This window comes from Brasilonema sennae CENA114 (assembly GCF_006968745.1).
Classification (GTDB): Bacteria; Cyanobacteriota; Cyanobacteriia; order Cyanobacteriales; family Nostocaceae; genus Brasilonema; species Brasilonema sennae.
This window is the reverse complement of record NZ_CP030118.1, coordinates 230,687-346,029: the sequence shown is the minus strand read 5'-3', so window position 1 is coordinate 346,029 and position 115,343 is coordinate 230,687. Positions and strand designations below refer to the sequence as shown.

General features: G+C 42.8%; 94 protein-coding genes and 2 pseudogenes (1 of these 96 cut by a window edge). 43 read left to right on the top strand and 53 right to left on the bottom strand.

Going from position 1 to position 115,343, the window contains the following annotated elements:
- The 3 genes from DP114_RS01405 to DP114_RS01395 all read right to left on the bottom strand — a co-directional run.
- A protein-coding gene (locus DP114_RS01405) for a sigma 54-interacting transcriptional regulator (protein ID WP_171975249.1) crosses the window boundary here: on the bottom strand, positions 1 to 1,012 show its start. It extends 1,547 nt beyond the left edge of the window; only the first 1,012 of its 2,559 coding nucleotides appear in the window; the start codon lies at positions 1,010 to 1,012; the stop codon falls past the left edge of the window.
- 104 nt (positions 1,013 to 1,116) lie between these two features.
- Positions 1,117 to 1,338, bottom strand: coding sequence for a hypothetical protein (locus DP114_RS01400; protein ID WP_216669955.1), 222 nt, complete (start codon positions 1,336 to 1,338; stop codon positions 1,117 to 1,119).
- Positions 1,339 to 1,508: 170 nt separating this feature from the next.
- Entirely contained in the window at positions 1,509 to 2,414 is a 906-nt protein-coding gene (locus DP114_RS01395; protein ID WP_171975248.1) for an Rpn family recombination-promoting nuclease/putative transposase, read from the bottom strand.
- 533 nt (positions 2,415 to 2,947) lie between these two features.
- Here DP114_RS01395 and DP114_RS34620 point away from each other — a divergent pair.
- Positions 2,948 to 3,169, top strand: a complete 222-nt coding sequence (locus tag DP114_RS34620) for a hypothetical protein (protein WP_246163015.1) — start codon at positions 2,948 to 2,950, stop codon at positions 3,167 to 3,169.
- 222 nt (positions 3,170 to 3,391) lie between these two features.
- Here DP114_RS34620 and DP114_RS01385 read toward each other — a convergent pair whose 3' ends face one another.
- The 4 genes from DP114_RS01385 to DP114_RS01370 are packed head-to-tail and all read right to left on the bottom strand — an operon-like array spanning position 3,392 to position 8,874.
- The gene (locus tag DP114_RS01385; RefSeq protein WP_171975247.1) at positions 3,392 to 5,542 is read right to left on the bottom strand and encodes an ABC transporter substrate-binding protein; all 2,151 of its coding nucleotides are present in this window, start codon (positions 5,540 to 5,542) and stop codon (positions 3,392 to 3,394) included.
- A 5-nt stretch (positions 5,543 to 5,547) separates the two neighbouring features.
- The gene (locus DP114_RS01380) at positions 5,548 to 6,990 is read right to left on the bottom strand and encodes a hypothetical protein (RefSeq protein WP_246163013.1); all 1,443 of its coding nucleotides are present in this window, start codon (positions 6,988 to 6,990) and stop codon (positions 5,548 to 5,550) included.
- Complete coding sequence (locus DP114_RS01375; RefSeq protein ID WP_171975246.1) at positions 6,977 to 7,915, bottom strand: AAA family ATPase; 939 nt, start codon at positions 7,913 to 7,915, stop codon at positions 6,977 to 6,979. The genes DP114_RS01380 and DP114_RS01375 overlap by 14 nt, the downstream gene beginning before the upstream one ends.
- Positions 7,900 to 8,874 (bottom strand): hypothetical protein, encoded by a 975-nt coding sequence (locus DP114_RS01370; protein WP_171978084.1) that lies wholly within the window; start codon positions 8,872 to 8,874, stop codon positions 7,900 to 7,902. The genes DP114_RS01375 and DP114_RS01370 overlap by 16 nt, the downstream gene beginning before the upstream one ends.
- Positions 8,875 to 9,085: 211 nt before the next feature.
- On the opposite strand from DP114_RS01370, the gene DP114_RS01365 reads away from it, so the two are divergent.
- From DP114_RS01365 to DP114_RS01350, 5 genes are all read left to right on the top strand, one after another.
- Positions 9,086 to 9,316: a type II toxin-antitoxin system Phd/YefM family antitoxin gene (locus DP114_RS01365; protein ID WP_246163472.1), complete on the top strand. Its 231-nt coding sequence runs from the start codon at positions 9,086 to 9,088 to the stop codon at positions 9,314 to 9,316.
- Positions 9,317 to 9,321: 5 nt separating this feature from the next.
- Entirely contained in the window at positions 9,322 to 9,570 is a 249-nt protein-coding gene (locus tag DP114_RS36005; RefSeq protein WP_318284334.1) for a PIN domain-containing protein, read from the top strand.
- Between the two features lie 20 nt (positions 9,571 to 9,590).
- A complete protein-coding gene (locus DP114_RS36000) occupies positions 9,591 to 9,767 on the top strand; it encodes a type II toxin-antitoxin system VapC family toxin (RefSeq protein ID WP_318284333.1) in 177 nt (58 codons plus the stop codon).
- A 73-nt stretch (positions 9,768 to 9,840) separates the two neighbouring features.
- Positions 9,841 to 10,089 (top strand): DUF433 domain-containing protein, encoded by a 249-nt coding sequence (locus tag DP114_RS01355; protein ID WP_169268617.1) that lies wholly within the window; start codon positions 9,841 to 9,843, stop codon positions 10,087 to 10,089.
- Positions 10,090 to 10,158: 69 nt separating this feature from the next.
- Positions 10,159 to 11,160 (top strand): hypothetical protein, encoded by a 1,002-nt coding sequence (locus DP114_RS01350; RefSeq protein WP_169268618.1) that lies wholly within the window; start codon positions 10,159 to 10,161, stop codon positions 11,158 to 11,160.
- Positions 11,161 to 11,511: 351 nt separating this feature from the next.
- On the opposite strand, the gene DP114_RS01345 is transcribed toward DP114_RS01350, so the two are convergent.
- From DP114_RS01345 to DP114_RS01335, 3 genes are all read right to left on the bottom strand, one after another.
- Positions 11,512 to 12,612 carry an RNA-guided endonuclease InsQ/TnpB family protein gene (locus tag DP114_RS01345; protein WP_246163005.1) on the bottom strand — a complete coding sequence of 367 codons (1,101 nt, stop codon included), beginning with the start codon at positions 12,610 to 12,612 and terminating at the stop codon, positions 11,512 to 11,514.
- Between the two features lies 1 nt (position 12,613).
- Positions 12,614 to 13,195: an IS607 family transposase gene (locus tag DP114_RS01340; protein WP_171975245.1), complete on the bottom strand. Its 582-nt coding sequence runs from the start codon at positions 13,193 to 13,195 to the stop codon at positions 12,614 to 12,616.
- Between the two features lie 90 nt (positions 13,196 to 13,285).
- Positions 13,286 to 14,071 (bottom strand): ABC transporter permease, encoded by a 786-nt coding sequence (locus DP114_RS01335; RefSeq protein ID WP_169266984.1) that lies wholly within the window; start codon positions 14,069 to 14,071, stop codon positions 13,286 to 13,288.
- Positions 14,072 to 14,592: 521 nt separating this feature from the next.
- Between DP114_RS01335 and DP114_RS01330 the strand changes: the two genes are divergently transcribed.
- A complete protein-coding gene (locus DP114_RS01330; RefSeq protein WP_171975244.1) occupies positions 14,593 to 15,030 on the top strand; it encodes a peroxiredoxin in 438 nt (145 codons plus the stop codon).
- Positions 15,031 to 15,296: 266 nt separating this feature from the next.
- Here DP114_RS01330 and DP114_RS01325 read toward each other — a convergent pair whose 3' ends face one another.
- From DP114_RS01325 to DP114_RS01315, 3 genes are all read right to left on the bottom strand, one after another.
- Positions 15,297 to 15,683 carry a hypothetical protein gene (locus DP114_RS01325; protein ID WP_169266982.1) on the bottom strand — a complete coding sequence of 129 codons (387 nt, stop codon included), beginning with the start codon at positions 15,681 to 15,683 and terminating at the stop codon, positions 15,297 to 15,299.
- A gap of 185 nt (positions 15,684 to 15,868) precedes the next feature.
- A complete protein-coding gene (locus DP114_RS01320) occupies positions 15,869 to 16,768 on the bottom strand; it encodes an ABC transporter permease (RefSeq protein ID WP_171975243.1) in 900 nt (299 codons plus the stop codon).
- Positions 16,769 to 16,839: 71 nt separating this feature from the next.
- On the bottom strand, positions 16,840 to 17,859 hold the full coding sequence (locus tag DP114_RS01315) for an ABC transporter ATP-binding protein (protein ID WP_171975242.1): 1,020 nt from the start codon (positions 17,857 to 17,859) through the stop codon (positions 16,840 to 16,842).
- A 642-nt stretch (positions 17,860 to 18,501) separates the two neighbouring features.
- Between DP114_RS01315 and DP114_RS01310 the strand changes: the two genes are divergently transcribed.
- The 6 genes from DP114_RS01310 (at position 18,502) to DP114_RS01285 (ending at position 28,475) form a co-directional block, all read left to right on the top strand.
- Positions 18,502 to 20,016 carry a tetratricopeptide repeat protein gene (locus DP114_RS01310; RefSeq protein ID WP_169266979.1) on the top strand — a complete coding sequence of 505 codons (1,515 nt, stop codon included), beginning with the start codon at positions 18,502 to 18,504 and terminating at the stop codon, positions 20,014 to 20,016.
- 82 nt (positions 20,017 to 20,098) lie between these two features.
- Entirely contained in the window at positions 20,099 to 23,239 is a 3,141-nt protein-coding gene (locus tag DP114_RS01305) for a helicase HerA domain-containing protein (RefSeq protein ID WP_169266978.1), read from the top strand.
- A 60-nt stretch (positions 23,240 to 23,299) separates the two neighbouring features.
- A complete protein-coding gene (locus DP114_RS01300) occupies positions 23,300 to 23,833 on the top strand; it encodes a hypothetical protein (protein WP_169266977.1) in 534 nt (177 codons plus the stop codon).
- Positions 23,834 to 23,874: 41 nt separating this feature from the next.
- Complete coding sequence (locus tag DP114_RS01295; RefSeq protein ID WP_169266976.1) at positions 23,875 to 24,930, top strand: hypothetical protein; 1,056 nt, start codon at positions 23,875 to 23,877, stop codon at positions 24,928 to 24,930.
- A 58-nt stretch (positions 24,931 to 24,988) separates the two neighbouring features.
- On the top strand, positions 24,989 to 26,923 hold the full coding sequence (locus DP114_RS01290) for a hypothetical protein (protein ID WP_169266975.1): 1,935 nt from the start codon (positions 24,989 to 24,991) through the stop codon (positions 26,921 to 26,923).
- A 40-nt stretch (positions 26,924 to 26,963) separates the two neighbouring features.
- Positions 26,964 to 28,475: an Hsp70 family protein gene (locus DP114_RS01285; protein WP_169266974.1), complete on the top strand. Its 1,512-nt coding sequence runs from the start codon at positions 26,964 to 26,966 to the stop codon at positions 28,473 to 28,475.
- Between the two features lie 74 nt (positions 28,476 to 28,549).
- Here DP114_RS01285 and DP114_RS01280 read toward each other — a convergent pair whose 3' ends face one another.
- Positions 28,550 to 30,055 (bottom strand): rhomboid family intramembrane serine protease, encoded by a 1,506-nt coding sequence (locus tag DP114_RS01280; protein ID WP_171975241.1) that lies wholly within the window; start codon positions 30,053 to 30,055, stop codon positions 28,550 to 28,552.
- A gap of 105 nt (positions 30,056 to 30,160) precedes the next feature.
- On the bottom strand, positions 30,161 to 31,258 hold the full coding sequence (locus tag DP114_RS01275) for an AI-2E family transporter (protein ID WP_171975240.1): 1,098 nt from the start codon (positions 31,256 to 31,258) through the stop codon (positions 30,161 to 30,163).
- A gap of 217 nt (positions 31,259 to 31,475) precedes the next feature.
- Between DP114_RS01275 and DP114_RS01270 the strand changes: the two genes are divergently transcribed.
- Positions 31,476 to 31,688: a hypothetical protein gene (locus tag DP114_RS01270; RefSeq protein ID WP_171975239.1), complete on the top strand. Its 213-nt coding sequence runs from the start codon at positions 31,476 to 31,478 to the stop codon at positions 31,686 to 31,688.
- Positions 31,689 to 31,709: 21 nt separating this feature from the next.
- Here DP114_RS01270 and DP114_RS01265 read toward each other — a convergent pair whose 3' ends face one another.
- Complete coding sequence (locus tag DP114_RS01265; protein WP_171975238.1) at positions 31,710 to 34,217, bottom strand: transglycosylase domain-containing protein; 2,508 nt, start codon at positions 34,215 to 34,217, stop codon at positions 31,710 to 31,712.
- A gap of 453 nt (positions 34,218 to 34,670) precedes the next feature.
- Here DP114_RS01265 and DP114_RS01260 point away from each other — a divergent pair, with 453 nt between their 5' ends.
- From DP114_RS01260 to DP114_RS01230, 7 genes and pseudogenes are all read left to right on the top strand, one after another.
- Complete coding sequence (locus tag DP114_RS01260; protein ID WP_171975237.1) at positions 34,671 to 35,228, top strand: NUDIX hydrolase; 558 nt, start codon at positions 34,671 to 34,673, stop codon at positions 35,226 to 35,228.
- A 716-nt stretch (positions 35,229 to 35,944) separates the two neighbouring features.
- A pseudogene (gene iscB, locus DP114_RS01255) lies at positions 35,945 to 36,784 on the top strand (RNA-guided endonuclease IscB); the annotation flags it as partial.
- Positions 36,785 to 36,898: 114 nt separating this feature from the next.
- Positions 36,899 to 37,705, top strand: coding sequence for a prohibitin family protein (locus DP114_RS01250; RefSeq protein ID WP_171975236.1), 807 nt, complete (start codon positions 36,899 to 36,901; stop codon positions 37,703 to 37,705).
- Positions 37,706 to 38,453: 748 nt separating this feature from the next.
- The gene (locus DP114_RS01245; RefSeq protein ID WP_171975235.1) at positions 38,454 to 40,127 is read left to right on the top strand and encodes a general stress protein; all 1,674 of its coding nucleotides are present in this window, start codon (positions 38,454 to 38,456) and stop codon (positions 40,125 to 40,127) included.
- Positions 40,128 to 40,246: 119 nt separating this feature from the next.
- The gene (locus DP114_RS01240) at positions 40,247 to 40,720 is read left to right on the top strand and encodes a BON domain-containing protein (protein WP_169266966.1); all 474 of its coding nucleotides are present in this window, start codon (positions 40,247 to 40,249) and stop codon (positions 40,718 to 40,720) included.
- 351 nt (positions 40,721 to 41,071) lie between these two features.
- Positions 41,072 to 41,446 (top strand): hypothetical protein, encoded by a 375-nt coding sequence (locus DP114_RS01235; protein ID WP_169266965.1) that lies wholly within the window; start codon positions 41,072 to 41,074, stop codon positions 41,444 to 41,446.
- Between the two features lie 425 nt (positions 41,447 to 41,871).
- Entirely contained in the window at positions 41,872 to 44,130 is a 2,259-nt protein-coding gene (locus DP114_RS01230; protein WP_169266964.1) for a cation:proton antiporter domain-containing protein, read from the top strand.
- Positions 44,131 to 44,629: 499 nt separating this feature from the next.
- Here the strand turns inward: DP114_RS01230 and DP114_RS01225 are convergent, their stop codons facing one another.
- Both DP114_RS01225 and DP114_RS01220 read right to left on the bottom strand, forming a co-directional pair.
- On the bottom strand, positions 44,630 to 45,268 hold the full coding sequence (locus DP114_RS01225; protein ID WP_171978083.1) for a histidine phosphatase family protein: 639 nt from the start codon (positions 45,266 to 45,268) through the stop codon (positions 44,630 to 44,632).
- A gap of 313 nt (positions 45,269 to 45,581) precedes the next feature.
- Positions 45,582 to 46,694 carry a caspase family protein gene (locus DP114_RS01220; protein WP_256379410.1) on the bottom strand — a complete coding sequence of 371 codons (1,113 nt, stop codon included), beginning with the start codon at positions 46,692 to 46,694 and terminating at the stop codon, positions 45,582 to 45,584.
- A 105-nt stretch (positions 46,695 to 46,799) separates the two neighbouring features.
- Between DP114_RS01220 and DP114_RS01215 the strand changes: the two genes are divergently transcribed.
- Positions 46,800 to 47,297, top strand: a complete 498-nt coding sequence (locus DP114_RS01215; protein WP_169263472.1) for a helix-turn-helix domain-containing protein — start codon at positions 46,800 to 46,802, stop codon at positions 47,295 to 47,297.
- A gap of 31 nt (positions 47,298 to 47,328) precedes the next feature.
- A complete protein-coding gene (locus tag DP114_RS01210; RefSeq protein ID WP_256379389.1) occupies positions 47,329 to 48,003 on the top strand; it encodes a transposase in 675 nt (224 codons plus the stop codon).
- Positions 48,004 to 48,051: 48 nt separating this feature from the next.
- Here DP114_RS01210 and DP114_RS01205 read toward each other — a convergent pair whose 3' ends face one another.
- Positions 48,052 to 48,435 carry a Pepco domain-containing protein gene (locus tag DP114_RS01205; protein WP_169268059.1) on the bottom strand — a complete coding sequence of 128 codons (384 nt, stop codon included), beginning with the start codon at positions 48,433 to 48,435 and terminating at the stop codon, positions 48,052 to 48,054.
- Positions 48,436 to 48,912: 477 nt separating this feature from the next.
- Between DP114_RS01205 and DP114_RS01200 the strand changes: the two genes are divergently transcribed.
- Positions 48,913 to 50,955, top strand: a complete 2,043-nt coding sequence (locus DP114_RS01200) for a DNA/RNA non-specific endonuclease (RefSeq protein WP_171975234.1) — start codon at positions 48,913 to 48,915, stop codon at positions 50,953 to 50,955.
- Between the two features lie 342 nt (positions 50,956 to 51,297).
- Here DP114_RS01200 and DP114_RS01195 read toward each other — a convergent pair whose 3' ends face one another.
- The 3 genes from DP114_RS01195 to DP114_RS01185 form a co-directional block, all read right to left on the bottom strand.
- Complete coding sequence (locus DP114_RS01195; protein WP_171975233.1) at positions 51,298 to 52,848, bottom strand: metallophosphoesterase family protein; 1,551 nt, start codon at positions 52,846 to 52,848, stop codon at positions 51,298 to 51,300.
- A 30-nt stretch (positions 52,849 to 52,878) separates the two neighbouring features.
- On the bottom strand, positions 52,879 to 53,850 hold the full coding sequence (locus tag DP114_RS01190; RefSeq protein WP_171975232.1) for a YegS/Rv2252/BmrU family lipid kinase: 972 nt from the start codon (positions 53,848 to 53,850) through the stop codon (positions 52,879 to 52,881).
- Between the two features lie 272 nt (positions 53,851 to 54,122).
- Positions 54,123 to 54,314: a hypothetical protein gene (locus tag DP114_RS01185; RefSeq protein WP_169268055.1), complete on the bottom strand. Its 192-nt coding sequence runs from the start codon at positions 54,312 to 54,314 to the stop codon at positions 54,123 to 54,125.
- 10 nt (positions 54,315 to 54,324) lie between these two features.
- On the opposite strand from DP114_RS01185, the gene DP114_RS01180 reads away from it, so the two are divergent.
- Positions 54,325 to 54,759 carry an Hsp20/alpha crystallin family protein gene (locus DP114_RS01180; RefSeq protein ID WP_169268054.1) on the top strand — a complete coding sequence of 145 codons (435 nt, stop codon included), beginning with the start codon at positions 54,325 to 54,327 and terminating at the stop codon, positions 54,757 to 54,759.
- A gap of 81 nt (positions 54,760 to 54,840) precedes the next feature.
- Here the strand turns inward: DP114_RS01180 and DP114_RS01175 are convergent, their stop codons facing one another.
- The 3 genes from DP114_RS01175 to DP114_RS01165 are packed head-to-tail and all read right to left on the bottom strand — an operon-like array spanning position 54,841 to position 56,323.
- Entirely contained in the window at positions 54,841 to 54,984 is a 144-nt protein-coding gene (locus tag DP114_RS01175) for a hypothetical protein (RefSeq protein ID WP_169268053.1), read from the bottom strand.
- Positions 54,985 to 55,548: an antibiotic biosynthesis monooxygenase gene (locus tag DP114_RS01170; protein WP_169268052.1), complete on the bottom strand. Its 564-nt coding sequence runs from the start codon at positions 55,546 to 55,548 to the stop codon at positions 54,985 to 54,987. It lies immediately after the preceding gene.
- A 31-nt stretch (positions 55,549 to 55,579) separates the two neighbouring features.
- Positions 55,580 to 56,323: an SDR family NAD(P)-dependent oxidoreductase gene (locus tag DP114_RS01165; protein WP_169268051.1), complete on the bottom strand. Its 744-nt coding sequence runs from the start codon at positions 56,321 to 56,323 to the stop codon at positions 55,580 to 55,582.
- A gap of 198 nt (positions 56,324 to 56,521) precedes the next feature.
- Between DP114_RS01165 and DP114_RS01160 the strand changes: the two genes are divergently transcribed.
- Positions 56,522 to 57,178, top strand: coding sequence for a TetR/AcrR family transcriptional regulator (locus DP114_RS01160; RefSeq protein ID WP_169268050.1), 657 nt, complete (start codon positions 56,522 to 56,524; stop codon positions 57,176 to 57,178).
- 221 nt (positions 57,179 to 57,399) lie between these two features.
- On the opposite strand, the gene DP114_RS01155 is transcribed toward DP114_RS01160, so the two are convergent.
- The 7 genes from DP114_RS01155 to DP114_RS01125 form a co-directional block, all read right to left on the bottom strand.
- The gene (locus tag DP114_RS01155) at positions 57,400 to 57,921 is read right to left on the bottom strand and encodes a DUF411 domain-containing protein (RefSeq protein WP_171975231.1); all 522 of its coding nucleotides are present in this window, start codon (positions 57,919 to 57,921) and stop codon (positions 57,400 to 57,402) included.
- Positions 57,922 to 58,026: 105 nt separating this feature from the next.
- On the bottom strand, positions 58,027 to 60,378 hold the full coding sequence (locus DP114_RS01150) for a hybrid sensor histidine kinase/response regulator (RefSeq protein ID WP_171975230.1): 2,352 nt from the start codon (positions 60,376 to 60,378) through the stop codon (positions 58,027 to 58,029).
- Positions 60,379 to 60,387: 9 nt separating this feature from the next.
- Complete coding sequence (locus tag DP114_RS01145) at positions 60,388 to 62,526, bottom strand: ATP-binding protein (protein WP_171975229.1); 2,139 nt, start codon at positions 62,524 to 62,526, stop codon at positions 60,388 to 60,390.
- Complete coding sequence (locus DP114_RS01140) at positions 62,523 to 63,539, bottom strand: ATP-binding SpoIIE family protein phosphatase (protein WP_246163002.1); 1,017 nt, start codon at positions 63,537 to 63,539, stop codon at positions 62,523 to 62,525. The genes DP114_RS01145 and DP114_RS01140 overlap by 4 nt, the downstream gene beginning before the upstream one ends.
- A gap of 4 nt (positions 63,540 to 63,543) precedes the next feature.
- Positions 63,544 to 63,924, bottom strand: a complete 381-nt coding sequence (locus DP114_RS01135) for an anti-sigma regulatory factor (RefSeq protein WP_246163000.1) — start codon at positions 63,922 to 63,924, stop codon at positions 63,544 to 63,546.
- Positions 63,925 to 63,928: 4 nt separating this feature from the next.
- On the bottom strand, positions 63,929 to 64,324 hold the full coding sequence (locus tag DP114_RS01130; protein WP_171975228.1) for an STAS domain-containing protein: 396 nt from the start codon (positions 64,322 to 64,324) through the stop codon (positions 63,929 to 63,931).
- Between the two features lie 33 nt (positions 64,325 to 64,357).
- Positions 64,358 to 65,224 (bottom strand): STAS domain-containing protein, encoded by an 867-nt coding sequence (locus DP114_RS01125; protein ID WP_171975227.1) that lies wholly within the window; start codon positions 65,222 to 65,224, stop codon positions 64,358 to 64,360.
- Positions 65,225 to 65,978: 754 nt separating this feature from the next.
- On the opposite strand from DP114_RS01125, the gene DP114_RS01120 reads away from it, so the two are divergent.
- From DP114_RS01120 to glgA, 5 genes are all read left to right on the top strand, one after another.
- A complete protein-coding gene (locus DP114_RS01120) occupies positions 65,979 to 67,493 on the top strand; it encodes a S10 family peptidase (RefSeq protein ID WP_171975226.1) in 1,515 nt (504 codons plus the stop codon).
- A gap of 355 nt (positions 67,494 to 67,848) precedes the next feature.
- A complete protein-coding gene (locus DP114_RS01115; RefSeq protein ID WP_171975225.1) occupies positions 67,849 to 68,445 on the top strand; it encodes a beta-class carbonic anhydrase in 597 nt (198 codons plus the stop codon).
- Between the two features lie 440 nt (positions 68,446 to 68,885).
- Complete coding sequence (locus DP114_RS01110; RefSeq protein WP_171975224.1) at positions 68,886 to 70,415, top strand: glycosyltransferase; 1,530 nt, start codon at positions 68,886 to 68,888, stop codon at positions 70,413 to 70,415.
- 222 nt (positions 70,416 to 70,637) lie between these two features.
- The gene (gene hemC, locus DP114_RS01105) at positions 70,638 to 71,609 is read left to right on the top strand and encodes a hydroxymethylbilane synthase (RefSeq protein WP_169268416.1); all 972 of its coding nucleotides are present in this window, start codon (positions 70,638 to 70,640) and stop codon (positions 71,607 to 71,609) included.
- 266 nt (positions 71,610 to 71,875) lie between these two features.
- Positions 71,876 to 73,324 carry a glycogen synthase GlgA gene (glgA, locus tag DP114_RS01100; RefSeq protein ID WP_171975223.1) on the top strand — a complete coding sequence of 483 codons (1,449 nt, stop codon included), beginning with the start codon at positions 71,876 to 71,878 and terminating at the stop codon, positions 73,322 to 73,324.
- Positions 73,325 to 73,487: 163 nt separating this feature from the next.
- On the opposite strand, the gene DP114_RS01095 is transcribed toward glgA, so the two are convergent.
- Both DP114_RS01095 and DP114_RS01090 read right to left on the bottom strand, forming a co-directional pair.
- Complete coding sequence (locus DP114_RS01095; RefSeq protein ID WP_211178735.1) at positions 73,488 to 73,844, bottom strand: hypothetical protein; 357 nt, start codon at positions 73,842 to 73,844, stop codon at positions 73,488 to 73,490.
- A 76-nt stretch (positions 73,845 to 73,920) separates the two neighbouring features.
- A complete protein-coding gene (locus DP114_RS01090) occupies positions 73,921 to 76,869 on the bottom strand; it encodes a HEAT repeat domain-containing protein (RefSeq protein WP_211178736.1) in 2,949 nt (982 codons plus the stop codon).
- A gap of 135 nt (positions 76,870 to 77,004) precedes the next feature.
- On the opposite strand from DP114_RS01090, the gene DP114_RS34250 reads away from it, so the two are divergent.
- The 3 genes from DP114_RS34250 to DP114_RS01080 all read left to right on the top strand — a co-directional run bounded on the left by DP114_RS34250 (position 77,005) and on the right by DP114_RS01080 (position 79,462).
- Entirely contained in the window at positions 77,005 to 77,181 is a 177-nt protein-coding gene (locus tag DP114_RS34250) for a hypothetical protein (protein WP_169268419.1), read from the top strand.
- Positions 77,182 to 77,520: 339 nt separating this feature from the next.
- Entirely contained in the window at positions 77,521 to 77,793 is a 273-nt protein-coding gene (locus DP114_RS01085) for a hypothetical protein (RefSeq protein ID WP_169268420.1), read from the top strand.
- Positions 77,794 to 78,631: 838 nt separating this feature from the next.
- A complete protein-coding gene (locus tag DP114_RS01080; protein ID WP_171975222.1) occupies positions 78,632 to 79,462 on the top strand; it encodes a carbohydrate ABC transporter permease in 831 nt (276 codons plus the stop codon).
- Positions 79,463 to 79,485: 23 nt separating this feature from the next.
- Here the strand turns inward: DP114_RS01080 and DP114_RS01075 are convergent, their stop codons facing one another.
- The 4 genes from DP114_RS01075 to DP114_RS01060 all read right to left on the bottom strand — a co-directional run bounded on the left by DP114_RS01075 (position 79,486) and on the right by DP114_RS01060 (position 86,629).
- On the bottom strand, positions 79,486 to 80,382 hold the full coding sequence (locus DP114_RS01075) for a hypothetical protein (RefSeq protein ID WP_169265434.1): 897 nt from the start codon (positions 80,380 to 80,382) through the stop codon (positions 79,486 to 79,488).
- Between the two features lie 109 nt (positions 80,383 to 80,491).
- On the bottom strand, positions 80,492 to 81,598 hold the full coding sequence (locus tag DP114_RS01070) for a PstS family phosphate ABC transporter substrate-binding protein (protein WP_171975221.1): 1,107 nt from the start codon (positions 81,596 to 81,598) through the stop codon (positions 80,492 to 80,494).
- 39 nt (positions 81,599 to 81,637) lie between these two features.
- Positions 81,638 to 82,012, bottom strand: coding sequence for a hypothetical protein (locus DP114_RS01065; protein ID WP_169265436.1), 375 nt, complete (start codon positions 82,010 to 82,012; stop codon positions 81,638 to 81,640).
- 351 nt (positions 82,013 to 82,363) lie between these two features.
- The gene (locus tag DP114_RS01060) at positions 82,364 to 86,629 is read right to left on the bottom strand and encodes an acetate and sugar kinases/Hsc70/actin family protein (RefSeq protein WP_171975220.1); all 4,266 of its coding nucleotides are present in this window, start codon (positions 86,627 to 86,629) and stop codon (positions 82,364 to 82,366) included.
- Between the two features lie 442 nt (positions 86,630 to 87,071).
- On the opposite strand from DP114_RS01060, the gene DP114_RS01055 reads away from it, so the two are divergent.
- From DP114_RS01055 to DP114_RS01040, 4 genes are all read left to right on the top strand, one after another.
- Positions 87,072 to 87,770: a Crp/Fnr family transcriptional regulator gene (locus DP114_RS01055; protein ID WP_169265437.1), complete on the top strand. Its 699-nt coding sequence runs from the start codon at positions 87,072 to 87,074 to the stop codon at positions 87,768 to 87,770.
- Positions 87,771 to 87,809: 39 nt separating this feature from the next.
- Positions 87,810 to 88,469, top strand: a complete 660-nt coding sequence (locus DP114_RS01050) for a DUF2232 domain-containing protein (RefSeq protein WP_169265438.1) — start codon at positions 87,810 to 87,812, stop codon at positions 88,467 to 88,469.
- Between the two features lie 195 nt (positions 88,470 to 88,664).
- Positions 88,665 to 90,017: a nicotinate-nucleotide--dimethylbenzimidazole phosphoribosyltransferase gene (locus DP114_RS01045; RefSeq protein ID WP_171975219.1), complete on the top strand. Its 1,353-nt coding sequence runs from the start codon at positions 88,665 to 88,667 to the stop codon at positions 90,015 to 90,017.
- A gap of 379 nt (positions 90,018 to 90,396) precedes the next feature.
- Positions 90,397 to 91,638, top strand: coding sequence for an RNA-guided endonuclease InsQ/TnpB family protein (locus tag DP114_RS01040; RefSeq protein ID WP_171975218.1), 1,242 nt, complete (start codon positions 90,397 to 90,399; stop codon positions 91,636 to 91,638).
- Positions 91,639 to 91,718: 80 nt separating this feature from the next.
- On the opposite strand, the gene DP114_RS01035 is transcribed toward DP114_RS01040, so the two are convergent.
- Positions 91,719 to 92,102: a hypothetical protein gene (locus DP114_RS01035; protein ID WP_171975217.1), complete on the bottom strand. Its 384-nt coding sequence runs from the start codon at positions 92,100 to 92,102 to the stop codon at positions 91,719 to 91,721.
- Positions 92,103 to 92,779: 677 nt separating this feature from the next.
- Here DP114_RS01035 and DP114_RS01030 point away from each other — a divergent pair.
- Entirely contained in the window at positions 92,780 to 93,925 is a 1,146-nt protein-coding gene (locus DP114_RS01030; protein WP_169265442.1) for an extracellular solute-binding protein, read from the top strand.
- A 26-nt stretch (positions 93,926 to 93,951) separates the two neighbouring features.
- On the opposite strand, the gene DP114_RS01025 is transcribed toward DP114_RS01030, so the two are convergent.
- Positions 93,952 to 97,584: a response regulator gene (locus DP114_RS01025; protein ID WP_171975216.1), complete on the bottom strand. Its 3,633-nt coding sequence runs from the start codon at positions 97,582 to 97,584 to the stop codon at positions 93,952 to 93,954.
- A 160-nt stretch (positions 97,585 to 97,744) separates the two neighbouring features.
- Here DP114_RS01025 and DP114_RS01020 point away from each other — a divergent pair, with 160 nt between their 5' ends.
- Together DP114_RS01020 and DP114_RS01015 are read left to right on the top strand one after the other, a co-directional pair.
- Positions 97,745 to 98,470, top strand: coding sequence for a Nif3-like dinuclear metal center hexameric protein (locus tag DP114_RS01020; RefSeq protein WP_169265444.1), 726 nt, complete (start codon positions 97,745 to 97,747; stop codon positions 98,468 to 98,470).
- A gap of 439 nt (positions 98,471 to 98,909) precedes the next feature.
- Positions 98,910 to 100,175 (top strand): NAD(P)/FAD-dependent oxidoreductase, encoded by a 1,266-nt coding sequence (locus tag DP114_RS01015; protein WP_246162998.1) that lies wholly within the window; start codon positions 98,910 to 98,912, stop codon positions 100,173 to 100,175.
- 95 nt (positions 100,176 to 100,270) lie between these two features.
- Here DP114_RS01015 and DP114_RS01010 read toward each other — a convergent pair whose 3' ends face one another.
- The 3 genes from DP114_RS01010 to DP114_RS01000 are packed head-to-tail and all read right to left on the bottom strand — an operon-like array spanning position 100,271 to position 103,421.
- Positions 100,271 to 100,990: a DevA family ABC transporter ATP-binding protein gene (locus tag DP114_RS01010; RefSeq protein WP_211178467.1), complete on the bottom strand. Its 720-nt coding sequence runs from the start codon at positions 100,988 to 100,990 to the stop codon at positions 100,271 to 100,273.
- Positions 100,991 to 100,998: 8 nt separating this feature from the next.
- Positions 100,999 to 102,237, bottom strand: a complete 1,239-nt coding sequence (gene devC / locus DP114_RS01005) for an ABC transporter permease DevC (protein ID WP_171975215.1) — start codon at positions 102,235 to 102,237, stop codon at positions 100,999 to 101,001.
- Positions 102,234 to 103,421: an HlyD family efflux transporter periplasmic adaptor subunit gene (locus DP114_RS01000; RefSeq protein WP_169265447.1), complete on the bottom strand. Its 1,188-nt coding sequence runs from the start codon at positions 103,419 to 103,421 to the stop codon at positions 102,234 to 102,236. The genes devC and DP114_RS01000 overlap by 4 nt, the downstream gene beginning before the upstream one ends.
- Before the next feature lie 670 nt (positions 103,422 to 104,091).
- Here DP114_RS01000 and DP114_RS00995 point away from each other — a divergent pair.
- Complete coding sequence (locus DP114_RS00995; RefSeq protein ID WP_171975214.1) at positions 104,092 to 104,724, top strand: TetR/AcrR family transcriptional regulator; 633 nt, start codon at positions 104,092 to 104,094, stop codon at positions 104,722 to 104,724.
- A gap of 366 nt (positions 104,725 to 105,090) precedes the next feature.
- Here the strand turns inward: DP114_RS00995 and DP114_RS00990 are convergent, their stop codons facing one another.
- Complete coding sequence (locus DP114_RS00990; RefSeq protein WP_169265449.1) at positions 105,091 to 105,351, bottom strand: hypothetical protein; 261 nt, start codon at positions 105,349 to 105,351, stop codon at positions 105,091 to 105,093.
- Between the two features lie 84 nt (positions 105,352 to 105,435).
- On the opposite strand from DP114_RS00990, the gene DP114_RS00985 reads away from it, so the two are divergent.
- Positions 105,436 to 106,575, top strand: coding sequence for an IS4 family transposase (locus DP114_RS00985; protein WP_370460795.1), 1,140 nt, complete (start codon positions 105,436 to 105,438; stop codon positions 106,573 to 106,575).
- 179 nt (positions 106,576 to 106,754) lie between these two features.
- Here the strand turns inward: DP114_RS00985 and DP114_RS00980 are convergent.
- The 9 genes and pseudogenes from DP114_RS00980 to DP114_RS00940 form a co-directional block, all read right to left on the bottom strand.
- Positions 106,755 to 107,015 (bottom strand): annotated as a pseudogene (locus DP114_RS00980) (transposase domain-containing protein); the annotation flags it as partial.
- Between the two features lie 49 nt (positions 107,016 to 107,064).
- Positions 107,065 to 107,301 carry a hypothetical protein gene (locus DP114_RS00975; protein WP_169265451.1) on the bottom strand — a complete coding sequence of 79 codons (237 nt, stop codon included), beginning with the start codon at positions 107,299 to 107,301 and terminating at the stop codon, positions 107,065 to 107,067.
- 263 nt (positions 107,302 to 107,564) lie between these two features.
- On the bottom strand, positions 107,565 to 110,105 hold the full coding sequence (locus DP114_RS00970) for a U32 family peptidase (RefSeq protein WP_171975213.1): 2,541 nt from the start codon (positions 110,103 to 110,105) through the stop codon (positions 107,565 to 107,567).
- Between the two features lie 92 nt (positions 110,106 to 110,197).
- Positions 110,198 to 110,581, bottom strand: a complete 384-nt coding sequence (locus DP114_RS00965; RefSeq protein WP_169265453.1) for a DUF1634 domain-containing protein — start codon at positions 110,579 to 110,581, stop codon at positions 110,198 to 110,200.
- Position 110,582: 1 nt separating this feature from the next.
- Positions 110,583 to 111,419, bottom strand: coding sequence for a sulfite exporter TauE/SafE family protein (locus DP114_RS00960; protein ID WP_171975212.1), 837 nt, complete (start codon positions 111,417 to 111,419; stop codon positions 110,583 to 110,585).
- A 120-nt stretch (positions 111,420 to 111,539) separates the two neighbouring features.
- Positions 111,540 to 111,917 (bottom strand): sulfite exporter TauE/SafE family protein, encoded by a 378-nt coding sequence (locus tag DP114_RS00955; protein WP_169265455.1) that lies wholly within the window; start codon positions 111,915 to 111,917, stop codon positions 111,540 to 111,542.
- Positions 111,918 to 112,022: 105 nt separating this feature from the next.
- Positions 112,023 to 113,021: an RNA polymerase sigma factor, RpoD/SigA family gene (locus DP114_RS00950; protein ID WP_171975211.1), complete on the bottom strand. Its 999-nt coding sequence runs from the start codon at positions 113,019 to 113,021 to the stop codon at positions 112,023 to 112,025.
- Positions 113,022 to 113,256: 235 nt separating this feature from the next.
- The gene (gene lepB / locus DP114_RS00945) at positions 113,257 to 113,811 is read right to left on the bottom strand and encodes a signal peptidase I (RefSeq protein ID WP_171975210.1); all 555 of its coding nucleotides are present in this window, start codon (positions 113,809 to 113,811) and stop codon (positions 113,257 to 113,259) included.
- Positions 113,812 to 114,488: 677 nt separating this feature from the next.
- Positions 114,489 to 115,202 carry a biliverdin-producing heme oxygenase gene (locus DP114_RS00940; protein WP_169265458.1) on the bottom strand — a complete coding sequence of 238 codons (714 nt, stop codon included), beginning with the start codon at positions 115,200 to 115,202 and terminating at the stop codon, positions 114,489 to 114,491.
- Positions 115,203 to 115,343: the final 141 nt, after the last annotated feature.

Sequence of the window (115,343 nt, the reverse complement as noted above, 5' to 3'; positions counted from 1 at the left end):
TGTAAAGACTGATGTAGTATTCCACCTGTGCTTTAATATCAGTTTTGCGTACCCGCAACGGTGGCACTTTGATAATATGACCGATACAGCGTTCAATCGTTGGCTGAGTTTTTTCTGAAACTATCAAAATGCGAGCTTTACTGACGCGAGGTTCGGGGGTTGGTTCTCCCGAACGGCTGACAGGGGTGTATTTGCCCGTTGTTAGCAAGTTTGCTAACGCTGGTAACAACTCTGGGGGTGTTTCTTGAATGTTGTTCAGAACTAAACTACCTTCTCCAAGCCATTCCAGCAGTCCTGGTTTACCTCCAGCACGACCAAACAAATCAGCACCGCTTGTCTGGAGAATACCACAGTTAACTTTAATAATCGGTTCTCGCCGCTGTTTGGAACCAAAGTGAATCAAAGCAGCTATAATATCTTTTCCTAATCCTGGTTCCCCGAAAATTAATACTGATTTGCGATCATCAGTAGCTTCTCGAATTTCCTGTCTCAAACGTACAGCATAACGACTTGTCCCCACAATTCCCCGTGTTGCCTTTGTGACCAAATAAGGTCGCAAAGCTACAGAACGTTCTTGTTCGTAGGTAAGTGCAGATGTGAGTTGAGCCAATTCCTGTGCCATTTGGCGAGAAACAGCTTGAGCAATTTCGGGGTATTGGGTGGCTAATTCCCGAAACTTAGCTGCAGGCACAACCCATAAGTGGCATTCTGTAACCGTTGTAATTGTACGCTGAGCCAATTCATCTAACATGAGTTCTTGCAGATGAATGATTGAGCCGGGGAGGAAACCAATAGTTAAAGCCGGGTTCGTTTTATTGTTGCTATCGCTTTCGAGCTGACCTTCAAGGAGAATGTATAATCCTTCTGGAGGAGTCCCTTCAGTCACTAGACAGTGGTTTGGTGGGATAACTTGTTTTTCAATAACTTGGGCGATAGCATTCAAAGGTTCAGGCGATAAGATTCCTAGAGCCGTGCGTTCTTGTAACCATATCACGATTTCTTCTGGTGTCATGGTGGCTTCTCCTACTCAGCACTGCTGTATAGAAGAAATTATCGCGCTTATTGCTACCTGTGCGTGAAAGTCTCAATTTTTGACACTGCCGCACTAACTTATTTTTAATACCCTTGTTCCAATGCTTTATCTAGGCTGTCAATCTGTTGGGCGATTTTGTCATGTTCTGTCTGGGCTTCCTCAATTTGTTTATCTAATCTGAAAAGGATTGCAGCGTCTGTCTCAATGATTCTTGCTGTTCGCAGGCGTACTATCTTCTCATTCAGCAAATCATACAATTTTTGCAGTTCGTCACGTCGCCGCTGTGGATTTTGCCTAGAAGCCATCTATCAGTTCCTTCTTTTTCAACTACTAAGTAGGTAGGCGTAATTAATTTGTAGATAGCAGTAGTGCGAGCGTCTCGCTCGCGGGCAAGATGCTCCGAAGTCGCTACAACGCGGGGAACCCGCGCAACGCGCAACTCTTGGCACTACATCTTATATTTAATTAAACCCACTTACTTACTCTCATTGGAAGATTGCTGTTGTGCTGCTTGACGCACTTCCTCAACGCTCAACTCTAACTCTCGTGCAACTTGTTCCACAGTCAATCCTACTCTTAACAACAGAGGTACTGTTCGGAACTTTTCCCGACGAGTACCTTCTTGCTTACCTTCCTCAAATGCTTCTTGATAAAATCTTGTCTGCTTTAATTCACTCAATCCAAACATAGCCTCTATCTCCTCTCGACTCATTGTCGGAAACTTGTAAATTAAAATCGTCTCTATCAATTGTAGTAATTGCCGCTGTTGCTGTTGTGAACTTATCTCCTGTTGAGTTCTATCTATCAACTCTCTTGCTTTTTCAATCGCTGTATCTTGATTCTCAATCACTAACTTGACAGTTGCGATGGAAATGGGTAACGATACAGCCTCACCTAATTCATCAAGGTAGATAGGGCTAACACGCTGACTTGTAAAGAATTCACGATAATGTTTTCTATCTGCTGTATCTATAGTTCTGGTAGGAAATATCACCGCAGCACGCCAGTCATTTTGTGGTTGATTTTGCCGCAGGTACAAAAAGATTTCTGCAAACAGTCGCGCGTAAATTTGTGGATCTTCTTGAAATTGGACTTCCACAAAATAAATTGGGTTCACCCTGAGCGGACTTGTGCTGAGCGCAGCCGTAAGCGCAAGCGCACGCCAAGGCGAACGCGTAGCGTCTCCGGAGGAGATCGCAGTCGAAGGGTTATCACTTTCTTTGGCAGGAAGAAATACACCATCAATCCTAAAGGCTGTTTGCTTAACTTCAACTGATGAAAATTGATAAGCGCGTGCTTCTTCTGGTGGTTCACCGATGAGTTCAAAAAAGATGCTGGGAAATTCTTGAAAGAGGCGATAGAAAATGCTGTCAGTTTTCACGAATTCAGTTTTTTAACATAGAGTATAGAATATCACTGTGATGCAGATTTTTGTATTTTTAAAAGCGATTGCCTACGGCAGAGCTACGCTTAACGCGTGCGTCGCGGTTTGCAGCATCGCCCTTCCTCAATGGCACTACTCTTACTAAGAGTAATATGCGTGTTGCATTCACGACTTAAACCTCACCCTGCCCTATCGGGCATCCCTCTCCTTACTAAGGAGAGGGAAAGATTTTAGCGCCGATTCAAGCTAGGGTGAGGTGAAAGCGATCCGGTATGTAGACGGTAGATTATCGCACTACACTAACCAAGAGTAATATGCGTGTTGCATTCACGACTTACACCTCACCCTGCCCTATCGGGCATCCCTCTCCTTAGCAAGGAGAGGGAAAGATTTTAGCGCCGATTCAAGTGAGGGTGAGGTGAAAGCGATCCGGTGTGTAGACGGCGCGACGTGAAGTCTTAATTGCTCCTATCGTTCTGGAAGTAGCGCACATCACAGAAGCTACAGTAAATATTGAGTACCCAATTGAGGTGGATCAGTTTCTCAGAGAAGAGTTGGACTACTATATACAATCAAAACACAGTGTGCTGGTTGTGGAAGCAAAGCAGGCAGACTTAACACGGGGATTTACTCAATTAGCGGCTGAGTTAATTGCTCTTGATAGTTGGGTGGAGTCGGAAGATTTGATTCTTTATGGTGCTGTGACAACAGTATTTGGCAATTTGGGAGTTTTCATTGTTCTTCGCGGGTAGTGACTCAGCATTTGATGCTGTATCGAGTTCCTACAGATTTGGAAGTGTTGATGCAGATTTTAGTAGGGATTTTGATGGAGGGTTAGGGGGGCGATCTGCATTTCACTAAGAGGTGTAATTCTTATCCAATCTCGATAAATTTTCAATAAGTTTTTATCTCTACCAAGGTGAAAAGCAAAGTGCCTTTCTCTTTTCAATTTCAGAAGCTACTTGTCCTCTCCTTCAGTTTGATTGCAATATCTTGAATCGACCTCCTTCAACTTTAATAAGAACGGGTTCCATTTGTATCTCTCCTTGTGGCGTAAATTGGATTGTATTCCCCGACGTTTCTTGGGGTGAAAGATTAACCTGTTGCAATCTTTGTAAAACTGTTGCGCGAGAGGGGTTAGAGGATAAAGCTTGAATCAAAGCTTGAGTGGCGTCATAACTGGTGGCTGTGCGCCAGCTAATCTGTCCTCCCCATTGCTGTTCTGCTTGTTGAGCAAAGTTTTTTGATTCTGGTGCTTCCCGAAACCAAGGAATAGTTAAAACTAATCCTTCAATTGCATTTCCACCTTCTTTCAAGGTTGTGTGATCGTACAGAGTAGAACTACCTAATAATTTTAAAGATCGCACCCTTGGATTGTTAGATTCAGCCTTAGCTTTAGCAATTCCAAGCGCTGTACGAGTAAATTGCTGCTCTGGGAACAACAAAACTGCCTGTACTTGGTTTATAGATACACTCTCGTTTAATTTTCGGTTTACATCCTGTTTCATCCCTGCTAAATCAATTATCGAGGATTGACCGCCTAATTTTTCAAATTTTTTTGTAAATTCTTCTCTGAGATTGTCGCTATAGGCTTTGTCAAGATTATAGAAAATGACAACTTTTGTTAAGCCAAGTTGATTGCGAATATATTCAGCTAATTGTTCACCCTCTTTGATGACAGAAGGGGTTGTTCTAAAGAAAGTCTCACCCTGTAATTGGCTACTGGAACTGGTAGGAGAAATAATTGCTAAGGGTTCAGCAGCCTTTTGATATTCATATATTGCTGCTCCGGTAGCTTCACTAGAATAATGTCCAATGACTGCTAGTACAGATCTATCATCAAGAAGTTGCTGAGCGACTTGTTTGGCTTGTTGTGTGTCGTTACCATCATCTGCAATGGCAATTTCCAGTAATTGACCGTTAAATCCACTGTCAGAATTAAATTGATTTTGAGAAAGTGCGACGCCACGCAAGATTTCTATAGCAATATTTTGTTGACTTCCTATAGGTACAACGACGGCTATTGTGAAAGGAGAATCTTTTTGGCGAGCAAGAGCATTATTATAGTAAATTAAGACTTCTGGGTCATTGCGATCATATTGCACAGCTTGAGCAAAAAAATTAACAGCTTGCTGGTAATTCTTTTCGTGAAATGCTTTAATGCCTTGGTCACGATATGGGTTGCGAATTGTGGGAAAGAGAGTGCGATCGCCCTGACTAATATTATTCGTGATATTATTCTGTTGTACAATACCAGGCACACAAAAAACACCTTTGAGTTTCTGTTGACCTGTAGGACAAGGAGTTACCCATTTATAAAAACTCCTTCCACTGCTAACAGTAACAAAGAAAATTATTCCTACTACCGCTCCTATTGATTTCTGAACTGAGATGATAGATTTTGTAGTGAACTTCCGCTTTTTTTGATTTACCTTTATCTGTTCGGGAATAGGTAAATTAACTGCAGCAATCTTTATCTGGTTTCTTTCGTCAAGCACTTTGCCAAGTTCAGCTTTTGCAACTTCGAGTTTGCCACGGGCAAAGTTTCCCATCCCACGGGCGTAAATCAGTAACGGCTGGAATTCAGCCAATGGCTCAGCAAATGTTTCTGTTAATGATGCCATTCGCACCAGTTCCGCTGCATTCTTATCATCCAATTTTGAGAATGCTAATGCTAGTTCACGAGCTGCCTCACTAGGTTGCACATATGCTAGAGCTGTCCACTGCTGAACTTGGGCAAAGTCCCGAATATCAGGATCGTCACTCAAAAGCTGCTGCCTTACATACTCAAGTAAGAAGTCTGATAGTTCATAAATCCGCAGTTGACCGAACTTTTCATCTTCCTTTAATCGACTCAGCAGCACATTTCGCACTGCCAAATCCATTTCATAAAGTTCGTGCCCAACTTCATCACATAAGCTAGAAAGCAACAAATCACTTACAGCTATCCAGGGAATACCTCGCACTTGACCGTGAATATCCCGTTGGAAGTTTGCCCACAGACGATATAACAAATCTGGTGTGAGTGATAAGGGAAAAGCAGCATGATACGCCAAATACAAATGCGCTTTCCCAAAACGTTTTTCAAAAGATTCAATGCGGCGCTTGGCAACTTCAGGTTTCATTTTGCTTATTTTTTCCGCCCCTCAAAATTTGTTGGGCGTCCGCGTAACACACTAATAGCATCCTGCATACCTCGGCGGCTGAGTTCAAACATCGGTACCAGATGTGCAATTTCGCTAGCTGTTGTTTTCTGCCAACGCTTCTTTGGCATCGGATTTAGCCAAGCGATGTAAGGCACTCTTTGTCTCAAGTGGGTAAGAAATTCTTTTGTTAATTCATAGCGTTCCTCACTATAACCGCCACGAGCAGCACCAGCATCACTGAAAATCAACACAGCAGTCCTATCGGAGCAAACATGAGTAACGACATCACTGACTAACTCTGCTTGTTGATGATTGGGATCGTGGTAGAGATATTCAATGGGGCAATTGTGAAAGTAGTAAATACCAGCTTTGCCCAAACGACCTCCGCGCAAAGCCGTTTCTGTTAGCCGATGCGATAAAGCGTGAAAAGGTACCATTGAGCCATCTTGATCAATAAGTAACAGCAAATCCGCTTGGTTCACCCGACGTGGAACTAACACAGGTTCAAGCAATAAACCTTTGCGTCCAATCTGGTTTACTGTTGCTTCTAAATCTAATTCTGTTGCTGCTCCCTCACGTACTGAGCGGCGCAAGTAGCGCCATATTTGTTTCATTTGTCGTTCAGTGACAGGAAAATACTCGGTAGTAAGGATGAAGCGACTTTCAGGAATTACCTCATTTTTACAGCCAACTTGCAGCACTGTTTGAACTACTTGTACTTCATCTTTAATTGTTTTTGTCAATTGTGAAGCTAGAGGAGCAGCAAGAAGCTTACTCGAAGTTGCTTCAAAATGGGAAGTACTGTCAATTCGCCGTTTAGAGTTCCGCTGAGATACTTGCTGGAAGAGTATGTATCCGACACTTCCGGTGTTGACTATAAGCAAACTCCAATAAATCCAATTGGTTTGGTTGGGATCTGGGTTCGAGTTGGGTGTTTCGGTTGGCTGTGCTGTTGGAGTTGCCTGTATGCTAGGCTTTTGTTGTGGTATTGTAGTCAGTTTTGATGTTTGAGTGGGTTTTGATGTCTGAATGGGTTGTAATGTCTGAATGGGTTGTGCTGTCTGAGTGGGTGGTGTTCGCTGTTTTAAGAATTCAATACCCACAACAATGTCAATTGCCAAAATAGCTAAAATAACGTAGCGAGTAATAATCCGAGAATTCCAATGCAGTTTAAATTGCTTTTTTGAGGTTAAAACGACACCCTCACTACTCATCACTCGTTCAAACTGATACTCAAATAGCTGCTTTTCTTCAGCAGATTTAATCCACAAAGTCTGACACAGCCGTTTCAAAGACCCTTTGTCAGTCATCCCAAAACCAGCTTGCATCGCTTGCAAAACTAACTGATACTCATCAATACCAAGTGGTAAGCCTGCTTCCCGCAGACGAGTGAAAAGTTCTTGAAGTGGTAATTCATTCACGTCCACGGCTTTGCCTCAAATGACGAATATGATCATCCCAACTTTTCAGCAACACGCCAGCAAATGGCAGCTTACCATCCAATTTTGCCAAAACCTCATCTTGAGGAAAGCGACGCAGCACCTTAAACCAGTCAATCAATTCACTCGTACTCACTTTCTTACCACCTTCCCCTTTATCTTTCCGCATTTCCTCCCGCAGCAATAAGAAGCGAACCACAGCTTTATCTACTAACGCTTTAGGTGAATCAGGAAAGTGGTTATTTACAATTTCTACCAATCTTGGGGGGCTAGGAAATTCCACATAGTGAAACAAACACCTCCGCAAGAAAGCATCTGGTAAATCCTTCTCGTCGTTGCTTGTGATAAAAACTATGGGCGGTGCTTTTGCTTGGACTTCCTGTCCTGTTTCTTCTACAATAAACCGTTGCTCATCAAGTTCTAATAACAAGTCGTTGGGAAAATCAATGTCAGCTTTATCAATTTCGTCAATTAATACCACCGTCCGCTGTTCGTTTTGGAAAGCACGTCCTAATGGTCCCCATTTCACATAGGTAGCTGGATCACTAATCCGTGGGATATCCTCATCTTTGATGATACGACCTGTTGCAGCAAGTTGAGCATCGCGTAAGCGAGTGACCGCATCATAACTATAAAGACCATCTTTGGCGCGAGTGGTAGATTTGATGTACCAAGCTTCCAAAGGCAAACCAAGTTCATAAGCCACAGCACGAGCTAGTCTTGTCTTACCGCATCCCGGTTCCCCCTTGAGCAAAAGTGGTCGTTCGAGGTAAATTGCCAGGTTAACAGCTTCTATTAATTCCTCATTCGGCAAGTAAGGATACAACAGATGTCCAGTTGCATCTCGTTCTCCAAACTGCGGCTGCACTTTGCCTGTGTACTCAAGTTGTTTTTCAGTCAAATCTTTAACCATCTTTCCCTTTCTTCATACCAATTGCAGCCGCAGCGGTGACAAATTTCTGAAAATGCTAGTTCTGGAACCCCGTTATCACTATTTTCCAAAATTTCTTGGACTAAATCTTCTATTTCATTTATGAGTTCAACCAGAGGTAATGTGTGGAACTCTGTCTCAAGCATCTCAAACCAGTCAGTGAGAATGCGATCGCCAAACGGATTAATGATTGGTAGTTTAATCGGAACTCTCGGTTCCCAAGTTGTTTCTAGTTCCTCCACAAAGATGGTATCCTGACAACCTACACAGCCTTCATAATCCACCAAAAACATCAGTAACTGGTATTTTGTTGGAGAGAGAACCTCTCGTGCTTGACTCGCCAACGGTAACCAAAATTCGTCAAGTAATTCTTGCAAATACCCTTCTGGCATACAATCCACGCCATGAAAGACAAGAATGACATTCTGTGTCTTCCACCAGTGAAAAACTCGTTCAGCAATTTCTGTAGGTGAGTGTTGTCTTCCCAAGCCAACACGTCCACCAAATTCACGCCACAAAGCAGAAATATCTCTTCTGCGTCCTATCCGGTCAAGTTCAATTCGCACCATCTTGCCCATTGTACCCAAGCGGATATGCTGTGTAACTAATCGATTCAGTAGCCAACGTTGTCCATGATCTAGTAAACCGTGAATCAGGAAAGCCCCTATTGATTGCGCTTTCAGAAATTTGAGGAATGAGCGCACTTGGTCTCGGTAACCTAATTTTAATAAAGCACGATATAACTCTTCACTACAAGCTACTGACTCTAGATTGTCAATCTGCTGTATGATTTTATCGCGTTCACCCTCAGCTTCCTCAATCTGCTTGTGTAGACTGAAAAGAGCCACAGCGTCTATTGCCGTAACTTTTGCTGTCTGTAGAAACAATATCTTTTCTTCTAGCAAATCCAGTAATTTTTGTAGTTCTTCACGTTGGCTCATGTATATATTGAACAGAGGATGTGACTCCATTGCTTGTTCTGGGGGCTTGCAGTCGCTGCTCAACTTCTTTATTGCTACAACATCAAAACGCGCTGTTACGGATTATTACTTAAAGTATTGTAAAACTTCAATTGCTGAATAGAGCACAATTTGTCATTAAAGTAAACTTAGTTTATAGACTTAGTTTGCAAGAATTATGTAAACGGTCAATATCCACCAAGCTAAAACGAATCTCTCACGGCTTTTGTCGCGGGTAGAACTTGGAGAAGAAATCATTATTTCAAACCGAGGCGTTGCGATCGCCAAGTTGGTTCCGTTTAGCTCCTCATACAATCGACGGAGTAGTTTAGGGCAGGATCGAGGGCGTTTCGTAGTGCCAGAAGACTTCAACGCTTCCTTACCGGAAGATATCCTAGCAGCATTTGAGGGTAGCCAGGAGTGAAACTTTTGCTGGATACGCAGTGCTGGTTATGGTGGTTTGCCCAACCAGAGCGTTTAAATGAGGAGGCGATGCTCCAGCAGGGAGCCAAGCCCTTGCGGGCGATCAAGCAGATTGATGACGAAAGTAATGAATTGTGGCTTTCTGTTGCTAGTGTCTGGGAAATGGGGATAAAAGTTGCGATCGCAAAGTTACCGCTAAGCGAACCGCTTGACAGTTATATTTCTAGTCGAATGGCACAATTGGGCGTGCGTTAGCGCAGCCTCTCGGAACGAGAATGCTCTCGATTACAGCATCTCATGCAATACTTGCATCTGCGTTGCCCTTACATCATCGAGATCCTTTTGACAGAATGTTAATTGCACAAGCCAGAGCTGAGGATATGATTCTAGTGAGTGCGGATCCTATCTTCAGACAATACGACGTTTCCATGCTTTGGGCTGCAAGCTTATGAGATATTTCTGTGTCCACCGAAGCGATCGCCTCTGGTGTGGAAGAATGAGTAACAGTATCTGGTAGAAATTACTATGAGTAAAGAAAGCCTACTATCCGGCGTATCTATTGATGCCAATATTTACTTTGGTAAGCCATGTATTCGGGGACATCGCATCTGGGTTTCCCTAATTTTGGACTTTCTCGCTATTGGGATGACAATTGAGGATCTGCTTGAGGAGTATCCGGGTATAGAGCGAGAGGATATTCTTGCTTGTATTGTCTATGGTGCCGAAATGGCAAGGGATTATTATGTCGAGATTCCCCTGGGAATCCACAAGTAACTCTCAAAGTGAAGCCCATGAGAAGAACTGTTTTTTTGAAAGACTTGTTATCTCAAGATTTAAAGAAATATGCTTATAAATCCTTTGCGCCAACTTTTGAGCAAAGCAGAGGCGCAATCATTTCAGCTTTTGGGAGAAGATCTGGTTCTGCTCTCGGGAGCCAAGCTGCGGGAGGCTGTGGCTATATACGAGGCTGAGCTTGCACGCACAGTTCCCTCAAGCATCCGTCCACTTTTTGAGCACGAACAGGCTGCATTTTTATCCGAAGCTCATGCTTGGCTGAAACGTTTCAATCAAACCATCCATACGCGCATTCGTGGTTATCTGGCACTCGGACGCCTCTGTAATTTTGAATATCCCTGGCCAACGATCGCCGTGCTGGGAATCTGTGAGGTCCTTGAGCGTATAACCCATGCACGCGTTTACGGGCTAGTTGGCAAGGTTGCCCGTCATCTTGTCAGGTATGGGGAACTCGAAGATCTGGCGAGTCAAATTGATGACATACTCCTACGAACAAATCGTAGCATTTTTGCAGATTCGGTTCCCACGGTGCTTATGGCTCTGCGTTGTCACAATCATAGGTCTCGGGGAGCAGACGACCTCGCTGAGGCTCTACTTTCAGGTCCTCTCACGCCACTTATGGATGAAGAAAGCCGTGAGCTTTGCCGTGGACTTTATGAAGCACTCGCAGTGGATGAAGGTCAAGAACGCTTCTCCCAACTGGTGGCACTGACGCTGCGCCACTTCCAGCGTGAGCAGGCAATTTTAACGTATCACTTGGAAGGTACACTCTCGCAAAGCAAAGAATCATCGCTCGCTAACCGCCTCATGCGAATATCTAGCGTGAGCGCCCCAGTCATCGAAAGTACATCCAATGGTTACCAACTGGTGTTCAAGCCGTACAAACTGCCTACAGATTTCAACCTTAAAGAGCACGAGATCCGTGTTAATGAGTTTGCCTGTGCGTTTATCATATCGGTCACAAGCAAAATTTCTGATTACCAAGTTGCTGTAGATTACGTTGTCAAACGGTTCGGTGAAAAAGGAGAGCATGCAGTAGTCACATTCTAAAGTGGAAGTCGGTTCAGTCAAGCAATTTTCACCAATTGAACTTCCCCGGCAGCGATCGCCTCATGAGAAAAACTCAATATTTCCCGAAGCCCCTGTCATGTTAAATTCTTGGGAATAAAGAGCTTGCTGTACTCACAGCCATGGGTATTTTCTCGCTTGATATCGGGAAAAAATTATCATCTCATCCTACTAACGCATTCGCTTCCTAGTACTCTGTGACACAAACTATGTACGGTGAAATAAAAAACCACAAAGGCGCAAAGAACGCAAAGAAAGAGGAAAAGAAGACAAATTCTACTCATTGATTTACGCCTCAAAGTTGCCTTGACGAAATACTAGTATCTGATACATTTATGCTGAACATTCCTGCACGTTACTGAGTAACGCACCGAATGAAACAATAGCAATACCATCTTGGTTGACGGTAAAGGAGGTATCCCTCAAAGCACGCAACATGATGTTGCGTGCGCCGTTTGCATCTCTTGGTGTTTGGGTTCCACAACTCGGACATTTGTGAACTTTGTTTCCACCAAGCTTTGCATGTCGATGACCACACACACCGCAAGTTTTTGATGTGTAAGCCTCGCTGAGATCAATCACCACGCAACCACGCTTTGATGCTTGATGTTTTAGAGTTGACTTAAACCGATAATGCGCCCAAGTCAGCATATTTCTAACTGTCTTTGACCGTATTTTCCTACTCGACTTGGCTACCATTTGGGAAGACTCGAAGTAAGGCAGAAATATAACACGGTAGTTATTAGTCAGATAACACGCTGTCTTTTTGTGAACTTCGTTAACCAGGTTTTGTATTCTATTTCGCAACCTGTTTGCAGCACGTCGCATCGACTGACGACGCTTAGAATTGGTTTTGGTCGAGCGGCTGATCAACTCATCCAGATATTGACACAAACGAGTGACTCGACCCATGTCATTACCGCCAACCTCTATTACTTTATCTCCATCGTATCCAGTGAGAAAACTTCTAACTCCTGGGTCAAGCGCTATTAACTTGTTGGAGTCAGAATCTTGACGCTCAAAAGGTTCTGGGAATATTGCAAACCACGTACCACGCTTGTAAACTAGTTGTGTTCCATACTCACAGCTTGTTGGCATTGGCTCGCTTACAACAAAATTCATTTTCTTCGTTTTGTTGTAATACCATTTTCCGTTAGTCAAGTTGGAGTTGTTAAACTTAATACTTTGTTGTGGGTTGCGAACAGAACGAAACTTGGCATCACGGCTAGCTGAATAAGCTTGATGAGCATCAAAGATGGCGTTTTGTTTGATATGGCATGGCACTTCTTTTACCCAATCAGGTAGGTCAGATTGCATCACCATATTTCGTAATTTCAACTTACCAATTCGAGATTCAGAATTACGCTGCATTGATATTGCCTGATTAAAGCAGTATCGACATGCCGCTAGCCATTTCTTCCAAGTTTTATGCAACTCAGGCTCTGGGTAAATCCTTATCTTCTTTGATTGTAGTTTTGTACTTTCGCAATCCGTACAACCGACAGGAAAAGACGTGAACAATTGCGAGAATGTCCTCAACCATTTCTCGCTCTGGGGAAAGGTTGTCTTGGTTGAGAACCACGAGTCTTGTGTTGTCTTGCTGTAGGAGCCATTGGATGAGGTCAAACCCAAAACGAGCGAGTCTGTCTTTGTGGGCAACCACAACAAGTCCGACATTGCCTTCACGCACTCGTCCCAAAAGGGTTTTAAGTCCCGGTCTTTTGAAGTTGAGTCCGGAAGCAATGTCTGTGATAAGTTCTGAGTCTGGGTAGAGGTTTTTAAGGACTGCAACTTGTCTATCAAGATCAGCTTTTTGTCCACGGCTTGAAACACGGGCATAAGTGATAGTTGCCCCATTTCCTCTGTTTGCTGATATACCCGTGTAGCTCGTGATGTCATATCGCCTTTGACCTGATGGCGTTCTAATTGCCTTAATGATACCTGTTTTTTCCCAACGCCTCAGTGTGTGTAAGCAAACTCCAAAATGAGAAGATGTTTCTTTTGGGGTTTTAAACATTTATCTGAACAACGCTGTACATATTGCATCATACAACGTTTGACAGAAATATTCAGGAAAGTTCAGGAAATTAACTATCTAAGCAAAACTCTAACTCGAAGCACTTGTATAAAACCGCAACGCAAACCGCCAAAACCTAGTCGAAACAAAAAACAGCGCCAGCGCCAACACTCCTGCGCCTACTATCCAACTGATTTGACTTCGACCCAGCAGAGCTTCTGCTGGTATAGTTGTTAAAAAAGCGACTGGAACAACAAAGGTAAAGAAGAAACGGTATGCTGTGGGATACGCAACCATCGGATATCGTCCAGCTTCCAACAGACCCCGCAGCACTTCGGTAACGTTGGATATTTTGACAAACCAGATGCTAGTAGATCCTAGCATGAACCACAAGCTGTAAAGAATGACAAAGCTAAAACATAAGGGAATTGTACTGATGAGGTAGTCGTCTATTCCTAAACCGAGTTTTGTACCTGCGTAGCCAATGATGATGCTACCAAAAATTATATCTGGAAGTCCCCAAGGTGATATGGTACGGGTAGAAAGCCAAAACTGGCTGCGGATGGGTTTGAGTAGAACAAAGTCCAATGTACCTTCTTGTACTTGGCGGACAATGCTATTCAAATTTGGAGCAAGGAAAGTCGCAGAAAAGCCTTGCATCAGCGTGAAAATTCCTAGGACGACTAAAGCTGCTTCCCATCTCCACCCAGCAAAGCTGTAGCCATTACCGTAAAACAAGAATAGTCCAAAAAGACTACCTGCAAGATTGCCCAAGCTGCTCAAGGTTGCTAAGAGGAAGTTGATCCGATACTCCAACTCAGCTTCTATGGCAGCGCTCCAAAATAATGTTAGTACTTTTAGGTATCTGTTTCTCAAGGTGAAGAACTATAAGGGCAAAAGTATGTGCAATACACCTCATTATCTCATACCAATTCTGGAGTAAACTTGCACTGAATACTTACTCTTTCACTCTTGGCGTGCTTGGCACGCCAGTCGCCTCAAGGGGACGCCAGGTGCTACAAGTCGGGAAACCCGCCCAACGCACTGGCTCGGGAACCCCCGCACGGTGAGACAGCGCTGCAGGAGGGTCTCCCTCCGTAGGCGACTGCGAACCCGAAGGGCGCTGGCTCGACTTGGCGGTTCGTTTCAGAAACTTGACATTTTGTACGAAAAATGTGCTTGATTATACTTTACTTAACCCAAGCCTTAAGAAGCCATAAATTCACAAAAATACATAAAGTTTGATACAATACCGCCATCAGGGAAAACAGTAACAGGTATTCGTAACTTTCACAAAGCAAAGTCTCAAAACTTGCTCTTAGAACTTGAAAGGTCGAACCGGTTAGTGACCACAAAATGCCCTGAAGCAAACCCTGTATAGTGGAGATACTAAAACTATGCCCTTAGCAGTTGGTAGCGATGCGCCTGCATTTACCGCCAAAGACACCAACGGTAACACTGTTTCGTTGTCTGATTTCAAAGGTAAGACAGTGGTTTTGTATTTCTACCCCAAAGACGACACCCCAGGCTGTACCAAACAAGCCTGTAGTTTTCGGGATGCTAGTGAGGACTACAAGAGCAAAGATGTAGTTGTGCTGGGAGTCAGCGCAGATGATGAAGCTTCCCACCAAGCATTCACTCAAAAATATAGTCTCAATTTTCCGCTACTGGCTGACAGTGATAAAACCTTAATCAAGGCATACGATGTCGATGGTGGTGGATATGCTAAACGCGTTACTTACGTCATTGATGGTAACGGCAAAATCACCAACGTTGACTCTAATGTGAATACATCAACTCACGCTGGCGATGTTTTAGCAGGATTGGGGTTGTAAAAAGCGATTAATGAGATGTTGCACCTCACCGATGAGTACGCCTTGAACTCAAGTTCAAGGCTTATAAACAAAGTCCGTTAAAACGGACTCAAAGACTTACGCAGTCCGTTTTAACGGACTTAAGCTTTGAGCCAAGAAATTTATTTTTTGGCGGTCAAAAATTCTGGTGCAATATCTGAGATTAGCAATCATTCAAAAGAACTCAGAACACAGATCCCATAATCAAAACTTTTTGGTATTGCGTTCTGTGTTCTTTTTTTGTTGCTTTACTTTCCGGATTTGGGTTGAGTGATTCCAGGTGTATTTACCCTCAAGCCTGATTGATTTGGTTGCTGTTGATTTTGTTGATACAGTTGTTGTTGCTTTTGCTTGAATGCAGCAGCTGCATCATTGAGTTGTTGATTCTGTTGATTTGGATCCCAAGTTGCATTTCCTTGTTGAAGGCGATGCATTAAACCAAACATGCCCATATTATTGACCTCATCGCTGCGAGGAGATAATGGATCGTTATCCTGTTGTGAATTGAGGTCTTGCAGAATGTTTCTTGAGTTAGGTTCAGCTAAACTAGGTTGAGGCAATAGCAAGGAAGCAAAGCTGAGTCCTGCCACAGTAAGTACAAATAGTTGTTTAAACGGTAAAAATGGTTTTTTCATAAAAGCCTCCAAAAAGTTTGTTAACCCACGCTTTCTGGGCGTGGGAGGACTGTTAAAGGATTTTGATTAAGAATCATACAGAACACACCAACTCACTAACTTAGAATAATTCTTTTTTGTGGTATGTAGGTAATTGGTGAGTTCTTTTTATGCCAAAATCACTTAAATCCAATAATGCTTCTATCTTAAGCAAGAGTCCGTCGCAGTTGAGGTTGAATGCTAAGTAATGCTACGACAGCAAAGCCAAGTAATACAAGCAAAGCTGCACCAAAGGTGACATCACCCCAAAAAGCATGCATGACTACGCTATTTAATCCCCAATCTTTGTGAAGATACAAATAGCGAATTGGTTCAATTGCATAGCTGAGAGGATTGAGGGTAGCGACAACCTGTAGCCATTGAGGCATGAAGGATAATGGAGCTAAAGCAGTACTAGCAAACAACAACGGCAAGTTGCTGACAAAAATAACTGCAATAAGTTCAATATGTCCCGGTAAGGTAAAAGCCAAACCAAGACTGATGGCAGTTACACCTAATGCAAGCAGGAAGACAATCAAAACTATTGCTCCTAAACCCGCTACATTTGGTAACCCAGCCCCCAAAAATGCGGCTGCTGTCACAATCACCGCAGCTTGTAGTAAACTTTGGCTGATAATAAAGATAGCCGAAGCCAGAACTATCGAAAACCGTGAAACAAGAGGAGCCACGAGCAAACGGTTCAAAAAGCCGAATTCCCGATCAAACATCACTGGTAAACCAGCATTCAACGCCCCAGCAAATGCAGTAAAGACAATAACGCCAGCACCCAAAAATTGTCCATAATTTGTGGTGTTGCCAAAAATGCCTTTTGGTGCATTTTGAAATAAAGCACCGAACAGCACCAACCACATCACAGGCTGAATAATTCCTGCAATTAATGTTGAGGGACGCCGCTGCAACTGAATAAACAAGCGACGCGTCAAGGCAAGTGTCTCTTGTACAAATTCACCGAAGACATTGGGAGTCGCATCTACCTGGTAAACTTGAGGTGATGCGACTTGCTGCCAATTTATATCGGATTTTGGAGGTAAAACAGTACCGCTCATAAAAATTCACACATTCAAAATTCAAAGTTCAAAATAGTAAGATAATCTTGCTCCTTACCAATTCACAAAGCCTAACGCATACTCTGCTTACGTTCAGCCTTTTGATCGCGATTTCCGGCGGCGGCGAGTTCCGCATCCATCAAAGTTCGTCCTGTGGCTGCAAGATAAACATCATCCAAACTCGGTCGAGATTGGGCAATACTAAAAATTGGTAATCCAGCCGAATTGAGCGTTTGTTGGATGGTGATCAAAGCATCGTTTTGCGGTGTCACGACTAAGTTCAGGGAGTTCCCTTGAGCGCTATTAATGATCACTTCTTGAACAAACGACAAAGATTTCAGCAAATCTTTAGCTTTGTGTGACTCTTCGTCGGGTGAAAATTCGCGGATTCGTAAGGTAATGCGATCGCCCCCAACTTTATCTTTCAACTCTGAAGGCGTTCCTGTGGCAATCACAACTCCACGGTCAATTATTGCCACTTTATCAGCCAAGGCGTCAACTTCTTCTAAGTAATGGCTGGTAATCAGTACCGTTGTTCCTGCTTCTCGCAACTTACGCAGGAAATCCCATACCACAAAACGACTCTCTATGTCAAGTCCTACTGTTGGTTCATCTAAAACCAACACATCTGGTGCATGGAGTAATCCTGCTGCTAAGTCTAGGCGCTTGCGTAACCCACCAGAGTAAGTGCCAGTCTTTTTGTCTGCATATTCTTGCAAACCGAGTAACTGTAGCACGGTGTCAACTCGTTGTTTTGCCACTGCACCAGGTAAATGATACAGTGCGGCTTGCAGTTGTAGTAATTCGCGTCCAGTCAACACCTTATCTAAGGCTACTTCCTGAGCTACGTACCCTAGCCTTCTCCTTGCCGCTCTTGGATTGTCCACCACAGAAATGCCAGATACTTCTATTTTACCTGCATCTGGTGTTGTGAGAGTACACAAAGTTCTCAATGTGGTTGTTTTGCCTGCTCCGTTAGGACCGAGTAAGCCAAAGATTTCTCCTGGTTCCACCTGAAAGGAAACATCCTTCACGGCTTCAACCATGCCGTAGCGTTTTTTGAAATTTTCAATGTAAACGGCGGGAGCCATGATAGTTTATCCTAAACTATACAAATCTCAACAAATTCTATTTTTATTGTAGTTGAGTGGTGTGAGGTGAGGTGATTAAGTGGGTACGGCTTCCTTTATTTTATGAGTCGGGTTGCTCTGGGGAGGTATTCGCGAGTTCATTCACTAAATCACTTTGGCTAGTGAAATCTAATCACACCTTAGCTTACTGCTCTGGTTAAGTAATGGGTAAGGTACTAATCTGCTGTTTTACCTCCGGCTTGATCGAATCAACCTTACGTATCAGTTGAGGGTGAATCCCTTCTAGAAAGCCAGTCTAGTAGAACGAAGTAAATACAGATCATCAACAGCGTGGGAATGTCTAACCAGTTTCCTCTCCTGTTTCTATATCCTTATTCCTACAAAAACTTATCACTTTCATAAGCCATAAGTATATTTTTATTAAAAATTGTATCAAAACAATCTCAATTGTACAGATTCTGTCAACGATTTTTCTCGCTTGTGAGCAATTCCGGAAGATTGTTAGTGATTTTTATCACACTCAGAAAATATATTTGATGTTACCAGTAGATATACGTAATAGTACTTTTGTTGTCAAAAATGATGTTTCAATAAAAGAAAAATTATGTATTTATCACTAGATTGTATATTTGTTGATTTAATATGGAAACTACTGCAACAGTCGTTACGGATTTTATTGATTATTACCAGATTCTTGGGCTAGAGCCAGAGTGGGATACGGAAAAGCTTCGTATTGAGTTGCGAAAAAAGATGGCAGGAACAAAAGCCCGCGTGAATGCCGCTACTGGAAAGAAGAAAGAAGAAATCGATCAGCTACTTAAGAAGATCGTTAAGGCAACAAAGCTACTTACAGATCCTGAAGCTAAAGCTAACTACGATCAAGAGCTAGCAGAATGGAACAGAACTGCAACTCCTGAGCAACAGGCAGCTGCAGCGGCAGTACCAACCCTGCCAGAATTGTGGGCGTTAATTGATGCTGGGCGGTATTTGGATGCTGTGGAAGCTGGCAAGCGTCTAATCAACTATACGCCAGATGATGATAAAGCATGGGAAGCATACGCATATGCTAACTTTAGGTGGAATGATTTTGCTAATGCTATTTACGCCTCTGAACAAGCTATCCGTTGCAACCCTCAAAATGCCGAGTATTATGCAGATGCAGGTCAATATTTAGCAGCAGCTGAGCGCTGGAATCAAGCCGTTGCGCAGCTTAATCGAGCCATTCAAATTGCGCCCGAGCAAGTGAGTTATAAGCTCACCCTTGCAGACATTCATACGAAATGTGGAAATTGGGGTGATGCTGAAGCAATATTACAAGGTGTACTCAGCCAAGACTCCTCTAATCAGACTGCTCGATCCTTCATGGCAATTGTTGTCGGTGCTAGAGCTGAAGAGAAAATTTCGGAAGTCATTAGTTTAGCTGACGAGGGTAAAAAGAAAGAAGCCCGTAAACTTCTCAAGGAAATTAAAGACGATTTTGAGAAGGCTCACAAATTAGCTGAAAATGATCCTGATATACGAGATTTACTCAATTCAGAGTCCATCAATGTCCGACGCGCCTTAGGCGTTAATTCATACCAAAGGATATTTGGATTAATTGTTGACTCTATGCTGACACTACCAGGATTGTTGATTGCGTCTATTTATACTAGTTATACTGGTTATACTGGTGCAAATGCTACAGCTTATTTCTTCGGGATTCTAATAAGCATATTGGTTGTGGGCTACTCATGGGTTTACCTTGCCTACAAAAATAATGGACAGGATTTAACAAAGCGTCTTCTGGGTATGCAAATTGTCAATGATACAGAAGACTCTGTGCCATCGTTAGGCAAACTGACTTTTAGAGCGATTCTGAAGCCGATTACTCTAATGGTGATTTACTTGGTGTTAGCCGCAATGTTTTTCTTCTCGGTTCTTGCCGGGATGGGTGAGGCTAATGGTGCAGATGCAACTGGATGGATTATTGGCATTATGATCGGTCTATTTATTTTGTCGTTCAGGCTTTTGTTTGATCTGCTTTTCATCACAGATAAGGATCTGGCTCCTACCGTTGTAGGTGCATTTTTGTTCTTGCACGATAAGCTCACTGGTACCACTGTTGCTTGTTCCACCAAGGATGACTTTCTAAACTTCGGTAAGTATCACTGGTATTAAGTGGCATGAGGAAGGGTATTTCTTAAATTCATTATTGAAGTTGATTAAAATACTCTTCTGTTAAATCTCCAAGAGCGATACTATGCAAACACTCACTTATCAAATTAATCATCTCCCGGATCTAGAGAAAACGGAGTACCATGCGCGCTACGGTGATGATCCTGCCTCTCGATTATTTGAGATGCAAGATAATTTTCTCTACACTATTTACACCGTTGCCAAACAGTATCCCCTCACATGCAGCTTAGTGTATTTTTACGATCCTACTGAAATCAATCAAGATAGGAAACTGCAAATTTTTATCCGTTTGATTTTTGATGAATCACTAGATGGAGATGCACTCTCGCAAGTAGAGAAAGTTTTTGGGGCTTCTTTTTGGAAAGACTTTTATGGCATTCAAGCCTCCCACGATCTATCCTCTTTAGACTTAGATTGGGTTCAATTTATCAGTTTTGGAATTAAGCAAGAAGAAAAGTTGCTTCCAACTGTCAAGCGAGATAATAGTCCATCACACTACTACCTGATTCAACCCTTTGAACCTCATGAGTCAGTAGATCGAGTGGGTTTTCTATCTAAATTAGAAACTTACGGGGGTAAGGCGATCACAGAAATCATTTTTCAGCCAACCTCCTTAAGTAGTGGGGAACAATCAGCACTAGACAACTTACTGAGGGTGCTTGGAGATCAAACATCATACGAAGTCAGCACTTCAGAAATTTCTGGAAAAGTCAGAGAAAAACCTGTAGATCCTGTAGCAGAACGCACACTCCGACAATTTGAAGATTTGCGTGAAGCAATTGCGAGTCAGCCCCTGTACGAAGTCTCAATTAGAGTTCTTGCTGAAAATCGTTTTAGTGCTAGCTTGTTACTCAACGAGTTCTGGATTGAGTCTAGCGAGAAGCCATTATACCGAGAAGTAAGTATAGGTTCAGAAAGTATTCAGCTAGCTCAAGCGATCGCAGCTTTTCGAGAGGGCAGGTTATTTTCGGAAGCGGTTTGGGCGCAATATTGGGATATCCATCCTGAAAACAGCCCACTGCTCAAGTTAAAACGACTGCATCGATTGTTTACTGTTGAGGAGTTGGGTGCTTGTTTTAGAGTCGTTGTTCCCGATCCAGTTGTGGTGTTTAGCGGCATCCCCAAGGAGACGGATTTGAAATCGGCTCAGACTAAAGATTCTATCCTGTTAGGGTGGCAATCGGGCAAATCCCAGAATCAGGCATTAGTCCCGCTGAAAAGTTTGAACAAGCATGTTTTTATCTGTGGTGTACCAGGTTCCGGTAAGACAACTGCTGTTTTAAATCTTTTGTTCCAGTTATGGACAGAACACGGTATACCATTTTTGGTGATTGAGCCGGCTAAAACGGAATATCGCTCAATGCTGAACTGTCGATATGATGAGTTGACGCTCAATTGCGATAGCGATTCCACAACACAGTCTTATATCCAAGCTCGAAATGTTCCAGTGGCGATCGCCAAAATGCAGGAGGACATCAAAGTCTATAGCTTGGGAAATGAAAGGGTTTGCCCTTTTAGGTTTAACCCCTTTGCATTCTATGGCACGACGACTTTAGACGAGCATATCTCCACCTTAGAAGCTTGTTTCAAGGCGGCAATGCCCTTGTTTGGTCCTTTGCCCGCTTTGTTGGCAGAAGCAATTGAGCAAATCTATGCCCAGATGGGTTGGCAGCCTCAAGACACGGCTGAGTATGGGATTAAGCGAGGGCGTGAATTTCCAACCATGCAGGAACTGTATGAGGGAGTGACTGCAATTTTGGAGACAAAGCAGTATTCATCAGATGTTGCAGGGGATATCAAAACTGCATTGGAAGTTAGGATTGGAGGCTTGTTGAGGCGTAGTGTTGGCAGTATGTTGAACACGCGGACTTCAACTCCCGATATTGCAAACTTGTTATCGCAACCCGTCATCTTGGAAATGGACTCGCTCAATGAAGAACAAGCCAACCTGATGACGATGTTTGTTTTAGCCACATTACGACAATATGCACGAGTTACGCGCAAGTCCGGAAGTTCGTTGAAGCATGTTGTCGTGATTGAAGAAGCTCATAATATAGTTGGCACCGACGCTCAAGCCAATAACGAGGAAGGTGCTTCCAGCCCGAAAGCAGAAGCAACTAAATATGTTGTGCGAATGCTGGCAGAAATGCGGGCTTTAGGGCAGGGTATCATTATTGCGGATCAACTTCCTAGTGCGGTGTCTCCAGAAGTTATCAAAAACACAAACGTTAAGCTGGCTCACCGAACAGTTTCAGGGGATGATCGGGAAATTTTGCAACAGTCTATGTTGCTCACAAGTACTCAGTCAGAGGAACTTGCACGCGCCAACCCTGGTGATGCTTACCTTTTTATGGAAGGAACTTATAAGCCTGTTCGGATTAAGGAGCCAAACACCAAGTTGATTTACGGGATAGAGGAACCACCTTCTAACGAGGAGCTTGTGGAGTGCATCCAAAATCGGGAGTTTTATCAGCAGGCGATCGCAACGAAGGCTTCGCTTTACCAACAAAAAGTTACTGACTCGCGCGAGTCAGTCAAGCTTCAGTTGGCAACGCTAATTCACAGCAGTACGGAGTCTATTAAGGCAGGTAATGACTTGCTCAATGTACCGTTGTCTGGGCAAGAAGATTTGGAGAAACTAAATTTTCTGGTTAGCAGCTTGCAGGAGTTTGCACAGGGGATTGCTGACTTAGTCATCTCATCACAAACCGAAGTTGATCGGCTCTGGAATACGACTAGACAGCAGGGAATTTTTGATGCTTTGCAAGCAGATGGTGAGGTTCAAGAAGTTGAGGAAAAATTGGTTCACTGTCAGCGATCGCTCACCGAACTGCGATCGCGTTGCGAAGGCAGATTACATGAGGTTAGAAAGCGAATAAGTTATCTGAATCACCGTTTACAGTTTCAACAGAGTTTTGTTAATGCAAAAGAGCGTTTTGAACAATATCTTAAAAAAGCTGATGAAGTGATTGCTCAGATTGAGAAAGTGGAACCTACTGAGAGTGTTCAGTTAGCGTATCAAGGAGTGCAAGAAGCACGAGAAGAATTTGACAGTGAGGTACATAGGTTCGATCAGTTAGATTCTGAGGAAAATCTTGAGTTAGCTAATCAATTGAACGATGAGCTTGCAAGGATGGCAAATCAAATTAGCGAAATTGAACAGAGGATTCATTTGAACTACAGAGCAAAGTATTCTTCATCTTGAGGAAGACGCTTAATAAGCATAAGTGTTTGACAAATTCGCTCAACCAAAGGAAATATCAATATGGCTGCTAAAGGTAAAAAAGAAATTAAACAAGAACTTGATAAGAAGAAACAAGAAGGTGATACCGCTAGTAAAAAGGCATTGGAGTTAGCTAAGTTAGCCGAAAAAACAAAGGCTGTGCTGGAGGGAATGCAAGGAGAAGCAACTGCGGAAGCTGCTGCAAGCATGGAGGGGGCTGCTGCTGCTTTTCAAGCAAAAATTGATGCACGCTATGTCGAAGCTGAGAAGCAATCTGAGAAAATTGATACGGAGTTGAAAAATAATCAGCAAAAGTTCAGCGAAGGTGTAAAAGCTGACCAAGCTGATGTACAGAAGCTCAATAATCTTAAGGCTGAGGCACAAAAAGCACGGGTAAGTGCTGAAAATATTAAGAAAGCTGAGAAAGCTAAAACAGATGAGATTAAGTTTCTGAACACTGAATCTCAGGCTATAGAGAAGTCTCAGCAAGAAATGCAAAAGAATATTAATGAGGCAAAGCAAAAAAGGCAGAGTGCTCAATTTACCTATCAATCAAAAAACACTCTAGGTTCTTGAAAACGCTAATCAACTAATACTTTTGTCCTCAGGATATAATCATGACTTCTAAGAAACGTAAGGAGATTGCTCAAGAAGTAAAGAGCCTAGAAACTAAAGGGCTAGATGCTAACCAGAAAGCTATTGAACTTGCAAAGCTTGCTGAAAAAACTCAGCAAACATTCAATAGCTTAGATCGTGGAGTGACTACAGAGCTTATCCAGGAACAGAATCAGTCTGCTAGGGAAACTCAACAAGCTGTCAGTGCAAAACATGACTTAGAAATTGGTAAAATAGAGGAAGTCTATGATGAACTCGAACAAACGAAGGATAATTTATCTAAAGCTACTTCTAGTAATGTTTCAGATATAAATAAGCTTCAAAATCTCCAAAAAAAATCAGAATCAGTTGGGATTGATAGTTCTCACATTTCTCAAGCTGAACAAGAGAAGAATAAAGAAAATAACTTGTTATCTCAATTAGAGCAGAGTATAGATGGTACTCAAGCTCAACTCAGGCAACAATTAGATCAATCCAAAAAGAGAAGACTAAATGCTCAGGATAGTTACAGAAATAAAGACTTAGGTGGTACTGACAAAAAAACTGAATCAACTCCATTAGATGCTGAATATAATAAAAATCTCAATGATGTTGTAACAGAGAACAGTCAAGATGAAAATCCAGCAAAACAGAATATTTATCTAGCAGGAGTTGACATTGAAAAATTAACCGAGCAATTTAATGACATAAAAGATTCTGTTTACTCTTTTTTTGAGAAGATAGTAGCTTTAGCTACAGTAGGAACCTCTCTATTTGTGACGGTGGTCACTAACCGAAAGGTGAGTCAGTTGATGGATAAAGCAGCTGATATTTCAATATCTGCTACCGAATTCGTTGATGATTTTATGAATGCCGTAGAAGTAAGTAACCGCACAATAGGAGCAGAGTCTTTTCCTTTACCAGAGGATTCTCTCCCCAAACAGGTTAAGGAACTTAGCGATAAACAGAGGGATGTTCATCAGCTAAGTGATGAGGCTCAAGATTTAGTGGAAATAGAGGACGATAAGAGAGATGGGCAAGATGATAGACGAAAGAAGAAAAAATCTAAAAAATCCTGATTTTTCCTAATTCATTTACTATTTATATTTTTCTATAATGTCGATAACAAAGGATTATATGCTATTTGAAATTTTCTTTAACAAATACTATAAGCAAATCAGCCTGTCGCTGTTACCCGAGTATAAAAAAACTTTGGGTAAAATTTATATCAAAGATATCCAAAAAACGTTACAAAAAATACAAGACTATAATAATCAGGCGGCTTTTGAACATTTAACCCATATTCAAGAAAGTTTTGAAAATCGGTATCAGTTAACGTTCAAACCGATATCTTTCTCGGAAGAATTAGTTAGGAAGAAAATTAGAGCAGAAGTTGAACCGGAATGGTCAAGCTTCTTCAAAACTGTATTAGTGCTTATTGACAATCATGATTTTTATAAAGCTATTGAGAGTATATTTCAGCGTAACTTTGATGGTATTGTGAAAGCAACAGAAGTTCTAGCTAGAGATTCATGGTTGATTGTAGATGTTCAAAAGTTTTGTTCTGAAGCTGAGAACGTGGGAAAAGCAAAAGAAAAACTCGTCCAAAATTTGCGCTTTCTTTCACAAGAATCTGCATCCAATTTATTTGAGTCCTACTACTCCAAAATTCGTTCCCTACAAAGCGATATAGAAAACTACTCATATCAAACACTTCAAGAGCTTCGTCAAGCGAAAGAAGTTTTATCTTTTCAGGTCGAAAAACTTCTTTATGAAGAACAGAATATTCAGTCTAAGTATGAACAATTCTTTCTATATTATCGTCTACGTATAGCAAAGCAAGTCGATCCAGTTTGCGATCAGCTTCGACTATTCAGTTTTAGATCCCAGAAGTTTCGTTCAGAATTTCTAGAAGCTCTCATCGGGCTAGAGCATAGCCACCCTGAAGATTTGGCTTCTACTAAAGAACTCTTAGATAACCAGTTTGAAAGCTTACTCCAAGAACTCAAACAGATGCTCGCAGTTGAGCAAGCGAATGAAAAGTCCCGCGCTGCAATTAAACATTTAGGAGAACACAGCAAGTTTAGCTTTTTTCAGGAGGTTGCAGAAGAAGCGCAACAGTCTGCATTAAGTGCGATCGGTAGCACTGTGCGAGATATAGCAGTTTTCCCTGTTATGGTTGAGAGGATAGATAAAGTTGAAAAAGACTTTCGTAATCAGATCAATACATTACTAGAAACTGAGCGTAGATACCTCAAAATAAGAAAAGATACTTTAAGTAGTGTCAGTTCAAACCTAAAATTTTCTATTGGCTTTTTGAATTTAGACTCAGAGCGTCTTGACGAAATCTTTCTTCCAAACAGTTCTTATCGACTACTGACTGCACAACTCAATAGCTATGACGTTGAAGCTAGCAAAGCTACCTTAAGCCAACTAACCGCCGATGGAACACTTCTAAGTATTGGCGATTTAGGTAATCCTAAACGAGAACCTATCAATGTTTCAACAGAGATTATTTTGAGCAAACTCGCTGAAGTACTAGCTCAAAAATCTAAAGAACTGGGAGTTTGTGATTTGGTTGGCTTTATACCAGTTATGTTTGACGAACAGGAAAGAATAGATGTCCCCAGTATTTTGTTCTTCTGTCGTAAACCACAAGAAACAAGACCAGAATTAACTGGATTATTGGAGGTGCGTCAACAAGGAAAACTTCTTTACATCAGAAAGCTATCCTGTATTCTCCCATTACCATCACGGGTTCTTAATGAGTTACTAGAAACCTACAAAGCAGCTTTTCGAGCAAACTCCCGCAATGTTACGCAGTTAATAGCAGATGATTTCCTAGCGAACAAACTTAAGGTAGATTTCCAGGGGCAAATGGCACAAGCTATGACACAGGCAAAGCAGAAACTCAAGTCAGGATACCTTGATGATTTAAAGCAGGAAATAATCAACTTAGCTGCTAATAACGCCATAGAAACTAATAGCTTTCTTAAGACCATAGATAACTTAATTATTGAAGCACTAGATTCTCTTGTTCACGGAGAAGTCGATAAGCCTAATATCTGGTAAACCAAAATTTTCAACTTTTTAATATTACTTGAGGAAAACTATGAGTTACGTAATTGGAATCGATCTAGGAACTACTTATTCTGCAATGGCGTATATCAACGCCGATGGTAAGAGCGAAATTATCCCCAATGCTGAAGGAGAGCGGATCACTCCCTCGGTTCTATTATTTGAAGACGATAGTGTTGTTGTTGGCAGTTATGCAAAGAATGTCGCCGTCTCTGAAGGAGAACGGGTTGTACAGTTTATCAAGCGTCGGATGGGCACCGACTATCGAATTCGCCAAAATGGTCGAGACTATAGCCCTGAAGATATCTCAGCCTTGATCCTAAAAAAGCTTAAGCAAGATGCTGAAGTCTTCCTAAATACCACCATTCGTGATGTTGTCATCACTGTGCCGGCTTATTTTGATGACAAGCGGCGTGTTGCAACCAAAACCGCTGGAGAAATTGCAGGTTTGAATGTTCTGGGCATCATCAACGAACCCACTGCTGCCGCTTTAGAGTTTTCAGCCAGTCGTGAAGTTCACAATAAAACTATCCTTGTCTACGACTTGGGCGGTGGTACCTTTGACATCACAATCATGAAAGTCAATGGTAAAGACGTCAATGTGATTGCTTCTGGTGGAGATCACGAATTGGGCGGGAAAGATATAGACGATTGTTTAATCGCATTTTTCCAACAAGAGTTTCGTAAAGCAACGGGCTTCGATCCACTGACATCTCTGGCAGGTGAACAAGAACTTCGCAGCAAAGCAGAGGAAACTAAGCGGAAGCTTTCTTCCAGCCCTAATGCTAGAGTCTCCCTCAATGTTGAAGGACGACAAGCAGCGTTCAAAATTACTCAACCTCAGTTTGAAGAACTGATTGATGAATTGGTTCTTCGGACTGAAATGAACGTAGAACTTGTTTTAGATGAAGCTGAACTCAGCACTCGTAAGATTGATGATGTCTTGCTTGTGGGAGGTTCTTCGCGGATTCCGTTAGTAGCAAAAATGCTGACCCGGTTATTTGGAAAAGAGCCTCTGCGATCAGTAAACCCTGACGAGGTTGTTGCCCAGGGAGCAGCAATTCTTGCAAATAGTCTGGCAATTGAAGCAGGCGAAGTTCCACAAACTCCTAACACACTATTACCTAACATCTCTGATGTCTGTGCCCATAGCCTGGGAGTAGTAAGTCTCAACGACTTTGGAGTACCTGAAAACTCAATAATTATTCCAAAAAACAGTAAAATCCCTTGCCAACAATCCCAGGTTTACGGGACTGTTCGAGATAAGCAAGATGCAGTAGATATTGAGATTCTTCAGGGTGATGCCCAAGATCCACAAGACTGTGTACAATTAGGAATTGCACGAATGGAAAATTTACCACCTTCTCTCGCGGGTTCTCCCGTTGAGGTTACGTTTGCATACGATGCTAATGGGATTCTTCATGTAAAAGGGGTTTTCTTGAATACGGGACAAAGTATCTCGACCAACATTGAAGTTCAAGGAGTAATATCACCTGAAGCTGCGCGACGCAGTAGACAGGAACTACAATCTATTAGCGTAGAGTAATACGATTGCTCCGGAAATCACAACACGTGCGCCAAATTTGATTCTACAAGCCAATTAACAATTTGAAACCTCGCTCAAAAAGCCTTTAAAATCATCCCCATCACAAAACCAACAATCAACCCAGAAGTATGTCCAACGAAGCTAATCTGTGGAGTTGTCAGGTCAAAGATGCTTTGCAAAACAATTATTGCTAAAATTCCTCGCAAATTTCTAGCAGCAAGGCGCGTCTTTTTCCTTAGCCACTCGTGTAACAGCACAGCAGTAAAACCACCAACAAGACCCATCACACATCCTGATGCACCAACTACAAAATCAGATTGAGAATATCCCAGAACTGACATATAAGTCACAGCCAGCATAGAGCCAATTGCACTAGCAAAATATAACAGGAAAAATTGGGGTGACCCGAGGGCAAATTCCATCAAGCGACCAAATAAATAAAGACCTAACATATTTAGTAATAGGTGCAAGAACCCGAAGTGAAGAAACGTGGCTGTTAACAAGCGCCACCAATCTCCTTTAACAACTTCTTGTGGTACTAATGCACCTAAACGATATAAGTTATTTAGGTTGGTGCTACCTCCCAGTTTCACCTCTAGGGCAAAAGCAAGTACATTTAAAGTAAGAATAAAATATGTAGCGATCGCAAAACGTGGCTTGAAGCTAGCTCTAGCGCTGTATGTTGTTTCAGACTCTATTTCTGTAGTAATTTTAAATAAAATCTCTCGTGATTTTTCAGTAAGTAATGTGTCAGCGACAACCACAGGACTAGATAAACGTCTTGCTACTGCGTTACGAATGCAAACATTGTTACTATCAGCAAGACTCAAAAATTGCTCGACAGCTATAACTTCTCTTCCAGCGGCTTGATCAACTGTTGCTAGCCAAAATAGTTTGATGGTGTTGGAATAGTCCGATAGTGAACCACTCAATAATCTCGCGACATATTCTGTTTTACCGCAGAAGGCTAGCACATACATACGCGCTAGATTTTGTGTTCTTGGGTTAAGTATTTTTTCCAGGCTTGGCTGATAGCGCTCCCAAGCTTGGAGCATACCATTCAAATCGCCAGTTTCTCCAAGGGTTCTCAGATAGCAAACCAGCATATCGAAATCCTTGCGCAATACTGCTTCGTTTAGGCTATTCTGTATCCACAGCAGCAATTCTTCCCAACGAGCATCCATTTGGTAAAGGCTGACAGCTGCAGAACGACCAGTTGGTGTTGTAGCAGTTTGATAACGGTCTAAAATTGCAACAGCTGAAGCTCTTGCTCCACGTTGACCCAAATCCAAAGCGTATAACAATTTAGGTTGCTCACGCCAACCATCCAAGGGATGCAGCCACCAAATCAGACTCGCCACTCTGCTTGCTTGACCAAAACGTTGTTGGTCAATAAGTTGGTCAACTTTTTTGTGACCAATATTAGGCAAAATAACTAAAATTGCCCACAAACATCCACCAATCAACCCACCCAGGGATGGAGTCAGATAAGACAAAAGTGCTATTATAACTAAGATTAATCCTGATACTAAAATCCAGCCACGATTATTATTAGTTCCAGATAAAGATGCGCTCATCATGGTCGAGATACATGATAGGCACACCATCCAAGTTAATATGTGATTAAGATCCATTTCATTTACAATAATCAGGAAGTACCTGGTTGTACAGTAATAACCCAATCACTACTCATTGGTTAATATTTCTGACAATTCTTTACTCTCAACAACACTGTCGGAATAATCAGGTTTAGAAGGAAGTTGCCAATTATCTAGTGCATCTTTGATCACACCTGCTACGGGTACAGCAATAAGTAATCCCAAAACTCCACCAATGTAAGTTCCTACTAGTAAAGAAATTAAAACCCAAATTGGTCTAAGTCCTGTAAAACTACCTAAAAGTCTTGGAGCGATCGCTTGGTCAATTAATTGGTCAACGACAACGGCTACAGCTAAAACCCTTGCTGCTAGCCAAAAGTCATGTGAAGCTATGATGAGAGTAACTACAGCAAGGCTAACAACATCACCGAAGGGAATTAAACTCAAAATCCCGATTCCCAAACCAAAGAGTAAAGCAAATTGAACTTGAAGAACGAGAAACACTATAGTTAGTGAAATACCCATCAGAAAAGCTAAAGCTACCTGACCAATTAAGTAATTTTGAAAATTTTTTTGAATAGACTGCCTCAACTGCTGACCAAAACTCAAAGGTAATTTTTTAAAGAAACTATCCCAAATTCTCGCACCATCTAATAGCAAATAGACAGTTAGCACCACTGTAATTAAAGCTTCTGAGATACTATCAATAGTGTCGATTGCAATAGTAAATAGTTCATCTACTAGATAGTCTAACTCATCAGGTAAGCGATTTACTATTTGATAAAATATCTGATGAAAATTTACTTTGAAACCGAAGCTTAGTATCCAATCATTAATATTTTTTAATTTCGATTCACTAGAATCAATCCATTGAGGAAGTATTGTCACCATTTCATGAGATTGCTGTAAAATAATGGGCAATACTGTCAAACCTAAAGCAAATACAATTATTACAGTTGTTATAAAAACTAATGCCACTGCATAATTTCTTTTCACTCCCCGTTGCTGAAGAATCGAAACAGGATAATTGAGAATAAAGGCAAGTAAACCTGCTAATATAAAAGTTGTTATAAGGGGTTTAAAATATAGAATAACTCTAAACGCTAGCCACCCATTGAGAAAGACTAGCGGGAATATGAGTGTCAAAATTAACAATGGCAGTAATTTGCTCAGTGAAATATTCATATTAAATCGCCGAAAATTTTAGTTTGGCAATGCCCATTTATCATATTAAATCTAATTAATAACAAAGCACTCAACAGAAATGCTCAGACAGTAGTTTTGATACTCTTACCGTCCATAACTAACTATTCTATTATTGTTGATTCAGTTGCACAGAATCTCTTACCCAGTTCTATAAAATTCGTTTCGTTGCCCGTAATATCAAGCTTAGAACGTGGTGATGCTGGTAATGGATGCCACGTCATGCGATCGCCTCGTTAAGACTGTAATCAACCATACAAGGTTTATTTTGGACTTAATAGGCGATCGCGCAGCGCGCCCTGTTGCCCAACCGCACTCCGTGCGGTTACCTCAAAGTTCGGCTTTGAGGAAGCCTGTTCTGGAAGAACAGGCGCTTGCACATAGGGGCGATCGCCCCCTTAGAAGCTGCTAAAAAGCAGACTTGATACCATCTCTAACCTTCAGGACCTGTTTCTGAAGATGGCGTAGTAGGTCTAAGTCTTTCCCGCCACGAACGTGTTGGAGGAGAAGAAGTTGAATTTGAGGGACGAGGGTTGTTTGCAGGTGGCGCTGTATACTGTCGTCTACGCCTTCTAGGAGGTGAATAATCAGAGTTTTCTGTTCGATAGCGCCGCCGTGAACGATACGATTGTGAGGACGACTCACTACTAGAACTTGATTCTTCACTACGATAACGACGACTATAGCGCCTTCTAGGTGTTGAGATTTCCTGTTGTTGTTGTTGTTGCTGATCCTCCTGATAATAGCGTCTTCTATATCTGCGTCTTCTAGATGAACGCTCTTCACCACTATTATCATCAGAATTTACTTGTTGACTTCGTCGTCTGTATGACCTGCGAGTATATTGTTCATCAGATTGCTGGTCATCAGAGGTGATAGCGCGATTGATAATTCGCCTAGCTTTGACTGGTACTGCTTTTATCGTAGCTTTTCGACCTTCTAACTTGGGTCTTTCTGGAAACTTTTCAACCGGTATTTCCTTGACCGCTTTTTCCATAAATTCATGCCAGGTGTAAGCAGCACTCCCACTACTACCCCAAGTAGGTTTATTATTGTCATTACCTAGCCAAACTCCTGTTACCATCTGAGGAATATAGCCAATAAACCATAAGTCGCGGGCATCATCAGTGGTGCCAGTCTTGCCAGCAACCGGTCTACCTAATTGAGCCGCACGACCAGTTCCATTTAGCACAACATTACGAAGCATCCAAGTCATGATAGCAGCACTGTCTGCATCGATCGCCCGCTCTTGCTTAAAATTAGCAGACCAAATGACTTTACCTTGACGGTCAAGGATACGGGTAATACCATGAGGAGCGACGTGTAACCCTTTCGTAGCGAAGGAACCATAAGCACTAGTCAACTCTAGCAAATTTACTTCAGAAGAACCCAGCGCCAAGGAATACATCGGTTTTAGTTCCGATTGAATCCCCATCCTATGAGCAAGTTGAATGGTTGGTTGAAAACCGACTTTCATCAGGATTCTCACCGCAACAATGTTGATCGATTTGGTGATTGCATCCCTCATGCTAAGCATGCCTCGGTAACCCTCATCAAAGTTTTTTGGTTCATAACCATCTACAACTAGGGGTGCATCGAGGTAGGTGTCGTAAGGATCCATCCCGCTTGCTATAGCAGCTGCATAAACAAACCCTTTGAATGTTGATCCTGGTTGACGCTGTGCCTGAGTCACGCGATTAAATTGGTTTTTACCAAAGTCTTTTCCCCCAACCATTGCCTTAATTTCACCATTGCGGGGATCAACAGCAACCAAAGCCGCTTGCTTGAAGTTTTCCCAGCGCCCCTCATTTCGCAGCGTTTTTTTCACAGCTGCTTCCGCCGCCTTCTGCCAATTCAAGTTCAGACTTGTTTCCACTGTGAAACCGCCTGCTTGTAGTGCTTTGGGGGAAACATACTTAGGCAATTCTTTCTGAACGTAGCTAATAAAGTAGGGGGCTTCTTCTTGCCATCGCTTGGGTGAACTGGGTTTCAGGTGAATCGGTTCTGCAGTTGCTGTTTGTTTTTCGGCTGCTGTAATAAATCCATATTCCAGCATCCGCTGTAGTACCAAATCTCGCCGTTGTTTTGCCTCTTGTTTATTCACTTGTGGCGAAAAGCGATTTGGGGCAGGAGGTAATGCTGCAATTATCGCCATTTCATCCAAGGTGAGTTGATCCACAGATTTACTAAAATAAACCCATGCTGCATCTGCGACACCGTAAGCACCAGAACCCAAGTAAACTAAATTCAGGTAACGTTCCAGAATTTCGTCCTTGGACAATTGCCCTTCAATTTTTTGTGATAATCGGGCTTCTTTTAACTTACGCCAGAAAGTTTTCTCTTGTTTGAGAAACAGAATTCTTGAGAGTTGTTGCGTAATTGTACTACCACCTTCGACCACGTTTTGCGATCGCAGGTTATTTAAAACTGCTCTCACAATTCCTTGGGGATCAACTCCGTTGTGTTCTTTGAACCTTCTGTCTTCTGAAGCAATAAAAGCTTTTTTAAGTTTATCTGGTATTTCTTCTATTTTTAACTGTTCTCTAGTTGCTTCACCTTGTTGTTGTATTATGCTACCATCAGCTGCTTTTATAGTCAGTGTACGTTCTCGAACAATTGCAGTCAGTTCCGCTTTATCTGGTAAACCTTGGTCTATTGCTCGAATTCCGTAGGCTATGGCAATAATTCCACTACTTATACCCAAGCCTGCCCAAAACCAGTAACGACGATAAAGGGGTTTGTGACTACCAGGAAGTTTGGAAAGTATCTGGTTCAGTAATTTGTTTTGCCTTGCGGGCTTGGTTGGTGTTGTCTTATCATTTTCATTTGTTAATCCCTTGTTCTCCTCATTTTGGTCACTAAGCGGCGAGTTTGGTTGAACCTTATCAGCTTCACTCGACTTTTCTGGTCGTTCCTTGAACCAGGAGGTAAACTTAACCACGTTAATTCCTCACTTCAAGCAGTTGCAATCTAACCACCATCCAAAGTTTTTTGATCATTGCACTACATTCGTGATAGTATATCACCCAACGAATGATTGGATATATCGTTTTTGCTAAAATTTTTGTTGTAGTTTTGTGTTTTTATTTATACAAATTTTATCTTTTCTCATTGCATCAAGCAATAGTACTGCTGAAAAGATATAAAACACAAAAACAAAACAGGCAAGCAAAATACGTTACTTAATAAAGGTTAATAGTGCGATCGCCCTTGGCAGTAAAATTGGTCATTATCCTGTGCGACAAGAAGGTTGAGAAGTCAAAGATAGGTAGGCTGTTCTGAAGTACACTTGTTGGTGGCTACTAAGTTTACCACTAACAGATACAGACAACGCTGATTTTGACATCTTCAGCAAAGCCTTAGTCTGTGTATTTTTAAAGCAAATTATTGAACTATGCCACTAGGTAGAGAATTACCCCAGCTGCTCAGACAGCGCTTGTACTATAAAGGACGCAAATTTGATTTTGAGGTTAATCGCTTACGATTACCTAACAACGCAGAAGGAGAATGGGAATGCATTCGTCATCCAGGTGGCGCTTTAGCTATACCCGTCACTTCAGAAGGTAAACTGATACTTTTGCGCCAGTATCGTTTTGCAGTTCAAGGAAGAGTGTTAGAGTTTCCTGCTGGTACATTGGAACCAAACGAAGACCCCCTACAGACAATTCAGCGTGAAATACAAGAAGAAACTGGCTACCGTGCCCAAAAGTGGCAAAAACTAGGAGAATTTTTTCTCGCTCCGGGTTATTCTGATGAAATCATTTATGCTTATTTAGCACAAGATTTAGAAAAGCTGGAGAAAGCACCAACACAAGACGAAGACGAGGATTTGGAAACAGTGTTTTTCACACCAGATGAGCTAGAGAAATCTATTCTTGACGGTGAGCTACTTGATGCTAAATCAATTTCTAGCTTTTTCCTGGCTCGTCCGTTTTTGAATCAGTTGAGTTGATAATCTACTGCAGCTATATGAGTACTCCAACCAGAAGATGTTAGCATCTAGTAACGCAAGTTGCGGCTTATCTACTATAGATTGATTATTAAGTGCGATACGCGTGGGGTCAAGCCTCTAACTTATTGCCCTTCTTGGCGAGCGAAGGTAGCTTTTGCAAAACCCTCTAAACCTATCTTTGGACAACAGGAAGCGTTTTGGCGATACGCGTAGCGTCAAGCGTCTAGCTTATCGCCTGAAAAAAACAAGCCAAGCCTATCCCAATTATTCAGGCTGGGACTATTTATACCCATACATTTAGGTGTAGAACCAGATTGAGTTATTCTAGCCAAGGCTTGTTTGTTCTGTTTATTGGACTCTAATTTAATTTTTGCTCTGGGTACAGCTTTATTCCTTCTTTCCCTTCGGGGAAGACCTCCGGTCTCGCTGCGCTAACGCCAGTCCCCCAATCTCCTGCACAGACGCTACGCTAACGTGACGGAGACCGCCCCTACGGGGTTCACCAGTCACCTGCGGAGGGAAACCCTCCCGCAGTGCTGGTTCACCAAGACGGGGGCTGGTCTCACCTGTTAAGCGTTAAGACTCTCAAGAAGTGATTCTCAAAAATCTTTGGAGGATTGCTATAGGTGCTTAACTGATAACTGAAGACTATTGAAAAATTGGCGTTCCCAAATCAGTTGTAAGCAACCCCCAAATTCAATTTGGGGGCTTCAGCAGTCGCATTAATTGAAGTGATAAGCCAAGAGTTAGTACGCTTTGATATGCAGCTAATGCGTAATCCTGATATTCAAGGTAAGGAATACCAACAGGGTACTCTTGCAGGTTATGAAACCAGAGAATACCTACTAGAAAAGTGGAATAGACAGTGCGCTTACTGCGGAACAAAGGACGTTAAATTGCAAATAGAACATATTCACCCTAGGTCTAAAGGTGGCTCTAATTCAATCACAAACCTAACCCTAAGTTGTGAGAAATGTAACACCAAGAAAGGGACAAAAGATATTAGGGAGTTTCTCAAAAAAGACCCATCAAAGTTAGAGAATATTCTTAAACAAGCAAAAAAACCATTGGTAGGTGCTGCCGCAGTTAATACAACTAGGTTTGCATTGCTGGAAGTGTTAAAAGCAACTGGTTTATCAGTAGAAACTGGATCAGGAGGATTGACCAAATTCAACCGCACTCAGCAAGGTTTAGACAAAACGCATTGGCTTGATGCTGCGTGTGTGGGGAAATCTACGCCAATTCTCAATGTCAAGAATGTAAAACCCTTGCTGATCACAGCAAACGGGCACGGAACCCGTCAACTATGCCGAACTGACAAATACGGTTTTCCTAGTCGTCATTGCTCAAGAGCTAAATTTCATTTTGGTTTTCAAACTGGATATGTTGTTAAGGCAACCGTTACTTCTGGGAAAAAGGTTGGTCAATATGTTGGAAGAATTGCAACTCGTGCAACAGGCAGTTTTAACGTTGCAACTAAGACTGAGTTAATCCAAGGCGTTAATCACACGTATTGCAAACACATTCACAAAAAGGACGGTTATTCATATGCCTAATTTGGAGAATTTGAGGGTTTACCCTAAGCGTAGTCGAAGGGTTGATAAATCAAGCGTGTCGTGTTTCCTCCGTGGCTTGAAAGCGCACGGTTTCCACACTCCCGTGAGGTCAGCATGAAAAAAAGTAAAGCCTTTAACAGTGCTGGTAAACTAACTGCACTTTTATGCTTGATTACCATTTTCCTCACGCCTTTTGTCATTGTCAACGCAGGCGAACGAGGAGTGTTAATGGAATTTGGAAAAGTACAAGAAACGACACTAGGAGAAGGAATTCATGTCGTTATTCCTATCGTTAATACAGTAAAAACATTGAGCGTTCGAGTTCAAAAACAAGATATTTCTGCTGAGGCTTCTTCCAAAGACTTACAGGATATTTTTGCAGATGTAGCGCTCAATTGGCATATAGTTCCAGAGGAAGTCAATCGCTTATTTCAACAAATCGGAGACGAAAAGAATGTTGTAGTTCGGATTCTTAATCCAGCAATCGAAGAAGTCCTCAAGGCAGTTATTGCAAAGTATACTGCTGAGGAATTAATTACTAAACGAGGAAAAGTGAAAACCGAAGTAGATGATGTATTAACGGCACGATTAGCAAACTATCATGTCGCAGTGGATGATGTTTCTCTTGTGCATGTTCACTTCTCTCAGAAATTTGATGAAGCAGTAGAAGCGAAACAAATTGCCGAACAAGAAGCAAAGAAGGCAGAGTTTGTAGCGCTCAAAGCATCAAAAGAAGCAGAGGCAAAAGTTAATCTTGCAAAAGGACAGGCTGAAGTACATAAATTACTAAATGAAACTCTAACCCCAGAAATTTTGCAAAATCGAGCATTAGATAAATGGGATGGCAAGTTGCCACTTATTCTTGGTGAAGGCAAGCCAAGGCTATTAAATATAAGCGAATTTTTCAAAGCTTATCAATAAATAATACAAAACTTAATTTTATAGATTGGTAGGTAGGAATAAACAAATCTACCAAAGCCAAAACTAATAACGCCTGAAACCCTTACTAGTAAACGGTAGCTTACCCAGCCCGTGTTCATCACAAAGGTTGAGGCACTGTCTTGCGATACACCTGTTCGACTTTTCGGAGGGAAACCTTCCGCAAAGCCTCTGAATGACCGCAACGCGCGGGTGTAGGGGTATAGGGGGAAGAAGGACTCAAGCCCTCAACTCATATCTTGCACCTCTGCGTATAAAACCGTACAAGCTAAAAAGAGGTACGATAAAGCTACATGAATTTTATGAACTTCTCTTGCTAAATCAAGACTTATGCTTGAATACTGAGTTCCTAAAATCCATCAATTTTTCTTGGCGCAATATGTGAGTCAATTCATTGATGGGGATCCCCTACACTCTTACACCCCTAGTTTGCTGACAGTCAGATTGTCTGCCTTGATACAGAAAACACAAAACAAGACATTGTTTGATTAAAATTAATGAGACTTTTAGACATCATCTCAAAAATCAAAAATGAGAAAAATAATCTTAAATCAAATCAAATCTTAATTTTTTTAAAAAAACTACACATTATTTTATTTTCTAATACTAAAGATAGATAAAAATTCCTCCAAGGGATTGATGAAAAAAAAATTAAAAACCTGGATAAATAAAATCGAAGGTACTAAATAAGAACCTAGAAAATTAATTTTACTCTTGAGGTTAAGAAAGCATGGTTATAGGTGTAAATAAGCGTGCTGTAGGTGTGTTTTCTAATCGTCGAGATGCAGAAGGCGCACTCTATGAGTTGAGAGAATCGGGCTTCCCGATAGATAAAGTATCTGTCATCAAGCAAGATGCAGACCGCAACGATGAGATTGCGGGCACTGAAGTGCGGGAAAATATCGGTAATAAATCTGATGAAGGCGCTACAGTTGGAGCTGTTTCTGGTGGTGTGTTGGGCGGATTAACTGGTTTGTTAGTTGGTCTTGGCACATTAGCAATTCCGGGAATTGGTCCGATTATGCTTGCTGGAGCAACAGCAACAGCCCTAGCTACAACTGCAGCAGGAGCAGGTATTGGTGCTGCTGCTGGTAGTCTACTTGGTGCATTGGTTGGTTTGGGAATTCCTGAAGAAAGAGCCAGAGTTTATAACGAACGAGTAGAGCGCGGAGACTACCTGATCATCATAGATGCCACAGACGCAGAAATCGCTAAAGCAGAAGAGATTTTAAAACGGCGAGGAATTGAAGAGTTTGACGTTTACGACAGATCTGGAGTCACAAGTGGGACAGCCGAATATATCTCGCCAGCTACTGGACTCTCCTCTCCTCCACGTGGAGGTTTGGGTCATAATAAACACGCCGTTGGTTATTTCTCTCATCTGCGCGATGCCGAAGCTGCAGTTAGCGATTTGCGAACAGCAGGTTTTCCTTTAAGTCAAATTTCCCTATTTAACAGGGACTCAACCCGAAGGGAACCTTTTGCCGGAGTTGACTTGAAGGATCGTATTGACGCCACAAGGTTTAGATTTCCTGATGCTCGCACTCACTTTTACAATGAGCGCCTGAATAATGGAGATTATGTCGTCGTTATTGATGGTACAGATGATGAGATTAATAGCGCTGGCACGATTCTAAATCGGCATGGAATTGAACAATGGGAGATTCACGATCCAGTTCTCATCAGTTCTACACAGCCTGTTGGGCGCACAGCAACATTGCAAAGAACTAGACGAGCAATTGGCGTCTTTTCTCACCGCCGTGATGCAGAAGCAGCACTGACAGAACTGCGAGATGCAGGTTTTCCTTTGAATCAAGTGTCGTTGATTGCAAAAGATACAGATGGCAAGAGCAATATTGCTGGCGTCAATACAAATCTTGAAACAGGCAATAAAGCAGACGAAGGCGCAAAAGCTGGCGCAGCCACAGGCGGTGCGCTAGGCGGTTTGGGAGGCTTGTTAGTTGGTCTTGGTGCATTAGCGATTCCTGGTGTTGGTCCTATCATTGCAGGCGGTGCAGCAGCAACTGCTTTAGCTACAACACTTGCAGGCGGAGCGATTGGTGCGGCTGCTGGTGGTTTGGCAGGCGGACTCGTTGGTTTGGGAATTCCAGAAAACCGTGCGCGAGTTTACAGCGATCGCGTCAATAGAGGCGATAACTTAGTGATGGTTGATGGCACAAACGATGAAATCCACCGTGCTGAACCGATTTTGAAACGTCGAGGAATTGAAGAGTTTGATATCTTTGATGCCACCGACATAGATGGTGTTCATCACCAAGGTTATGACCGAAGTGTTCGTCGGGAAACGCCATTTGTAAATAGCCCTTCTACCAATTACTCAACAGGATATGACGATAATGATCCTGCTGTGATAATTATTGACCACCGAACCGAAATGGCGTAGTCGTTAGTGGTTAGTTGTTATGGGTTAGTAATTTATGATTATTCATTCATAGTAAGTCATTGCTAAGAATTAACAACTAACTACTCTTAAATTACAAATAATTAATCAGAGAAAGAAACATGAACAAGATCACTCCTTTTTTCATCAGTTGCATTTTACTTTTCGGTGCTACTGCTTGTCAAAATCCTCCTGCCAGAACTAGCGCAGATGCACCTAATACAACAGCGGAACAAGTGACACAAGCACCATCTGCACAAGCCACAGAAGCTGCTCTGAAAGATGCTCAGAGTGAGATCCGCAAAAAACAACTCAATGCTGACATTCGTGCTCGTGAACAGCGCAACAATCAATTGAATGATGGGAGTGCGACAAAAAGAGCAGCACGTGACATTGAAAGCGAAGTTCGCTCTAAGTTAGAAGCTAATATCCCCAACGGTCATTTAACAGTTGCAGCTTCAGAAGATGGCACAGTAACAATATCTGGAACTGTAGCAAAAAAAGATCAGTTAGCTAAGATTGACACTTTGCCAAAAGAAATCAAAGGCGTTACAAAAATTGTTAATAAAGCCACAGTTGAGCAGACAAAAAGCTAAAAAATCTGATAAATCAGCTAACTCATAAAACTATTGGGATTACATAAAAGTAGGAAAACTATGCAACCCAAAGTGAATTAATAAGCTTGTTTTTTATCATGAATTATTAGTTTTCAAAAATGCGGTCAAGTAGAAGTTAAATTTTCTATTTGATCGTTTTTATAATTTTGTATGGTTTTTAGTTGCCATTAAAGAATTTTAGTGTCGAGAATAATTTTAAAAGTCTCTGTCTTTAGATAGAAGTTTTTGAGTAAGAGCACTTCTAAAGATAGTTTATTCTTGAGTACGGAAAAACATAATCTTATTATTGAACTAAATTTAACAGATTTTTAACAAGGACATCGATCATTTATGGCTAGCGAATCACCTAACAAAGCAGTAGATTCCTCAGATCGCGTTGATAACAATAATTTCGACAGAGGAATTACACCTGCTGAAACTGCTGCTCGTCTTGAAAGAGAAGGAGATCTGTTCAAAGGAACGCCTCAAGAAGAGGGAGGGAACAGTATCGACACCACCAAAGGCTACACAACTGACCAAGAAGGTTTAACAAATAACCACGCGATTGAGCCGGAAATGTACTACGAAACACCGGGTGATGCGCGACAAGTAGAAGCAGAAGATGCTGCAGAGCGTGCTGAAGACCTAGAAGAAGTCAATGAAGATAAACAAGGTGAACTCACAGCAGAGGGTGACCAACGGGGTAAAGGTCCAGGAGCTATCTAATTTTGCTGCTGGAATATTTCTCGCTTTGTTCACAAAAGCTGGGTGGCGATGATTGGGGTTTTGTCCTAATTATCGCTTTCTGTTTCCTAGAGGAGAATGTTCATATTCCGCTAGAAGGTCGGCTGGCTGGTTGTAAATGGCGATAGCTTCGCTTGCCTTATGCGCAAATCCCTCAGCATGAGCGTGAGGCAGATCGCTTCACTCTGGTTGAGCATCGTCAAAGCCGGCGCAACGAAACGCAATCACATCCACACTAGCTGCGTTTGCAGACTGAATGCCGTAGGGTGTATTGCCAACGATGACTACAGAACTGGGTGATATATTAATCCTCCTTTTGAGATGAAATAGCTCTAAGATAGATGATTTTCACTTGTTGAGCATCGAAGATTCTTGTGAGAGCATCTTCAGAAATTTTGATAAAAATCATGAATCCACTCCTCGACCCTTTACTTGCTGCTAGTGCAGTAGCCCAAAAAGGTCCAATCAAGCCCCTTGGTCACCACGAGTTGCTACTGATATTGCTAGAGTTAGCTCTACTGCTTTTGGTCTCCAGAGGCTTAGGTGAGTTCATGCGTCGAATCAAGCTACCACCTGTGGTTGGTGAGTTGCTTGCAGGGGTGCTGCTAGGTCCGTCGGTGTTCGGCTGGCTTCTGCCAAGTTTACAGGAGCATATTTTCCCTAAAATTCAGGCACAGTCTGATCTGCTTTCGGTCGTCTCCTGGTTAGGAGTGCTGTTTTTGCTAGTTGTCACCGGGCTGGAGACAGACCTGAATTTAATTGTTCGCAAAGGCAAAACAGCTCTAGTAATTTCTTTGGGAGGCATTGTCATTCCCTTCGCTACTGGACTGGGTTTGGGCTGGTTTCTGCCAGAGGGCTTTTTAGTTAATCCTAATCAACGTCTGATCTTCAGTCTGTTTATTGCGACTGCTATGAGTATCTCGGCAGTTCCAGTGATTGCCAAAGTGCTGATGGACTTAAAGTTGATTCGACGGGATATTGGTCAGGTTACTTTGGCAGCTGGTATGACTGATGATACCATTGGCTGGATTCTCCTGTCTGTGGTATCGGGGTTGGCAAGTAGTGGGAAATTTGATTTCCAGACGGTATTTCGGTCGGTTGGCGGAGCGGTTCTATTTTTGGGAATTGCCTTTACGATTGGGCGATCGCTCATGTCTTGGGTGTTTCGCTGGGTAGATAATTACATTGGTGGACCAACAGCTAGTTTGTCAGCTCTATTAGTACTAGCGTTAGGTGCTGCTGCCTTTACCCATACTTTAGGAATTGAAGCCGCACTGGGAGCGTTTGTTACGGGGATTTTAGCAGGGCAATCGCCGCGTTTTAGTCGGGAGGCGGGGCTGACTCTAGAACTGATTACCTCTGGGTTTTTGGCTCCTATCTTCTTTGCCACAGCCGGATTAAAGGTAGACTTACTGCAAATACTCAATCCTCAGACGTTGGGAATTGGCTTGCTCGTACTGGCAGTTGCTTGTTTCGGTAAATTCACTGGAGCCTATATCGGTTCTCGTATCGGTGGGTTGAGCCATTGGGAAGGTATTGCAATGGGTTCGGGGATGAATGCCCGTGGCGCAATGGAGATTATTGTTGCCACTATTGGGGTTTCTTTGGGCGTGCTGAATCCGCAGATGTATTCAATTATTGTCATGGTGGCAATTGTAACTTCGTTGATGGCTCCTCCCTTGTTGCGTTGGTCATTGTCCAAAGTGTCAATGAGTGATGAAGAAGTTCAGCGCTTGGAGCAAGAACAACTAGCAAGCCGCAGCTTTATCAAGCGCATTCGCCGAGTACTCATGCCCACCCAAGGAGGACCGAACGTTAAGTTAGCGGCTCAGTTAGTGAGTCATTTAGCACACCAAAATCCCGTAGAAGTGACGATTCTGTTTGCCAAAAGTGATAAAAAAGCCAAGACGAAATCAGCTAATGCGGTAAAAGATACTACCGCAGAAACTGCCATTGCTACAGTAACCGAGAAATTTCATCTACCCGCCGAGTCGCTACTGGAAACTAAGGTGGAGTCGGGAAGCAACAAAGCTGAGGTGATTCTTAAAGAAGCTTGCAAAGGGTATGACTTGATTGTTATTGGCGCAACAGAACGTCAGCGTTCCAAAGGTGCTTTATTCAATTTACTTGTTGATCGGGTAGTTCAAGAAGCTCCTTGCGCCACAATGGTAGTCAAGTCTAATTTATCCGAAGCGGAGGAAGAAACGGATCTGGCTGCTTATCATAAAATTGGTCATATTTTAGTGCCAACCAGTGGAACCGAGTATAGCCAACATGCAGTTGAGGTAGCAAGTACAATCGCCACTCAAACCGGGGCAACAGTTACATTAGTCAATGTCGTCAACCGGACTCAGCAGGAATACATTTTGTTTGAGCAGCAGACGATGAGCTCTGTAACAGATCTTGCCGAAAAGATTGTGCATGAGCAAGCTGAGGTGGGGCGGGGACTGGGGGCATCCGTCAAAACTGCAATCCTAAATGGAAGTCCAGAGTTGGAAATTCTCAAGTTTGCTCGCGTTAATGAAGTAGACTTGATTGTTATGGCTAGCAGTGTACGTACAGTTTCTGGTCGAGCCTTCTTTGGTCACCGCACCGATGCTATTCTCAACAAGGCACCTTGTCCAGTCGCGGTGATTACGCTAGCAGCTAACACGACGAGCTGTTGAGTCAGCGCTGGTACTGTAGCCGCTTTGGTGAAAATTTAGGAAAAAGACCAGCCGTCAGACTACTAGACCTCTTGCAAAAGTCACTCGCCCTTCGGGCTCAAATTCAAAGGAGGGCTAGCCCCTAAGGGGCAAAGCTCGCCGGGGGGATACTCCCCCCGGCAGACTTTGGCGCTACGCAAACGCCCCGCTGCGCTAACAAAATTCAAAATTCAAAATTAAGAACCCCATAACTAAAGTTAGGGGCTTGAAACAAGGATGCTTTGCTTTTTACTTTTTCCATATCTAATATTGGGGCTCGCACCCCAGTTGTTAATTTCAAAATTATTTCTTTCTTGGTTTTTGAACGAGCGAATTTTGAATTTTGAATTGTTTGGTCGCTCAGGAACATTTGATAAACAGAAGGATATAATCGTTCAAATTTATTCCGTGCGTCCTTTGTTTTAAAGCGCCAGTTTACACTCGCCCGTACTTGCCGATCGCTGTTTCTCCCAAGCGAGTATTATGTTCCCGGACGAGAGCGAATATGATCGGGTATATGATGGCGATCGCCTAATATTTCTAAAAGAGGACCATTAACGTCAAATTTAACCATACTTACCGACGCGACCAAAATATTCACCCGATAGCGATAGCGTCCCAAATCTATTCCTAGTAAACTGCAAAGCAGAATCCGAATCGTGGCTTTATGGGATACTACTAAAACATTACCTTGGGGATGTTTTTCTTGAATCTCAGCAATTACAGGCATAGAACGGTTAGCAATATCTACCGCAGTTTCTCCACCTAATGGCGCATTCCAAGCCGGTTCTGTCAACCATTTTACATAGTTTTCTGCATAATTCTCTTGGGCAAACGATTTACTCTTAGTTTCCCATTCGCCGTAACTACCTTCTCTAAGTCCGTCACGCAACTGCATATCCATACCGATAGCATCACAAAATGGTTTAGCAGTTGCAATTGTGCGCTTCATCGGGCTAACATAAACCGCTTCCCACTTCAATTTGTGATAAACATCCGCAAAACTGGATGCCATCTGCATCCCTTCGGATGTCAACTCCGCATCAGTTTCACCGCAGAATTTACCACTTTGACTAAAAGTAGTTTCTCCATGTCGCAGTAAATATAAATTGAGTGTCATAGCTTGTATCGCCATTGCGATAAAGGAGTTTGTGCAAAAATAAAATACCATTAATCTTGCAATCGAGTATGTGAGTGCAGGACAAAGTAATCAACCAAAAAAGTCAATCAACTACAAACTTTTGAAATCGAAGACAAAAGTAGCGGTTTCTGGAGAGGATAATTTACTGGTTGATACGCTCTGCGTAACACTACCCTAAAACAAGCAAATAAAAAAACAGCGGTTTGGCAAAAAAAATTAGATCGTTCCGCTGAGTCCCAAGGGGATACGCTGCGCGTTCGCTCTTAGCGTGCGCTTTGCGCTTACGCTACACTCAAAAAGAGAAAAGAAAAGAAGGGTAAAGGGAAAAAGAATAAAAGTATAAAGGGCTAAAGAGTTCACGCGGCAGAACACGCAACGCGAAAACCACTGAAGTTGTCCCAGCCGACCGCAACGAGGTAGTAGCGAAACGCCGAACGGCAGTACCCGGGACCGTTGCCCCAAGAACCACCACGCAGCATACGATAGTTGAGCTTCTCGGTTCAAAGTTTCCTCGCTGACGCACAGCAATCCTTTCAATAGCATCAACAGCATCCCAATCACCACGGGATACAGCCAAAACTCTCACCCATAATTGTTTTGCTAATAAGAAATCACCCTTGTTTTCAGCTTGAGATGCTTGATACTTCAACGGTTCTACATCTCTAAGTGTGGCAGTTTGTTCTAATAAAATGAAATACATTTTGTAGGGCGGTTCTGCCTGGAGATAAGGATTTTGTGCAGGCTTTTTATAGCGAGCATTCAACTCAGGAACTTGATAACGTAAATATTGTTCTAGACGCTCTACCGTCGCACAATTAGCTTCTCCTTGAATTCGCAAACCTTGTAATAGCGAATGGGTAAATGAACCATGTTGTAATTCATCAATTTCCCAAGACTTTTGGTTAGCTGTGCAGGAATAAAAGGTAATGACTCCCGGATATCTTTGTTGACCAATTCCTAATCCTCCCCGACTAGTTTCATCTCGGCAAGCATCCAAAAATAACACCACATTATCAGCGCCACTGCGGCGCAATCTTTGGGTGATATAATCAACAGGGATTGCTGTATGTTCTACATCACCTGGGTCACTGTCCGAGAACATTAAATAATCTTTATCTTTATATCGATTGCCATGACCTGCAAAGAAAAACCATAAATTATCTTCTGGTTTTAATAAAGGAGATTCAAGATTATCAAATTGTGCCCGTAAAAATCGCCGTAAGTGTCCGAAAGTCGGTTGAGTGGGAATTGGCGGATTGGCTGGAATTGGGGGAGAATCGTCAGTAAAAACGAAAACTTGATCAAACCTGGCTTCTTGTTCAAACCAAGTTGCCATGACAGAAGCATCTCGCTTGGCAAAGTTTAGCGAGCGCAGGTTTTCATAGTGATTAATCCCAACAACAATTGCCCAATTCCTAGTACAGCACGGCGTAAGTTAACCAGGTATTACTGTGGGAGAATGAGTAATTAGATTAAAAGTAGTTTTTGCTGAGAAGCGGAGAATTAGGATGTGGCAGGATTAGCTCCAAAACAATTAAACTTAAGCGATGGCGATCGCTCAGAACTGCAAGAGTTGGTAAACCGACACAATACAGGGCAACAAATAGTACTACGTGCAAAAATAATTCTTCTAGCGTCAGAGGGGAAAAATAATGGCGAAATTGCTCGAACATTAAATATAAGTCTGGATATGGCTCGTTTATGGCGAAACCGATGGTTTAAAACTAGCGATAAAAAGTTGCCTACTTTTGAGAGACTACGAGATTCGGAGCGTATTGGGGCACCAGTAAAATTTAGTATGGAGCAAGTAATCAAACTGTTTGCCCTTGCATGTTCAAAACCCGAAGACTACGGACGACCAATAAGTCATTGGACACCAAGAGAACTAGCAGACGAAATTATAAAGCAAGGGATTATTGAAAGCATATCTGTCCGCCATGTTGGAAGATTACTAGAAGAGGCAGAACTTAAACCCCACCAGAGTAGTTACTGGTTAACCCCCCCCTAAGGACGAAGAATTTGACGTAAAAGTTGAAGATATTACTGGTTTATACATAAGTGCGATTGAACGTTATCAAAACGCAGAGCGTACAATATCAATTGATGAAATGACGGGTATTCAAGCTACAGAGCGTCTAGAAAAAGATTTACCGATGCGACCTGGTAAAGTTGAAAGAAGGGAGTTTGAGTATATTCGTCACGGTACACAGAGTTTAATTGCTAATTTTGATGTCGCTACTGGTAAGATTATCGAGCCTACTTGTGGAGATTCTCGAACAGAAGTTGATTTTGTTCTCAATATTCGTCGAATCATTGAAAGTGAACCCAATGCTAAAAAATGGCATCTAATCATGGATTGTCTGAATACGCATCAGTCTGAATCGCTGGTTCGTTTGGTTGCAGAAAAAGAAGGTTTGAATATCGATCTGGGTATTAAAGGAAAAAGGGGAATACTCAAATCCATGAAATCCCGTGCTGCTTTTTTAAGTGACAAAACACATCGAATTGTTTTCCATTACACCCCTAAACACTCTTCTTGGCTCAACCAGATTGAAATTTGGTTCAGTATTTTGGTTCGTAAGTTACTTCAGCGTGCTAGCTTCAAGAGTCAGGATGACCTAAAAACCCGAATTCTTGAATTTATCGACTACTTTAATAAAACAATGGCTAAACCTTTTCAGTGGACATATAAGGGTAAAGTGTTAGCTGTCTAATACTTGGTTTATTTACGCCGTGCTGTACTAGCCATATTCCAATCCCGATTATTTCCGCTTAAACTTAAAAGTCATCGCTCCTTTGCCTCCTGCTTTACCTCCACCAATCCCCAACAAGCTGATTTTTCCTTCACCACTGATTTCCACCGATAACTGAACCTCATCCAGCTGCATTTTGGAACTGGGTTCTTCCTGTTCATCAAGCATTTCTCTCATTGCTTGCAGAAACCCCTTCATTTCTTCCTTGAGTTTAGTCACCTCAACCGCTGTGCGTTTAGTAGTCACAACTTCTTCCGTGACTTCGACTTCCCTAGTTTCTCCAAGTCTTCCTCCTATATCACGACTGCTTCTAGAACCAGTCGTAGTTTCTGTTTGAGATGTTTCTTCGACAATAATCCAAATTTTTTCTGGGGTTAGGATTTCTTGCGACATACGATAAATTGTTAAACAGCTTTCGATATTAATCAGTTTTCGTAGATGCCCCAGTCTGTTCAGTATAGTTCTTAATGTCTTCAATAAACTCTAGGGGAATTCCGAAGACAATTTGCGGTTTAGTGATAATGAGAAAGATCGGACTTACGCATACTCTACCAATTCTTACCCTTCTTGGCGACGCCAGTCGCCTAGGTTGGGGAACCATCCTGTAGCTAAGGATACATTAAGCTTTTTGGTAATTTTTGCGTAAGCCCTGAAAGGATGACTATTATTCAGTAGTAACACGTAAACTTTTTATAGGCAAAGGAAAATCAACCTAATTGCGACGTAACGAAGCAATCTTACAGTCTTGTTCTTTCGTAACTCGTGCGTAAATCCCATATCTAAAATTGTAGAGAAAATCAATCTGAAATTGATTTCAAATCTTTATTCAGAGGTTATAAACAAGTCAGCTTTATGGAGTCTTAAAAATTTATGTCTGTTAAGACAGTAACCTACGCTCTCGACTTTCTCGACAAGCTAAAACACTTGCGGAACCAGGAGGTTTCCACTAGCCAGGAAACTTTGTTGTCCAACATAGAGCAGCGCGATCGCAGAGCAGACCCTGTAACAATTTTATCCAGACGAATCGAGAACATCGCGGCGAGTGGTTCTGGAGTATCCTCCTTTGATCTAGAGCGTTTTCTTGGGCGTAATGACCTGCTACCCGTTAACTTTCTCCAAAAGGGGACGCTAGCTGCCCGTGCAGTTTGCCGGATTTGGATCGCAGACTCGTTTGGCTCAAATGGAAGCTGGGGAACTGGCTTTCTGGTATCTCCCCGCCTGCTGATTACAAATCATCATGTGATTGAATCTGTTGATGCAGCAATGCGAGCATCAGCCCAGTTTGGCTACGAGATGGACATTAGCGGTAAAATTAATCAATGGAAAGCTTTTAATCTGACTCCTCAGGAAGGATTCATCACCGATCCTGAGCTTGATTTTACCCTCGTCGCCGTTGCTGAAACCTCGGATGATGGAGAAGCTCAACTGGCAGATTACGGGTTTTTGCGTCTCGATCCTACGCTTCACAAGGTAGAACCATTAGAATTCGTCACCGTCATCCAACACCCAGGTGGTCAACCCAAGCAAATTGCTATTCGGGAAAACAAAGTCCTTAAGATTGGTGATAACCAAGATGCCCTTAAAGACAATTTTCTCTGGTATGCTAGCGACACGGCTCCTGGGTCTTCCGGTTCCCCAGCTCTCAATGATAATTGGCAGGTGGTTGCGATTCATCACAGGAGTGTAGTAGAAACTCGCACCCATGAAGGGGTTGAAGAAATTCAACTGAGCAACGGCGAGTGGGTAGCGAAGGAAGAAGCAAAAAATCTGAGTGAAAATCAAATAAAATGGATTGCCAATGAAGGTGTTCGGACAAGCAAAATTCTGGATCAAGTAAACAAAATCCAAACTCAACAGGAGGGTTCCGCCTCCCAGTTGGTTCAAGCTTTCCTTGAAGACGCCAAAAGTATCCGCATATTTCCGGGTACGACTCCCCGCGAAAGCGTGGTCACCTCGACAATCACTACTCCTGCTCCAGTTGCAGAAACTCTCATCCAACCCCAGAGTATAAGTTCCCTTAGATCCGGTACTAAAACTTCTGCCGGAAGTGTTCGCCCACTGAGTCACTATGAAGGTCGCAAAGGTTATAACCCTGATTTTTTGGGCGTCACGATTCCACTACCAGAATTGACACCAGCAGCCCTTGCCTTTGGTCCAGTCGCACAGGTAAAAGGAACACAGGACAACATCCTCCGCTATACGCACTTCTCAATTGTCATGTGTGAAACCCGTCGCTTAGCCTTCTACACTGCTGTGAATATTGATGGCAAACAGTGGGTTGGACTGAACCGGAGAGATGACGAATGGTTCTTTGACCCCCGTATCTCCTCAGAGATGCAAGTCGGAAATGATTTTTACAGCAATGAACCTGGAGGCAACTTTTTTGATCGGGGTCATCTTGTCCGCAGACAAGACCCAATTTGGGGAGAACAAAGCGAGGCAAAGACAGCCAACAGCGACACATTCCACTTCACAAATTGCTCGCCTCAGTACTTTCAGTTCAACCAATCACAGCAGCTGTGGCAGGGGTTGGAAAACTTCATCCTCACTAACACCGATCAAGATGATCTCCTAGCAACTGTTTTCACTGGTCCAGTTTTCCAACAAAGTGATATTGTTCATCGAGGAGTTCAAGTTCCTAAATTTTTCTGGAAGGTTGTTGTAGTAGTAGACAAACAGCGCAAGCTTTCTTCTAGCGCCTACGTTGTCAGTCAGGAGAAATTCGTTCAGAATATTCCCTTTGAACTTCTGCCTGTTGGTCAATTCAATAACTTCCAGGTATCCATTGCTAACCTGGAGAGCAGAATCGGCTTGAAGTTCTCTGATGAAGTCCGCAGGGCAGATGTTTTTACTGGTGATTCTCAAGGAAGACGATTGCGCGGTTTTGCTGACATTGAGCACCCTCGTCGCTAAAAGATAAACTACTGGCTTCGCTCCTGTATTTCCTCTGCGACGGACACTTTCCTCAACGGGGGGGAACCCCCGCACGGAAGTGTCCTCTTCTGGTGCGCCCACCGCGAACTTTGCGGGAGGAACATCCACACCGCAAATTCGCTCTGGTGCGGTTCATTCTTGGGTAATCTTCCGATGCCAAGGGAGTAATATCATGTCCGGTGAAAGACTTATCATTAAGACGGCTCTTAGCAGGGGGCTCTTAGCAGGGAGAAAGAGGATTTCCCGGTTTTTGCACAGATTTTGTAATCACAACTAATTAGCCGGACATGATATAACATTCAGGTAGGTCTTGCACCCAAGTCAAATCTGAAATGACTGCATTTCGTAATTGTGCCACTCTCGCTGATACCATTCAGCAACCAAGGGACGGACAATAAACTTGGGTGTGGAACCTTCCTTAACATCAATACGCAGACATGAGTAAGGTCTTCGCTTTAGAGAGCCATTACCGTTTCGACCAACAAACAGGCGAGAATGCGCCACTAACTTTTGGTCTTCCATCAAATCTGGTCCCTCAGTTCGCTGGCGTCGCAGGCTATAGCCACTTCCACCGCAGACAATCCAATGAATGCGAGAATCAGCACTTCCCGTGTCCACGGTTTCAAGATGTTCCAAGCAGTGAGCATGACCGTTTAAGACTAAATCGACTAACGGACGATCGCCTGTGTTGGAACCTACAACTTCAGCAACGGCATTTAGTACAGTACGCAGGCGATCGCGCACTGCCAAAGTCTGTGACTGATTCCATTTTGTTGTTTCACTAACGTAGGGAGGATGATGAAAATAAATGATTCGTCCCCGCACATCTGCGGTATTCCAAGATTTAATCAGTCTGTGCTTCAGCCATTCGAGCTGGTCGATATCGGTGACCGTTTTTTCGTCAGAGCCTAATTGCTTATCAATATCAACAATCATTTCCTCAATTTGTGATACTTGATGCTGACTATCATCTAGTTTTTCAGCTTCGCTGTGGTTATCCGGATTCAGTTTTGCTGATTCCTCCATAAATTGCATTTTTTGCCGTTCTAGTTCATCACGGCGCTTGGACAATTCCTGCCGAGAAGCATCTCCTTCTTGAGTTGCGGGTAGGGGAAGGGGAGCATTAAATGTATTGGAATCCAGTGCAAAGAAGTCAATTCCACCGTAGCGGAAGCTATAGTAGCGATTGGGAAGGCGGGTAAACTGCCCTGGCTGGTAGCGCAAACAACGCCCTGTATCTGTTTTGGCGGTGTAATGTTCGTCTAGGTGACGAGCTAAATCCCCTGGAAGCATAAATGCTTTGAGGTAATCCAGAAACGCCTTGGCATAGGCGTCACCTTTCCATGAACCATGAGCGCCAACATCAAAGTTTAGCTTTGATGGGAATAAGTGACGTACTGGCATTGCTGCCAAGGATGCCAAGCCATAGATAAGTGGCAAGTCGTAGTAATCGTGATTTCCTGGTACGGGCAGGATTGGTTGTTTGAAAATCATCTGGTCATAAGCAATGCGCCGGTAGTCCTCTCCCCCCAGAAGAAACTCTCGGTAAGGTTTGATAAAGTTTTTCTGGTAATACTCGCTTGACCCCACCAGATAGACAACATCACCTGTATGCAGCATAAAACTGCATTCTTGCTGATGGGGTTGCATGAGTTTGGCAACTTGTCGCTGAGGATTATGTCCTGGGTGTGCCCCGGAACCGCTATCACCTACAACCAAAAACGAGAACTCTGGCTCCTCAGATTTTTTATCATCCAGTACCAGCTGAGTTTGGTCAATTCCCCTTTCCATAATTGCAGGGTCTTGCCATCGCACCCGCTGGTTCATCTTGCGAATTTTGTCGGCAATTGCCGGATCGGATACGAGTTTCAACGCAACTTTCTCCTAAATACATTTCTGATTTTAATCAGAAGAAGGTTGTTTCTCCTCAATTATCAAATTTGGTAGTCCCTCCAGTTTCTCTACAGGTTCTTCTTCTTCGATTGAGGGTACAAATACTTTCAAACCTGCCGGAATGCAGCGAATTTCTACGGGAGTTGTTCCTACAACCTCTCCATCGACAACAATTTTCTGCACAGGGTCAGTTGTGATTTTGAATTGTTTTGCTCGCAAATAACCAATGTCATTTCGCTCGGCTCCATTCCCCACAGAAGCAGATTGAAATAGATGAAAGGCTGCGGCGATCGCCGCCGCTTTATTCACCGGAGCCACTATTGTTACATCCAGTAAACCATCATCTGCGATGATTCCTGCTGGCCCCTGAGCCAAGATTGAAGTGGGAGGAGCTACATTTGCCACTGTAACTGAAGCTGCAGAAGTTTTGATTACTTTTTCTTCTGTCTCAATTTCCACATCAAAGTTTTCTAAATTCCGCAGTTCTTGAAGTCCTGCAAGAACATATGCCAGAACTCCAAGCCGATCTTTTGCTTCTCGGTCTGCTTTGTCTACAGTTTCTGCTTCAAAGCCAATACCTGCGAGCAGTAGCATCGGACTACCGTTACAATCGGCTGCATCTACAGTCCGAGTGATTCCCCCCAAAATGACTTTACAGGCACCCTCAATCGTGTCAGGAATTCCCAATGCTGTGGCAAAAGCGTTTGCTGTTCCGCGTGAAATAATGCCAAACGGAATATTGCTACCCACGACAGCGCCTGCGGCTGCAGAGAGAGTTCCATCTCCTCCTGAGGCAATAATCGTATCTACACCTCGCTTAACCGCTGCACGCGCTAGTTCTTCTGCGCCAATTTCTTTGGTTGTCATTTGAATATCGAGGTCAATTTCCGGCTCTAAAATTGCCTTAATACTTGCCAAATCTTGATCTGAGTCTCCTTGACCTGCAACTGGATTAAAGATAAGGCACGCGGAACGATTCATAGGGTGTAGCTTATGGTTAATGAGTAAAATGTTAGTTTATTATCCTAATGGACGAGAGAGCTTCTCGGCTTCCATCTTGTGGCAGGTTTGTTGCTCCGTTACTCGACACTCTGCCCTCTAAAGAGAGGCAGAAGATTCACAATGCTATCTGGCTCTTCTGCTACATGCAGATTATCGGTTGACGGTGATTGGTTTTACATTCGCGTCCTTTTTAGATTTGACTACCTTCTTTGTCAGCTTTTTGTGGTGATTTCTCTATTAGCTTATATTTCCTAATTGTTGGGTTTACCGTACCAATCAAGACAAGTTTTTCCTACCTTGGATTGTGCCAGAAATAATGTGCGGTAATCATCAATTATTTCGGTGCTATTAACCGTATTTTGATGACTGACAATCAACATTACTATAAGAATCAAAGCTGCTTGATAAATCCTGAAGTCAATAAAGAAATCATTACGAATCACAAGAGGAATTATGGTATTAGTACGTTACAATCCAAGGCTTAAATTGAACACACTGCAACGTCAAATCGACACCCTTTTTGAAGATTTCCAAGCACCAACCTTTACCAAAGCTCCAGCAGCCGAACTGCATGAAACCGAAGACGCCGTACACCTGAAGCTGGAACTCCCTGGTGTTGATGCTAAAGATGTAGATATCTCAGTCACCGAGAATGCAGTTAAGGTGGTTGCTGAGCGTAAGTCAGAAACCAAAACTGACGAGAATGGCAGAACAAGAAGTGAATTTTACTACGGTAAGTTCCAACGAGTCATTCCTCTAAGAACTCGGATTCAAAACACCAATGTGAAAGCTGAATACAAAGACGGGATTTTGAATTTGACTCTGCCTAAAACCGAGCAAGAAAAAAATAAAGTCGTCAAGGTTAATTTGGAACAACCTACAGCATAGAGCTTTTCTCTGTCTAGAGTAGAGAGCTAATTGTATGACATGATATTAAGCCTGGTTGATAAACTTCAACCAGGCATTTTTTTAAGAAAAAGTTGTAGGCGTGTTTTCATGTATGGCGAACCACTTAGAATATTGCTGCAGTACGGGCATTTCCTGTTGCCCACCAGGACGGCGTAGCTGTAAGTCCTCCCAAAGCTTGCGCCAACACAAAGCAGCATATTGCATTTAAGAATTTGGATACAGCCATTTGTAGAACAATCGGGTTATCTGAGGCATGACAACGTAAGTCAGGAGGCACACGACAATCCCAATAGTGATGAGTTGCGCCAGTAATGCAGGGAGATAGGCAACCACAGGACTTAGAAGATATCTGACAGTGGATAGTGTCACAAACACCGCTATCCAGGAGAGTAACGCCATCTTGTAACGCTTAGGAGGAAGCTTTGGCGCTTTTCTCGGTAAGACAAACCAGTTTTCTAAACCTGTGAGAACTTGTACATCCTCACGTGTTTGAATCAGGGGCTTGGCTCGTTCAATCCACTCCCGACGCACATCTGAATTTAGCCATGCTTGTAAATTCTTGTCATGGTCAAAGTGAAGAACAATGATGTACTCTGGATGCAGGTTCTTCTCGGGTCGTAGGATGTTGACTCCTAAATGTCCATCAAATGTTTTAGCGACAGGAATAATTCCTCGCATCCATTCTTCATATCCCTGTTCTCGACCCGGTTTGACTAAATGGGTAATGACTGCTGTGACGTGATGTTCAGTGAATTTAGAGCTGTTCATTGTCTTTAGCAGAATTGCAGAATTGTCTTAATTAAGGCATAAAAATGCCACCGTTTACAGGCAGATATGCTCCCGTAATAAATCTTGCCTGTTCGGATGCCAACAGAAGTACAGCACCCGCGATATCTTCAGGCACACCGATTCTTCTTAAGGGCGTCATTTGGGCGATCGCATCTCTACGTTCCTGAGGCACAAATGCAGAAGCATCTGTTACAGTCAAACCTGGAGAGACAGCATTCACTCGAATGCCATGTGGTCCTAACTCGAACGCTAAACTTTTAACAAACGCATCTAATGCCGACTTCGCCGTGCTATGAGCGGAAAATCCTTGACCTGGAAAACGAGAATATTCGGAACTCATCACAATAATACAGCCCCGTTTTTGTTCAATCATTCCTGGAACGACTGCTTTTGCTGGATGAAATGCAGCTTTGACTTCACCTAACAGTTTTGCCTCAAAGTCCTCCCACTCATACTCGATAAATGGAGCGACTTTAAACGAGCCAGCGGCATTCAAGACAAGCGTGTCGATTGATCCAAACGCTTCTACCACCTGTTGCACCATTGCTTGGGCTTGGCGGTTGTCTTTTACATCGGCTTTGACTGCTACTGCCTTACCTCCCTCGCTGACAATCGCATCCACCACTGATTTCGCCGCCGCTTCATTGCTGTAATAGTTCACGCCAACCGCCGCACCATGCAACGCCAACAATTTCGCGATTTCCGCACCAATGCCTCGGCTAGCACCCGTTACCAAAGCTACTCGGTTCGTCATTAACTTTGTTGTTGCCAAGTCAGTTTCTTTCTAAGAAAGCGTATTCATAATCTTTTCTAACTTACTTACTAGTAAGTAATATAAAATTAAAAACTGCTTTGTGTCAAGCCTGTACAATGTTAAATATTCGCAACACATTGTGCTATATGAGTTTGAATGAGTTAAACTTACTTACTAGTAAGTCATTAGCTCGTGGATATGGCTAGCTCTCAACAAGCAAAACGTAAACGTTCATTGTCGGTACGCGATGCAGAAGCAACAAAGGCGCAAATTTTGGATGCGGCGGAACAGGAGTTTGCGATCGCCGGATTAAACGCCGCTCGCACCGAGACAATAGCAGCTCAGACAGGTGTAACAAAAACCATGATTTATTACTATTTTGAAAATAAAGAAGCGTTGTACCAGGAAGTTCTGAACCGAGCGTTTATCAAGCCTATTGACGAAATTGTGCAATTGAATTTAGAACAATTACCACCGCAGGCTGCATTGGAGAGTTTGACTCAGTTGTTTCTGCAACAGACGTCAAAAAACCCTAACATTGCTTCGATTTTATTTCTGGAAGCGATTCAGAACCGAGGAAAGTATTACCCAAAGCAGTGGATAGAACAACTTTATGGAAAGCTGATTGCAATTTTGGAGCAAGGAATTGCACAAGGTGTTTTTCGTCCTTTAGAACCGAGACACACAGCAGTCAATATTGTGGGAACTTGTGTGTTCTACTTGGCAGTTCATGAAAATGTGAAGCATCTCTGGGCAGGTTCGCGAATGCTCAGTAAAGCCATGCTACAGGAACATGCTCAAGAATCGCTCAACTTTGTCTTAGCTGGTGTACGGGCAGATGTAAACGTGAGTTGAGACTTCGACGCCGCACATTGAGCGATTTTATATGTCGTGATATTGAGAAAGAGGGCTATAGAAGATTTAGCCCACGCAGGTGGGCTTTGTTTCTTTAGCCCCAGGCTTATAGCCTGCGGGCTTTTTGCACATTTGGGATGTTCCGGTGTATCTGTCGCATTCTTTTTTAAAATTGGTATTACGTATGTTTCTCGTTAAATGCTGGCTCTTGTACGTGTGTTTCAATACTCGTTAAATACCGCAACTCTGCTGTTGTTATCAAAAGCAAGCACACTAAATGGATCTTTTTGATTCCCCATTTCCATCCCAGGAGTGCCTACGGGCATTTGGGGCACAGATAAGCCGAGCACATTTGGCTTTTCTTGCAACAGTCGTTTGATGTCTTGTGCTGGTACGTGTCCTTCAATAACATATCCATCAATAATTGCTGTGTGGCAAGATGTCAAGTTATCTGGCACATTGTACTTTTGTTTGACAGCCTCAATATCAGGTGTGCGAAAGTCTTTGATTTTAAAACCATTTCCCTTTAAGTGGTCAATCCACCCACCACAACAAGTACACTCAGGACTGCGATACACAGTTGCATGTAGATTCTGGATGTGGTTGGTAGTGCTTTGAGTATTGACTACAGAAGTTGGAAAAGCAGCTTGAGCATGACTCATAGGAGCATTGCTTCCCAAGATGCCCAACATCCCGACAGTTAGACAAATCGTTACCACAACTCTAGCAACAATACGTCTCATAGTGGGACGTAACGATTTTTGCCACGAATAAATAAATGTTTTAATAAGAAATAGTTTGTAGGGCATTTGATTTGAGAGTTCCTAACTCCTGTAATATATATAATCTTAGTCAGATATTTTTTTAACTAGGCTCGCAATAACAGTTGTTAACTCATCTGGATCTATAGGCTTAGACAAATGCATTTGGAATCCTTCTAAGAGCGATCGCGTCTTGTCTTCTACTCTGGCATAAGCTGTTAATGCCACTGCTGGAATCTCCCCACCTTCCTTTTTAGACAGCATGCGAACCTTACGTATTAAGCTGTAGCCATCTTCTCCTGGCATACCAATGTCACTGACTAAAATATCCAATTTCTGTTGCAAGATGACTTGAATTGCTTCAATAACTGATGAAGCTGCAATCACTTGCGCCCCGGACATTTCTACTGCGGCGACGAGAAAATCCCGCGTGTCAGGTTCATCGTCAACTATCAGTATTCGTACTCCATCAAGTATGGGCACAGGTGTAGAATTACTCAGTACTGAAGAAAACATATTTTCTTCCTCGCTTAAGGAGTCTTTTACTCCCCTGCTTTGTTTAACAAGTGGTAACTGAACTCTAAAGGTTGCTCCTTGTCCTTCACCTTGACTTTCTGCATGAACAGTTCCACCATGTAACTCTACCAGGTGACGCACAATTGCTAATCCTAGTCCTAATCCGCTGTAGATGCGGGTTGTGGAACTATCAGCCTGTCGAAAACGCTCGAACACATAAGGCACAAAATCAGGACTGATGCCCCGCCCTGTATCTGTCACGGAAATTTCGACATAAGAGTTTACAGATTCTAATCGGACTTGAACTCGTCCTCCATTAGGAGTAAACTTAATTGCGTTAGACAGTAAATTCCAAACAACTTGCTGCAAACGGTCAGAATCACCCGCAACTAAACCGGCTGTTGGCTCAAGTACAGACTGTAGTTGAATCTCCTTGGCTTGAGCAGCTGGACGAACTGTTTCCAGCGCCGCCTCAATCACCTCAACTAGTTCAATCGGAGAAACATTCAACCGCAGCTTACCCTGAATAATACGGGAAACATCCAGCAAATCTTCTACGAGTTGGGCTTGTGATTTAGCACTGCGCTCGATTGTCTCCATTGCGCGTGTGGTTGTGGCTGCGTCAAAGCTGCGAGTATTCAGTAATTTAATCCACCCCAGCATGGCATTTAGAGGAGAGCGGAGTTCGTGGGAAACAGTTGCTAAAAATTCATCCTTCATACGATTGGCGGCTTCGGCTGCACTCCGCGCTTCTTGCTCGCGCTCAAGTAATTGAGTTTGTTCGTCTTCAAGCCGTTTTCGTTCGGTAAAATCACGTAAAATTTTGCAAAAACCTCGTAGCTTACCAGTCTCATCTCGTAAGGGTGTGAGAATGCCACTTGCCCAAAAACGGCTGCCGTCTTTCCTAATATGCCAGCGCTCATCCTCAGCCCGTCCTTCACTCACGGCTTTTGCCAGTTCTTGTTTGTCTACGCCTTGCTGTAGATCTTCTGGTGTAAAAATGCACGACGCAGGTTTTCCCAATATTTCTGATTCCTGATAGCCTAAAATATTCTCTGCTCCTAAACCCCACCCAGTAATCCGCCACTGTGTGTCAAAGAATAAAATTGCGTAGTCCTTGACGTTTTCCAACAGCAGACGGCTGCGCTCTTCGCTTGCTCGCAAAGCGATTTCTGCTTGCTTACGGCTGGTGATATCAGCTAAAATGTATACAGCACCAACAAAAGATTTCTGCTTATCTTGCACAGGATCTACTGTAACAGTAAACCACTGTCCCCCAGTGTGAATAACCAAGCTTTGACGATGTAGAGTTTCTTGAACACGAAGGAAGGGATTGACATTACAGCCAGATAGTGGATCCAGCATGAGTTCCTGATGCTGAGAGCCGATAATTTCACTGAACGGTTTGCCCAAAAATTCCTTCATGGCTTTATTACAGCGCACGAATCGACCAGTGCTATCTAGTAAGCCAACGCCATCACGAATAGAGTCGAAAGTTGTTTGCCACTCCTGCACTCGATCTAAAGCTAGTTCCTCAGCCCGCCGAATCCTCAGTAACGCTCTCACCGTGGCAATTAATTCAATCGGCTCAACGGGTTGTGCCAGATAAGCATCTGCACCACTATTTAATCCTTGAGCTTTATCGCGGCTTTCAACAAAATGGGCAGACAGATGAAGTACGGGAAGGTTAGCAGTCGCTGGGTTAGATTTAATCTGATGACAAACTTCAAAGCCGCTCACATCAGGAAGCTGGACATCCAGAATGACTAAGTCGGGTTTAGCTTCAGCGATCGCCTCTAGCCCCATCTCACCCGTGTTCGCCTCTACAACTGCAAAGCCAGCGTTTCGCAACACGCGAGCGACAACATAACGATTGGTTTCGTTGTCGTCAATGTGCAAGATAGTAACTAACGGCTCGGACATAGTTTTTTTTTAGGTATTTAAAGTTAACCCGGCTTTTGTGAGGGCTTCTCGTAGTTGGGTGATCGCGACTTCAACAGTTGGAGTCTGTTTAGAAAGAATGACCACGGTACGTTCAGCCAGATACTTTTCTTCTTCGGCTTCCAGCTGTTTTGAACTATTGACAATTACGGGAATAGTACAAGTTGTAGGATGACTTTTTAGCTGTTCTAGAACTTGCATACCACTTAAAGAAGGCATAGTTAGATCTAAAAGAATACAGGAAGGATTTTCCAGTTGAGCTAAACGAATGCCCTCATGTCCATCCGATGCTTCAATAATCTCCAGAGAAGTTGTAACTAAAAGTTGCTTTAACACGTACCGGGATGTTGAGTCGTCGTCAATGAGTAAGAGTTTTTGTTGCTTGCCCTGTTTGACCAGTGTATTGAGTTTGTCCACCAGTAATAATCTATCTACAGGTTTAATTAAGAAGGCATCAGCTCCTCGCGCCATCGCCTGTTTCTCGTTATCAACAACAGTGCTGACAATAATTGGTATGTTTCGAGTTGCTGCATTGCTCTTTGTTTCAGCTAGAAACGCCCAAGAGTTTTCTCCTTCTAGCAAAATATCCAGGATGATGGCGACGGGCTTATTCACCTTGAGCGCCTGCTTTGCAAGGGATAGTGTTCGTGCCGAAATCATCTGATAATTAGAAGAGTAAAAATACTTCTCGTAGGTAAAAATGGTTTGAGGATTGTCTTCCACAACTAAAATGGGCTGGCGACTCGGATCGATTTGCCAAGTAGGTTGTGAAATTGAGGAAGCTTCTGAAGAATCAGGAAAAAACAGAGGGATAGAAGCAAAAAATGTTGAGCCTTTGCTTAATTCACTATTAACCCAGACGCTTCCTCCTAACAATTCTGCTAGCTTGCGCGAGAGGGGTAGTCCCAAACCTGTTCCTTTGAGTTTTTTTGCGAGTGTAGAATCTATTTGAATAAATTCCTCAAAAATTCGCTCTTGATCCGGCGGTGCAATTCCGATACCTGTATCGGCTACTGAAAAAGTCACCGTGTTACCTGTCATGATTGCTCCAACCCGGACTTCACCTTGTTCAGTATACTTTAGCCCATTGGAGATGAAATTTCTGAGAATTTGAGCAACTTTACCTTCATCAGTGTAAAGTGTTGGAATGCCAACAGGTTCTTCTAAAATCAGTGCCACGGAGGAGTTATGAGCAAGCAAGGGACGCAGCATTCCTCTCAAAGTCGCGAACAAATCGGTGACTTCAAACTGGGTGGGATGGACGACTGTTTTTCCAGCTTCTACCTTTGCTAAGTCCAATAGATCGTTAACTAAATCCAACAGACTTTCTGCTGCTTTTTGAACGAACCGGACTTGTTTGTCTTGGTCTGTTGTTAAATCACCATCCATCCGCTCTAGCAAAATCCGAGACAAAGAGATAATCGAGTTTAACGGCGTGCGAAACTCATGACTCATATTGGAGAGAAATCGAGTCTTGAGTTCATTTGCTCGTTGTAGGAAATCGGCTTTTTCGTCGAGTTCAGCATACAAAGCCACAACACCGCGATTTGTATCTTCTAGTTCACGGTTAAGAAAAATTAACTGCTCCTCACGCTTGCGTATTTCTTCCATTGCGCGGAGGAGTTCTTGGTTTTGGCGTTGAATTTCCTCAAACGGATTTTGGGGCGATCGATTTGCTAACTCATTTTGAATCTGTTGCAAGCGTTGGGGTGTCAGTTTCTCAAGGCGCTTGGGCAATCTCTTCCCCATGAAAACTTGGGTGCCCTGGTTCGGTATCGACTCTATCTTAAACGTGTCCATCAACCGTTGAGCACCAATAATTCCTAATCCCATCCCAGTTTTAGATGTGAATTGCCCATCTAAAATCATTTTCAAGTTAGCAATACCTGAACCTTTGTCCTGTATGCTGATCCATAAATTCTGGGGAGATTCGTCATCTATCGAAAATTCAACGATTGCACCTTTTGCGTACACAAAGGCATTTCGAGCGATTTCTGAGACAGCTGTGGCAAGACGTGCCTGATCTTGGGCATCAAATCCCAAAGCTTGAGCAACCTCGCGTGCCATTTTTCGAGTTAAAACGACATCTTGCTCGTAGCGAATTTCCAAGATGAGGAGAATTGTACTCATGGCAATGCATTCTCACGGACAACCAGCACAGTCACATCATCGCGAAGTCGGAAAAAGTCTCGGTATAAAACGCCAGCAATTAAACTAGGATGTTTATGGATCAGACCTGGATACCGTTCTAATCGCCATTGGGTTCCTAAACCATCCGAATGCATAATCAAAAGTCCACCAGGATACCATTGGTGTGTAAACTCCCTAATTTTGTGGACTTCACACCCAACTGTTCCATTGTAGGAAACTAGATTGTACTTTCCTCCAGACCAAAAGACAGAGCCAGCTATGTTACCTACTCCGGCGAAACGAAGGGATTGATGTGCAAAGTTGATTTCTGCGATCGCCACTGCTGCCCCCCGTGTACTCCGTAAAGCCTGATGCGCTGCTGCTATAATTTCTTGAGGACTGCGGTGAACATTTTCTTGAAAAACTCTCACAGCTTCTGTTGATGCTTGAGCAGCTAGCGAGCCATGACCTAATCCATCAGCAACAAGTACTAAAATGCGCTCTTGACTGATTTCGCACGCCCAAGCATCGCCACAAACCTCTTCTCCTGGTTTTGGCAGGCAAACCACTCCCAACTCCAGATGATCTGAGGATAGATTTGTGGGTATGGGACTAGCCCAGAGGTGGCAAAGGATGGCTGTCCCTATATCCGGAATAGAAGAAATGTCAAAAAAACTAGAAAGACGGCTGATTGCTCCTAATCCATTTCCTGCAGTTCCCCTTGTCGAAAACCCGTCACGCATACACTCGCTGATATTGCGCATCCCTGGTCCAGTGTCCAAAGCCAGAATTTCTAGACCATGAATGTTGTGTTTTGCAATTGCTTGTACCAAGAGTAACCCGTTTTTGGCATGGTGCACAAGGTTATTTGCTATTTCGGTCACCACAATACCAACTTTTCCCTGCTCAGTTTGGTTGAAACCAAGATGAGTTGCTAGGGCGATCGCACTCCGTCGCGCTTCACCTGCCTGACTTGGCTCCACAATTGGTAGGGCGAGGGTGTGTGTGATCATCTAGTTATGTCCACTTTCTAATTGTGACGCGGGTACCCTCACCAACACAGGAGACAATATCAAATTCGTTTACCAGTCGCTTTGTACCGCCCAGCCCCATACCCAGTCCACTACCTGTGGTGTAACCGTCTTTGAGTGCCAAGTCAATATCTGGTATTCCTGGTCCCGAATCCTCAAAAACAAGCTGCAGACCCTTACGCATCCCATATTCAAGTGCTTCTAGTCTAACAGTTCCACCGCCTCCGTAGTCCAATGTGTTACGGGCTAGCTCGCTGGCTGCTGTGACAATTTTTGTCTGATCGACCAAGCTAAACCCCAGTTTGACAGCAAACTGCCGCACCTTCTGACGAACCAAAACCATATCTTGTGAGGATTGGATACCCATGGTTTCACATCCGTGCATATCCATCTGCGTTTCCTCCAGCAGTCGCCTTCAACGATTCTCGTAGAAGTGCCATGCCCTTTTCAACATTTAAGGCGGTACGAATACCTGTCAAGGAAAGTCCCAGTTCTACTAAAGTGATGGCAACTGCTGGCTGCATTCCGACAACAACGGTTTGAGCATCAAGAACTTGGGACATTTTAGCAATGTTCCCCAGGATTCTGCCGATAAAAGAATCCACAATATCCAAGGACGAAATATCAATCAGCACGCCACGAGCCTGAGTTTCAGTAATATGATTTGTTAAGTCATCTTGCAAAGATTTCGCCAACTGATCATGCATATCAACTTGAATCGTTACCACAAGAAATTCGCCCATTTTAAGTATTGGAATGCGTTCCATAAAATCTCTTAATTTTTATTTACCGAGTTTGGGCTAAGCCCGAGTTTCGGGACGGCTGATTGTTACCCCAATGCGTTTTAGAGCCAGCAGGAAAGCATCTGCCATACTTGCCTTTGTCACCACATCTGCCAAATCCACACCCAAGTAAACAATCGTTTGAGCAATCTGGGGACGGATTCCACTGATAATGCACTCTGCACCCATTAACCGAGCTGCGGTGACTGTCTTCAATAAGTGCTGGGCTGTAAGTGTATCCACTGTTGGTACTCCGGTAATATCGATGATGGCAACTTCTGAACTTGTCTCTACTATCTTCTGCAATAGAGATTCCATCATCACCTGAGTGCGTGTACTGTCTAAAGTTCCAATAATCGGCAGAGCTAAAATACCGTCCCACAGCTTAACAACAGGAGTTGAAAGTTCCAACAATTCTTCCTGCTGACGGACGATGACTTCCTCACGCGTCTTTTGGTAACCTTCTATAGTTAACAGTCCGAGCTGATCTATAAGAGTGGTGGCAAGCCAAGTGTCTTGAACCAGGGCGTTTGCATCTTCAATGTGTTCCTGACGCAAACAAGTAAATAGAGGTTGTTTAAACGAAAAAATAAATATAGCCGTTTCCGATGGTGTAAAACCCTTTTGCGAACGACTTCGAGAAATACTGGTTAGCATTTCTCGCACAGAGCGCCATTCAGACGATTGTACATTTGTCAAGTTGCCAAACTGTACCGCCTTTTTGAACAAACTGAGGAATTCCCCACACTCCTGTTTTAGTTCTGTCTCTTTGAGCAAACCTCTGCGAGTATTGTTAGCCATGAGCGTTTGAATCCAATCAGCTAACAAATCCGCTTCGTATTTTTCAATAACCTGTGAAATTTTACTTGCGTTGCTCAAGCCCATACCAATGATCCCTTCTACCCGAATGGCATTTAGCCAATAATTAATATGTATTATGTATTAACTGTCAATCGTTTCGGCTTACAGGTGCACTAGCTCGTTGAAATTCCGCGTAATTGCTGAGGTGAGGTAGTTCCTAAAGGCAAATATCTTCCATTTCATTATAAAGTTTGGCGGTAAGCACAAAATTCTTGAGTAGTAGTTAATTTTTGTGCAAGCAAGAATGCTATTCGCTCAAGGGCATCAGTTTTTATCAGTTTTCAGACTTCCTAACTTTTTTCCTAAGTATATGTACTTCCGAAATCAACAAAAGTCAATGGGATTCAAGACGTTTATAAGCTTACGTCTTTAGCTTCTCATTATATCTGCGTTCTCAAAACCGAATCACTGTAAGTCTTATATCATGTCCGTTCAAATAACCGTCATTGCGACTTAAGGGAAGCAATCCCAAAAACCTTGCGATTGCTGAGTCCCAAGGGGACACGCTGCGCGAACGTTTCACTTCGTTCCACTCGCAATGACATATTAAGGGTGATTTGCCGGACATCATATTATTTGTTTAAAACTATGTGTTTTGCGATCTGCTAGCAACTCAACAAAGGTTGTTTGCTGAGCCCATGGCTCGACAAATGCTCACTCGTTCACGTTACACAATAAAATGAGTTAAGCTTTATTACCTTTGCTCCAAAAATACCATTACCAGAAAAGGTTTTGCACTACTGCCAGTTTGCACTGCCCGTTACCGAACTACTAAAATATGCCTGAAACTCCTGACTCACCCGTAACCCGCAAGTCCAGTATCACTCAGCATACGCTATCACTTGGCGAGCAGCAGATCAGCTATACTGCGATCGCCGAATGGCAAACCCTGTTTGAGGATGAAAAACCTGTTGCCGAAATGTTTCATGTGGCTTATCTAGCCGATGTTAAAGAAGCATCGCAACGACCGCTAACTTTCGTCTTCAATGGTGGACCTGGAGCAGCTTCCGCTTATCTGCACATGGGAGCATTGGGTCCGAAGCGCGTTTATTTCGGAGCTAATGGTAGTCTGCCCAAACCTCCAGTTCGGGTGGTGGACAATGTCGAAAGTTGGCTTAGCTTTACGGATCTGGTCTTCATCGATCCAATTGGCACAGGTTTTAGCCGTGGTTTACCTCAAGACAAAGAGGACCGGGATAAACAGAGCGAGAAAACCAATACTCAGCAGGCAGATAAACCCAAAGAGATAGAATTCTGGGAAGTCGAGCGAGACTTGAAAGCACTGGGAGAATTCATCCAACGATTTCTCTCTGGTCATAAGCGATGGCTGTCCCCTATCTTTATTGCGGGAGAGAGTTACGGCGGCTTTCGAGTTGCCAGGTTAGCCAGCAAACTGCAACAGGAATTTGGCGTAGGTCTTTCCGGTGCTATTCTAATCTCTCCTGCTTTGGAGTTCAGTTTGCTGGAGGGTAGTGATTACAACCTCACAGCTTGGGCAACCCTGATTCCTTCCTTTGCGGCGGCTGCTGCTCATCACAATCGTGTCCAATGGGCAGGGGAACCTGGGGATTTACAAGCTCACATAGCAGCTGCAGAACGATTTGCCCGCGCAACACTGATCCCGCTTCTGGCAATGGGAGATACCGTGACATCCGATGAGCGCCAGATTGCCTATCAGCAGCTGGCAGGGTTGATTGGCTTGCCTGTGAAACTTGTTGAGAAACAAGCAGGAAGGGTCGGCATTGAAGTCTTTGCCAGGGAACTGCTGCGAGACGAAGAGCGGATTGTGGGACTGTACGACGCTTCGATTACGGCGATCGATCCTTTTCCCGATCGCGCGACTTATGAGGGCACTGATCCCACTCTTGATGGATTGGATCGCCTGTTTACGGGAGCTATCAACAGTCACTTGCGGGACACATTAGGCGTTGAAACCGACTTGTCTTACCGTCTGCTGAACTTAGAAACATTCAATGCTTGGAAATTCGATGTTAAAAGCGAGTTCCAGCAGGGCTTTCTAGGGTCGGTGTTTCTAGGGTCGGTGGACGACCTGCGCGTGGGGATGGCTTTAAACCCTTATATGCAAGTTTACATTGCTCATGGATTGTTTGATTTGGTTACTCATTATTTTGCCTCAAAGCATCTGGCGGATCTGATGAAATTAAATCCAGAAATTCGTCCCAATCTGAGTGTGAAATATTTTCAAGGTGGGCATATGTTCTACAGTTGGGATGAATCGCGCTGTTCATGGTTGGCTCAGATGAAAGCTTTCTACCAGAACGCGACAGTGTAACTTGAGTTTGAAAGGTATTAGGAATTTCCTTCATCACTGCAATGCTAGCCTGCGAAGTTAAATCATTACTATGCATCACTACCTGTTCTTTCTTTGGTTGAAATGTTGGGGGATTCCAGAGGAGATCTGATTGATTCTAAGGGGAGTTTGATTGAGGATGCCGACTTAACGGATTTGCTAACTCCACAATCTTATAACTCAGATTTTGTAATAAGTGATGCTGATTACATTGTAATGAATAGATAAGATAACTAAATGTTTTTACTTTCGTGAGTGCGTTCCTTGGTGTTTGACACTGGGGTTGTCGCCGCAATACACCGTCAGGGTTACACTCCTATCAATAAAATTTCAAGTAATGTTGCACCAAAAAGTTGACCAAGATTTATCAGACAGAAAAAACTGGGCACTACGGCGTCAGTTGGGAATTCCCAATAACAAACGCCTGTGGGTATTAGCTTGCATGGATGAGCGTTTACCAGTGGAGAAAGCCTTGGGAATTGGAGAAGGAGATGCTCATATTTTCCGTAATGCAGGAGGGGTAGTGACAGATGACGCGATTCGGTCTGCCATGTTAACAACGCACTTGTTTGGAACTAAAGAAATTATCGTCATCAACCATACTGAATGCGGCATGATGACTGCTTCTGGAGAGTTTATCAGTCATTTCTTAGAAAAAAAAGGAATTAATTTAGACCAGACATCCATTGATCCTGCTTTACCTGAATTAAAGCTATCTAAAGGTGTTTTTTCTAAATGGATTAAAACATTTGTTGACGTAGATGAAACTTGCGTCAAACAGGTAGAGTTGCTGCGACATTCTCCCTTGATTCCTGAGGATGTAGTAATTCATGGCTACATCTGGGAAGTGGAGACGATGAGGTTACGCTCTCCTCATTCGCGTCTGATTGAGAAAGTGAACACGGCTCAAGCAATGAGTGCCAAAGGTTTATAAGTAAATCGGCGCTTAAATTTATAAGTATTTAACCAAAACTCATCAACCTATTCACCTGTTGCCGCAATTCCTCTCACCACTGACCTGAGTACAGGTACAGTGGGAACCTCCTTGCGGCAACAGGTGATCCACTCTTCTGAGTTGAAAAATAGATTACCACATTTTTATATTAGTGGGATAGGTTCATGTTATTCGATATATGTGAATGAGTCCCAGTCATGATAAGTTGAAATATTAGGAAAATTTGCGAATCAACAAGGTCTACGCCAAAGGGAATTCATGAAAGCTCTTTGACCGACTTTTAGATTGCGCTCATGTACAGCCTCCCTGCCTGCGCTCTTCGGTCTTGGGAGATCTCAAATGGCTCGCCAATACTGTTGTGCTATTGTCTTCAGGCAGAAGTCGATAGGCGGAAATCAATTTGTATTAGGAAGTGGGCGATGCACATTGGATTTGTCAACCCTCAGGGTAACTTTGATTCAAGCAGTAGTTATATATCAGAACATCCAGATTTTGGTGGTCAGCTGATCTACGTCAAGCAAGTCGCTATAGCATTAGCTCAAAAGGGTCACAAAGTCGATATTCTCACCCGTCAAATCATTGACCCCCAGTGGCCAGAGTTTGCTGAACCTTTTGACACTTATCCAGGCGTCGATAACGTCCGTGTCATCCGCTTACCAGCAGGATCGAAAGAATTTGTGTCTAAAGAGTTTTTATGGCCTCATCTGGTAAGTGATTGGGTACCCAATATTCTGAAATTTTATGAAGAGGAAGGTGGGTTACCCGATGCTATGACTGCCCATTACGCTGATGGGGGACTGTGCGGCGTTCTGATTGAGGAGAAAACTAGTATACCTTTCACCTTTACAGGTCATTCTCTCGGTGCCCAAAAGATAGACAAACTTGAGGTCACTGCAGAGAATTTGGCGCAAATAGACGAGCAATTCCAGTTCAGATACCGCATAATAGCGGAACGCCTGAGCATGAATCGCTCGGCTATCAATATCACTAGTACACGACAGGAACGCTTTGAACAGTACTCTCACCGAGTCTATTGTGGTGCAGTGGACTTCAACAACGACAGTCGCTTTGCGGTGATTCCACCGGGAGCAGATTTCTCCATCTTTGGTGCTCAAGAGCGTTATGAAAACGAGGAAGGTATTTACCAACTGGTTCAGGAGCGATTGGCACGGGATATTGCAGAATCACGTCGGGATTTGCCCGCCATTTTGGCATCCAGTCGATTAGAACCTAAAAAAAACTTATTAGGGCTGGTGCAAGCCTTTGCAATGAGTCAAACACTTCAGGAACGAGCCAACTTGGTGCTCTTGACAGGGGGGCTGGACGATCCGCTGCGAGAGTTGACTAGCGATGAAGTAACCGAAGAGGTCTTAGCGCCCATCCGGAAAGTGGTCGAAGAAAACGACTTGTCGGGCAAAATTTGTGCATTTGGGTTGTCAGAAGGACAAGAAGCACTGGCTGCAACTTATCGGTTTATGGCTAAACGGCGCTCGGTGTTTGCATTGACTGCCCTTTATGAACCCTTTGGCTTGGCTCCCTTAGAAGCAGCGGCTGCGGGCTTACCATTAGTCGCAACTCAGAATGGTGGTCCTAGCGAGAGCCTGCGAGAGGGAGATACAGAATATGGCGTACTTGTTGACCCAGAAGACCCTGCTGATATTGCACGGGGTTTAGAGCGATTGCTATGCGATTCTAATGAGTGGGAGCATTTTGCCGTTGCAGGTCAGCAACGGGTACTCAAGACGTACACCTGGGAAACTACTGCCCAAAACTACCTGAACCAGATCGAGCAGATTGTGTCTTCACCACAGCCACGCGAGCAAGCTGAACTGCTGCCAATCCATCCCTACTTTCTTGATCCAGAACAGCAGACGGATGTTTCCTTGGAAGAATTGAGCAGTCTCTACTTTGAGTGTAACCAAAATTTGACGACTGCACCTGCCACCTGAGCAAAGGAGATTTCTAGCAGGAAGTTTCTAAACATCAGAGTAGGTGTTGGTTGTACGGGCACAACCTAACTGTGCCCTCAGCATATTGCTATAGAACTTAATAAAGATATGTAAACAGAACTGAGAATAATCGTGAACTCAAATCGGGCACAAAGCTGATAAGTCACCCACTGCGGTAGTCTAGATAAAGTGAATTTATCTCCCTGCTTGATATATTTCTTTATGACATCTGTTGTTTCCAGTTCTCCACGCACAATCCGTATTGGTACTCGCAAAAGCCAACTGGCTCTGATTCAAACTTATTGGGTACAAGAACAACTCAAGAAAAGCTTTCCTGATATCTCTTTTGATGTTCACACCATGTCCACTCAGGGTGACAAAATTCTGGATGTTGCTTTAGCTAAAATTGGCGATAAAGGATTATTTACCAAAGAACTTGAAGTAGGAATGGTGAACCAGGAGATTGATTTTGCTGTTCACTCTCTTAAAGATTTGCCGACTCGCTTACCAGAAGGGTTAGTTCTGGCAGCAATTACAGAACGAGAAAACCCAGCAGACGCTTTAGTTGTGCATGAAAAACACAAAGATAAGCAAATTGATACACTGCCAGAGGGTGCTGTTATCGGTACGTCCTCCCTACGACGCTTAGCACAGTTGCGGCATCATTTTCCTCACTTAACATTTAAAGATGTGCGGGGAAATTTAAACACACGTATGGCAAAACTAGATGCAGGTGAGTATGACGGGCTGATTTTGGCAGTTGCGGGTTTGGAACGATTGGGAATGGGCGATCGCATCCATCAAAGTCTACCAAAAGAAATTTCTCTGCACGCCGTTGGGCAAGGTGCTTTGGGAATTGAATGTCGTGGAGACGATAGCGAATTGCTCTCGATCCTCAAAGCTATTGAACATCCAGAAACACGCGATCGCTGTCTTGCTGAGCGAGCTTTTTTACGTGAACTTGAGGGCGGTTGTCAAGTTCCTATTGGTGTAAATACTGAAATCAATGGAGATAATTTGACTCTAACGGGTATAGTTGCAAGCGTAGATGGTCAAAAATTCGTCAAAGATACAGTCACAGGAAAAGCTCAAAATGCTGAACAGCTAGGTCAAGAACTCGCACAGCTACTGCGTCAACAAGGAGCACAAGAAATTTTGGATCAAATCTTCACTGAGATTCAACGGGGTTCGTGAAACAGTGAACAGTAAACAGTGAACAGTGAACAGTGAACAGTGAACAGTGAACAGTGAACAGTGAACAAGGGGTGGACTTTGTCCGTTTTCTACCTGATAACTGGTAACTGATAACTGGTAACTGATAACTGGTTGAGCTTTTCGGTGACCAGTATATGTGGTTAGATTGTAGGGTGGGCACTGCGCATCAACACTCTGTGTGTGGGGCATTAGCCTATTAGTCATGGAATTAGAACCTAGGCAGAATCGAGGGAACACACATTATCATGCGGATTTTATTTGTGGCTGCAGAAGCAGCTCCCATTGCGAAAGTTGGTGGAATGGGTGATGTTGTCGGAGCACTCCCCAAAATCTTGAGGGACATGGGGCATGATGTGCGGATCTTCTTGCCTTACTACGGTATGCTACCAGACAAAATGGAAATTCCCACCGAGCCAATTTGGTGGGGATCTGCCATGTTCCAAAGCTTTGCAGTTTACGAAACTGTTCTGCCTGGTACTGATGTTCCCTTGTACTTATTTGGACACCCGGCTTTTTCGCCTCGGCGAATTTACGGTGGAGAAGATGAAGATTGGCGGTTCACATTCTTCGCCAACGGGGCAGCGGAGTTTTGTTGGAATTATTGGAAACCGGAAATTGTCAACTGTCACGATTGGCACACAGGAATGATTCCTGTGTGGATGCATCAATCTCCTGATATCAGCACTGTTTTTACGATACACAACCTAGCATATCAAGGTCCGTGGCGTTGGTTTTTAGAGAAAACGACTTGGTGTCCTTGGTATATGCAAGGACACAACACAATGGCAGCGGCAGTACAGTTTGCAGATAAGGTGAATACTGTCTCCCCAACTTATGCCGAGCAAATCCAGACAGCCGCTTATGGTGAAACTTTAGAAGGGTTATTGTCTTTCATCAGCGGTAAGTTGTCGGGTATTATCAATGGTATTGATACAGAAGTTTACGACCCAGCCACCGATAAGTACATAGCCCAAACCTTTAGTGCTGATACTTTAGAGAAACGCAAAGCAAACAAAATTGCTTTGCAAGAAGAAGTAGGGTTAGAAGTGAACTCCAAGGCATTTTTTATTGGTATAGTCACGCGGTTGGTAGAACAAAAAGGCATCGATTTGATATTGAATATTCTGGATCGGTTCCTGGCGTACACAGATGCACAGTTTGTTTTGTTGGGAACGGGCGATCGCTACTACGAAACCCAAATGTGGCAACTCGCATCGCGCTACCCCGGACGCATGGCAACTTACTTACTTTATAATGATGCCTTGGCTCGTCGCATCTATGCGGGTACCGATGCTTTCCTCATGCCAAGTCGTTTTGAACCTTGCGGTATTAGCCAAATGATGGCTTTGCGTTACGGTTCAGTGCCAATTGTCCGTCGTACTGGGGGATTAGTTGATACTGTATTCCACCATGATCCAACGAACCATGCAGGTACTGGTTATTGCTTTGACCGTTATGAACCATTGGACCTGTTTACCTGTATGATACGGGCATGGGAAGGTTTCCGTTACAAGGATTACTGGGAACAGCTACAACAACGCGGTATGAGTCAAGACTTTAGTTGGCATCAATCTGCCAAGGAGTATGTGAACCTGTATCGGTCGATTTATGGCTTACCACCTCAGGAAGAAGAGCAACCACCACAGCAGGAAGAGGCGCAAGTTGATGAGCCAGTAGCTACTGGCAAGTCCTAAATGCACAACTTTCACGTCGCGCAACAAGCCATAGTATCGCTACTTAATACCATCAGTTACCCTGTTCGCTAAACGAGCATCAATTTGCATCAATTTTCGGCGACTGTAACTATATTTTTCCATTAGCCGTCAAAACTGCCTGGATTTGTAACCAGCAAGCTGGTTACTTCTGTTTCTGGGCAGTTTCCAACCACCTTTTACCCATTTCAATCCGGATACCCAACGGTGGACAAAGCATTTTAATTAATTCAATCCCTCCTGCTAAAATGACATCCCGAACGCGGGAATTAGTTTTCACTTCGTCATTAAACTTATTGACAAACGCTTGTTTTTCATATTCTGTTGTTGTCGGGTAATTTGTTTGCAGTTGTGCTAATAAATCTTGAATTTCCTTTGCAGCTTCGGCTGGGGTTTTCTCTGCAACATTTTTACCTATAACAGTACCTTGATTCTCTTCGATAATTTGCACTACTTCAGATTTTTCAAAGTTGTATTTAGATGCTTTGGATTTTTGTGACATTTGTTACCTCTTTTAAGAGGTCAACACGGATATAGATTCTCGACTTCGCACAAGTTGTCGGGAATCTGAATATTGGTTAGGTTTCAGTTGTTTTCTTACCGATGACATCACCTTCATTTATCTCTATAATTTGTACTATTTCGGAATTAATTATAGTTGTAGAGCTAGTAGGTGTTGATTTTGTTTCTTTTATTGGGGGTGAATGGAAAATTTCATGGTTGTAAAATTTGCAGCGTTCTTGAATTTTTAAAATTATATGGCTTGTGTCCTGAATGTCAGTTACCCACAGTTCAAGCATCTGAGACAAGTTTTGAGTTGTTTGGTGAACATCAGTTAACCATATTTCCCACATCTGGGGCAAGTTTTTCAATGTAGAAATATTCGCCAATGCTGTATGAATTCTCCAACGAATGTAGTATTCATCGTCAAATAAAGCAGATATTAGAGGTTCTATAGCCCCTTGATTGCCTATTTTCCCTAACACATCTGCGGTTTTACTTCGTTTGTTAAATTCTTTAGATTTTAAGAAAGGAATAAGAGCATCAATAGCTCTATCTTTTACTCTGTCGTTGCAGATTTTTCCTAGTTCTTCTATTGCAGCTTCACGAATATATGAACTTTGATTTTGTAGGCATTTAATTATAGCGCTTACAGCAGCGTCATAACCTTCTGCCTCCAATGTACAATCATAAGTCAAAGATATATGCCATGCTGCTTGGTTTACCTGATTTATAACATAACGCTCTGCATCTTCATCAATCCAATCACGATCCGGTTCTTCATTTTCATAATAGATATCTACGATATTAAGCACTGCTTCATCGATGCTGATGTAGTATTTCGATAAATCTAATGCATAAGCAGCACAGGAACGAATTTCAGATTCTTCATCTTGTAAAGCAGAAACGAGAGGATTTATTGCCTTAAGATCGCCAATCCACATGATGCAATTCTGTAATGCCCATACGGCTTGGCGACGAACCTCAAATTCTTCATCTTGTAAAGCAAAAATAAGAGCATCTACCACTTGTTGATTGTGGATATCTCCTAATTGACATGCGGCTAGACTACGAACTTTATAGTCTTTATGCTGTAAAGCCTGTATTAAAGCATTAATTGCTCTAACGCCACCGATATTTATTAATTCAAAGATAATACCGGAAGGAATAGATGAACTTTGATCGTATAATCTACGTTCTAAATATACAAAAGCAAATTGAGAACGAGTAATACCCAAAAGCTTAATCTTTACTAACTCCCTAACCCCCAACCCCAAAACCAACCCTACCGTCTTCTCCTGAAACTCCTCCTTCACCTCACCCGCTAACCGCGCACCCAACATCAAATCCACATCCAACGCTAACCGCACCACCCCCACAGCTAAAGCTTCATCCTCTACCAAAGCCAATGCGATCGCTATACTTTCCGTCCACTTAAGATAATTCAAATAATCGCGCTTTAACTTCGCATCGCTCAAGTTAGGTAACAACCTCAGCAAATATTCTGCCGCATAATATTCTTGAAAAAGCTGATGGTGAAATTGAATCAAAACTTGCTCTGATTCGGAAGCTTTACTCTCCAGCAAGCAATGTTTCAGCAAACCTTCTAACCATTCCTTCGCTTTTTGCGCGGGATACTCTACGCTACCTTTGAGAAAATCCTCTAAAATTGTTTCCGCTTGGCGACGAGAAATTAACAGTCGAAAATCTGTAGGGTTGGCTTGGGGATTTTCGGGTTGCATCATCACAAATGCTAGATGCTGCAATAATTCTGCTTTCCAACGTCGCAATCCTTCCGCAACGGGAACAGTTTCTTTTTCTTCTTTGAGCTTGTTAACTGTACTGTCAAACTGACGAAATAAATCTCCCCGACTTTTGGGAATTTCCCGTTTTTGAATAAATACATCGCACAGCATCTTCAATATCAACGGAGTTTCCCCCAACTCCCGCAGTCTATTTCCCAACTGCTGCAACATTTGCTCACCGTGTTCTGGGAGATACACAAGCACAAACTCTCGCATCTGTTCTTCTGTCAGGGGTTGCATTTCCAGTTGCTTGTCAATTCCTAAACTTCCCCCCACACCTAAATCCCGCGTGGTAAAAATCATTGGTGTTTCGGGGTAATCTTGACGGAATCGTGCTACTTTATCGCGTGCTTCATCGCAGGGTAATTCGTTCAACCCATCCATCAACAGCAATAATTCGTCGTCAATTAGTAAGTCTTCAATTTTATTAATATCAACGCGCTGCTTGTGCTTTCGCAAAAACTTGTAAATCAAAGTTTCTACCGAAGTATCCCAGTTGCGCAGTTCTACCAAAACCGGAATTTTTCGCTTTTCTCCCTGAATTGCTGCTTGTGCTTCTTCCCACAGCAACCGTTGTAAAGCTGTGGACTTTCCCAAACCAGGTTTACCTATCAATACTACATGGTTTTTAGCATATTTACGGATACCCTCCAACACGGGCAACCGCTCAAGTTTTTCCTGTTTTCCTTCACCTGGCGTTCCTTCTCGTTGTTTAGGTTGCCGTGTTTGCACCATCATATCCACGTCAAATACTTTACCCTCGGCATCGGTCAACGTATACATATTCGACCATTGCTGATACTTCTGGGCGATATTTTCTAGATATGTCTGGAACTGAGGATGAGGATATAGAGGCGATACTCCAGAGGATTTAGGCGATCGCCGAAGTTCCTCTCGAATTCCTTGCAGGAGTTCATCTATGCTTACCTCTAGATCTGGCCCTCCATCTTTACGAATCACTTCCAACAACGCACAAAGTGCAGGTTCACAAGCAGTCGTTTCGCTTAAGGTTACCAGTTCTCTCAACATATCTGTGATGAAAGTATCTACAGGTTGATTGAACAACAAGCGATTTAATACAGGTGTATCCATGCCTAGCGATAGCTTCGCTGCTGCGCTTTGCGCAGATCGCATTAAATATCCTCTACGCTGACTTTCGCTTTGCATAAGCGGTCTAAGCAGACGCAATAATTTTTGGATGATGTCGCTACTTATCGCCATTGCCCTAACTATATCGCCAAACGAGCATAAATTTCTGGTGCGTTGTTTCTCAGGTCATCTAACACAGCGATAACTTCGCTGCTTACTGTGCAGAGTAATATTTATGTAATAAATATAGCGCTCACGTTGTGCCAGTTGCGTAAGTCCTGGATTTGTCAGGCAGCAATCGAGTGGGATAAGCAGCAAAAAGACGAAAGCTATCAGGTGCATCGCGGGAGTCGATTAGAAGATGCGTTTGCATTATCCAAACAATCCAGATTTTTGAACCAACTTGAGGCAGATTACAGCACATTGCAGGTAAGTGAGGTATAATACCGAGGTCTAAAAGCTAGACATAAAGACCTTTTTACTTCTGATTCCTGAATTCTGCTGTATGTCAACGGTTGTGTAGAGTTGCGCGATCGCCAAGAAAAAGAAAAACAAGCTCGTCGTCGCGAACTTCGGACAGCTTGGAGCTAAGAAGTTGGGAATTTTAACTAGTTACCGTTGTACTTAGCGAGAGGATTCAGATCACTGACTTTTGAAAATGGTATAAATTACCCCTGGTATTTACATGCAAAAATTCCAGACAATAATTAATAAAGCGAGCTAAAAACAAGCTAATAAGAAATATAACGAAAAGACCGGCTGACTTCCGAATATATCAAAAATATGACATCAGATCAATTTATACGTAGAGTTTGTGTAACAACAGGTTTGTACAATGCTAGTCAGCTATTTGGGTATAGTACTGCATTACTCATTGCTTCACCTTTGTACAAGTTTGTGTTTGTTTTCTTCATTTTGGCGTTGACGCTTTGTCTGTGGTACAAGTGCCTAATTGATTATATGAATAACGACTCCACTCAAGGTGAGTACATATTTCGCTATTCCTTGCCAATAATCGCAATTTTAGGGGTGATGCTAGGTACATTTGTTTCTTGACACTCCCTGTGCTAAAGCCACAGGGATTCTTGGTTCAACGAGTCCACTTAGATTAGACCCCTTGCGGTATCTGATCCAGAGGTGGTTCTCTCCACGCCAGGTGCTACAACGGGGCGGCACGTTATGTTCCTCCGCTTCCCCCCAAAAGCTGCCTTGGGAACCCCCGCAACGCACTGGCTCCCAAGGGTTAACTTTCCGAGTGCCCCTCGGTAGTTGGATATTCCAAAATTTGTTTGATTTAAATTCTGATCGTCTAGCCCCCATGTAGACGCAAAGCGGCTTCCCGAAGGGTAGATTTTACCTATTCCTGGCTTTGAACTAGTACTCTACCAAGGCAACTTTGAGGGGAAGAAAAAAAACCACAAAGACGCAAAGAACGCAAAGGAAGAGGAAAAATGGATCGAGCTTTCTAGTCGTCTGGGTCATGGATCTAGTGTTATTCGCCTAATACCGTTTCACTTTAACGTTGATACATATGGGGGAGTAGGGGGAGTAGGTGAGACAGCGCTCTTGGTAGGGTTTCCCGACAGCCAGGCGACTGCGTAAGCGCAAGCGCACGAATCGAGCGTTGCAAGAGCGTCTGTGCAGGAGATACGCGTAAGCGTGTCCCTTTGGGACTTACAAAGTAGCGTCTGTGCAGGAGATACCCGAAGGGGGAAGTGAAATGTATCAGGATTTTCGTGAAAGGGTATAACTTTTTGTGTTGAGGCTGCAATCCATGAATTGGATTCTCATCGCCGAAGACGATCCCCGTATTACTTGCCTTTGCGGGAAACGAGAAATTGGTTGCCGTCTGCGAACATGAGAATAGAACCAACAGACATGAAATTCTTGGCAGATGACTAATTTAAAAATCCAAAATCGTTTATTAATCTACGTACCATTGGTGGTTATAGCAGTATTAACGCTATTTCCCCTGTTTTGGCTAATCAGTACAGCGTTAAAATCCTCAACCGAAAATATTTTTCAATCCCCCCCGCAGTTATTGCCAAGTCAACCAACCATCGATAATTTTGTCAATGTTTGGCAGACAAATCCCTTTGGGCAATACCTATTCAACAGTACCTTGGTGGCGGTGCTGACTGTATGCTTAAATCTAATTTTTTGCGCTTTAGCTGCTTACCCATTGGCAAGATTGTCTTTTCCAGGCAGAGACTGGATTTTTCTAGCCATTGTTTGCACGATTATGATTCCTTTTCAAATCGTGATGATTCCGCTATACATTTTGACAGTCCAGTTGGGTTTAAGAAATACTTATTTGGGAATCATTTTTCCTGATTTAGCTTCTGCTTTTGGGATTTTTCTGTTGCGACAAGCTTTTATGAGTGTCCCTAAAGAGATGGAAGAAGCAGCACGCATGGATGGCTGTTCGGAGTTAGGCATCTGGTGGCATGTTATGATTCCGGCAATTCGTCCAGCACTCGTCACTCTGTCAATTTTTGTATTTATTGCTTCTTGGAGCGACTTTCTATGGCCTTTAATAGTTATTCAAGATGAAAACTTATACACTCTTCCTTTAGGAGTTGCCAAGCTTGCGGGTACATTTTCCTTGAACTGGCGGTTAGTCGCCGCAGGTTCAGTCATTTCTATCGCTCCAGTACTATTACTATTTCTGTTTTTACAACGCTACATTGTCCCCACAGAAACTGCTAGCGGTGTCAAAGGTTGACGCTCCTTGTGGCACAAAAATGATTAACGTACAAAATTGCCAAAATGCTCTGGTTGTGGAGTCGTTGGAGGTGAAGTATTTTGCCAGAGTGATTTATTTGGTTGGTTCTGAGAGGATGTCATCTGAAAAAATACGTAGATGAAAACTATCACTGCCAAACTCGTTATTACACCAAAGCCTATTCCCAACAGCAAAATAAAATTTCTACGAAGTACCAAAAGATCATTCTCAGCGCTTTTGTCAGCAGTAAATAGTTCTTGAGATTCGACTGGTAACGACACTTCGCTAATCCTTCGTTTTTCTGTGACTGGAATCAAAGGAAGCAAAGTAGGGTTAAGAGCGCTTTTGTCAGCAGTAAATAGTTCTTGAGATTCGACTGGTAACGATAGTTCGATAACCCCTTCGTGTTCCTTCGCCGGGATAAATAAATCTATGAATTTTCCCTGCTTAAGGTTCATATGAATTTGCTGACGGGTTTCCCAGGAAATCAACACTCCTGGCTTCGCCTCCTGATAACTACTCACGTCTTTTAGAATCAGGGGTTTTAAAGAATTTGAAAACTTGTGGCGTTCCACCAGTGTTAATGGTCCCTTTTGCAGGCAAGCACAAACTTTTTCAACCTGGAAAGAGTGTAGTGGTTTGGTTAGGTGGTAGCAAATAAAGTACGGTATGTGACTGTAATTAGTGTTATCCCACTCATCGTTGTACAGCCAGCCAAACAACCAATCCTCTAGAGTAACCTGAAGAAGATAAGCAGCTCTGTCACTATGGTTTCTACACTCAAAAGCCTTCCAGTAGCGGAAAACCACCTTTTTAAGAAACGTTTGCTGAATGTCCAAGGGAACCTGCTCACTGGTAAGCAGCTCAAAGCCCACATTAGTAAAGCTAGTATAAACTAGTAAATTGAGAGGCAAATCCATGTTTAATAGGATTCATTGCGGAGGTTTATATATTCTTCCTTTGTGTCTTGTGAAGTATGCATGCTGCTTTCATCTAATGTAACTGTATACACAAAGGAATCATACAAATTTAAGGAACTCTAACGAATCCAGCCTGCTCAATTGCCTTTTGCCCTTGCTCAGTTAGTAAAAGTTTGGCATAGGCTTCTCCTGCTCGCTCTTCGGGACCATTGTTATGCTTAATAATCACAAACAGGTTTGTGGTGAGTGGATAGCTGCCATTTTTGATTGCTTGAGTATTGAGCTGATTACGCTTGCGTATGCACTCCTCGTTTGGCACTTTGGGTTGGCGGTAGGGGGGAATGAGCGAAGTCGGAGTCTGACCAAGTGGCAAAGACCTCACACTACATTGAGGGACTAGTGTACGAGCAGAAGCGTAATACAAACCGCCTGGAATTTTATTGAGTTGGCGCAGCGCTTGTGTAGTAGAGTGGACATACTGGACGTTAGAGCTAAATCCTTGATTATTTAAGTCTTTGTTGGTTGATGTGCCGCTTGATTTGTTGGTTGAAAATATTAGTGTATCTGCGTCTTCTGGATGTTGGGCAAAAGGAGTGATGGGTAAGTCTGGTCCATCAACTTGTTTCCAGTTTGTAATTTCTCCATGATAAATTTGTTGCAATTGGTCAACTGTTAAACCGGGCACCGTGAGTGATGGGTTCACCACTACGGCTATTCCATCAATACCAACTTGACGTTGTTCAAGCGTGAAGCCTCGCTGCTTGGCTGTGTTCAACTCTTCAACTGTTACCGGACGAGAAGACTGTGCAAAATCCAATTGCCCGTTAAGCAACATACGAATGCCTGAACCGGAACCAGGACTGCCGTTTGTCGGTCTTACGTAATTTAACTGCAATTCTGGATGAGCATTTTGAATTTGAGAATCTATTAATTGTCGAATAGGTGCCCAGGCTGTACTGCCACCGTATTTGAATGAACCGATAGGAATATCAGCACCTGTCTCAAAGGCTAATTTAGGACTAGAGCTAGAGATAGTGTTTGTACTTTGACTAGGCAAAGAGTCAATGCTGTTGGTAATCAACAAGCGTGGGCGCACTAGCCACCAGAACAGTCCACCAATAACCACAAGTGTCAATATTTTACCAATAATTAAGCCTCGTAGAAGGAGTGCCATTTCTCCTTGAATGACGATTTTTTTTCGGTTTGTATTGTCCATAATTTTTTATAGACCCTCCTAGAGAGAATCTGAGAGTATTCAATAGCCATCATGTACTTGTGTACACCAGAAGGAATGAAAAAACTTTTCTTCCCTTCTGCCATCTGCCACGGCAGTTACTAACTCCTGCACGCCTACGCTGCTTTGTATGTCTACGAGACGCCTTACGGAAGAGCGCATGATTGCGTGCGCTTTGCGCTTACAAGTCGGGCATTGCCCACTGTTAGCACCTGCCTCCTCTGCCTTTTTCAAGTCGAGCTTGCAGACTGTTGTTTCTCCTTGGCTGAAAATGTCAAGCAGAATGAATTGGTTACCCTGAATCGTTGTAAATATTTCTGTATTAATATGGCTGTTATTTATAAGATTAGTATTTTTCGCCCAGATCCATACAGAAATATTTTTTGTAAAAAACAAAATTTAGGTAAAGTTGAAAACTATGATTTTTGTCCGAAAAGCCACTCTCCAGAGAGAGGTATATGCACACTTTTTTGTTCTGAGACTTTGATTTGGTAGATGCTTTCGAGGTGATTGGCAATTAGCCTACTTTGATTTGCTATAGATATACGAGATTATCACATCTTGCTTTCAGGAACCAGAAATGATACAAAAAAATGTGGAAAATGACAAAACTGTCTACCGTTCGCCTAAAAGTTTATTTTTCGTTGTCGACACTGCCAGTCCTGTTGCAGGAAGCAAACTGGGCAGTGTCTAACAAAGTTCAACTTTGTCTAACGGTTGTCCAAGTGTTGTGGAACGGACAAAGTGCTAATCAACAACTCCCAACGCGAAATTAACTGTGTAAGGTTCCTCTAGGGATTGCTGAATACTAGGTTTAATGGCGTCGAGATAACGAGCAACAGCCTGGAGTCGTTCGGTATTGGGACGAAAAGTGAGACTTCCTTGTTTTTCAAAAAGTGGTGCGCCTGTGATCGCCTTATAGTTAGAATTTTCACACGAACCTTGGGTGAGCCAGATGGCATCTATGCTGGTGGGGACTAAGCCAGAAGGTAACTCACCTTCCAAGAAAGCCAGCAGACGTTGCTCACAACTGCGGGTATTAATGCCACGATTCTCTAATAACTGGATAACTTCGCTAAAGGATATGGCTCTTGATGGCAAAATTCGCAGCAATTCTGTGAACAGGAAATAGTCGGTGTACTGTTGTCTGGGAACGTCTAAGACTTGAGGATGCAGCGGGAGTACTGCTAAACCATATGCAACCCGACTGCAATTGGGAGAGCCATTTTCACCAAGATACAAATCTTGGATAATTTTAGCGTTGGGCAGTTTCTGCCGCAGCCAACGACTCACCGCCGCAACACAAGCAACCCCACCTGTGAGGATAGCTTGATTTATTGCTTCTGTTGGTATGCCTTTGGCAACAAGTAACCGATTAATTTCTCGGTTGAGGCGTCGAACAAATGGCACAAACACCTGGCTTTCTAAGTCTCGTCGCTGCAAAACCCATTGCTGATCTGCCAGTTCTAGAGTAAAAGATTCTTGGTGTTGCAAAATCAGCTTGAGAGCGATCGCCGCCTCAATAATCGCCTTTCCTAAAAGTGAACTTTCTAAGCGTTGCTGTAGGCGAATGCGTTCTCCAACATCTGGTTCCCCAGCCCGAGGCAAATTCAATTCTTCCAAGCTTAAACTAGAAAACGACATCTGATCTAAACCAGGAATTGATGGTTGCCAATTATTGGATTTTGTGGTATACGTTTTGGTATCTTCTTGAGAAATCGTGCGTAGTTGTCGCCATTTAGATGGCAATAGCAATTGACAAATAATGTCCTGCTCTAATTCTTTGCCAGCATAAGCAAAACCGTGAAGCATAAAATCACTATGGGTGAGGTATTCTAAGTTTTGCGGCAAATCAACTAACGCCATTTCTGTTGCAGCAGCACCGATATTAAGGACGAAAGTATTACCCACAACAGGGCGATCGCTGCTTCTTGCAGAACGAGTCCCCTGATGATCTGTAATTTTGACGATTTCACCTTCAGCGCCATCAAGTTCTGACAGCAAACAAGCAATCCCTTCCTCCAAGAAAAAGACTTGTTCCGGATGCTGCACTAATTTGCTGATAAGTATAGCTTCTCGGATGTTAAAGCGATATTGTTCCGACCAGTTGGATGGGCAAGTGCAAATAACACCAGTAATTTCATTGATAATACCACGGAAGGTTTCTTGCTCTAGACCAACAGCGGCTGCAGTTAAACCCAACGTCGTGCTGCTGCGATCCGAGGTGAATGTTAACAGCAATTTCGAGAGCGATCGCACAACCCAAACCAATGGAACAGTATAAGATTCGTTTAATTGCAAAACTGGTTCCCATTTTTGTCCTTCACTCTTGTAAGGTAAGGCAATTTGCAGATAGGGTTTCAACTGCGCTGAGAATAAGTTATCCGTTGCAGCACCTAACTGAGGTGATCCAGAACCCGTAGCCATATTCTCAGGTACTTTTTCTTCAGCTACAGCCCCTGGTGGTGTCGCATCTTGTGCAAAAGAGTTTTCTGTTTCGCCGCCAGTCACCGAAGCAGTTGGCAGATAAACTTCTGCTGGTAAACGAAACGACCGTTTTATAAAAGTTGCTTCCTCTTGGGTTTGTGCTGCTGACCAGTACAGAGGATACACCTGTGTTGTGGAGCGATTTAACAAAGCAGCAGAAATTCCGGTTGTACCCAAATCAATTCCTAAATACCAAACAGATTTACGGGCTTCGTTATTTATTGAACCAGAAATGAAGACAGAAGAAGCGTCGATTTCTTCTGTTACCACATTTTTTTCGAGTTTTGCTTGTGGTTCTATTGTGCTTGAGTTTGGCTCAGTCTCTGCTTGTTCTTGATTTTCGCTTTGAGTGAAAGGGTGCAACAGAGCATTTATCTCCCCATCAAAACTTGCTAAATCCAGTTCCAACTGCTCCAACTGCGCTTCTTCCAAGGAAATATCAACCATTTCTGTAGATTGATTTTCTTCTTGAAATAGCACATTCTCTTGTGGCGAACCAGGAACGTTGTTATCTGACGACTCTTGTACATCACGATTTTGAATCTCAGCGGTTGTTGATTCAACAACATTGTGTGGAGGAGTTTCTAGGGTTTCTGAAGTGATAGGTGCTGTGCTTACTGTAAGTGACTGCTCGCGGTTTATATCAGCCAATAAATCAGTCAACACTGTAATTATATTTTCAGTTGTTGGACTAACTGGGCTGGTACTGTCAAAAGAAACAACTTGAGTGTACTCTTCCACAGACGGTAATTCTGGCAATATATTTTCCCGAGGAATGGATGATTGTTCTGTAGTTTCCAAGTTCAGACCTTGTGTCTGTTTTGGCTCATCGGTACTGAGTTTTACAAGATCCGCTTCTAGTTCCTCCAACCAGGGATCTGGAATTTCAACAACAGAATCAACTTGTTGTTCTTGATTTGTTGCAGCGTTTGGATAAGTTTGTGAGAGATTCGACACTGGTGAAGCTGGTACTTGCGGTGCTTCAAAAGTTATCTCATACAGGAACTCTGATTGTGGTTGAGGAGTTACAGTTGGTGGCGAAGTGTTGGCAGATGAGATAAGTGTTGGTTGGTCAGATGATAACTCATTTGTGACATTTGTGTCGGTCTGCGTCACATCTTTGTCATCATCAGTTGTTACCGCCGGTCTAGTTGTTGTTTGTCCCTCAAAAAATTCATCTATAAAAGTTGTCAAATCAATGGCATCAAGTTCAGATAATTTATTTGTGATATCTATAACATTTGTAACTTGACTTTCAGCAGGTGTGGTTGTGGTTTGCTCAAATAACTCATCTGTAAATTCAGGGAATGTAGGAGTAGATGATTTTTCTGTGATATCCGTGACTTCACTGGGCGCTGATACAGTTGGCGTTGGCTGAGCAAAGAAGTCATCCGTGATATCAGTGACTTGAGGTGTTGGCACATCTGTGACGTCAACACCAAACAGACTGGCATATAGTTGGTCTACTTGATCACGAATCAATGGAGAACTACCCTGGTGTACAGCACTAATATCAGCAGTCTCTACAAAGCTTTGTGTGTCTTGCCTGTCCAGAAAAACGACTGCATTTAAATCTGATGCATTCGCACTGCCCTGTTGTCCTTCCAAGCTAAGTACTTGGTTATTTGGTGTTACTTCAGATAGTTCTGAAGCTAACTGATTAGATTCTACTAACTGTGGTGTTTCATCTTTTATATTCTCAACAGACGGTTGGTTGATGGAAGTTTGTTGTTGCAACTGCTGCGTAAAATTGGTGATTAAACTTGCCAGTAACTGTTCCCCTTGCACTCCTTTGCTGTGCATTCTCGCCAGCGCCTGGGACAAAGACTCGTGATAAGTGTGAATATTGCCTTGTAATGCCTCAAAAACAACATTCACAGTTCCATCAAGAGCGAGTAACTTTTGATCTAATTTGTTTGTAAGTCTTGATAATCGTTCCACTTGCTCTGGTGACTCAACTACAGGTAGAGTCGAAGAAGTTGCAGGTTCTGTATGATCTTGATGAGTTGTCACCAAATGCTGGATTTGAGAATTGACTCCAGTTTCTGTCGTTGATAGTGTAACATCAGACACAACGCGGCTTTTTAGCACCTGCAAAAATTCGGAAATCATCCGCTCCTGATTCGCCAATTGCTGTGCTAAGGAGTAGTTATGCAGGCGTTTTTGTTCTAATTGCCTAATTTCTTCGGCAAGATTTGATCGCTGTTGCAATAGTACTTTGATTTCTTCTTGTAACGGTGCCAGTACTACGGCAAATGGATTGTTTTCTTGTCCTGCCACAACATTAATATTTTCCTGTTGCTGTAAAGATTGCTGCTGTGGCAAAGATTGTTGTGATTGTAGCTCCTCGTAGGTTTGAACTTGAGGATAACTTTCTGATAAATTGACTAAAAAGTCGCGAATTCGTTCTAAAACTTGCCGTAGTTCTGATCCTTGATTAGAGAAAAGTCTAGGTAGACGCTTGTTGGTGAGTAAGCGGTCAATGTCTGCAATCAGTTGTTGAGTTTCTGTTGCGCGGGAAGTCACGTTAATTTACCTTATCTAGAATTTTAACTCAGGTGGCGATAGAAAATTTTTTAACTGTTGCAACTATGTTAGGCATTAAACGGGTATCCGGCAATATTATTGTAGTTTGCAGCAAAACAGCTAAAGATTATAGGGTAGCAAAAATTCATGACCATGAGTATTATTTATTTAGCTTGCCTATAGTTTTGAGTTGTAAGTATTTAAGTTTACAGTGCTGCTAGTCTTCAATCTGGGAACTGTAAGCTGTAGACTATTTATTATTGCCATACTTTTGCGAATTTTTTTGCGACAACGCAATACTTTTGCTAAAAAACGATTGGCTCGCTTTATTGTGTAACATAGTTTATTCTTAGATTTTAATGCCTGTACTTTAATAGCCTAGGCTTATAAAAGTAGCGTTATTTTTTGTGTATATTACAGCTTTTATCAACAAAATGTCGTAATGGAAGACCGGTATAGCGTACAAGCACTTACCAATCCCTTAAGGTATTTGGCACCCTTTTTCCAAGGGTTACCTGAAACCGTTGTAGAACAAGCACTTACTCATCTAGTAACCCGCACTCATCCAGCAAATCAAGTGATTTTGTTAGAAAATGACTGGGGGGGGTCCGTATATTTTATTATAGAGGGTTGGGTAAAAATACGGACTTATAACTTAGAAGGCAAAGAGGTAACACTGAATATTCTTGGCAAAGGAGAATTATTTGGTGAAATGGCAGCTCTTGATGAAGTACCTCGTTCCACTGACGTCATTACGCTAACTTCTACGATCATTGGTAGTATGCCAGCACAAGATTTCGTCAAGTTACTTCAAACAGAACCAATGGCGGGAGTCCGACTGGCGCAACTGATGGCACGTCGTTTGCGTCAAATAAACCGGCGATTGCGCTTAAGGGAATCTGACAGTCAATCGCGGGTAGCAGATACGTTATTGTTTTTAGCAGAGGGGCAGGGAAAGAAAGGAGAAGAGGGAATCAAAATTCCGAATTTACCTCACAGGGAATTGAGTAGTTTAAGTGGGCTGGCAAGGGAAACAGTTACACGAGTCTTGACTAGACTGGAAAAAAAAGGATTGATTAAACGAGAGCAAGAGGTGATTTGTATTCCCGATTTGTCAGCCTTAGAAAAAATGATCGTTTAACAGTTGCTCGTTCTTCTCATCTTACCTCCTTTGAAATTAATGGTCAGGCAAACAAAAGACTCTAACAAAAACTCTATGAAGCTGGAAGTGCCGTTAAGAATGGTGGAAACGGCGTTTTTAGCAAGCACCGCTAGCTTGATTTGGTTTATTAATTTTTACTTTCCTTTAGGACCTGTATTACGAATATTTTTTCCCGTGCCGATCGCCCTAGTATACCTTCGCTGGGGCAAACGAGCGGCATGGATGGCGGCGCTCACATGTGGATTGCTGCTTTCGGTGCTGATGGGACCAGTCCGCAGTCTACTGTTTGTCATCCCCTTTGCCTTTATGGGCGTACTTTTAGGATCAACATGGAATCGTCGGGTTCCTTGGATTGTTTCCATCACCTTGGGTGCACTATTGGGAACCATTGGAGTCTTTTTTCGTATATGGTTGATGTCTGTGCTGACTAGTGAAGACCTTTGGATTTATGTCATCAACCAAGTGACGGACTTTATAGAGTGGGTTATTCTCAAACTGGGAATTTTGGTGAATCCCAGTGTATTTTGGATTCAAGTGGGGGCGATCGCCTTAATTATCTTCAACAACTTTATCTACTTATTTACAGTACACTTAGCAGCATGGCTGCTGTTGGATCGCCTTGGTAACCCCATCCCTCGCCCCCCACGCTGGGTGCAAGTGATCATGGATTATGAATGATGGTCAACAATTAGGGGTGTAAGGGGGAACAGAGAACAGCGAACAGAGAACAGCGAACAGAGAACAGCGAACAGAGAACAGCGAACAGAGAACAGCGAACAGAGAACAGCGAACAGAGAACAGCGAACAGCGAACAGCGAACAGCGAACCCCTACACTCCCTGTGTTTCTTGAAAGTACTAATAACTAATGACTAATGACCAATGACTTTATTCGTATTTATACTCAGACTGATCAGGCTGAGGAATGGATAACAAAATATCGCGGTTGTTTACCGGTATTTGCCTGTGTTTTAGGATTTACTGAAACTGGTTTGATTCCTGGAATTTCCGCAGCTGGTCGTACTTGTGAGGATAGAAAATACACCGCTTGTGCAGATGCTGAGTTTTTATATTATGGTGCAAAACATAAACCGAAATATTCTTTACCACCATTAGCGGCTGGGGCGTCTCCTGTGATCATTTCCCGCGCTGTGGTTGAGGCGCTAAATATTCCACTTTATTTATTCAATGCTGGTTTACCTCAGTCCCCTGCTGTCCCAGCTATTGATTTAGGTGGTTCTTCAGCTAGGTGTTTAAGTCAAGGCGCTGCTATGGAACTTGCAACGGTACACCACTTGTTCAAGCAGGGGTTGCTTTGGGGAGAACGACTGGGTAAAGAAATCCAAAATCGATATTTTATTTTGAGCGAGTGTGTCGTAGGAGGAACGACAACCGCCTTAGCAATTTTAACTGGCTTAGGCATACCAGCAGTCGGAAAGGTTAACAGCTCTCACCCAGTTTGCAATCACGCGCAAAAGTGGGCAGTGGTGGAGGCTGGGCTGGAGAAGATGAGGAGTCGAAGACAAGCAGAGGAGGAAAGGAAGGAAGGAGGGAAGGAAGGAAAAAAGGATATTTTCCCACACCCTTCGGGTATCTCCTGCCCAGACGCTACGCGAACGCAGTCGCCTCTGTCGGGAAACCCGTCATTCGCGCTGTCTCACTCCCACACTCCCACACTCGCACACTCTCACACTCCGCTATCCTCATCCCCTGCTTCCATTGATCCCCTTGATTTAGTTGCAGCAGTGGGCGACCCCATGCAAGTTGTAGTTGCTGGGATGGCGATCGGCCTTAGCCGCAGTTGTGGTGTTTTGCTTGCTGGTGGAACACAAATGCTAGCAGTATATGCACTGATCAGTGCCATTACTCAAGTTTATGCTTTGTCCTGGCGACCAGAAGAAGTTCTTATCGGAACAACCCGTTGGGTAGCACAAGACCTTACGGGGGGCACAATTGAACTAGCCCAGCTAGTTGGTAAGAGCAACATGACTCCTAACGGAGTGACTCCACCGCTACTAGCGACTGAACTGAGTTTTGCTGATTCCCGTTATCCTCAACTAAGAGCCTACGAGCACGGTTTTGTCAAAGAAGGTGTCGGCGCTGGGGGCGCTTGTATAGCTGCTCATCTAGTGCAAGGTTGGCAGCAACATCAACTTTTGCAAGCAATTGAACACCAATTAGAGCAATATGAAAAGGAGTCAAAATACACAACTCAGAATTCTCAATGATCCCATGTCTAGAAGCCAGGGGTCAGAATTCAGAATATAGCCAAGCAAAAAACATGCTTTTGTCAAGCTTTAGAAGAATTTTGCATTTGGTTTATATGTAAATCGAACAAGAATGCAATGAAATTAGCTAAAAACTGCGTAGAAATTTTCAACCTGAGTTGCTATGGCGGGAGTTCTAATGTTCTTGGTTGGTTAACTGATGGGGAGTTTGAGGGGCTATAAGTCCCGCGCCATACCCTGAGCGAAGTCGAAGGGTTGGCGTCGGGATACATGGATCCCTCATGAAAAAAGGTAGCATTCAATATGCTGCCTTTTTTCTATTTCTAGAAACCTCTAACAGATGAATGAAGTCTGTTAGAATGTCTAAGGAGGTGATTAAATGCTTTCGTTGACTTACAGCTACCGGATTTACCCAGACGCCGCTCAAGAAGCAAGAATCCTAACTTGGATGGAATCGTGCCGTAAGGTGTACAATTATGCTTTGCGAGAACGAAAAGACTGGATAAGTTCTAGAAAGTGTGCGGTCAACGCTTGTTCTATTCGCTCCGAATATATCATCCCTGCTGACACGCCATACCCTGACTATTACAAACAACAGAATGCGCTGACGCCAATTAAAAAGGATAATCCAGAGCTTCAAGATGTTCAATCTCAAGTGTTGCAAGACGCACTGAAACGACTTGATAAAGCATTCAAGTTCATGATGGAGCGCGGTTTTGGATTCCCTCGGTTTAAAAAGTTTGGTCAGTATCGTTCTTTTGTGTTTCCACAGTTTAAATCTAACCCTGTTACGGGTTTTCAAATTAAACTGCCAAAAATTGGGGCAGTGCCAATCAATTTGCATCGCCCAATTCCTGATGGATTTGTAGTCAAACAGGTCAGGGTTATCAATAAAGCATCGGGATGGTACGCTCAATTGGTTCTGCAATCTGATGTTTCCGTACCTGACATTCTGCCGAATAGTAGTTCTATAGGCATTGATGTTGGGTTGGAGAAGTTTTTGGCTGCGTCTAATGGATTATTGGTAGAAAGACCCCGGTTTTTCAATTCTTTGCAAAGCGAGCTTAGATGGCTGCAACGCAAGTTGAAAAACAAAACTAAAGGCTCTGCCAATTACCGAAAAGTGCAGCATAAAATACGTAGATTGTATGAACGTATTTATGATACGCGCAAACAGTTCCATATCAATACTGCTCACGCACTTTGCAATGGTGTAGGTATGGTTTTCGCTGAAGACGTCAACCTTAAAGCAACAAGTCGAGGTATGTTAGCAAAGCATTGCCTTGATGAGCCAGTGCGTTGCGGGGGTTCCCCCCGTTGTAGCACCTGGCGTGCTGCTTGGGGTAGTTTCCTAGAAATCCTTTCCTGGGTTTGTTGGAAACGCAGGGTCTATTTCGCTAAAGTCAATCCGAATGGGACTAGTCAAACCTGCCCTCAATGCGGAAACCATACCGGGAAAAAGAAATTGTTTGAACGTGTTCACGTGTGTCATGAATGTGGATATACAACAGACCGCGATGTTGCTGCCGCTATGGTGGTAGAACAAAGAGGTCTTGCAGCTGCGGGACTCGCAGTCAAGCTGCCTGTGGAGGTAACGCTAACGCCGGGGATTTCGGTCTAGGCACGACCAATGAAGCAGGAAAGCCCAACCGCAAGATTGGGAAGTTTGCGCCATAATCTTTGATTTGGCGCAGGAGGATGTCACGAATGAATTCTTTTGAGCAGTAATTGTTCTTCCAGAGCAGCGATGCGATTGTATGCTGCTGTTAATTGGGCTGTCAGCCGTTGGATTTGAATTTCTGGTGTTATACTTTTATCTCCGCCTTGAAAATTCGTGCTGTCTGGATAAATGCCATCTATGATGACATCCTTATGTTCAAGCTCTGAACTGAAACTGGTTAGCCCTTTTAACTGATAGCGCTTTGCTTCGCTATTTTCCAAGAAATTATTCTGAGCCTCTTGTCCTTTGACTAGGCAGCCTTCTGATAAAGCTTGAGAAACTTTACTATCAAGCTGCGAAATCACCTCACAGAGGGCATCCAGTTTGTTACTCAGAGTTTGGACCTGCTTTTGTAATGGCTCCATTGAATACCCTCATCCGCTTACTTTATCTATAGTATTCAATCTATTGACCATGTTAACTATACTTATGATTTTTTTAACTTTTAATATGTTCTGTTGAAATGCAATACTTAAATTTTTAATTTTAAATATTTCTATATATTCTCTAGAAGTCTTAGTAACATTTTTTATTTACAAAAATTAAATTAGCAGATTTTTTTGGAAAAATACTTACGCTTAACGTTTTCTTGGTGCTGAGTGCATAGGCTGAGTTCTCAGTAAATCCCTCCTGATAAATCCTTTGGATTCTGCGATGATCGCCCATGCTTGGGCCATAAATAAATTCACGATGTAAAACCTTGACCTCAGCACCTTCATTTTTAGGGACTGTAAAACAAAAAGTCAGACACTGCGTACTCAATAACTGGCTGTTTCGGTGAATAATTACTTACGTAAAATATAACTAATAGCTTACATCGGTATCAAGTAAAAAAAGGAAATTTCAAATCGGATTGTCAAAAAACTCTGACAATTCGCGATATTGACTAGTATGCCCTAAAAATAAATATCTTTTCATATAAAAATAGAAATTATAAATCAAGCGATAGAGATATCTTTGAATGGTCTAAGTTAATTCTTGCTACACTTAGGTTTGTAAAACTGCTACTATTAACGCTTTTCCAAGCTAAAAGTCAAAATCAATGGAGCGACGGTCTTTTTTGCTAGGTACAAGTACACTCGCGCTTTCACAACTGCTTGTTGGGTGTGCTAACAACAAACAAGTGTTAAACGTGGAAATATTGCAAGGTTCAATCCCTGGTCAGATAGTTAATCAATTCAGCCGCTTGCAACCCAAAGTGCAATTAAAATTTACTCCTGTAGAGCAATTACACGATTTATTTCAACAATTGCAAACTTGGCAGAAAAAAACGAATAGCACTGATGAGGAAGGATGGCGTCGCTTCGTACCATTTGTGAAATCTCAAAAAGTTACCAAAGCTGATTTAGTCACTTTAGGAGATTACTGGATAAGTTATGCAATTGAGAAGAAACTCATACAACCACTGGATGTGACAAAGATAAAACAGTGGTCTGGTTTGCCCAAAAAATGGCAGGAATTGGTAACACGTAACGACAAAGGTTTGGTGGATACCAAAGGAAACGTTTGGGCTGTTCCTTACCGTTGGGGTAGTACGGTGATGATTTATCGCCGAGATAAGTTCCAAGAATTAGGTTTGACGCCGCCGAGAGATTGGAGTGATTTATGGAATGAGAAACTCCAAGGGCGCATTTCTCTTTTAAATCAACCACGGGAAGTTATTGGTCTAGTTTTAAAAAAGGTGGGAAAATCTTACAATACAGAAAACTTAAATACAGTTCCAAATTTAGAAAAGGAATTACAACTATTAAATCAACAGGTAAAATTTTACGATTCTACTAGATACTTGGAACCTCTACTTATTGGGGATACTTGGTTAGCAGTTGGCTGGTCAAGCGATGTTGTATCAATGATTGGGCGCTATCCACAACTTGAGGTGGTAGTTCCTCAGTCAGGTACAGCACTTTCGGCAGATGTATGGGTAACTCCCGCAGATCAAGGTAAGCAATCTTTTTTATATCAATGGATAGATTTTTGTTTAAACCCTGACGTTGCTGAAAAAATATCTTTACTAACTAAAACAAATTCACCAATTCCCACAAAAATTACTGCTGCTGATTTTCAAGAACCTTTACGCAGCTTGTTACCTATGAAACCTGAAGTGTTTGAGAAAAGTGAATTTTTACTTCCTTTTTCTCAATTAGTAACGGATCAATATGAATCTTTATTCGCCAAAATGAAGGGGTGATCATAGAGTGAGGAGGACAAAGAAAACTATCGATATAGCCAAACACGTAAAAGAGAAACCAACTGCTCGGTGTCAACAGGCTTAGAAATATAATCGGATGCACCAGCTTCAATACACTTGTCGCGGTCGCTTTGCATAGCTTTGGCAGTCAGAGCAATAATCGGCAAGGATTTGAATTGATTATTTTGCCGAATCAGACGAGTGGTTTGGTAACCATCCAATTCTGGCATCATCATATCCATTAAAACCATATCAATATCTGGATTGTTTTGCAGAACTTCAATGCCATCTTTACCGTTTTCGGCATACAAAACCTGCATTTGATAACGTTCAAGCATACTTGTCAGAGCAAAGATATTACGCACATCATCATCGACAATCAGCACTTTTTGACCTGCGAGTACAGGATCAGACGATTGCAATTGTTCAAGCATTTGTTGTTTAGGTATCGGTAAGTTTGCCTGTACTCGATGCAAGAATAAAGCGGTTTCGTCCAGCAGACGTTCAGGTGAGCGTACATCTTTGACAATAATCGTTTCTGCAATGCGTCGCAGTTGAGTATCTTCGGCTCTGGTCAGTTCTCTGGCAGTATAGATGATTATGGGCAATGCTTCACCATTTGGTTGCTGCTTAATTTGTTCAATCAGTTCAAACCCACTCATGTCTGGTAGTCCTAAATCCAGCACCATACAGTCATAATGCTGTGAGCGAATCGCCGCTAGTGCTTCTGCTCCCGTTGCAACACCAGTCGTTTCAACATCGCCGTTACCTATCAATTCCACAATGCTGTACCGTTGAGTGGAGTCATCTTCCACGATTAGCAGATTCTTCACACTGCGATCCACAAAACCCTTCATTTTTGTCAATGCTTGCTGCAACGTTTCATTACTAACTGGCTTTTGTAGATAGGCGATCGCCCCTTGTTGCAAACCGCGCTGTCGCCCCTCCTCAACTGTCATGATATGCACTGGAATATGACGCACAGAAGGATCATGCTTGAGGCGATCCAGCACTGTCCAACCATCCATTTCTGGTAAGCGGATATCCAGGATGACTGCTGAGGGCTGAAATTCCTGTACCAATCTCAAACCGGTACTACCGTTGTGGGCAAGGATGACCTTAAATCCTTTTTGGCGTGCCATGTCTAAAAGGATACGCGCAAACATCAGATCATCTTCCACAATTATAAGCAGGCGATCGCCTTGTAGAATGTTACCTCTATCGTCTATTAAGGGACTGGGCAGATCCGGTGTTCGTGTCTGTGCTTCAAAGTTTGGCATAATTGAAGGAGTCAGGGACAAACTCAGAGAACTTTCCATTTCTCTGTCTCTGCCTCCTACTGCTTGGGGTAAGTAAAGCGTAAACGTGCTTCCTTGACCTAAGTGACTCTCAAGTTTGATTTCGCCACCCAATATCTCAGTGATTTTACGGCTGATTGACAAGCCTAGCCCTGTACCCTCATACTTCCGACTCGTACTACCATCTGCTTGTTGAAATGCCTCAAAAATAATCTTTTGCTTTTGTGAGGCAATACCTATGCCTGTATCTTTGACAGCAAAGGCTATAACCATAGGGGCACTATTCAAAGTTTCCTCGTCGGAACTCCACCCCTGGTTTGCCACAAACATCCGTAAGCTGACTTCTCCTCGCTCTGTAAATTTAAAGGCGTTTGCTAACAGATTTTTCAACACTTGTTGTAAGCATTTTACATCGGTTTCAATCGTTGTTGGCAGTTCTGGAGCTAATTCAATGGTGAAAGAAAGTTTTTTGTCAATTGCGACTTGCCTAAATATGCTTTCTATGCTGTCGCGCAATTCTAGAAATAACATCTGGTTAATGTTAATTGACATAGTTCCAGATTCAATTTTTGCCAAATCTAAAATGTCGTTAATTAACACCAGAAGATCACGACCTGCTGAGTGAATTGTACGGCTATATTCTACTTGTTTTGCACTCAAGTTCCCTTCAACGTTATCTGCTAATAAGTTCGCCAAAATCAATAAGCTATTGAGCGGTGTCCGCAATTCGTGGGACATATTCGCCAGAAATTCTGATTTGTATTTTGACGATAACGCTAGTTGCTCTGCTTTCTCTTCTAATGATTGCCTTGTTTCTTCAAGTTGCTGATTTTTGCGTTCAACTTCCTTTTTTTGCGTTGATAATAGCTCCGCTTTTTCTTCTAAATTGGCAGTTAGCTCTTGTAATTCTTCGTTAGATTGCTGCAACTCTTCCTGCTGCTGCTTCAAAAGTTCTTCTGATGCTTGCAACGTCTGAGCCTGTTCTTCTAATATCTTATTACTGTGCTTAAGTTCTTCTTGCTGAACTTGTAGCTGTTGTGTCAAAGCTTGTGACTTTTGGAGTAGTTCTTGAGTGCGGATATCGGCTGCAATTATGTTCAGTACCACACCTATGGTTTGTGTAACTTGCTCTAGGAAAATCAGATAAATCTCTCCAAAGCGTTGAAAAGAAGCTAACTCAATCACTGCTGTCACCTGATTTTCAAACAACACAGGTAACACAATAATATTTAATGGTTTGGCTTCGCCTAAACCAGAACTGATATGAATGTAATCACTTGGTACATCTGTGAGTATAATTTTTTGTTTTTCTAGGGCACATTGTCCCACCAGTCCTTCACCTAAGGAGAATCGGTTCGACAGATGTTTACGCTGTTGATATGCATAGCTACCGATAAGCTTGAGCATTGGCTGTTCATCAACAGAGTCCATGATGTAGAAAACACCATGTTGTACATTAACCAATGGGGCAAGTTCAGAGAGAATTATACTAGCGACAGTTTCCAAACTTCTCTGACCTTGCAGCATCTGGCTAAATTTAGCTAAATTGGACTTTAACCAGTTTTGTTCATTATTTGTCTGAGTTGTTTGGCGTAAATTGGCAATCATCTCGTTAAACGCCTGCGCTAACGTACCAATTTCGTCCCGGCGATTGTCAGCAGTCGTACTCACAGATAAGTCTCCCATTGCCAGCTTTTCTGTGACTTGAGAGAGTTCTTGAAGAGGTTTAGAAATGTTCCTACTTAAATAAATACCAATTAAAGTTAAGAGTACAAAAGCCAGAGGAATACCATAAGTAATAGTATTCATTGCCTGATGAGTTGCTGCTTGAGTTTGCCGAGAGCGCTGTTCTAATAAATATCGCTCTTCGCTTTCCATGTTTAACATTATGCGACGGATTTCATTGCTCGAATTGTTGCCATTATTCGTCAACGTCTGTTGCCTGACCGCATTTAATACTTGAGTGTCACGCAAGGAAATAAAGCTTTGCATTGTTGCTATTTTTTTTTGAAGCTCTGGCTGTAGAACATCAATTCTACGCTGCTGATTCATGTTATCTGCCGTTAATGTTCTCAAAGATTTGACACTTTTTTCAATGACTTGAATTGCCGTTGTGTAAGATTGTAAATATCTTTTATCTCCTGTAAGCAGATAAATTTCTTGTGCTTTCTCGGCGTTTTTTAGCTGATAGGTTAAATTATTCAATTGGCCAACAACTTGATAGGTATGACTTTCCCGACTAGAGCTTTCAATAAGATGTTTTGTCGCTTGGTATGAAAGAACTCCAATAGCGACAAGCATCGTTAACCCAAATCCAACGCTTGCACCTATTTTTTTACCTATTGTCAGATTATTAAGCATCTCTATTTAGTTATATTTAGACAATCGCCGCTATTTTTAGTTAACTGTTTGATTACTATTGTAGAAAAATTATTATTTATAATTTTTTTTTGTGTTACTGCTTACAAAAAATATATAAATAATAATTTTTTGTTAAAATCTTCCTAAGAAGACATGATGAATGATAACTGAAAGCAACTTGATTCTTTTACAAGAAATCACAGAATTTTTAGACCAATTCTTTGCTGTTGAGCGATACTCTCAAGAGGAAAGAGGAGGTGTATATTTGCCTTCAACACGCCCTATTAAACGTTTTGGCTTGGTACTAGAACCTGGGGCGCAATTACAGGAATGGGCAAGCACTCAACATATAGATGCACTGTTCTTACATCGTCCTTGGAAACTAGAACCAGGACAACTAGCACCAGATATTGGTGTTATATCTTATCATTTACCATTTGATCAGCGCTTAACGTTTTCTTTCAATTCCAGGTTAGCGTTCGTCTTGGGAATGTCAGGTTTAGAAGTGTTGGGAAACAAAGACGGCAGAGCGATCGGTATGATAGGAGATATTCCGACTCAAAGTTTTGCCCGTTTGTGTGATAGTGTCAATCAAATATTTGGTGGATACGAGCAGGTACGTGCAGCCCAAAGCACTGAAGTCACACGAGTTGCTGTTGTTGGTGCAATGACTGACTCGCTTGTGCGTGAAGCCGCAACTGGTGGTGCGAATGTCTACATAACCGGACAGTTGCGACAGCCTGCTGAACAAGCATTGCTAGAAACAAAAATTAGTGCGATCGCCGTTGGTCATCGTCGAGGTGAAGTATGGGGTTTGCGCGCACTTGCTGGAGTCCTACGCGAACGCTGGTCTGACTTAGAGGTGGTTGTGCTTCACCATTCATGAAATGATTAGGGTTTGAGACGTTTTTACAATTCTTTACATAGTTCGGTTTCTTTCTACTGATCTACTTATAGAACTTTTCCAGAATCTCTAGTCTGCAATTTCGTCATTTTGTAAAAACAGGACTTACGCAAGGGAAACGTAGTTGTGTCATTGCGACGTAAGGAAGCAATCTCACAGTCAAGTTCATTAGTAACTCGTGCGTAAGTCCTAAAAAAAGTAGGAGAGTAACAGAAATTTTTTAAAAAAAAATATAATATTTCAAAGTATCAACTACCTAAAGCAAGCTCACGATTCGTGTATCAGGGTAAGCGCATCTTGTGAATAAAGCTTTAGTACATTTCATTAATATTTGGTTCTTGACAAGATTTAGGCAAGCGCTTTCACACTTATAAAATCAATAAAACGAGAAATTTTGATTTTTAAAGCAAATAAAAACATCATGTCCTCAGCACTAGTTAAGCCATTAGATGGTGAATCAGCCATTCCAAGTGACTCAGTGAGTGTGCAGCACCAAGTCGTAGTCGTCGGGGGTGGAGCCGCAGGTATCACAGTTGCCGCCCAACTGCTGAAAAAAAATAAACAGCTTGATGTTGCCATTATTGAACCAACAGACAAGCACTATTACCAACCAGCTTGGACTCTAGTTGGCGGTGGTGTTTACAAAGCTCTTGATACTGTAAGGGATGAAAAAGACTATATTCCTGATAGTGCTACTTGGCTCAAAGATTATGTAGCTAAGTTAGATCCAGACAACAATACAGTTATTACTCAGGAAGGAAAGCGTATTTGTTATGAATATCTGGTATTAGCTCCAGGTATTCAAATTGATTGGCATTTGGTTAAAGGGCTAAAAGAAACAATTGGGCAAGATGGCGTTTGCAGTAATTATGCTTATGAATACGCCCCTTACACTTGGGAACTCATCAAGAACTTCAAAGATGGTAATGCTATATTCACTTACCCTAATACTCCGGTGAAATGTGGAGGGGCACCACAGAAAATTATGTATTTGGCTGATGATGCCTTCAGGAAACAAGGGATACGCCCTCAGTCAAAAATCATGTTTTGCACAGCTATGGGAGTAATTTTCGGCGTTAAAGAATTTGCGGAAAAACTGCTTTCTGTAGTAGAGCGTAAACAGATAGACGTGAGATACAAACACAATCTCAAAGAAATTAAAGCAGATACCAAAACAGCAATTTTTGATGTTTTAACAGATTCGGGTGTCGAAGAAGTCGCTATCCAATATGACTTGCTCCATGTCACACCACCTATGAGCGCACCAGACTTTATAAAACAGAGTAAATTAGCTCTACCAGATGGGGCAAGTCAAGGCTGGGTTAATGTAAACAAATATACGCTACAGCACAATGTTTACCCTAACGTTTTTAGCTTGGGTGATGCGGCGAGTCTCCCAACATCGAAAACAGCGGCTGCTGTGAGAAAACAAGCGCCAGTTGTTGTTCATAACTTACTGGCTTTAATCAACTCAAAAAACCTCACTCAAAAATACAACGGCTATAGTTCCTGTCCAATAACTACAGGATATGGCAAGGTAGTACTTGCTGAATTTGGTTATGACAACAAGCTTTCCCCCACATTCCCAATTGATCCAACTAGAGAACGGTACAGTATGTGGCTGCTAAAAAAATATGGATTTCCCTATCTCTACTGGAATATAATGTTGAAAGGTTACCCGTTATAAGAGAAGATCTTAGGAATTTACTCTGGAATTTCGGAAATAATTTGTCTTATTGAAGATCTGAATTGTTAAAAGTGGGGAAGAACCCATCTTATCTGTTACTCGACAATTAAACGCCCATCCTCCATGTAGATAATGCGATCAGCCACATCTAAAATTCGGTTATCGTGCGTCACCATCAAGATTGTGCAGCCCTGTTCTTTTGCCAGTTTTTGCATCAGTTCCACCACATCGCGCCCTGATTTTTTGTCAAGTGCTGCTGTTGGTTCATCAGCTAAAACGATTTGAGGATGGCTGACTAGGGCACGGGCGATCGCCACCCGCTGCTTCTGTCCGCCGGAGAGATCCGCTGGATAGTATTGAATGCGTTCCGCTAAACCCACCACTGACAGCATGTTCAAGGCCAGATTACGTCGTTCTGAACGAGAATAGGTGCCGTGTACTTCCAGACCCATCATCACATTTTCTTGGGCAGTCAAACTGCTATGCAGATTGTGTGCCTGGAAAATATAGCCACAGGAGCGACGCGCCTCCACTGCAACGGCTTTTGCAGCACCCACCAGTTCTGTATTCAACATGCGAAGACTGCCTGATTGGGGCGATCGCAAACCACCCATCAGCGACAGCAGCGTTGTTTTGCCTGAACCAGAGGGGCCAGTCAAGATGACAATTTCTCCAGCATTGATGGAAAGATTGATGTCAAAAAGAACCTGTTTTTTCAGTTCACCTTCGCCAAAAAAGTGATCTAACTGCTCAACTTGAATAACTGAAGATGGAACAACTGTGGAATCGTTTGCAATCATAGAAACTGGATTCATCCTGACTCCTAAAAATTATCGGCTGGATCAGCAGATTGAAGCTTGCGAGTCGCAATCATGCCCGACACCATACACATCACAAGCGTTAGAGAAAAGACAAGAGCCAGCCGAGTAAATGTCATTGAAATTGGCAGAGCACCGAGGTTACGAATGAGCGTGTATTGCCCTAATGCTAGTCCCAAGCCAGGGATAAATCCGAGTGATGCCAGAATCAGAGATTGTTCTAACACAATTAGCAGCAAATAGCGATCACGATACCCCATTGCCTTAAACGTGGCATATTCGCTCATGTGATCATTCACGTCAGTCGAAAGAATCTGAAATACGATGACAGTACCGACTACAAATGCCATCACCGTACCGAAGGTAAAGACAATTCCAATCGGTGTAGTCTGCTGCCAGTAGGCTTGCTCGTAGTCCACATATTGCTGTTTTGTGGAGGCGATCGTATCGGGCGGTAAGATGGCTTTGATTTCAGCAAGCACCTGCTCAGGATCAACACCAGGATTGACCTTGACTAACCCCAATGTTATTTGTCCTGGACTACGTTCAGGAAAAAAGCGCAGAAAATTTTCTGGACTGGTGACGAGTGTTCCATCAGTAGCAAACGAAGCGCCCAGTGAAAACAGCCCTGCTACTTGAATGGTTCGACGTTGAATTTCAGTTTTGGCTGATTGCCCTGCTGCGACTTGGGCAACGACATCCGCATACTGCCCTCGACTAAGGCGATCAAACAAAAAGGTATCCGGCTGCTTCAGCTTATGGAGATTCTGGTTGATTTCATCAAAGGTGAATGCGGGGCGATCAAGACTTTGCCCCACCAGCGTTAGTTGAGTTCTGCGACGAGTCTGAGGATTTTTCCAAACGACCCTCGAAATATAGAGCGGTTCGGCAGATTGCACTCCTGGTACATTTTTAATCTGATAGAGACGACGCCGGGGTAAAGTATCTGCCAGATTTAAGTCCCGATACTGAGCGCTGCGAATGATGATGTCTGCATCCATGCCGCGATTGAGCATCGTATTGCTGTCAAACAATGCCGCCTGAATGCCGAGTTGAGCAAACATCAATAGATCGGCAAAACCAATTCCAGCCACCGCAACTAACAGCCGTGATTTGCTTTTCTTCAGTTGCAGCCAGCCTAAGGGAGTTCGGTCTCGCAGCGCCTGCCAAATGCCCTTGTGTGAAGGGCGAGCAGTTGGCAAACTTGGTGGAGTTGAGGGCTGTTTAGGCAATATCAACGTCATAGCTGAATTTCTCCTGTTACTTGCAAATTTGTGAGTCCAGCGACCTTTCGAGTAGAGGCGGCATCAAGCCGCACACGTACTTCGACAACGCGAGCATCTATATTGGCTGATGTGTCAGAGTTGATTACATTTTGGCGCTTGACCTGCATACCAATTTCAGTGACTTCCCCAGAGAGTCCATTAGGCTGACTATCCGCAAATAGTTTCGTTGACTGCCCTAACTTCACCTTACTAACGTCCGTTTCGTAGACCTCCAACAAAGCAATCATTTGCTGCGTTTGTCCTAGTTCAACAATGCCCTCGCTAGAAATGAGTTCACCTGGGCGGGTATGAATCTCCAGCACCATACCGTCCTGGGGAGCGCGAACCGTTGCCAGATTTAGTTGTGCTTGCGCCTGTTTAACAGCGGCGATCGCCTCATCTACTTGCGCCTGGACTGCCGCTACATCGATAGGGCGTACTTCGGCAATACGATCAAGTGTGGCTACAGCGGAGGCTAGCTCTGGCGATCGCGTCGTTTGAATTCGTCGCAGTACCACCTGTGCCTCTTGCAGACTGCGCTGTGCGGTTGCCAGTGTTAGAGCTTTGCTGTCTCGTAACGACGCTGAAACCGCGCCCTGCTGATACAGCGATTCATAGCGCTGTGCCTCTGCTTGAGCATTTTGCAGTTCTGCTTGAAGACGAGCGACTGTTGCTTCCTGCGCCTGAATGTCGCCCTGACGCTGCGCCTCCAGTCGTGTGATCTCGGACTGCTGCGCAGTTATCTCGCCCCTTTTGGCTCCTGCTTTAACCACCGATAGATTTGACCGAGCCACAGCAACTTGCTTCTGTGCTTGAACCAGAGATGCTTGCAGACGAGCGTAACTGTCCAAAATAGCAATCACTTGTCCTGCTTTAACTGGCTCTCCCCGCTTTACTAGAAGCCGCTCGACACGATTCGCACTACCTCCAGAATTGGGGGCAGACAGCCTGATTACCTCGCCACGCGGTTCCAGGTAGCCCAGAGCAGTTATAGTTTGAACCCTGGGAGCCGCTGCTGGTTGGGCGGTTTGGGTGGAAGTGGTCTGTGATCGCCACAGGGAATAAGCCCCGCCTCCACCCAAAACAAGCACTGCACCAACGACTAAAAGCCGTCTGAAAGGTAACCGCTTACTAATGATTTCGACCCTTTGACTCTGCATCATGTTAAACCTCCTGAGTTTAAGTAAACGATTTAGTGTTGTCTGGCGATCGGCAAACCGAAAATCAGTATATTCCGCAAATGCCCAGACTTATCCAGAGACGAGTATACTGTCGTAGCGGCTGTCGCAAGTCAAAGGGCGCTGTTAGTGTTTCCACCGGATCACACTTGAAAGGCATGGAGTGAAAAGTTATGGCTGTACTCAGTGAATTAGCAAAGGATGAATGGTATCAATTTCAATCAAAGGTACGTGTTAATTATCGAGATTTAAATTATACATTTCTAAACGATCCTCAAAGTCCTCAAAAAGCTCTTATAAAATGTCACTCCAAGGGTTAATTTAAGTTTCTGTTTGAGTGATACTCATTCAAACGTTCGTTTGATATGATTGAAACATATATCTTAATAAATTGCAATGCGCGAATCTGAAATAGCTAGAAAGCTTAATTCATCTGGTGACTGGCAAGCTCTCAATTATGTATCTTCCAAACTTCAAAGAGTAGTATACTAAGTTTCAAAAAAAATTACTATTAGTACTTACAGTTTAAGTAAAAATACTTACAGGCAGGAAATTTGTGATTATTATTTAGCCTCCATTAAGCAAATTTTGGAAATCTACGTATATTACATCATGAAGGACAAAAAGTTGGTTATAATTTATAAAGGTTGAACCGATGAAGAAAATTGTGGTTACTCCAACAACTGATACCAAAGAACAAATCATCAGTGTTGCTGAGCGCCTTTTTGCCGAGCGAGGCTTTGCTGGAACCACGTTACGTAATGTAGTGAGTGAGGCACGAGTCAACTTGGCTGCTGTTCACTACCACTTCGGTTCAAAGGAAGATCTGTTTCGAGCCGTGGTTGCGCGGTTTGCTCGTCCAGTCGTTGAGCAAGAATTAGCACTGCTAGAACAACTTCAGGCGGGTAATGAAGTGCCATCGGTGGAAGCGATTTTGACTGCACTACTAAAACCTTGCCTAGAAATTTTGGCTCAAGATAAAGACACCCTGCTCGTCCGCGCTCAATTTATGGGGCGTTGTCGAACAGAACCTGAACCGATTAAGAGTATTGCGACCGATGAATTTGCTGTGTCTAGTGAGGCATTTTTGGATGTGTTGCAACGCGCACTCCCTGAGCAGTCGCGATCGCAGCTCCACTGGAAGTTGGATCTGGTAATTGCAGCGTTAATTCGAGTGCAAACTGAAGCTGGGCAACCTTTTGCACTGCTCCAGATGACAGATCCCGAACATATTCAAAATGCAACAGAGCAACTAGTTAAGTTTCTCAGTCCGGGGATGCGATCATGAATTAACCTGAGTTCTGGTGAATTATTTAGCTTCAAACAAATGTTAGCTTTATTACGCCAAGCTGTTGAAAGAATATATGAAGTTGTTGAAGGTATTTATCTTCCGTCGGGGTAGCTTCGGAGAAACCTAGCCTCTCATTTACTATAAGTAATACTTATCAAAATCCGTTTTAGGTGCTTAAGCGGTATCGAAGAAAAAGTATTACAAGCTACAAACAATGGTAACGATTCCCGTAGTGAAAGAAGTTTGTGATCTACTGAATTTAGGGACTTTAAATTAGAACTATCCGGAATCTAAAAAAAAAGAAGCAATTAAACTCAGCAAGGCTGAGTTTAATCAAAAAAACAAGATGTATGTGAGGTTGGTTCACAGATTTTTTTTAATCCAGTGTTGTACCTTATCCAGCCCAATTTCTAGATCCTTCCCCCAGTCTTTTGATATAGATTCGGTTTCGCGTATAGTTGGAATTGCTCCGACAAGGTAGGTAGATTCTTGATTAGCTCGATGTTTCTGTTTGGATTTTAGAGCATTTTTGAGATATCCCAGATGAGTAGGCAATACGGTTCGGTTAAGCTCAAAAGCAGGTAGACTGAGGTTGTCACTCAAGTGTACTGATGTTGAATGCAACTCAAAGAATTCTCAGTGATCTCGTCAGCAATTGAGTCGGGTACAGTACTCAAAGCTTTAGAAACAGCTATACACGCACAGGCAATCACGCAGGCGATCGCAGACACAGACAGTAATGAGGAACGGAAGCGGGGTTTACCAACACATTTGGTGATTTGTTTGGTGATTGCAATGAGCTTGTGGTCAAAAGCATCAATGAGAACAGTACTGAAAAATCTGGTGGATGGGTTGAGTGAAGTGTGGATCACAGTTGGGCAGTATTGGCGAGTACCTAGCAAGTCGTCAATAACGGAAGCCAGACAGCGTGTAGGATGTAGGGTGATGAGCCGCTTGTTTCATTTGGTAGTTCGTCCTTGTGCCACAGCCCAAACCCCAGGGGCTTTTTTGGGAGGACTGCGGTTGATGGCACTAGACGGGACAGTATTTGATGTTCCAGATACAGTGACAAATGCAAGAGTATTTGGCTACCCAGCAACACGCCCAGGTACGGTAGCTGCTTTCCCCAAGGTTCGTTTGGTACTGTTGATTGAAGCCGGAACACATTTAATCGTTGATGCACTGATGTGTCCGTACCGCATTGGCGAAAGAGCCAGGGCAAAAAAGCTCTTACGCTCTGTACAAAAAGGAATGTTGTTGATGTGGGATAGAGGGCTAGATTCTTACAAAATGGTACAAGCAACCCTAAAACAAAAATGTGATTATTTGGGAAGAATACCAAAGAATGTCAAATTTACCGTAGAGAAAGTCTTGCCGGATGGTTCTTATCTGTCTTGGATTGCCCCGGACGGTAAATCTAAGAAAAAAGGTGGCACAAAAATAAGAGTTCGGGTAATTGAGTACACAATTGATACTGATGCCCAAGGGCAAACTTACCGTTTAATTACTAGTTTGACTGATATTGAGTGCTTTCCCGCTTTATTGCTAGCTACAGAATACCATCGGCGTTGGGAAGTTGAGAGTACTATTGATGAACTTAAAGTCCATCTTTTAGGGCGTAAAACTCTGATTCGTTCTCTCAATCCCCGTGAAGTTGTTCAGGAAATTTATGGCTGGCTGCTTGGTCATTGGGCCATACGTTCTCTCATGTTTCAAGTTGCCGAATCTGCTGAAATCTCTCCTCTACGATTGAGTTTTACTGGCACGCTGAATATTGTTCGTCGGGCTGTTCCTAAATTCCAAGGGCTCCAAATTGACGAATTTCCCTTTTTTTCGCCTGGCTCGTAAGCGAAATTCTGGATGAGCAGATCCCAGAGCCTGAAGGTCGAAGCAATCCTCGTGTTGTCAAAAAAACTAGAGCCAAATTTCCCAGCAAAAAACCCATACATAAAACTCAAACAGCTAAATTACAAACACTCACTTTCTCTGTACTTAACACCGCTTAGAACTTAACCGAACCGTATTGGCCCAACTGTGATCCACACTTCACTCAACCCATCCACCAGATTTTTCAGTACTGTTCTCATTGATGCTTTTGACCACAAGCTCATTGCAATCACCAAACAAATCACCAAATGTGTTGGTAAACCCCGCTTCCGTTCCTCATTACTGTCTGTGTCTGCGATCGCCTGCGTGATTGCCTGTGCGTGTATAGCTGTTTCTAAAGCTTTGAGTACTGTACCCGACTCAATTGCTGACGAGATCACTGAGAATTCTTTGAGTTGCATTCAACATCAGTACACTTGAGTGACAACCTCAGTCTACCTGCTTTTGAGCTTAACCGAACCGTATTGGATGAGTAGGTATCTCTTTTTTCATTTGTCCTCCCATTGGTTCGGGCAGTTTGGGAAGAACTTCGTTAAAGTGTTTCTCAACGTTTTTTATTGTGGCATCCACTTCGTATGCTTCTAGGTTTTCATGGAGTAAATCACCCTCTAGAATCTCCTCCTTCCCAGATTTATCTAATTTTACTGACACTTTTTTAAAAAAAAGACCTTGCGTCTCACCAGTCACCTTGCCATGTTGATCCTTGTATGATCCACTCTTCACAAATACGCGATACGCCCTTGGCGTCTGCGCTCTGCGCAATCGCCAGGTTTAAATGTATCACTAATAACCAGTAGTACACTTAAGTTCAATTACTATCTGCTACATTCTCATCTAGTGTTATTCCGGTTTAAACTCATAAAGATTTTTTTCACTCTGCATGAATAGTCGCCCTTGTCTTGCTAGATTTCTACAGCAAGACAAGGGATTTTGAGCAAGCAGGTTGACAATCACCGAGTTGCATTCACTCCCATTGGACCACGAGTGACACCAAGCTGATTTTGTAACTTTAACTCCCGCCACAGTTGAGAGCCAGTCATTTCACCTTGCAGCAGTTGTTGATAGCGATGTATCGTTTGCATCACTTTTTCATGAGTCTCATTGACAAATTCAATCCGAAAATTGTGTACTCCAAGCTCTATCAGGTGTTGTACGTATTCGGCTCCGGTTTGACCAGTGCCATTAAAGACAGTATTTCGACAACCTGCATCAGCTTGAAGAATGTGTTCTGTTCCCACCCTGTCCCGCAATTTCACTTCATGTTTCTCACAGGGGCGTCCGCAGTTGGTATAGTCAGTCCCTTGAGATAGAAACGCACAAAAGACACAATGCTCCATATGAAACATGGGCATATGTTGATGAATTGTCACCTCAAACCACTGGGGTGGACAACTTGTCAGCAAGTCTTCCAACTGAGTAATGTTCAAATCGTAAGATGCACTTACCCGTTCTAAACCAAGTTGATTCTTAAAATAATCTGCTGTTAAGGGATTAGCAACGTTGAGCGAAAAATCCCCTATGCAACGCTCATTGGCAAAAAACTGGAGATGGTCATAGTTGCGTATCAGATAGCCATCCGCCTCGCAGGAACGCACCTGTTGCAAAATCCAATTTTCCCCTGGTTTGGTAATTCTTGGAGGCGCAACCCAGATGGAGTGCTGAGTATTTCCTTTGTTTGCTTGGCGTACGATCTGCACTGCTTCCCGATAAGCGCGGGGATCTTCAAATTCACAGTAGAGTGTTTCGATTCCCGCTTCCAGTGCAGCTTGTAGTTGCTTGAAGTTTCGCACTAGGACAATGAGGGAGGGGGAGTTGAGAGTTGCTTGCACTTCTACAGTGGAAGGGAGCAAGTCTTGTAGAGAAGCATGAGAGTTAAATAGCCAGCGTTTGGGTTGGGAACGCAACTCTTCCAACTGTGCGACAATCTCTCGTCGTAAACGGTTCAACTCACTCACGGGTAACGTAACTGCACTATTGAGGTGATTTGTCAAGGTTCCCAAACAAAAGGGTGTGTTGCCCAGACGACCAAACTGTTCTTGTAAACGTTCTGTAGTCAGGGGTTTGGTGTGCGCTTCTTCAAGGGGGATTGTAGATTCTACCTGGACAATGTGACCTAGTTCGTCGCGGGCGATCGCACTCAAAAATTGACCAACTTCTCCATACACCTCTATGTAAATTGGACGCTGAAACTGCGGATTTTCTCCAGCAAAACTCTGACGTAGTTGCTTATCAAGTTCTGGATCGCTGGTTTTCCAAATCTTGTCTCCTACGTGTATTCGTCGCAAGTTGAGATCACGGCGACCAAAAGTCAGCAGCACTTCCTTTCCTTTGTCTTCCACCGCATAAACTCGACCGCCTTGTTCTTGCGCTTCTGGGTGACCGCAGTCAAAAACAACACCGTCTCCTGGTTTGACGGGGGCTTGTAACCGTACTATGACTTTTTCGTTACTGATGCGAGTGACTTCGCCCAAGTAAACTCCGCGCTTTTTCCCGAAACGGGCATGAACGAGTTCCTGATTGTTAACACCGCCAAACCAACCCGTATACTGTCCGCGAGAAAACGCCATCTCTAAGTTGTAGTGTTCTTGAAAAGATGTGGAGAATTTCTCCTTGTCTTCTCCATCCAACTGAGCCATCACCCGATCCAAAGCTTCACGATAAACACGAGTCACATTCGCGACATACTCAGGAGTTTTCAAGCGACCTTCAATCTTGAGACAACTCACCCCCGCTTTCACCAATTCTGGCAGTACTTCTAAGCCAGCCAAGTCTTGAGGACTGAGTAAATATTTGCGATTTCCTAAATTTACACTTTTGCCATCTGAGATTAACTCGTAGGGCATTCGGCAAGCTTGGGCACATTCGCCACGGTTGGCGGAACGTCCTCCTAAAGCTTCACTCGTCAAGCATTGACCAGAATATGCTACACACAAAGCACCATGAACAAAAACTTCCAGAGGAAGTGAGGTTTGTTCTGGAAGCTGGCGCTGGATTTTCTCAATTTCCTTCAAAGAACATTCACGCGCAAGTACTACCAACTGACACCCCAAGGATTTGGCAAATTCCACCCCTGCTGCACTGGTGATAGTCATTTGCGTGGAAGCATGGATGGGAAAATTTGGAGAAAGGTGACGAATCAGACGACAAATCCCGATATCTTGGACAATGACTGCATCCACGCCAGCAGTAATAATCGTACGAAGATATTGCTCTGCTTCTCTAAGTTCTTGGGGAAAAATCAGTGTATTCAGGGTGACATACCCCTTTACACCCCGACGGTGCAGAAATTCCATCAACTTGGGCAAATCTGCCTCCGTGAAGTTTTGCGCCCGCATTCGCGCATTAAACCGATCCAACCCAAAATAAATAGCATCTGCCCCATTTTCCACAGCAGCTTTAGCACAGTCCCAGTAACCTGCGGGGGCGAGTAGTTCAGGGCGATTAAAGGTAGGCAAAGTCATTTCAGGAGTTGGTTTGCGATCGGCTTTCATCAGGTTGGGAATGGATTACAGAGCACCATTGCGATTCTATCGTTTGTGCTCATTAATGGTGGAGAGAAGTGACGAATACAGTTAATTATCTATTAACCACCTATAAAACTAATAATCAGCCCAGTCAAAACAATCACAGTCAAAATAATATAGGTGATATCTCGCTGACGCATAAAAGCTAATAGAGAAAAAGCAACTCTAGCAACAGGAGTAGCAATTAATAACAATAATCCAAGTTGAATAATGCCACGACGGCGACCTGATAATACTGAATTTGCAACTCCTTCAGGAGAGCGAAATGCTGGAGGCTCACCGCGAAAAATTTGATAATTTGGAGTTTCTTTACCATGATAAATTAGGTACAATACCCCACCCATTAACACAATAGCAGTAGCGATCAGTACCCCATATCTCAACAAATTACCAACCAAAATTTCGACTTGTCTTTCACTCAAATTACGTCGAGTTTGGGACACTTTAAATCCTCCCTAGGAAGCCGTTATAAATCATTTGAATAGCTAGCAGCACAATAACTACACTAAAAATATTTCTTAAAACGCCTACTTTGGCTTTTACCAATACCCTAGCGCCAATCAATGCGCCTAAAAGTACTCCTAACATGACAGGCATTGCTAGTCCAGGATCGATGTAACCTCGTTTCAGGTACACACCCGCGCTAGCTGCTGCTGTCACCCCAATCATAAAATTACTGGTAGTGGTGGAAACCTTAAACGGAATCCGCATAAATTGATCCATCGCTAGTACCTTGAGTGCGCCAGAACCAATACCAAGTAACCCGGAAAGCACTCCGGCGACAAACATGAGACTAAATCCTACAGGAACAGCACGGACATTGTAGGGTTGTTCACCTTCAGGCGTTGGGTAAGTGCTATTTAACTTTAAACGAGTTGCTAGAGAATCAGGTCGAGTGTTATCTAAATGTTCAGAACGAGGTTGACGTGAGAGATAGGCACTATAAAGTAAAACAAATCCAAACACCACAGCGAGTATTCTAGTGGAAACAAAAGCGGCTATAGTTGCACCTGTAATGGCTCCAAATGTTGTTGCTACTTCCAAGAACATTCCCAAACGTAAATTGGTGTAGCCTTCTTTAACGTATGCAGAAGCAGCACCTGAAGAAGTTGCAATTACCGATACCAGAGAAGCACCTATTGCGTAACGAATGTCAACGCCAAAGACTAAAGTTAACAAGGGGACAAGTACCACTCCACCGCCTAAGCCTGTTAGCGCTCCCAAAAAGCCTGCGGTCGCAGAACTTAGCCAAACCAATAGAGTAAATTCTAAAATATTCAAGCAATCGCACCTTCGCTTTTGAATCAAACGTTGGTTATCGAACAGCTCAATGGCAATGTTTGGATTGTATATTAAAACAATTGCCTAATTTTACAGTGAATCAAACAAATGATAAATTATTTATACTGAATCAGCACTAGTCATGAATAAAACTCTAACAGCACTGATAATTAGTAGAAAAGCAAATATTTTAGTTAAAACTCCATTCGGTAAACTCGTTCCTATTTGAGCACCGAACCACCCACCAAAAATAAATCCAAGACAGAGAAGCCCCGCTACTTTTAAGTCTACATATCCCTGCTGATAGTAAGTCCATGCTGCTAATAAATCTATTGGTAGAACTAACAATGCCAATGTAGTTCCTTGCGCTTGGTGCTGAGAAAATCCTAAGAAAAGAATCAAGGCAGGTAAGACTATTATTCCACCACCAATACCTGTCATACCACTCATAGTACCCGCTACGAGTCCCAAAATTAAACAAAGCCAAATGTTAGTCATGATTAAAAGTATTGCTAGAGATAGTTTTCAGTTTGCGGTAATTTCTTAATCAGAAAATGATATAAAGTTGAGCAGCAACTTTATATCTGAATGATTTGGTCAACATTAACTAGTTAGATAGCTGTTTATCTTATCTTTATGTCGTCGTAAGATACCCAAAGCTTGTTGCTCTAGTTGTCGCACTCGTTCTCGACTGATACCCATGCATTGACCAATCTGTACTAAAGACAGTTCTTTTCCATCTGTTAAACCAAAACGTAAAGTTAATATTTCCCGTTGCTGAGGAGTTAGTTTTGACAATAAATTTTGAAGGTTTTGTTGGATAAATTTCTGCTCAGTGTATAATTCGGGAGAGAGTCCGTCATCCTCCAACATATCCTGTAATTCTGTATCTTTTTCTAAGCCAACTCGCAATTCCAAAGAGACAGGGCGACGTGCTAAGAGTAAATAATCTCGAATTTCGTTAGGATCTAGAGATAGTGCTTGGGCGATATCAGTAGCGGTGGGAATACGACCTAATTTTTGAGCTAATTCACGTTGAATAAGTTTGATTTTATTTAATTTTTCAGTAACATGGATAGGCAAGCGGATAGTGCGTCCTTGTTGGGCGATAGCCCGTGTCATTGCCTGACGAATCCACCAATAGGCGTAAGTTGAAAACTTGTATCCTCTGCTAGGATCAAATTTCTCAACCCCTCGCTCTAAACCCAAACTTCCTTCTTGAATTAAGTCGAGAAATTCTAGGTTACGTCTTTGATATTTCTTGGCAATAGATACTACAAGCCGTAAATTAGCCTCAATCATTTTCTGCTTGGCTTGATGTCCTTGCTGGAGTTGTTGGACTAATGAGTCTTCACTAATATTTATATTTTCAGCCCATTCTATTTGTGTTGGTTGACGCTTTAATTGAAGAGCTAATTTTTCTTTGGCAGCAAGTAAAGCCATCATTTGTTGGACTTGCTTGCCAAAATCTTTTTCTTGCTCATCAGTTAACAAAGGTGTACGTCCAATTTCAAGAAGATAGATATGCACCAGATCAGCAGTAGATAAATATTTTTCATTTTTATCGCTTACTTTGATAGATTTAGGAGATAGGTTTTTCATAGTTTTGTCAGCATGACTAAATACTTGATAGTTCAGGACTTACGCAAGGGAAACGTTGTTGTGTCATTGCGATGTAAGGAAGCAATCTTACAGTCAAGTTCATTAGTAACTCGTGCGTCAGTTCTATAGTTGATAGACATTCATTTCAATAATATCTAAAATTCTATACGCGCACATTTTATCTCTGATTTTCCCATATTTTTTTTACTTTTATTAATCTGAAAACATAAACAGGTTAATTGATAAATCCAATTCTGTTGAGTGGATAAAAGCGAACAATTGCTCGACCTACGATTTTATTACGGGGGACAAAACCCCAATAGTGACTGTCATAGCTATTATTGCGATTGTCTCCTAAAACTAGATAAGAATTATTTGGTACAATGGCAGAACCCCATTTATAGTCTGGTTTAGCTTCAATATAATTTTCTTTTAAAGGCGAGCCATTAATATAAACTAGTCCATTTTTAACTTCCACTTTCTCTCCTGGCAAGCCAATTATACGTTTAATGAAAGCGTCGTGAAAATTTTCAGATTGTAGTGTTTCGGTTGGATTAAAAACAACAATATCATCTCGCTGAGGTGAGGTAAAGTCATAGCTAACTTTATCGATGATTAAGCGATCATTAATCTGGAGTGTTGGCTCCATAGAACCAGAAGGAATATAACGAGCTTCAGCAATAAAGGTGCGAATACCAAAGGCAAGAACTAGGCTTAAACCAACAGTTTTTATTCCTTCTATAAAAACATTTTCTTGTTTTTCTTTTTTTTGTTGAGGAATATGAGACATAGTATTAATCAAAGGTAAAGAGTATGTAAATGTTACATTTCAATTATGTTAAGTCATCAAAAATTCAGTGCTCTTAGTTTTATTCAAAAAGAGGGTCCTTTCCGGTGATATAACGACAGAAGTAAGCTAAAACTGCTATTCTCAGATCTTGCACCTCGACCTGAGTACGCCTTGAACTTCAGTTCAAGGCTTATAGCCAAAGTCCGTTAAAACGGACTCAAACGCATATCCAGTAAGCTTTAGCTTACTTGAAGCTTTGAGCCAAGAAATTTATTTCTTGGCGGACAAGAATTTATGGTGCAAGATCTGAGTATTTCTAATTTAGAATCTCGATGTGTAGGAGTTGTGTCGAACAGATGAAGAATTTTACACCTGTCAAAATAAAGCTGTAATAGATCATTTATTCGCGAACGACTTTCGCGATCAAATCGCCCTTTTTCACATTCTGTGAAAAGTCAGAATAAACTTCTTGCACAAGTCAGGAACGCTTAACAGCAAACAGAACCTCGTAAAATCTCACTTTTGCATGAGATCTAATCTAAACCTGTTAATTTTTGAATGCGTGAATTGTGCTCAAGACGCGACTAGGGGCAACTTCCCCGCGATTCCCCTTTCTACAAAGGTAATCCCAGAGGCGCTGCCCCTAGCAATTAATCAAAAGATTGTGCTAATTGTATTTACTCAGCAGTTGCGAGTTCGGTACTACCGCGTGTACGACGACGTGTGATGCTGTTGTAAAGCATGATTCCAACAGCTTTAATGAGATTGCCTTCCAACTCTTGGAACATCTTCATGTTCATGCCAAAGGCGGCGTTTGCTTCATCGACAATGCGATCAGCAGTCGCATCATCTATAGCTAATTCATCCAAAGTTTGGCGATATTTTGCTTTGAACCCCTTCTCATCTGGAATCTCATCAAATTCATAGAAGGCGGTTCCTCCGTCAGAAAGGTTCATCGCAGTTTCAGCAATGCCTTTGAGAATCTGTCCACCAGACAAGTCACCAAGGTATCGGGTGTAGGAGTGAGCAACTAATAGTTCTGGTTCTTTTTCAGATAGTTCCCGGATGCGCTGCACATAAGCCTCACCCGCCGAAGATAGTCGGATTTGCTCGCGCCAGTTTGCCCCATAGTAATAGGTGAGGTCTTGCTCTAAAGTTTCCTTACGGTGAAGTTGAGGAAAATTGATTTTTGAAATAATCGGATGATTGGCGTGCTTTTCCATCTCCTCTTCCATCGCTGAGTAGATGAAGTAGAAGTTAGCTACCAGCTTCCGATAGGAGGTTTTTTCTACGACTCCTTTTAAAAAACACTTGACAAAACCAACATTTTCTGCCATTGTGTGGGCTTTTTTGGTTCCGACACGTAATTTGGTTGCTAAATTGCTGCTCATGCTAAATTTGCTCGACTATAAAATGTCAACTGCTGAAGTGTAATTTACGAACGGCTACAAAAGCCACTAAAACGTTACAGTAGAACTATTTGATGAGAAATTATATTAAAAATGTTTAAGTTGAGACCATCTGAGATATTT

What these genes read in the sequence shown, in the direction of transcription:
- DP114_RS01400 (WP_216669955.1), bottom strand. Translation starts at nt 1,338, where the DNA reads ATGGCTTCTAGGCAAAATCCACAGCGGCGACGTGACGAACTGCAAAAA.
- DP114_RS01385 (WP_171975247.1), bottom strand. Translation starts at nt 5,542, where the DNA reads ATGAAACCTGAAGTTGCCAAGCGCCGCATTGAATCTTTTGAAAAACGT.
- DP114_RS01375 (WP_171975246.1), bottom strand. Translation starts at nt 7,915, where the DNA reads ATGGTTAAAGATTTGACTGAAAAACAACTTGAGTACACAGGCAAAGTG.
- DP114_RS01370 (WP_171978084.1), bottom strand. Translation starts at nt 8,874, where the DNA reads ATGAGCCAACGTGAAGAACTACAAAAATTACTGGATTTGCTAGAAGAA.
- DP114_RS36000 (WP_318284333.1), top strand. Translation starts at nt 9,591, where the DNA reads ATGCTCTCGATTACAGCATCTCATGCAATACTTGCATCTGCGTTGCCC.
- DP114_RS01355 (WP_169268617.1), top strand. Translation starts at nt 9,841, where the DNA reads ATGAGTAAAGAAAGCCTACTATCCGGCGTATCTATTGATGCCAATATT.
- DP114_RS01350 (WP_169268618.1), top strand. Translation starts at nt 10,159, where the DNA reads ATGCTTATAAATCCTTTGCGCCAACTTTTGAGCAAAGCAGAGGCGCAA.
- DP114_RS01340 (WP_171975245.1), bottom strand. Translation starts at nt 13,195, where the DNA reads ATGTTTAAAACCCCAAAAGAAACATCTTCTCATTTTGGAGTTTGCTTA.
- DP114_RS01330 (WP_171975244.1), top strand. Translation starts at nt 14,593, where the DNA reads ATGCCCTTAGCAGTTGGTAGCGATGCGCCTGCATTTACCGCCAAAGAC.
- DP114_RS01325 (WP_169266982.1), bottom strand. Translation starts at nt 15,683, where the DNA reads ATGAAAAAACCATTTTTACCGTTTAAACAACTATTTGTACTTACTGTG.
- DP114_RS01320 (WP_171975243.1), bottom strand. Translation starts at nt 16,768, where the DNA reads ATGAGCGGTACTGTTTTACCTCCAAAATCCGATATAAATTGGCAGCAA.
- DP114_RS01315 (WP_171975242.1), bottom strand. Translation starts at nt 17,859, where the DNA reads ATGGCTCCCGCCGTTTACATTGAAAATTTCAAAAAACGCTACGGCATG.
- DP114_RS01310 (WP_169266979.1), top strand. Translation starts at nt 18,502, where the DNA reads ATGGAAACTACTGCAACAGTCGTTACGGATTTTATTGATTATTACCAG.
- DP114_RS01305 (WP_169266978.1), top strand. Translation starts at nt 20,099, where the DNA reads ATGCAAACACTCACTTATCAAATTAATCATCTCCCGGATCTAGAGAAA.
- DP114_RS01300 (WP_169266977.1), top strand. Translation starts at nt 23,300, where the DNA reads ATGGCTGCTAAAGGTAAAAAAGAAATTAAACAAGAACTTGATAAGAAG.
- DP114_RS01295 (WP_169266976.1), top strand. Translation starts at nt 23,875, where the DNA reads ATGACTTCTAAGAAACGTAAGGAGATTGCTCAAGAAGTAAAGAGCCTA.
- DP114_RS01290 (WP_169266975.1), top strand. Translation starts at nt 24,989, where the DNA reads ATGCTATTTGAAATTTTCTTTAACAAATACTATAAGCAAATCAGCCTG.
- DP114_RS01285 (WP_169266974.1), top strand. Translation starts at nt 26,964, where the DNA reads ATGAGTTACGTAATTGGAATCGATCTAGGAACTACTTATTCTGCAATG.
- DP114_RS01280 (WP_171975241.1), bottom strand. Translation starts at nt 30,055, where the DNA reads ATGATGAGCGCATCTTTATCTGGAACTAATAATAATCGTGGCTGGATT.
- DP114_RS01275 (WP_171975240.1), bottom strand. Translation starts at nt 31,258, where the DNA reads ATGAATATTTCACTGAGCAAATTACTGCCATTGTTAATTTTGACACTC.
- DP114_RS01270 (WP_171975239.1), top strand. Translation starts at nt 31,476, where the DNA reads ATGCTGGTAATGGATGCCACGTCATGCGATCGCCTCGTTAAGACTGTA.
- DP114_RS01260 (WP_171975237.1), top strand. Translation starts at nt 34,671, where the DNA reads ATGCCACTAGGTAGAGAATTACCCCAGCTGCTCAGACAGCGCTTGTAC.
- DP114_RS01250 (WP_171975236.1), top strand. Translation starts at nt 36,899, where the DNA reads ATGAAAAAAAGTAAAGCCTTTAACAGTGCTGGTAAACTAACTGCACTT.
- DP114_RS01245 (WP_171975235.1), top strand. Translation starts at nt 38,454, where the DNA reads ATGGTTATAGGTGTAAATAAGCGTGCTGTAGGTGTGTTTTCTAATCGT.
- DP114_RS01240 (WP_169266966.1), top strand. Translation starts at nt 40,247, where the DNA reads ATGAACAAGATCACTCCTTTTTTCATCAGTTGCATTTTACTTTTCGGT.
- DP114_RS01235 (WP_169266965.1), top strand. Translation starts at nt 41,072, where the DNA reads ATGGCTAGCGAATCACCTAACAAAGCAGTAGATTCCTCAGATCGCGTT.
- DP114_RS01230 (WP_169266964.1), top strand. Translation starts at nt 41,872, where the DNA reads ATGAATCCACTCCTCGACCCTTTACTTGCTGCTAGTGCAGTAGCCCAA.
- DP114_RS01225 (WP_171978083.1), bottom strand. Translation starts at nt 45,268, where the DNA reads ATGACACTCAATTTATATTTACTGCGACATGGAGAAACTACTTTTAGT.
- DP114_RS01205 (WP_169268059.1), bottom strand. Translation starts at nt 48,435, where the DNA reads ATGTCGCAAGAAATCCTAACCCCAGAAAAAATTTGGATTATTGTCGAA.
- DP114_RS01200 (WP_171975234.1), top strand. Translation starts at nt 48,913, where the DNA reads ATGTCTGTTAAGACAGTAACCTACGCTCTCGACTTTCTCGACAAGCTA.
- DP114_RS01190 (WP_171975232.1), bottom strand. Translation starts at nt 53,850, where the DNA reads ATGAATCGTTCCGCGTGCCTTATCTTTAATCCAGTTGCAGGTCAAGGA.
- DP114_RS01180 (WP_169268054.1), top strand. Translation starts at nt 54,325, where the DNA reads ATGGTATTAGTACGTTACAATCCAAGGCTTAAATTGAACACACTGCAA.
- DP114_RS01175 (WP_169268053.1), bottom strand. Translation starts at nt 54,984, where the DNA reads ATGCAATATGCTGCTTTGTGTTGGCGCAAGCTTTGGGAGGACTTACAG.
- DP114_RS01170 (WP_169268052.1), bottom strand. Translation starts at nt 55,548, where the DNA reads ATGAACAGCTCTAAATTCACTGAACATCACGTCACAGCAGTCATTACC.
- DP114_RS01165 (WP_169268051.1), bottom strand. Translation starts at nt 56,323, where the DNA reads ATGACGAACCGAGTAGCTTTGGTAACGGGTGCTAGCCGAGGCATTGGT.
- DP114_RS01160 (WP_169268050.1), top strand. Translation starts at nt 56,522, where the DNA reads ATGGCTAGCTCTCAACAAGCAAAACGTAAACGTTCATTGTCGGTACGC.
- DP114_RS01155 (WP_171975231.1), bottom strand. Translation starts at nt 57,921, where the DNA reads ATGAGACGTATTGTTGCTAGAGTTGTGGTAACGATTTGTCTAACTGTC.
- DP114_RS01150 (WP_171975230.1), bottom strand. Translation starts at nt 60,378, where the DNA reads ATGTCCGAGCCGTTAGTTACTATCTTGCACATTGACGACAACGAAACC.
- DP114_RS01145 (WP_171975229.1), bottom strand. Translation starts at nt 62,526, where the DNA reads ATGAGTACAATTCTCCTCATCTTGGAAATTCGCTACGAGCAAGATGTC.
- DP114_RS01140 (WP_246163002.1), bottom strand. Translation starts at nt 63,539, where the DNA reads ATGATCACACACACCCTCGCCCTACCAATTGTGGAGCCAAGTCAGGCA.
- DP114_RS01135 (WP_246163000.1), bottom strand. Translation starts at nt 63,924, where the DNA reads ATGGGTATCCAATCCTCACAAGATATGGTTTTGGTTCGTCAGAAGGTG.
- DP114_RS01130 (WP_171975228.1), bottom strand. Translation starts at nt 64,324, where the DNA reads ATGGAACGCATTCCAATACTTAAAATGGGCGAATTTCTTGTGGTAACG.
- DP114_RS01125 (WP_171975227.1), bottom strand. Translation starts at nt 65,224, where the DNA reads ATGGGCTTGAGCAACGCAAGTAAAATTTCACAGGTTATTGAAAAATAC.
- DP114_RS01120 (WP_171975226.1), top strand. Translation starts at nt 65,979, where the DNA reads ATGCCTGAAACTCCTGACTCACCCGTAACCCGCAAGTCCAGTATCACT.
- DP114_RS01115 (WP_171975225.1), top strand. Translation starts at nt 67,849, where the DNA reads ATGTTGCACCAAAAAGTTGACCAAGATTTATCAGACAGAAAAAACTGG.
- DP114_RS01110 (WP_171975224.1), top strand. Translation starts at nt 68,886, where the DNA reads ATGCACATTGGATTTGTCAACCCTCAGGGTAACTTTGATTCAAGCAGT.
- hemC (WP_169268416.1), top strand. Translation starts at nt 70,638, where the DNA reads ATGACATCTGTTGTTTCCAGTTCTCCACGCACAATCCGTATTGGTACT.
- glgA (WP_171975223.1), top strand. Translation starts at nt 71,876, where the DNA reads ATGCGGATTTTATTTGTGGCTGCAGAAGCAGCTCCCATTGCGAAAGTT.
- DP114_RS01095 (WP_211178735.1), bottom strand. Translation starts at nt 73,844, where the DNA reads ATGTCACAAAAATCCAAAGCATCTAAATACAACTTTGAAAAATCTGAA.
- DP114_RS01090 (WP_211178736.1), bottom strand. Translation starts at nt 76,869, where the DNA reads ATGGCGATAAGTAGCGACATCATCCAAAAATTATTGCGTCTGCTTAGA.
- DP114_RS01085 (WP_169268420.1), top strand. Translation starts at nt 77,521, where the DNA reads ATGACATCAGATCAATTTATACGTAGAGTTTGTGTAACAACAGGTTTG.
- DP114_RS01080 (WP_171975222.1), top strand. Translation starts at nt 78,632, where the DNA reads ATGACTAATTTAAAAATCCAAAATCGTTTATTAATCTACGTACCATTG.
- DP114_RS01075 (WP_169265434.1), bottom strand. Translation starts at nt 80,382, where the DNA reads ATGGATTTGCCTCTCAATTTACTAGTTTATACTAGCTTTACTAATGTG.
- DP114_RS01070 (WP_171975221.1), bottom strand. Translation starts at nt 81,598, where the DNA reads ATGGACAATACAAACCGAAAAAAAATCGTCATTCAAGGAGAAATGGCA.
- DP114_RS01055 (WP_169265437.1), top strand. Translation starts at nt 87,072, where the DNA reads ATGGAAGACCGGTATAGCGTACAAGCACTTACCAATCCCTTAAGGTAT.
- DP114_RS01050 (WP_169265438.1), top strand. Translation starts at nt 87,810, where the DNA reads ATGGTCAGGCAAACAAAAGACTCTAACAAAAACTCTATGAAGCTGGAA.
- DP114_RS01045 (WP_171975219.1), top strand. Translation starts at nt 88,665, where the DNA reads ATGACCAATGACTTTATTCGTATTTATACTCAGACTGATCAGGCTGAG.
- DP114_RS01040 (WP_171975218.1), top strand. Translation starts at nt 90,397, where the DNA reads ATGCTTTCGTTGACTTACAGCTACCGGATTTACCCAGACGCCGCTCAA.
- DP114_RS01035 (WP_171975217.1), bottom strand. Translation starts at nt 92,102, where the DNA reads ATGGAGCCATTACAAAAGCAGGTCCAAACTCTGAGTAACAAACTGGAT.
- DP114_RS01030 (WP_169265442.1), top strand. Translation starts at nt 92,780, where the DNA reads ATGGAGCGACGGTCTTTTTTGCTAGGTACAAGTACACTCGCGCTTTCA.
- DP114_RS01025 (WP_171975216.1), bottom strand. Translation starts at nt 97,584, where the DNA reads ATGCTTAATAATCTGACAATAGGTAAAAAAATAGGTGCAAGCGTTGGA.
- DP114_RS01020 (WP_169265444.1), top strand. Translation starts at nt 97,745, where the DNA reads ATGATAACTGAAAGCAACTTGATTCTTTTACAAGAAATCACAGAATTT.
- DP114_RS01015 (WP_246162998.1), top strand. Translation starts at nt 98,910, where the DNA reads ATGTCCTCAGCACTAGTTAAGCCATTAGATGGTGAATCAGCCATTCCA.
- DP114_RS01010 (WP_211178467.1), bottom strand. Translation starts at nt 100,990, where the DNA reads ATGAATCCAGTTTCTATGATTGCAAACGATTCCACAGTTGTTCCATCT.
- devC (WP_171975215.1), bottom strand. Translation starts at nt 102,237, where the DNA reads ATGACGTTGATATTGCCTAAACAGCCCTCAACTCCACCAAGTTTGCCA.
- DP114_RS01000 (WP_169265447.1), bottom strand. Translation starts at nt 103,421, where the DNA reads ATGATGCAGAGTCAAAGGGTCGAAATCATTAGTAAGCGGTTACCTTTC.
- DP114_RS00995 (WP_171975214.1), top strand. Translation starts at nt 104,092, where the DNA reads ATGAAGAAAATTGTGGTTACTCCAACAACTGATACCAAAGAACAAATC.
- DP114_RS00970 (WP_171975213.1), bottom strand. Translation starts at nt 110,105, where the DNA reads ATGAAAGCCGATCGCAAACCAACTCCTGAAATGACTTTGCCTACCTTT.
- DP114_RS00955 (WP_169265455.1), bottom strand. Translation starts at nt 111,917, where the DNA reads ATGACTAACATTTGGCTTTGTTTAATTTTGGGACTCGTAGCGGGTACT.
- DP114_RS00950 (WP_171975211.1), bottom strand. Translation starts at nt 113,021, where the DNA reads ATGAAAAACCTATCTCCTAAATCTATCAAAGTAAGCGATAAAAATGAA.
- lepB (WP_171975210.1), bottom strand. Translation starts at nt 113,811, where the DNA reads ATGTCTCATATTCCTCAACAAAAAAAAGAAAAACAAGAAAATGTTTTT.
- DP114_RS00940 (WP_169265458.1), bottom strand. Translation starts at nt 115,202, where the DNA reads ATGAGCAGCAATTTAGCAACCAAATTACGTGTCGGAACCAAAAAAGCC.